111 protein-coding genes (1 of these 111 running past the window's edge) are annotated in these 115,343 nt (G+C 34.0%); 47 read left to right on the top strand and 64 right to left on the bottom strand.

What is annotated here, in order from left to right:
- Both J8H85_RS13380 and trmB read right to left on the bottom strand, forming a co-directional pair.
- Window positions 1-241: the 5' portion of a lysine transporter LysE gene (locus J8H85_RS13380; protein WP_209655713.1), read on the bottom strand. It extends 389 nt beyond the left edge of the window; only the first 241 of its 630 coding nucleotides appear in the window; its start codon is at window positions 239-241; its stop codon lies beyond the left edge, outside the window.
- Between the two features lie 2 nt (window positions 242-243).
- Window positions 244-918, bottom strand: coding sequence for a tRNA (guanosine(46)-N7)-methyltransferase TrmB (gene trmB / locus J8H85_RS13375; RefSeq protein WP_209655712.1), 675 nt, complete (start codon window positions 916-918; stop codon window positions 244-246).
- A gap of 232 nt (window positions 919-1,150) precedes the next feature.
- Between trmB and J8H85_RS13370 the strand changes: the two genes are divergently transcribed.
- Window positions 1,151-2,197, top strand: coding sequence for a glycosyltransferase (locus tag J8H85_RS13370; protein WP_209655711.1), 1,047 nt, complete (start codon window positions 1,151-1,153; stop codon window positions 2,195-2,197).
- Here J8H85_RS13370 and J8H85_RS13365 read toward each other — a convergent pair.
- Together J8H85_RS13365 and J8H85_RS13360 are read right to left on the bottom strand one after the other, a co-directional pair.
- Window positions 2,180-3,223 (bottom strand): sensor histidine kinase, encoded by a 1,044-nt coding sequence (locus J8H85_RS13365; protein ID WP_209655710.1) that lies wholly within the window; start codon window positions 3,221-3,223, stop codon window positions 2,180-2,182. The genes J8H85_RS13370 and J8H85_RS13365 overlap by 18 nt on opposite strands.
- The gene (locus tag J8H85_RS13360) at window positions 3,223-3,903 is read right to left on the bottom strand and encodes a response regulator transcription factor (protein WP_209655709.1); all 681 of its coding nucleotides are present in this window, start codon (window positions 3,901-3,903) and stop codon (window positions 3,223-3,225) included. Before J8H85_RS13360 ends, J8H85_RS13365 begins: the two co-directional genes overlap by 1 nt.
- Window positions 3,904-4,106: 203 nt before the next feature.
- Here J8H85_RS13360 and J8H85_RS13355 point away from each other — a divergent pair, with 203 nt between their 5' ends.
- The 4 genes from J8H85_RS13355 (at window position 4,107) to J8H85_RS13340 (ending at window position 7,736) form a co-directional block, all read left to right on the top strand.
- Window positions 4,107-4,448: a T9SS type A sorting domain-containing protein gene (locus J8H85_RS13355; protein ID WP_209655708.1), complete on the top strand. Its 342-nt coding sequence runs from the start codon at window positions 4,107-4,109 to the stop codon at window positions 4,446-4,448.
- A gap of 111 nt (window positions 4,449-4,559) precedes the next feature.
- On the top strand, window positions 4,560-6,197 hold the full coding sequence (locus J8H85_RS13350) for a T9SS type A sorting domain-containing protein (protein WP_209655707.1): 1,638 nt from the start codon (window positions 4,560-4,562) through the stop codon (window positions 6,195-6,197).
- Between the two features lie 72 nt (window positions 6,198-6,269).
- Window positions 6,270-7,250, top strand: a complete 981-nt coding sequence (locus J8H85_RS13345; RefSeq protein WP_209655706.1) for a LuxE/PaaK family acyltransferase — start codon at window positions 6,270-6,272, stop codon at window positions 7,248-7,250.
- A gap of 39 nt (window positions 7,251-7,289) precedes the next feature.
- Entirely contained in the window at window positions 7,290-7,736 is a 447-nt protein-coding gene (locus tag J8H85_RS13340; protein WP_209655705.1) for a YHS domain-containing (seleno)protein, read from the top strand.
- Between the two features lie 126 nt (window positions 7,737-7,862).
- Here the strand turns inward: J8H85_RS13340 and tyrS are convergent, their stop codons facing one another.
- Complete coding sequence (gene tyrS / locus J8H85_RS13335; RefSeq protein WP_209655704.1) at window positions 7,863-9,158, bottom strand: tyrosine--tRNA ligase; 1,296 nt, start codon at window positions 9,156-9,158, stop codon at window positions 7,863-7,865.
- 141 nt (window positions 9,159-9,299) lie between these two features.
- Between tyrS and J8H85_RS13330 the strand changes: the two genes are divergently transcribed.
- Window positions 9,300-10,364 (top strand): NAD-dependent epimerase/dehydratase family protein, encoded by a 1,065-nt coding sequence (locus tag J8H85_RS13330; RefSeq protein ID WP_317195006.1) that lies wholly within the window; start codon window positions 9,300-9,302, stop codon window positions 10,362-10,364.
- Here the strand turns inward: J8H85_RS13330 and J8H85_RS13325 are convergent.
- From J8H85_RS13325 to J8H85_RS13315, 3 genes are all read right to left on the bottom strand, one after another.
- Window positions 10,342-10,854, bottom strand: coding sequence for a DUF4296 domain-containing protein (locus J8H85_RS13325; protein WP_209655703.1), 513 nt, complete (start codon window positions 10,852-10,854; stop codon window positions 10,342-10,344). The genes J8H85_RS13330 and J8H85_RS13325 overlap by 23 nt on opposite strands.
- Complete coding sequence (locus J8H85_RS13320) at window positions 10,851-12,200, bottom strand: dihydroorotase (RefSeq protein WP_209655702.1); 1,350 nt, start codon at window positions 12,198-12,200, stop codon at window positions 10,851-10,853. The genes J8H85_RS13325 and J8H85_RS13320 overlap by 4 nt, the downstream gene beginning before the upstream one ends.
- Window positions 12,201-12,295: 95 nt before the next feature.
- Window positions 12,296-13,018 (bottom strand): polyprenol monophosphomannose synthase, encoded by a 723-nt coding sequence (locus tag J8H85_RS13315; protein ID WP_209655701.1) that lies wholly within the window; start codon window positions 13,016-13,018, stop codon window positions 12,296-12,298.
- A 118-nt stretch (window positions 13,019-13,136) separates the two neighbouring features.
- On the opposite strand from J8H85_RS13315, the gene J8H85_RS13310 reads away from it, so the two are divergent.
- The 4 genes from J8H85_RS13310 to J8H85_RS13295 all read left to right on the top strand — a co-directional run bounded on the left by J8H85_RS13310 (window position 13,137) and on the right by J8H85_RS13295 (window position 18,371).
- The gene (locus tag J8H85_RS13310) at window positions 13,137-13,784 is read left to right on the top strand and encodes a DUF4271 domain-containing protein (protein WP_209655700.1); all 648 of its coding nucleotides are present in this window, start codon (window positions 13,137-13,139) and stop codon (window positions 13,782-13,784) included.
- Between the two features lie 22 nt (window positions 13,785-13,806).
- Entirely contained in the window at window positions 13,807-14,556 is a 750-nt protein-coding gene (locus tag J8H85_RS13305) for a uroporphyrinogen-III synthase (RefSeq protein ID WP_209655699.1), read from the top strand.
- Window positions 14,557-14,743: 187 nt separating this feature from the next.
- On the top strand, window positions 14,744-15,193 hold the full coding sequence (locus J8H85_RS13300; RefSeq protein ID WP_209655698.1) for a hypothetical protein: 450 nt from the start codon (window positions 14,744-14,746) through the stop codon (window positions 15,191-15,193).
- Window positions 15,194-15,506: 313 nt separating this feature from the next.
- Window positions 15,507-18,371 carry a BspA family leucine-rich repeat surface protein gene (locus tag J8H85_RS13295; RefSeq protein ID WP_209655697.1) on the top strand — a complete coding sequence of 955 codons (2,865 nt, stop codon included), beginning with the start codon at window positions 15,507-15,509 and terminating at the stop codon, window positions 18,369-18,371.
- Between the two features lie 149 nt (window positions 18,372-18,520).
- Here the strand turns inward: J8H85_RS13295 and pckA are convergent, their stop codons facing one another.
- Together pckA and J8H85_RS13285 are read right to left on the bottom strand one after the other, a co-directional pair.
- Window positions 18,521-20,137 (bottom strand): phosphoenolpyruvate carboxykinase (ATP), encoded by a 1,617-nt coding sequence (gene pckA / locus J8H85_RS13290; protein WP_209655696.1) that lies wholly within the window; start codon window positions 20,135-20,137, stop codon window positions 18,521-18,523.
- Window positions 20,138-20,198: 61 nt separating this feature from the next.
- Window positions 20,199-20,585, bottom strand: coding sequence for a DUF423 domain-containing protein (locus J8H85_RS13285; protein ID WP_209655695.1), 387 nt, complete (start codon window positions 20,583-20,585; stop codon window positions 20,199-20,201).
- 234 nt (window positions 20,586-20,819) lie between these two features.
- Here J8H85_RS13285 and J8H85_RS13280 point away from each other — a divergent pair, with 234 nt between their 5' ends.
- Window positions 20,820-21,737, top strand: a complete 918-nt coding sequence (locus J8H85_RS13280; RefSeq protein ID WP_209655694.1) for a tetratricopeptide repeat protein — start codon at window positions 20,820-20,822, stop codon at window positions 21,735-21,737.
- A gap of 93 nt (window positions 21,738-21,830) precedes the next feature.
- Here the strand turns inward: J8H85_RS13280 and J8H85_RS13275 are convergent, their stop codons facing one another.
- Complete coding sequence (locus J8H85_RS13275; RefSeq protein ID WP_209655693.1) at window positions 21,831-23,372, bottom strand: glycine--tRNA ligase; 1,542 nt, start codon at window positions 23,370-23,372, stop codon at window positions 21,831-21,833.
- Window positions 23,373-23,617: 245 nt separating this feature from the next.
- On the opposite strand from J8H85_RS13275, the gene J8H85_RS13270 reads away from it, so the two are divergent.
- Window positions 23,618-24,295, top strand: coding sequence for a ComF family protein (locus tag J8H85_RS13270; RefSeq protein ID WP_209655725.1), 678 nt, complete (start codon window positions 23,618-23,620; stop codon window positions 24,293-24,295).
- 58 nt (window positions 24,296-24,353) lie between these two features.
- The gene (locus J8H85_RS13265) at window positions 24,354-25,961 is read left to right on the top strand and encodes an Ig-like domain-containing protein (protein ID WP_209655692.1); all 1,608 of its coding nucleotides are present in this window, start codon (window positions 24,354-24,356) and stop codon (window positions 25,959-25,961) included.
- On the opposite strand, the gene J8H85_RS13260 is transcribed toward J8H85_RS13265, so the two are convergent.
- The 10 genes from J8H85_RS13260 to J8H85_RS13215 form a co-directional block, all read right to left on the bottom strand.
- On the bottom strand, window positions 25,948-26,727 hold the full coding sequence (locus J8H85_RS13260) for an amidohydrolase (RefSeq protein WP_209655691.1): 780 nt from the start codon (window positions 26,725-26,727) through the stop codon (window positions 25,948-25,950). The genes J8H85_RS13265 and J8H85_RS13260 overlap by 14 nt on opposite strands.
- Window positions 26,728-26,741: 14 nt before the next feature.
- A complete protein-coding gene (locus J8H85_RS13255; RefSeq protein WP_209655690.1) occupies window positions 26,742-27,209 on the bottom strand; it encodes a hypothetical protein in 468 nt (155 codons plus the stop codon).
- Between the two features lie 7 nt (window positions 27,210-27,216).
- On the bottom strand, window positions 27,217-27,741 hold the full coding sequence (locus J8H85_RS13250; protein ID WP_209655689.1) for a hypothetical protein: 525 nt from the start codon (window positions 27,739-27,741) through the stop codon (window positions 27,217-27,219).
- 77 nt (window positions 27,742-27,818) lie between these two features.
- Window positions 27,819-28,964, bottom strand: a complete 1,146-nt coding sequence (locus tag J8H85_RS13245; RefSeq protein ID WP_209655688.1) for a methionine aminotransferase — start codon at window positions 28,962-28,964, stop codon at window positions 27,819-27,821.
- A gap of 125 nt (window positions 28,965-29,089) precedes the next feature.
- Window positions 29,090-30,859, bottom strand: coding sequence for a MutS-related protein (locus J8H85_RS13240; RefSeq protein ID WP_209655687.1), 1,770 nt, complete (start codon window positions 30,857-30,859; stop codon window positions 29,090-29,092).
- Window positions 30,860-30,940: 81 nt separating this feature from the next.
- Entirely contained in the window at window positions 30,941-31,645 is a 705-nt protein-coding gene (locus J8H85_RS13235; RefSeq protein WP_209655686.1) for a Bax inhibitor-1/YccA family protein, read from the bottom strand.
- Between the two features lie 106 nt (window positions 31,646-31,751).
- Complete coding sequence (locus J8H85_RS13230) at window positions 31,752-32,450, bottom strand: zinc metallopeptidase (RefSeq protein ID WP_209655685.1); 699 nt, start codon at window positions 32,448-32,450, stop codon at window positions 31,752-31,754.
- Window positions 32,451-32,602: 152 nt separating this feature from the next.
- Complete coding sequence (gene ald, locus J8H85_RS13225) at window positions 32,603-33,703, bottom strand: alanine dehydrogenase (RefSeq protein WP_209655684.1); 1,101 nt, start codon at window positions 33,701-33,703, stop codon at window positions 32,603-32,605.
- 192 nt (window positions 33,704-33,895) lie between these two features.
- Entirely contained in the window at window positions 33,896-34,156 is a 261-nt protein-coding gene (locus J8H85_RS13220) for a SemiSWEET family sugar transporter (protein ID WP_209655683.1), read from the bottom strand.
- A gap of 132 nt (window positions 34,157-34,288) precedes the next feature.
- Window positions 34,289-37,315 carry a leucine--tRNA ligase gene (locus tag J8H85_RS13215; RefSeq protein ID WP_209655682.1) on the bottom strand — a complete coding sequence of 1,009 codons (3,027 nt, stop codon included), beginning with the start codon at window positions 37,313-37,315 and terminating at the stop codon, window positions 34,289-34,291.
- Between the two features lie 111 nt (window positions 37,316-37,426).
- Here J8H85_RS13215 and J8H85_RS13210 point away from each other — a divergent pair, with 111 nt between their 5' ends.
- From J8H85_RS13210 to J8H85_RS13180, 7 genes are all read left to right on the top strand, one after another.
- Window positions 37,427-38,374, top strand: coding sequence for a DMT family transporter (locus J8H85_RS13210; RefSeq protein WP_209655681.1), 948 nt, complete (start codon window positions 37,427-37,429; stop codon window positions 38,372-38,374).
- 102 nt (window positions 38,375-38,476) lie between these two features.
- Window positions 38,477-39,355, top strand: a complete 879-nt coding sequence (locus tag J8H85_RS13205) for a cell division protein FtsX (protein ID WP_209655680.1) — start codon at window positions 38,477-38,479, stop codon at window positions 39,353-39,355.
- A 167-nt stretch (window positions 39,356-39,522) separates the two neighbouring features.
- The gene (locus J8H85_RS13200; protein ID WP_209655679.1) at window positions 39,523-39,777 is read left to right on the top strand and encodes a DUF3098 domain-containing protein; all 255 of its coding nucleotides are present in this window, start codon (window positions 39,523-39,525) and stop codon (window positions 39,775-39,777) included.
- Window positions 39,778-39,836: 59 nt separating this feature from the next.
- The gene (locus tag J8H85_RS13195; RefSeq protein ID WP_209655678.1) at window positions 39,837-40,634 is read left to right on the top strand and encodes an undecaprenyl-diphosphate phosphatase; all 798 of its coding nucleotides are present in this window, start codon (window positions 39,837-39,839) and stop codon (window positions 40,632-40,634) included.
- Window position 40,635: 1 nt separating this feature from the next.
- Complete coding sequence (gene truB / locus J8H85_RS13190) at window positions 40,636-41,331, top strand: tRNA pseudouridine(55) synthase TruB (RefSeq protein ID WP_209655677.1); 696 nt, start codon at window positions 40,636-40,638, stop codon at window positions 41,329-41,331.
- Window positions 41,332-41,365: 34 nt separating this feature from the next.
- Window positions 41,366-41,911 (top strand): hypothetical protein, encoded by a 546-nt coding sequence (locus J8H85_RS13185; protein ID WP_209655676.1) that lies wholly within the window; start codon window positions 41,366-41,368, stop codon window positions 41,909-41,911.
- Window positions 41,912-41,967: 56 nt separating this feature from the next.
- On the top strand, window positions 41,968-42,690 hold the full coding sequence (locus J8H85_RS13180) for an energy transducer TonB (RefSeq protein ID WP_245243811.1): 723 nt from the start codon (window positions 41,968-41,970) through the stop codon (window positions 42,688-42,690).
- On the opposite strand, the gene J8H85_RS13175 is transcribed toward J8H85_RS13180, so the two are convergent.
- A complete protein-coding gene (locus tag J8H85_RS13175; RefSeq protein ID WP_209655675.1) occupies window positions 42,674-43,291 on the bottom strand; it encodes a thioredoxin family protein in 618 nt (205 codons plus the stop codon). The two genes, J8H85_RS13180 and J8H85_RS13175, sit on opposite strands and share 17 nt — an antisense overlap.
- 94 nt (window positions 43,292-43,385) lie before the next feature.
- On the opposite strand from J8H85_RS13175, the gene J8H85_RS13170 reads away from it, so the two are divergent.
- On the top strand, window positions 43,386-43,952 hold the full coding sequence (locus J8H85_RS13170; RefSeq protein ID WP_209655674.1) for a DNA-3-methyladenine glycosylase I: 567 nt from the start codon (window positions 43,386-43,388) through the stop codon (window positions 43,950-43,952).
- Window positions 43,953-43,996: 44 nt separating this feature from the next.
- On the opposite strand, the gene J8H85_RS13165 is transcribed toward J8H85_RS13170, so the two are convergent.
- The 5 genes from J8H85_RS13165 to J8H85_RS13145 form a co-directional block, all read right to left on the bottom strand.
- Window positions 43,997-44,884, bottom strand: a complete 888-nt coding sequence (locus tag J8H85_RS13165; protein ID WP_209655673.1) for a hypothetical protein — start codon at window positions 44,882-44,884, stop codon at window positions 43,997-43,999.
- Complete coding sequence (locus J8H85_RS13160) at window positions 44,881-45,753, bottom strand: HipA family kinase (RefSeq protein ID WP_209655672.1); 873 nt, start codon at window positions 45,751-45,753, stop codon at window positions 44,881-44,883. The genes J8H85_RS13165 and J8H85_RS13160 overlap by 4 nt, the downstream gene beginning before the upstream one ends.
- 127 nt (window positions 45,754-45,880) lie before the next feature.
- Window positions 45,881-46,510 (bottom strand): leucyl/phenylalanyl-tRNA--protein transferase, encoded by a 630-nt coding sequence (aat, locus tag J8H85_RS13155; RefSeq protein WP_209655671.1) that lies wholly within the window; start codon window positions 46,508-46,510, stop codon window positions 45,881-45,883.
- A 170-nt stretch (window positions 46,511-46,680) separates the two neighbouring features.
- Window positions 46,681-47,058, bottom strand: a complete 378-nt coding sequence (locus J8H85_RS13150; protein WP_209655670.1) for a DUF3127 domain-containing protein — start codon at window positions 47,056-47,058, stop codon at window positions 46,681-46,683.
- Window positions 47,059-47,097: 39 nt separating this feature from the next.
- The gene (locus tag J8H85_RS13145) at window positions 47,098-47,967 is read right to left on the bottom strand and encodes a flavin reductase family protein (RefSeq protein ID WP_209655669.1); all 870 of its coding nucleotides are present in this window, start codon (window positions 47,965-47,967) and stop codon (window positions 47,098-47,100) included.
- Between the two features lie 120 nt (window positions 47,968-48,087).
- On the opposite strand from J8H85_RS13145, the gene J8H85_RS13140 reads away from it, so the two are divergent.
- Both J8H85_RS13140 and J8H85_RS13135 read left to right on the top strand, forming a co-directional pair.
- Window positions 48,088-49,236, top strand: a complete 1,149-nt coding sequence (locus J8H85_RS13140; protein WP_209655668.1) for a sensor histidine kinase — start codon at window positions 48,088-48,090, stop codon at window positions 49,234-49,236.
- Window positions 49,237-49,246: 10 nt separating this feature from the next.
- Window positions 49,247-49,597, top strand: coding sequence for a hypothetical protein (locus J8H85_RS13135; RefSeq protein ID WP_209655667.1), 351 nt, complete (start codon window positions 49,247-49,249; stop codon window positions 49,595-49,597).
- Here J8H85_RS13135 and J8H85_RS13130 read toward each other — a convergent pair.
- Both J8H85_RS13130 and greA read right to left on the bottom strand, forming a co-directional pair.
- Window positions 49,592-49,981 (bottom strand): HIT family protein, encoded by a 390-nt coding sequence (locus J8H85_RS13130; RefSeq protein ID WP_209655666.1) that lies wholly within the window; start codon window positions 49,979-49,981, stop codon window positions 49,592-49,594. The genes J8H85_RS13135 and J8H85_RS13130 overlap by 6 nt on opposite strands.
- Before the next feature lie 156 nt (window positions 49,982-50,137).
- Window positions 50,138-50,611 carry a transcription elongation factor GreA gene (gene greA, locus J8H85_RS13125; protein WP_209655665.1) on the bottom strand — a complete coding sequence of 158 codons (474 nt, stop codon included), beginning with the start codon at window positions 50,609-50,611 and terminating at the stop codon, window positions 50,138-50,140.
- Between the two features lie 257 nt (window positions 50,612-50,868).
- On the opposite strand from greA, the gene J8H85_RS13120 reads away from it, so the two are divergent.
- Window positions 50,869-51,306: a hypothetical protein gene (locus J8H85_RS13120; RefSeq protein WP_209655664.1), complete on the top strand. Its 438-nt coding sequence runs from the start codon at window positions 50,869-50,871 to the stop codon at window positions 51,304-51,306.
- A 53-nt stretch (window positions 51,307-51,359) separates the two neighbouring features.
- On the opposite strand, the gene J8H85_RS13115 is transcribed toward J8H85_RS13120, so the two are convergent.
- The 7 genes from J8H85_RS13115 to J8H85_RS13085 all read right to left on the bottom strand — a co-directional run bounded on the left by J8H85_RS13115 (window position 51,360) and on the right by J8H85_RS13085 (window position 58,364).
- Complete coding sequence (locus J8H85_RS13115) at window positions 51,360-53,537, bottom strand: TonB-dependent receptor (protein ID WP_209655663.1); 2,178 nt, start codon at window positions 53,535-53,537, stop codon at window positions 51,360-51,362.
- 336 nt (window positions 53,538-53,873) lie between these two features.
- Window positions 53,874-54,281 (bottom strand): alternative ribosome rescue aminoacyl-tRNA hydrolase ArfB, encoded by a 408-nt coding sequence (arfB, locus tag J8H85_RS13110; protein WP_209655662.1) that lies wholly within the window; start codon window positions 54,279-54,281, stop codon window positions 53,874-53,876.
- A 2-nt stretch (window positions 54,282-54,283) separates the two neighbouring features.
- Window positions 54,284-55,825 carry a DUF4301 family protein gene (locus J8H85_RS13105; protein ID WP_209655661.1) on the bottom strand — a complete coding sequence of 514 codons (1,542 nt, stop codon included), beginning with the start codon at window positions 55,823-55,825 and terminating at the stop codon, window positions 54,284-54,286.
- A 1-nt stretch (window position 55,826) separates the two neighbouring features.
- Entirely contained in the window at window positions 55,827-56,393 is a 567-nt protein-coding gene (locus J8H85_RS13100; protein WP_209655660.1) for an AAA family ATPase, read from the bottom strand.
- Window positions 56,354-56,986, bottom strand: coding sequence for a nicotinamide riboside transporter PnuC (pnuC, locus tag J8H85_RS13095; protein WP_209655659.1), 633 nt, complete (start codon window positions 56,984-56,986; stop codon window positions 56,354-56,356). The genes J8H85_RS13100 and pnuC overlap by 40 nt, the downstream gene beginning before the upstream one ends.
- Window positions 56,987-57,011: 25 nt before the next feature.
- Window positions 57,012-57,737: a geranylgeranylglyceryl/heptaprenylglyceryl phosphate synthase gene (locus tag J8H85_RS13090; RefSeq protein WP_209655658.1), complete on the bottom strand. Its 726-nt coding sequence runs from the start codon at window positions 57,735-57,737 to the stop codon at window positions 57,012-57,014.
- The gene (locus J8H85_RS13085) at window positions 57,738-58,364 is read right to left on the bottom strand and encodes a 4'-phosphopantetheinyl transferase family protein (RefSeq protein WP_209655657.1); all 627 of its coding nucleotides are present in this window, start codon (window positions 58,362-58,364) and stop codon (window positions 57,738-57,740) included. It abuts the gene before it with no gap.
- A 138-nt stretch (window positions 58,365-58,502) separates the two neighbouring features.
- Here J8H85_RS13085 and ahcY point away from each other — a divergent pair, with 138 nt between their 5' ends.
- Window positions 58,503-59,819 (top strand): adenosylhomocysteinase, encoded by a 1,317-nt coding sequence (gene ahcY, locus J8H85_RS13080; RefSeq protein WP_209655656.1) that lies wholly within the window; start codon window positions 58,503-58,505, stop codon window positions 59,817-59,819.
- Between the two features lie 282 nt (window positions 59,820-60,101).
- Window positions 60,102-60,572, top strand: coding sequence for a very short patch repair endonuclease (locus J8H85_RS13075; protein ID WP_209655655.1), 471 nt, complete (start codon window positions 60,102-60,104; stop codon window positions 60,570-60,572).
- A 6-nt stretch (window positions 60,573-60,578) separates the two neighbouring features.
- Here the strand turns inward: J8H85_RS13075 and J8H85_RS13070 are convergent, their stop codons facing one another.
- The 6 genes from J8H85_RS13070 to J8H85_RS13045 all read right to left on the bottom strand — a co-directional run bounded on the left by J8H85_RS13070 (window position 60,579) and on the right by J8H85_RS13045 (window position 66,585).
- Complete coding sequence (locus tag J8H85_RS13070) at window positions 60,579-60,854, bottom strand: hypothetical protein (RefSeq protein WP_209655654.1); 276 nt, start codon at window positions 60,852-60,854, stop codon at window positions 60,579-60,581.
- Between the two features lie 141 nt (window positions 60,855-60,995).
- Window positions 60,996-62,015, bottom strand: a complete 1,020-nt coding sequence (locus J8H85_RS13065) for a phytase (protein ID WP_209655653.1) — start codon at window positions 62,013-62,015, stop codon at window positions 60,996-60,998.
- A 9-nt stretch (window positions 62,016-62,024) separates the two neighbouring features.
- Complete coding sequence (locus J8H85_RS13060) at window positions 62,025-64,868, bottom strand: TonB-dependent receptor (RefSeq protein WP_209655652.1); 2,844 nt, start codon at window positions 64,866-64,868, stop codon at window positions 62,025-62,027.
- Window positions 64,869-65,083: 215 nt separating this feature from the next.
- Window positions 65,084-65,344, bottom strand: a complete 261-nt coding sequence (gene rpmA, locus J8H85_RS13055) for a 50S ribosomal protein L27 (protein ID WP_209655651.1) — start codon at window positions 65,342-65,344, stop codon at window positions 65,084-65,086.
- Window positions 65,345-65,388: 44 nt separating this feature from the next.
- Complete coding sequence (gene rplU / locus J8H85_RS13050; protein WP_209655650.1) at window positions 65,389-66,054, bottom strand: 50S ribosomal protein L21; 666 nt, start codon at window positions 66,052-66,054, stop codon at window positions 65,389-65,391.
- 87 nt (window positions 66,055-66,141) lie between these two features.
- Window positions 66,142-66,585 carry a DUF4199 domain-containing protein gene (locus tag J8H85_RS13045; RefSeq protein WP_209655649.1) on the bottom strand — a complete coding sequence of 148 codons (444 nt, stop codon included), beginning with the start codon at window positions 66,583-66,585 and terminating at the stop codon, window positions 66,142-66,144.
- A gap of 179 nt (window positions 66,586-66,764) precedes the next feature.
- Between J8H85_RS13045 and J8H85_RS13040 the strand changes: the two genes are divergently transcribed.
- Complete coding sequence (locus J8H85_RS13040) at window positions 66,765-67,259, top strand: heavy-metal-associated domain-containing protein (RefSeq protein ID WP_209655648.1); 495 nt, start codon at window positions 66,765-66,767, stop codon at window positions 67,257-67,259.
- Between the two features lie 53 nt (window positions 67,260-67,312).
- Here the strand turns inward: J8H85_RS13040 and gldD are convergent, their stop codons facing one another.
- The 4 genes from gldD to mutY all read right to left on the bottom strand — a co-directional run bounded on the left by gldD (window position 67,313) and on the right by mutY (window position 70,959).
- The gene (gene gldD / locus J8H85_RS13035) at window positions 67,313-67,894 is read right to left on the bottom strand and encodes a gliding motility lipoprotein GldD (RefSeq protein ID WP_209655647.1); all 582 of its coding nucleotides are present in this window, start codon (window positions 67,892-67,894) and stop codon (window positions 67,313-67,315) included.
- Window positions 67,895-69,199 (bottom strand): gliding motility-associated protein GldE, encoded by a 1,305-nt coding sequence (locus J8H85_RS13030; protein ID WP_209655646.1) that lies wholly within the window; start codon window positions 69,197-69,199, stop codon window positions 67,895-67,897.
- 48 nt (window positions 69,200-69,247) lie between these two features.
- On the bottom strand, window positions 69,248-69,700 hold the full coding sequence (locus tag J8H85_RS13025) for a single-stranded DNA-binding protein (protein WP_209655645.1): 453 nt from the start codon (window positions 69,698-69,700) through the stop codon (window positions 69,248-69,250).
- A gap of 218 nt (window positions 69,701-69,918) precedes the next feature.
- Complete coding sequence (gene mutY / locus J8H85_RS13020; protein ID WP_209655644.1) at window positions 69,919-70,959, bottom strand: A/G-specific adenine glycosylase; 1,041 nt, start codon at window positions 70,957-70,959, stop codon at window positions 69,919-69,921.
- 139 nt (window positions 70,960-71,098) lie between these two features.
- Here mutY and J8H85_RS13015 point away from each other — a divergent pair, with 139 nt between their 5' ends.
- The 8 genes from J8H85_RS13015 (at window position 71,099) to J8H85_RS12980 (ending at window position 77,079) form a co-directional block, all read left to right on the top strand.
- Window positions 71,099-71,389 (top strand): HU family DNA-binding protein, encoded by a 291-nt coding sequence (locus J8H85_RS13015; RefSeq protein WP_117173525.1) that lies wholly within the window; start codon window positions 71,099-71,101, stop codon window positions 71,387-71,389.
- A 408-nt stretch (window positions 71,390-71,797) separates the two neighbouring features.
- A complete protein-coding gene (locus tag J8H85_RS13010; protein ID WP_209655643.1) occupies window positions 71,798-73,345 on the top strand; it encodes an Rne/Rng family ribonuclease in 1,548 nt (515 codons plus the stop codon).
- A gap of 288 nt (window positions 73,346-73,633) precedes the next feature.
- A complete protein-coding gene (locus J8H85_RS13005) occupies window positions 73,634-74,569 on the top strand; it encodes a 2-hydroxyacid dehydrogenase (protein WP_209655642.1) in 936 nt (311 codons plus the stop codon).
- A 24-nt stretch (window positions 74,570-74,593) separates the two neighbouring features.
- Window positions 74,594-75,049 (top strand): DUF1801 domain-containing protein, encoded by a 456-nt coding sequence (locus tag J8H85_RS13000; RefSeq protein WP_209655641.1) that lies wholly within the window; start codon window positions 74,594-74,596, stop codon window positions 75,047-75,049.
- Between the two features lie 18 nt (window positions 75,050-75,067).
- Entirely contained in the window at window positions 75,068-75,439 is a 372-nt protein-coding gene (locus J8H85_RS12995; RefSeq protein ID WP_209655640.1) for a VOC family protein, read from the top strand.
- A 24-nt stretch (window positions 75,440-75,463) separates the two neighbouring features.
- Window positions 75,464-75,850, top strand: a complete 387-nt coding sequence (locus tag J8H85_RS12990) for a VOC family protein (protein ID WP_209655639.1) — start codon at window positions 75,464-75,466, stop codon at window positions 75,848-75,850.
- Window positions 75,851-75,902: 52 nt separating this feature from the next.
- A complete protein-coding gene (locus J8H85_RS12985) occupies window positions 75,903-76,667 on the top strand; it encodes a sulfite exporter TauE/SafE family protein (RefSeq protein ID WP_209655638.1) in 765 nt (254 codons plus the stop codon).
- Between the two features lie 67 nt (window positions 76,668-76,734).
- Window positions 76,735-77,079, top strand: coding sequence for a TM2 domain-containing protein (locus J8H85_RS12980; protein WP_209655637.1), 345 nt, complete (start codon window positions 76,735-76,737; stop codon window positions 77,077-77,079).
- Window positions 77,080-77,149: 70 nt separating this feature from the next.
- On the opposite strand, the gene J8H85_RS12975 is transcribed toward J8H85_RS12980, so the two are convergent.
- The 5 genes from J8H85_RS12975 to J8H85_RS12955 all read right to left on the bottom strand — a co-directional run bounded on the left by J8H85_RS12975 (window position 77,150) and on the right by J8H85_RS12955 (window position 83,495).
- Window positions 77,150-78,724 carry a T9SS type A sorting domain-containing protein gene (locus J8H85_RS12975; RefSeq protein ID WP_209655636.1) on the bottom strand — a complete coding sequence of 525 codons (1,575 nt, stop codon included), beginning with the start codon at window positions 78,722-78,724 and terminating at the stop codon, window positions 77,150-77,152.
- A 15-nt stretch (window positions 78,725-78,739) separates the two neighbouring features.
- Window positions 78,740-79,270: an outer membrane beta-barrel protein gene (locus J8H85_RS12970; protein WP_209655635.1), complete on the bottom strand. Its 531-nt coding sequence runs from the start codon at window positions 79,268-79,270 to the stop codon at window positions 78,740-78,742.
- 548 nt (window positions 79,271-79,818) lie between these two features.
- Complete coding sequence (locus J8H85_RS12965; RefSeq protein ID WP_209655634.1) at window positions 79,819-81,648, bottom strand: GNAT family N-acyltransferase; 1,830 nt, start codon at window positions 81,646-81,648, stop codon at window positions 79,819-79,821.
- A gap of 22 nt (window positions 81,649-81,670) precedes the next feature.
- Window positions 81,671-82,921, bottom strand: coding sequence for an aspartate kinase (locus J8H85_RS12960; protein WP_209655633.1), 1,251 nt, complete (start codon window positions 82,919-82,921; stop codon window positions 81,671-81,673).
- A gap of 94 nt (window positions 82,922-83,015) precedes the next feature.
- Window positions 83,016-83,495: a GNAT family N-acetyltransferase gene (locus J8H85_RS12955; protein WP_209655632.1), complete on the bottom strand. Its 480-nt coding sequence runs from the start codon at window positions 83,493-83,495 to the stop codon at window positions 83,016-83,018.
- Window positions 83,496-83,615: 120 nt separating this feature from the next.
- Between J8H85_RS12955 and fbp the strand changes: the two genes are divergently transcribed.
- A complete protein-coding gene (gene fbp / locus J8H85_RS12950) occupies window positions 83,616-84,623 on the top strand; it encodes a class 1 fructose-bisphosphatase (RefSeq protein WP_209655631.1) in 1,008 nt (335 codons plus the stop codon).
- Window positions 84,624-84,822: 199 nt separating this feature from the next.
- Here the strand turns inward: fbp and J8H85_RS12945 are convergent, their stop codons facing one another.
- The 8 genes from J8H85_RS12945 to gltB form a co-directional block, all read right to left on the bottom strand.
- On the bottom strand, window positions 84,823-86,676 hold the full coding sequence (locus J8H85_RS12945) for a SulP family inorganic anion transporter (protein WP_209655630.1): 1,854 nt from the start codon (window positions 86,674-86,676) through the stop codon (window positions 84,823-84,825).
- 99 nt (window positions 86,677-86,775) lie between these two features.
- Entirely contained in the window at window positions 86,776-87,432 is a 657-nt protein-coding gene (locus J8H85_RS12940; protein ID WP_245243810.1) for a DUF2490 domain-containing protein, read from the bottom strand.
- 16 nt (window positions 87,433-87,448) lie between these two features.
- The gene (locus J8H85_RS12935) at window positions 87,449-88,078 is read right to left on the bottom strand and encodes a carbonic anhydrase family protein (protein WP_209655629.1); all 630 of its coding nucleotides are present in this window, start codon (window positions 88,076-88,078) and stop codon (window positions 87,449-87,451) included.
- 31 nt (window positions 88,079-88,109) lie between these two features.
- A complete protein-coding gene (locus J8H85_RS12930) occupies window positions 88,110-88,928 on the bottom strand; it encodes a universal stress protein (protein ID WP_209655628.1) in 819 nt (272 codons plus the stop codon).
- Between the two features lie 5 nt (window positions 88,929-88,933).
- Window positions 88,934-90,526 (bottom strand): SulP family inorganic anion transporter, encoded by a 1,593-nt coding sequence (locus J8H85_RS12925; protein ID WP_209655627.1) that lies wholly within the window; start codon window positions 90,524-90,526, stop codon window positions 88,934-88,936.
- A gap of 89 nt (window positions 90,527-90,615) precedes the next feature.
- Window positions 90,616-90,870 (bottom strand): hypothetical protein, encoded by a 255-nt coding sequence (locus J8H85_RS12920; protein WP_245243809.1) that lies wholly within the window; start codon window positions 90,868-90,870, stop codon window positions 90,616-90,618.
- Between the two features lie 229 nt (window positions 90,871-91,099).
- Entirely contained in the window at window positions 91,100-92,563 is a 1,464-nt protein-coding gene (locus tag J8H85_RS12915) for a glutamate synthase subunit beta (RefSeq protein WP_209655625.1), read from the bottom strand.
- 4 nt (window positions 92,564-92,567) lie between these two features.
- The gene (gene gltB, locus J8H85_RS12910; protein WP_245243808.1) at window positions 92,568-97,082 is read right to left on the bottom strand and encodes a glutamate synthase large subunit; all 4,515 of its coding nucleotides are present in this window, start codon (window positions 97,080-97,082) and stop codon (window positions 92,568-92,570) included.
- Window positions 97,083-97,549: 467 nt separating this feature from the next.
- On the opposite strand from gltB, the gene J8H85_RS12905 reads away from it, so the two are divergent.
- The 5 genes from J8H85_RS12905 to J8H85_RS12885 all read left to right on the top strand — a co-directional run bounded on the left by J8H85_RS12905 (window position 97,550) and on the right by J8H85_RS12885 (window position 102,329).
- A complete protein-coding gene (locus J8H85_RS12905; protein WP_209655624.1) occupies window positions 97,550-98,560 on the top strand; it encodes an outer membrane beta-barrel protein in 1,011 nt (336 codons plus the stop codon).
- A 99-nt stretch (window positions 98,561-98,659) separates the two neighbouring features.
- Window positions 98,660-99,964, top strand: a complete 1,305-nt coding sequence (locus J8H85_RS12900; protein ID WP_379937329.1) for an ammonium transporter — start codon at window positions 98,660-98,662, stop codon at window positions 99,962-99,964.
- A 286-nt stretch (window positions 99,965-100,250) separates the two neighbouring features.
- The gene (locus J8H85_RS12895) at window positions 100,251-100,589 is read left to right on the top strand and encodes a P-II family nitrogen regulator (protein ID WP_209655623.1); all 339 of its coding nucleotides are present in this window, start codon (window positions 100,251-100,253) and stop codon (window positions 100,587-100,589) included.
- Between the two features lie 29 nt (window positions 100,590-100,618).
- Window positions 100,619-101,845 (top strand): ammonium transporter, encoded by a 1,227-nt coding sequence (locus J8H85_RS12890; RefSeq protein WP_209655622.1) that lies wholly within the window; start codon window positions 100,619-100,621, stop codon window positions 101,843-101,845.
- A gap of 145 nt (window positions 101,846-101,990) precedes the next feature.
- The gene (locus J8H85_RS12885) at window positions 101,991-102,329 is read left to right on the top strand and encodes a P-II family nitrogen regulator (RefSeq protein WP_209655621.1); all 339 of its coding nucleotides are present in this window, start codon (window positions 101,991-101,993) and stop codon (window positions 102,327-102,329) included.
- A gap of 94 nt (window positions 102,330-102,423) precedes the next feature.
- On the opposite strand, the gene J8H85_RS12880 is transcribed toward J8H85_RS12885, so the two are convergent.
- On the bottom strand, window positions 102,424-105,012 hold the full coding sequence (locus tag J8H85_RS12880) for a phosphoenolpyruvate carboxylase (RefSeq protein WP_209655620.1): 2,589 nt from the start codon (window positions 105,010-105,012) through the stop codon (window positions 102,424-102,426).
- A 360-nt stretch (window positions 105,013-105,372) separates the two neighbouring features.
- Here J8H85_RS12880 and J8H85_RS12875 point away from each other — a divergent pair, with 360 nt between their 5' ends.
- The 3 genes from J8H85_RS12875 to nadB all read left to right on the top strand — a co-directional run bounded on the left by J8H85_RS12875 (window position 105,373) and on the right by nadB (window position 109,903).
- The gene (locus J8H85_RS12875; RefSeq protein ID WP_209655619.1) at window positions 105,373-107,202 is read left to right on the top strand and encodes a hypothetical protein; all 1,830 of its coding nucleotides are present in this window, start codon (window positions 105,373-105,375) and stop codon (window positions 107,200-107,202) included.
- Window positions 107,203-107,414: 212 nt separating this feature from the next.
- Window positions 107,415-108,341 (top strand): quinolinate synthase NadA, encoded by a 927-nt coding sequence (nadA, locus tag J8H85_RS12870; protein WP_209655618.1) that lies wholly within the window; start codon window positions 107,415-107,417, stop codon window positions 108,339-108,341.
- Window positions 108,342-108,343: 2 nt separating this feature from the next.
- Window positions 108,344-109,903 carry an L-aspartate oxidase gene (nadB, locus tag J8H85_RS12865; RefSeq protein ID WP_209655617.1) on the top strand — a complete coding sequence of 520 codons (1,560 nt, stop codon included), beginning with the start codon at window positions 108,344-108,346 and terminating at the stop codon, window positions 109,901-109,903.
- Between the two features lie 130 nt (window positions 109,904-110,033).
- Here the strand turns inward: nadB and J8H85_RS12860 are convergent, their stop codons facing one another.
- The 3 genes from J8H85_RS12860 to J8H85_RS12850 all read right to left on the bottom strand — a co-directional run bounded on the left by J8H85_RS12860 (window position 110,034) and on the right by J8H85_RS12850 (window position 112,696).
- On the bottom strand, window positions 110,034-110,366 hold the full coding sequence (locus J8H85_RS12860) for a single-stranded DNA-binding protein (protein WP_209655616.1): 333 nt from the start codon (window positions 110,364-110,366) through the stop codon (window positions 110,034-110,036).
- A gap of 403 nt (window positions 110,367-110,769) precedes the next feature.
- The gene (locus J8H85_RS12855) at window positions 110,770-111,756 is read right to left on the bottom strand and encodes a KilA-N domain-containing protein (RefSeq protein ID WP_317195005.1); all 987 of its coding nucleotides are present in this window, start codon (window positions 111,754-111,756) and stop codon (window positions 110,770-110,772) included.
- Complete coding sequence (locus tag J8H85_RS12850; protein ID WP_379937346.1) at window positions 111,749-112,696, bottom strand: IS1595 family transposase; 948 nt, start codon at window positions 112,694-112,696, stop codon at window positions 111,749-111,751. Before J8H85_RS12850 ends, J8H85_RS12855 begins: the two co-directional genes overlap by 8 nt.
- Before the next feature lie 59 nt (window positions 112,697-112,755).
- On the opposite strand from J8H85_RS12850, the gene J8H85_RS12845 reads away from it, so the two are divergent.
- The gene (locus tag J8H85_RS12845; protein ID WP_209655614.1) at window positions 112,756-113,238 is read left to right on the top strand and encodes a hypothetical protein; all 483 of its coding nucleotides are present in this window, start codon (window positions 112,756-112,758) and stop codon (window positions 113,236-113,238) included.
- Window positions 113,239-113,383: 145 nt separating this feature from the next.
- Window positions 113,384-113,734: a hypothetical protein gene (locus J8H85_RS12840; RefSeq protein WP_209655613.1), complete on the top strand. Its 351-nt coding sequence runs from the start codon at window positions 113,384-113,386 to the stop codon at window positions 113,732-113,734.
- 4 nt (window positions 113,735-113,738) lie between these two features.
- On the opposite strand, the gene J8H85_RS12835 is transcribed toward J8H85_RS12840, so the two are convergent.
- Window positions 113,739-114,206: a CBS domain-containing protein gene (locus J8H85_RS12835; RefSeq protein WP_209655612.1), complete on the bottom strand. Its 468-nt coding sequence runs from the start codon at window positions 114,204-114,206 to the stop codon at window positions 113,739-113,741.
- Window positions 114,207-114,402: 196 nt separating this feature from the next.
- On the opposite strand from J8H85_RS12835, the gene J8H85_RS12830 reads away from it, so the two are divergent.
- Window positions 114,403-115,116 (top strand): hypothetical protein, encoded by a 714-nt coding sequence (locus J8H85_RS12830; protein WP_209655611.1) that lies wholly within the window; start codon window positions 114,403-114,405, stop codon window positions 115,114-115,116.
- The last annotated feature ends 227 nt before the right edge of the window (window positions 115,117-115,343 follow it).

The following is a 115,343-nucleotide window of genomic DNA, read 5'->3' as shown; positions in this document are numbered from 1 at the left end:
CAAAGGCAACACGTTGAAGCACATCAACTATTTCCAAATGATTACTTAATTTTCTAGCGAAAATAGCAGCTAAATAGGTTTGCACTATTACAATAACACATACCCCAATGGAAAATACAACACCTCTTACATGTCCTTCTTTTAGGCTAATTTTAGCCGCCGTCATATTCAACAGCCCTGGAGGAATGACGCCAATTAACGCTACAATTAAGCCTAAAAAAAAGATAACAGTTATATCCAAATCTATTTAATTTTAAACCTAATATACGTAATTGGTTTATTTTGCTCTAAATATTGCGATTCATAAAAGGTTTGAATGCTTGTAACCTCTTCTGGACTTCCTTCTTGTTTGTACACATTATGATTGGCATAAAGCACCTCATGTCCTGCACCATGCAACAACCCAAGTGTGTAACCATGCATAAACTCACTATCGGTTTTTAAGTTTACAACACCCTCTGGTTTTAAAATGGCTTTGTAACGTTTTAAAAATTCAGCATTCGTCATGCGGTGCTTGGTGCGTTTGTATTTTATTTGAGGGTCGGGAAAAGTAATCCAGATTTCATCAACTTCATTTTGAGCGAAAGCGTGATCTATAAGTTCTATTTGTGTGCGTAAAAAAGCCACATTAGGTATATTTTCTTCTACAGCTGTTTTAGCGCCTCTCCAAAAACGCGCCCCTTTAATATCAATACCAATAAAGTTTTTGTTGGGATATTTTTTTGCCAATGCCACCGAATATTCACCTTTACCACAACCTAACTCCAACACCAACGGGTTTTCATTTTTAAACACCGAACGGTTCCAATTTCCCTTCAATATAAAACTATTATTAACCAACGCATCTCTAGTTGGTTGATATACATTATCAAAAGTTTCGTTTTCTCTAAATCTTCTTAGCTTATTTTTACTTCCCACTGGTTACTAACTATTTCTTATTATTAATTAATTTTTGGTAAAATTACGGAAATATACGAGAGTGTTTATATGCTTATCTTTGAATTTAATTTAAATCTACATTAAGGATTACTCTTACAATTTATTTTAATAAATTTGAAACCAATAAATTTTCATTTTTAGTAAAAAACCGTTTCTGAAAGAAGCAAAGCGCATAGATCCCAAATTTGTAAGAACGCTTTAATTGTAAACCATGAAAAAACGCATTTTAGTGGCACCTTTAAATTGGGGATTAGGGCACGCAGCCAGATGTATTCCCATTATAAACGCATTGATAGCTCATGGTTTTGAACCCATTTTAGCTAGCGATGGGGTTGCGCTTACACTTTTGCAAAAGGAATTTCCATTACTTTCATCAGTTGAATTACCTTCTTATAATATAACGTATACCAAAAATGGCAAATTCTTAAAATTAAAATTGCTTACCGATTCGCCCAAATTGCTAAAAGCGATTAAAGCTGAAAAAAAAGCCATCAAGAATTTAATTGAAAACAATACCATTTCGGGAATTATTTCTGACAACAGATTGGGGGTATACAGCAAAAAAGTGCCTTCAGTATTTATTACGCACCAGCTGAAAGTTTTAAGTGGCAGCACTACTTGGTTTAGTACTAAAGTTCATGAAAAATTTATTAAAAAGTTTGATGTTTGTTGGGTTCCTGATGTTGAAACCGATATTAATTTAAGCGGAAAGTTAGGACATCCGGAAAGTTTCGAAATACCTACAACGTATATTGGACCATTAAGCAGGTTTGAAAAAAAACATACAAATATTATCAATCCTATTTTGGTTTTGTTATCGGGCCCTGAACCTCAGCGTACTTTACTTGAAAACAAACTTTTAGAAACGTTTAAAAATTATTCTGGCAAAGTGGTTTTTGTAAAAGGGATTATGGAAAAGGAACAAACCATACAAATTATTGGCAACATGACCATTTACAATTTCATGACCTCTAATTTGTTGGAAAAAACCATAAATGAAAGTGCTTTGGTTATTTCGCGCTCGGGCTACACAACCGTTATGGATTTAGCCAAACTTAGCAAGAAAGCATATTTTATTCCAACTCCAGGCCAATTTGAACAAGAATACTTAGCAAAACGCCTTACAGAATTAAAGCTTGTGCCTAGTTGCAGTCAAAACACTTTTACTATAGAAAAATTAAAGGATGTAGAAGATTTTAAAGGACTGAAATCATTTGACCATGAAACTGATTATAAAGAATTATTCAACCTTTTCTAAGGTAAAAGAAAACTCGCTACCAACACCATATTCACTTTCTACATATATTTTTTCGTCGTGTGCTTCAATAATGTGTTTTACAATGGAAAGTCCTAAACCAGAGCCACCTTCTTTACGCGAACCACTTTTATCAACCCTATAAAAGCGTTCAAAAATACGAGACAAATCTTTTTTATCAATGCCTTCACCATTATCGGTAACCCTAACAATAACTTTATTTTTTATCAAGTTTTCTATACTAACCTCGGTAGTCCCTTTTTCTTGACCGTATTTAATGGAGTTCACAATTAGGTTTGCCAATACTTGTTGTATCCGTTCTTTATCCGCATTTACCATAATGGGTTTCGAATAATCGGTATCAAAAGTAAGTGTGATCCGTTTTTTGGCAGCCTTCATTTCAAGCATATCAAACACGTTCTCAACCAATTCAACGATATTAAAAACTTCAGGATTCAAACTTAAGTCACCTATTTCCAGCTTGGTAATCATGTCTAAATCTTTCACAATATACCCCAATCTTTCTACACCTTTACTGGCACGTTCCAGATATTTTTCCCTAAGGTTTTTATCTTCCATGGCGCCATCAAGCAGCGTTAAGATATAACCCTGTACAGTAAATAAAGGCGTTTTTAATTCATGCGAAACGTTACCCAAAAATTCTTTTCTATATTGCTCCCTAACTTTAAGCGATTCTATTTCTATCTTTTTATCACGCGCAAACTTATCAATTTCCTGTGTTAGGGTTTTCATATCGGTAGTTATGGTACCTTTTGTAATACTGGTTGATTCTAAAAGTGTTAAATCATCGTATATTTTTTTTACACGTTTATAAATAAAGCGTTCTACCCTGTATTGTGTTACAAAAAATGAAAATATAAAGGTGCTAACAGCCAGCACTAATATGTACCAGATATTAAATGAATAAAAAATGAATAAAAAAACACTCGTTAAGAGCGTTACATATATAGTTAAATAAAGCGATGTTTTTACCGCAAACCTATATGATTTTTTAAATTTTGGTTGCATTAATCTACAAACTTATAGCCAACGCCTTTTATAGTTTTAAAGCTATCGTCTCCAATTTTTTCACGAAGTTTACGAATATGCACATCAATAGTTCTGCCACCAACTACAACTTCGTTACCCCAAACACTGTCTAGAATTTCATCGCGCTTAAAAACTTTCCCTGGCTTTGATGCCAATAAAGATAATAATTCAAATTCTTTTCGAGGTAAAATTATTTCTTTTCCTTTTGAAGTAATCTTATACTCGTCTCTATTAATTTCTAAATTTCCTATCTTGAACGAATCGGCAACTTCTTCTTCTTTAAAGCGTCTTAAAAGTGCTTTTACTTTGCTTACTAAAACTTTTGGCTTAATAGGTTTGGTGATATAATCATCGGCCCCAGCATCAAACCCTGCAACTTGGGAATAATCTTCGCCTCTAGCAGTTAAAAAGACAACAAGGGTATTTTGTAAATCAGGATGTTTTCTAATGAGTTCACAAGCTTCAATGCCATCCATTTCTGGCATCATCACATCTAAAATAATTAAATTTGGAAGTTCTTTTTTTGCCTTTTTCACACCTTCACTTCCATTTTCAGCAGTTATTACTTGATAACCTTCGCTTGTTAAATTATAACCAACAATTTCTAAAATGTCTGGTTCATCATCAACTAATAATATTTTTATGTCTTTCTTTTTCATTATACAAAACAAATAAATGCTCTTCTTTTTTAAGTAAAGATAAAACTAATAAAAAGAATTTATTGATAAACTAATATAAATAACATTAAGATAACAAACAAGTTACAATAATTTAAACTTTCGTTTAAACACGCATATCTTTAACACTTTTTTGGCATCACTTTTGCTGTAATTCCGTATATTTACAGCGTTGAATTGAACTTATGAAGAAACACTACTTTTTAACTTTATTTTTTGTCTTAGCATTTTTTACAGCCTTTTCTGGGTTTAGTCAAAACAATGCTAACGGAAATTCTATTCAGCAAAATATAGAAGACCTATCTATTTACCCTAACCCTGTTAGTAACGGTAAAACGTTTATATACATTACATCGAAGCTAAATTTGACCAAAAGAATTGAGTTTTACGATGTGTTAGGCAAACAAATTTACAGTACTGTTTTAACAGGTAAAGAGTTAAATATTTCAAATTTGAGCAAAGGTGTTTATGTGATTAAAATTACTGAAAACAACACAAGCGAAACCAGAAAATTAGTGATAAAGTAAAGAAAACATTATATTACAGTAAAAAAACAGCCAACGGGCTGTTTTTTTTGATTTTAATTCAAAAAATATATTTAATTTTATGGGAGAAAAATTAATTAATCTCTTATAATTATGAAAAAACTTTACTCTTTACTTTTTACAATTTTAATTTCCGCGGTTTCATTTGGGCAAACTGTATTCATCAACGAAATTCATTATGATGATGCAGGCACAGATTCGGGAGAAGGAGTTGAAATAGCTGGTCCTGCTGGGACAGATTTAACTGGATACACTTTAACGCCATACAATGGAAACGGGGGTGCTTCTTACAGTCCCGTAGTTTCATTATCAGGAATCATCCCAAATCAAGGTGGCAGTGGTTATGGAACTTTATGGTTTGACCTTGCCGGTTTACAGAATGGAGCTCCTGACGGAATTGCATTAAGTAATGGTTCCACATTAATTCAATTTTTAAGTTACGAAGGTTCATTTGTAGGTACTGGAGGAGTTGCAGACGGAGTAACTTCTACTGACATTGGCGTTTCAGAAAGCGGAACAGTTGAGGGTGAATCATTACAGCTTGTTGGAACAGGTAATACTTACGGCAACTTCACATGGAGCACATCTATGGCTTCTACATATGGCGCTATAAATACAAGCCAAACTTTTGGAGCCGCCTCTCCATCCATAAACATAACCTCTCCTTCTAATGGAGCCACAATAGCTGCAGGCACTACAAGTGTAAATGTTGTATTTAGCACAAACAATTTAGTTGGAGGAGAAACTATTGATATAACCGTTAATGGAAGTAAAACCACTAATGTTACCAGTCCTTTTAATATTACAACCACTAATGGAACCACTTACAATGTCACTGTAGAACTTGTTAATGGCGGGGTTGTTGATTCTGACATGATTTCTTTTGATGTGGCCGCATTAACTGTTGTTGCAGATTTAGCTGCATTGAGAGCCGATGTTGTTGCTAATGGAACTGGAAAATATTACCAAATATCTTCAACACCAACCATTAGCTATACCAGAGCTAGTAGAAACCAAAAATACATCCAAGATGCTACTGCAGGTATATTAATTGATGATGCAAACGGAACTATTGCTACACCCTTTACTGTTGGAGATGGAATTAGTGGTCTTATTGGACAAGCCTCTGAGTTTAATGGAGTTTTACAACTAATTCCATCTGTTGATGCAACAGTTACAACAGGAACTACAATAACCCCTGAAGTTGTATCCATATCTACTCTATTAACAAGTTGGGAAGATTATGAATCTGAGCTAGTTAGAATCAATGGTGTAACTTTTGCAGATGCGGGTGGTACTTTTGCTTCTAGTACCAATTATGATATTAGTGATGGTTCTACAATAACATTTAGAACTAGCTTTAGTGAAGTTGACTATATTGGACAAACTATTCCATCTGGCTCAAATAACATGAACGTTTTAGTGGCAGAATTTAGTGGCACACCTCAACTTACAGCAACTTCACTAAGCGAACTGACTTTATCAACCAAAAACCTACAAATAGCAGGTTTCAACATGTACCCTAATCCAACCTATTTAGGCTATGTGAACATTTCCAGTAAAAGCAGTGCAAACATGGAAGTTTCTGTTTTTGATGTTTTAGGAAAACAAGTTTTAAAACAAACTGTTAGCGATAACGTTTTAAACGTTTCAAAATTAAACGCTGGTCTTTATATTATGAAAGTATCTCAAGATGATGCTAGCATTACTAAAAAATTAGTAGTTAAATAATTTAATCAACTTTATAAATTTTTAAAGCGCTACTGTTTGGTAGCGCTTTTTTATTTTATCTACTTTTGCCATATGGTAAACGCAAACCCTATTTTCAACATACAAACCGATGAACAGTTTAATGCCATGGCATTAAAAACCTTTAAATATCAGTTTGAAAACAATCGCGTTTACCGTTCATTTTGCGATTTAATATACAAACATCCCAGCGATGTAAAAACCATAGAAGAGATTCCATTTCTTCCCATTCAATTTTTTAAAACCCATAACATATTAAGTTCCAAAGAACCTATTCAAACTACTTTTACAAGTTCGGGAACTACTGGAAGCACAACCAGCAAACATGTAGTTACCGATTTGAAAATTTATGAAGAAAGTTTCCAAAAAGGCTTCAATCATTTTTATGGCAATATGGAAGATTATGTGGTTTTAGCCTTGTTACCATCGTATTTAGAACGCGACGATTCATCCTTAGTTTATATGGTTGACGCATTCATTAAACAATCAAACCATCCAGAAAGCGGATTTTATTTAAACAATATTTCAGAATTAAAAGACACTTTAATACGTTTAGATTCTGAAGGAAAAAGAGTGCTTTTAATTGGTGTTTCATTTGCTTTGTTGGACATGGTAGAATCATTTCAATTCAACTTAAAGCATACCATCATCATGGAAACTGGTGGCATGAAAGGACGCAGAAAGGAATTGATTCGCGAAGAACTACACAACCAATTAAAACAAGGTTTTGGGGTTGAAACCATTCATAGCGAGTATGGTATGACCGAGTTATTAAGTCAGGGATACTCCCAAGGCCACGGTGTTTTTAAAACCCCACATTGGATGCGTATTTTAACCCGAGACACCGAAGATGCTTTAACTATCCTACCAAAAGGAAAAGCGGGCGGTATTAATGTGATTGATTTAGCCAACATAAATTCGTGCTCCTTTATTGCTACTCAAGATTTAGGCAAAGTTTACGAAGACTACACTTTTGAAATTATTGGACGCTTTGATAATTCTGATATACGTGGTTGCAATTTGATGGTATTGTAAGTTACAAACTGCTTTCCGACTTATTATAAAAATACATTTATGAAAAGTCTTATACCGTTATTTCTACTTTATGCATCGCTATCTTTTTCTCAAACCATTGACTACAATATTAAAAAAGGTTTCGCCATAGAAGGCTACGATGTGGTTGCTTATTTCAACAATCAAGCGGTTGAAGGCAAAAAAAATTTCGTTTCACAATTTGATGGTGTTAAATATAAATTCGTTTCTAAGGAAAATTTAAACTCATTTAATAAAAATCCTGAAAAATATTTACCTCAATACGGTGGCTACTGTGCGTATGCCGTAGGAGCAAAAGGAGATAAAGTAAGTATAGATCCTGAAACTTTCGAGATTAAAAACGGTAAACTCTACTTGTTTTATAATTCATGGGGCATCAACACCTTAAAATTGTGGAAAAATGAAAACCCAGAACTATTAAGAAAAAAAGCTGATGAAAATTGGAAACAAATTAAATACAAAAAATAAGTTATTTGTTATGTAAGTTTTACAACCTAACCACGACTATTACCATAACTATGAAAAAGAAAGATTAATTTTTTTAGTTGGTTGGTTAGTTTAAAGCCTGAGCTCTCGCTCAGGCTTTAATATTTTTTAAACGATTCTTAAAATGAAATAATTCTTTTTACCGCGCTGTAACAGTACAAATTTGTTATTAATCAAATCTTCAGAAGTAATGGTATAGTCGTCTTTTACCTTTTCTTTATTTACAGAAATAGAATTTTCCTTTAAAGCACGGCGCGCTTCACCGTTTGATTTTAAAAAACCTCCTTTTTCGGCCAAAGCAGCGATGATATCCAATCCGTCTTCAATAGCATCTTTAGCAATTTCTGTTAATGGCACACCATCAAACACATCTAAAAATGTTTTTTCGTTCAATTGTTTTAAATCGTCTCCCGTTGAGTTTCCAAAAAGAATTTCGCTGGCTTTAATGGCATTTTCCAATTCTTCTTTAGAATGCACCATGGTGGTTATTTCTTCTGCCAATCGCTTTTGTAATACGCGTAAATGTGGTGCTTCTTTATGCTCGTCGATTAAGCTTTCTATCTCTTGGCGCGTTAAAAACGTGAAGATTTTAATATATTTTTCCGCATCAACATCACTTGTATTTAACCAGTATTGGTAAAATTTATATGGTGATGTTCTTTCGGTGTCCAACCAAATATTTCCGCCTTCGGTTTTTCCAAACTTAGTACCATCGGCCTTGGTTATCAATGGCCAAGTAAGTGCAAAACCTTTACCTGCATCAATACGACGAATAAGTTCGGTTCCTGTGGTAATGTTACCCCATTGATCGCTTCCGCCCATTTGCAATGTACATTGCTTATCACGATACAAGTGTAAAAAGTCGTAACCCTGCACCAATTGGTATGTAAATTCAGTAAAACTCATCCCTACGGCAGACTCAGACGACAAACGCTTTTTAACAGAATCTTTGGCCATCATATAATTAACCGTAATGTGCTTACCAACGTCGCGAATAAACTCTAAAAACGAAAAGTTTTTCATCCAATCGTAATTATTCACAATAATAGCAGCGTTATCAGCATCACTGTCAAAATCCAAAAAGCGTGCTAATTGCCCCTTAATAGCATCTTGGTTATGTTTCAATGTTTTTTCGTCAAGCAAATTTCGTTCTGATGATTTACCTGATGGATCGCCAATCATTCCCGTTGCCCCTCCTACAAGTGCAACAGGCTTATGCCCTGCCAATTGAAAATGTTTAAGACCCATAACCCCCACCAAATGCCCAATATGTAATGAATCGGCTGTGGGGTCAATCCCTACATATGCCATACGCATCGCTTCCATTAAGTGTTCTTCGGTACCTGGCATACTATCTTGTATCATACCACGCCATGTCAATTCTTCTACAAAATTCTTTATCATCTTTTTTTCAATTTTCACAAAACTACGGCAAAGATAAAAATCCATGCATAATTACTTTGTTTTAAAGTTGAAAGTTTTAAGGTTAAAAAGTATCAAAGGCCCATATATTCAGAGTTTCAAAGATGATTTTAAGATTTACAAATGAAAACTGATACTGAAAACCGAGACTGCGACTTTATTTTTTATTATTTTAGGCGCATGATTTTAGTAACAGGAAGTACCGGTTTAGTAGGTTCGCATTTGCTGTATAAATTGGCAAGTAATAACGAAACCGTTAGAGCTATTTATAGAAGTGAACGAAAACTGGAACAAGTAAAAAATGTTTTTGCTACCTATGGCGGCAATTACATGAAAGTTTTTGAAGTTATTGAATGGGTACAGGCTGATATTTTAGACATCCCATCGTTAACCGAAGCTTTTAAAAACGTTACTTATGTTTACCACTGTGCTGCATTTGTATCTTTTGAACCCGATAAATACCAACTTTTAAGGAAAACAAATATTGAAGGCACTGCCAATATTGTAAACTTTTGCATTTCAAATAACATAAAAAAACTTTGCTATGTTAGTTCTATTGCTACATTAGGAAAAACACTTCATAATGAAGCCATTACAGAAGAAACCATTTGGAATCCAGAAGATGACAACAATGTATATGCCATTACCAAGTATGGTGCCGAAATGGAAGTTTGGCGCGGTACCCAAGAAGGTTTAAACGCCGTAATTGTAAATCCGGGAGTAATTTTAGGTGCAGGTATTTGGCGTTTTGGTACTGGTAGCTTATTTAAGAGAGCACATGCCGGCTTAAAATATTACACTTCCGGTACCATTGCACTTATTGGGGTTAACGATGTGGTAAATGCTATGATACAATTAATGAAAAGCGACATTACAAACGAACGCTTTGTTTTAGTTGCTGAAAATTGGACTTATAAGCTTTTTTTACAAACTTTGGCACAATCTGTAAATGCAAAGCCACCAAAAAAATTAGCGAGTCCTTTTTTATTAAGTTTAGGTTGGAGATTGGATTGGTTAAACCATAAATTAACGGGCAAAAGAAGACAATTAACGAAACACCTGACCTCTTCGTTAATGTCTGAAACAAATTATAGCAGCGAGAAATTTAAAGAAACTTTAAATTACAATTTCAAATGTATTGAAGAAATTATTTTGGAAATTGGCGCTACTTATAGGAAACAGGATTAATTAAGGCGCCTTCGTCTTTTTTTATCTGCTTTTTTAATGTACCTGTAGTTAAAGAATCTTTTATCTTATTTATATCCAATGAATCTTTAACTTTTAAAGCATCAATAGAATCTTGCACTCTTTTTTTCTCCTCTTTTTCTTCTTTTAATTTCAGCTCATTTAAAGTTTTTTTCAACCTTTCTAGACTATCTGTAACAGTATTATAAATTTCTTCGTACTCTTTTATATGATAGGCATAGTACGCGTTGCTTGAAGCAAATTGCAAACTATCTATCCCGTATTTTTCAAAAACATAGTTCTCTGGCTTAATGCCATGTTCAAGCATTTTTTGTTTATCGATAAAGGTAGCCGACCCCATTAATCTGGCATCAATTAAAATGTTAACCATGGTTTCCTTTGAAATCAGATTTTTAGGTTTTTCCGGACCTCCAAAACCACATGCAGCAACAAGAAAAATAACAGTTAAAGAAATTAGAAGTCTTTTCATCATGACCTATCAAAAGTTAATCGCTTAGCAGCTTTCACATCATTGAATTTAGAATTTTGATACACTAAATTACCATTTACAAAGGTATGTGTTATTCTGGATTTAAACGTGGTTCCTTCAAACGGCGACCAACCACATTTGTATAAAATGTTTTCTTTTTTCACCGTCCATGGGTTGTTTAAATCTACCAAAACCAAATCGGCAAAATAACCTTCTTTTATATAGCCGCGCTTTTCAACCTGAAACAAAATAGCGGGGTTATGACACATTTTTTCAACAATTTTTTCTATTGAAATTTTACCCTTATGGTGCATTTCCAACATGGCAGGCAGTGCGTGTTGCACCAATGGGCCACCTGATGGTGCTTTTGTGTAAACGTTTTTCTTTTCCTCTATAGTATGCGGTGCATGGTCTGTAGCAATCACATCAATCCGGTCGTCCAACAAAGCCTCCCACAATTTCTCTCTGTCTTTTCCTGTTTTAACAGCTGGATTCCATTTAATAAAAGTTCCTTTTTTATCGTAATCTTCATCTGAAAACCATAAATGGTGTATGCAAACCTCAGCAGTAATTTTTTTATCTTTTAAAGGAATTTTATTACTGAACAAACTGGTTTCTTTTCCTGTTGAAAGATGAAAAACATGAAGTCTTGCCCCTGTCTTTTCGGCTAATTTAATAGCTTGTGAAGATGATAAATAGCAAGCTTCTTCACTTCTAATAATAGGATGGTACTTTACCGGAATATCTTCACCAAATTTATCTAAATGCTCTTGAAAGTTCTTTTTAATTGTCGCTTCATCTTCACAATGCACAGAAATGAGTAACTTGGTACTTTTAAAGATTTTCTCTAAAACTTTAGTATCGTCCACCAACATATTGCCTGTAGAAGACCCTAAAAATAGTTTCAATCCTGCCACGTTTTTTGAATCGACCTTTAAAATTTCTTCTAAATTATCGTTGGTACCACCAAACATAAACGAGTAATTGGCAGAAGATGTTTTAGCAGCGATTTCAAACTTTTCTTCTAATTTTTCAATGGTTGTTGTTTGCGGATTGGTATTGGGCATTTCTATAAACGAGGTAATCCCACCAGCAATGGCTGCTTTACTTTCAGTTTCTATGGTTGCCTTTTCGGTTAGTCCTGGCTCTCTAAAATGCACTTGGTCATCAATTGCTCCTGGCAACAAATATTTACCTTCTGCATCAATAACATGCACATCTGAAGATTTTGCACTTATAGAGTCGCTAACTTCTTTAATATATTCTCCTTCAATTAATATATCGCCATTAAACGTAACCCCTTCATTTACAATATGAGCGTTTTTAATAAGTATCTTTTTCGGTTTCATTTGCTTGTTCTATTATTTTTAAGGTCAAATGGTTCATCCATATAATAATCTCCCTTATGCATCAAAACATAGTTACAGATGTTTCATAAGCGTATCTACTTTTTAAATAGACTTTTTATTTTCATGGAAATAACGCCAAAAATAGCTTCGGATATTATTCCTGAACTTAATTTTGATTCTCCTAATGTTCTATCTGTAAAAATTACAGGCACTTCTTTTATCTCAAATCCTTTTAAATAGGCTTTAAATTTCATTTCAATTTGAAAGGCGTAACCAATAAATTTAATTTTATTTAAATTAATGGTTTCCAATACCTTACGTTTGTAACATACAAAACCAGCGGTGGTGTCGTGAATTCTCATTCCCGTAATAACACGCACATAGCGCGATGCAAAATACGACATAAGTACCCGACTCATGGGCCAATTTACCACATTTACACCGGTTACATAGCGTGAACCAATGGCTAAATCGGCACCTTGTACATGGCATGCATCGTGCAACCTAACCAAATCATTAGGGTTGTGCGAAAAATCGGCATCCATTTCAAAAATATATTCATACTTGTTTTTCAAGCACCATTTAAACCCATGTATATAGGCGGTACCCAAACCCGATTTCTCTTTTCTAACCTCTAAAAACAATCTTTTTGGAAACTCCTTTTGGAGTTCCTTTACCTTTAAGCCTGTTAAATCTGGTGAGTTATCATCTACAATCAAAATATGTACATCGTCCGATTGAGAAAATACTGCTTTTATGATAGCTTCAATATTTTCTATTTCATTGTATGTAGGAATGATAACAATTGTATCAGTCATTCGTTTTTAAAGAAAATGAATTAATTTTTAGCAAATGTACATTATTAGAGTTTTATTTATTTTAAATATTCCTTAATAATTAAAGTATCTTCTGAAATATTTATAATAATTTTACGGTATGTTAAGGGAAAGTATATCAAACGATTTTTTTACCATCTTGCTTGTAGTGGGGCTTGCCACTGTTGCTGCAGCAAAATTAGCATCTCCCAAACGCTTTAATGATTTTATTGCTGTTTTAGGTAATTCGAAGTATCTTAAAATTTATTCGCGCGAGCAGAAATTTTTCGACAAGTTTGATGCTTTACTGTTTACCAACCTTATTATTTCCGTATCTCTTTTTTGTTTTATAAGCTTTAAGTTTTTCACAAACACTAATACCATTTCGCCTGATACCATGTTTAAAATTTCATTTGGCATTTGTGTATTCATTCTAATAAAAGTGTTTGTTGAGCGCCTTATAGGCAGTCTTTTTGAAATGGATTCTATGATAGACCAATACCTCTTTCAAAAAATAAGTTACAAAAACTATTTGGGCATTGTACTCATACCTATTAACGCCTTATTACTGTTTAGTTTTGGTCCAACATTAACCTTTTTTTACGTAATTGTTATTTTATTGGTTATTGTAATCTTTATAGGCCTATTTACTTCGTTTAAAGCACATCAAAGTTTAATTAAATACAACTTTTTTTATTTTATTTTATATCTTTGCGCACTTGAAATCGCACCGTGTATCATTTTATACAAGGTAATTATTTCAAAATAGAAGAATTAACCATCTTGCGCCTATGAAAGTGAAAACCGTTTTAGTATCTCAACCTGAACCTAAAATAGAAAACTCGCCTTACTTCGATTTAATAGAAAAACAAAAAGTAAAAATAGATTTTAGGCCATTCATTCACGTTGAAGGCGTTTCTGCAAAAGAAATCAGACAACAGAAAGTAGACCTAAATAATTATACTGCTATTATTTTAACCAGTAGAAATGCTATAGACCACTTTTTTAGAGTTGCTGAAGAAATGCGCTTTAAAGTGCCCGATACCATGAAATATTTTTGTCAATCGGAAGCTGTTGCTTTTTATCTTCAAAAATATGTGGTATACAGAAAACGCAAAATTTATGTTGGCAAGCGTTCATTTTCTGAATTATCTCCCTTAATCAAAAAATATAAAGACGAGAAATTCTTAATGCCAAATACCGATAAAGTTAAGGATGAAGTGCCAGATACTTTAAATGCTTTGGGTGTAGATTGGAAACAAGCTATTTTTTACAAAACCGTAATTAGCGATCTTTCCGATTTAGCTGATGTATATTATGATATTTTAGTATTCTTCAGCCCTTCGGGAATTGATTCTTTGTTCCATAATTTTCCAGATTTCAAACAAAACGACACACGTATAGCTGTATTTGGAGATACCACAATTAAAGCTGCTGAAGAAAAAGGATTACGTATTGATATTGCTGCTCCTACACCTGAAACACCATCTATGACGATGGCCTTAGAAAAATATATTGAAAAAGTAAATAAAGCTAAATAAGCTTCATTAAGATTTATATCAAAAGCCCGATTTAAAGAAATCGGGCTTTTTTTTATTATAAAAAGAACTTTAATTTATAGATTTTGGTTATTAATCTATAATCTTATACTTACTGTTTTTGTAAGTTTATAAAAATTATATATTAATCTAAACCTTTAAAATTATGAAAAAATTATTTGCATTTCTAGTGTTATCGCTCTTTACAGGAGTTAATATTTATGCACAATCTAGCAGACCTGTTGACGAATTCTTTTATGCCCCTTCTATGTCTGAAACACTTATCGTTGAAAGCTCTATTACAGGAGATCATCCTTACTGGTCTGTTGACCCTGAACAATATTTGATTGGCATAAATGCCTCAGGGGCGTCAACTATTACTGTCACAATTAAAATCGAAACTACTCTTAGTGATCCTGATGCTGAATGCTATAGTTATGTGTATGATGACTATAATTACAATTATATAGAAGGAGGAAATTATTTGAATGGAGAATGGTCCTATGGTCCCGTACAAACTGTAACAAAAACTATTACCATACAAAATGGATCTAATCTATCTTTTAATTTAGAACTTTACGATTCAAGTAATATGGCAACTGCAAGTGCCAAATATTATATTAGTTACACTGGAAACTAATATAATATTTGCAACTTAAAAACAATAGCCATATTCTTTTCCATATGGCTATTATTTTTAGAAACACACATAGAATACCTAGCCTTTCTAGCCTATGGCTTTCTCATATACGTTTCACATAAATTTTATTTATTCTATTATTTAATTTAAAAAATTTTGAAGAAAGGAATATGTATCGATATCACTACACCTATCCTTGATGGAACTTATAAAGAATTTTTTTATAGTTATTTAATTCAATACACTACAACCAACCACTTTTTTTTATAATATTATCCAACATTAATCTTTGATTAAAAGACGTTAAATCAAAATGTACAAAAGAGGTGTTTTCTGTTTTCTTTTTTTGACTTTCTTTTTTTTAGTCACAAAAACCTATGGTGGCACCACGCCATTCATTACCACTTGGAAAACAGACAACCCCGGAGAATCTGCCAATAACCAAATCATTATACCAACCTTTGCTACTGAAACCTACAACTACACGGTAGATTGGGGCGATGGCAACATAACTACCCATACAGGTCGTGCTACCCATACCTATGCAACACCAGGCACTTACACGGTAAGCATTACAGGCACCTTCCCCAGGATTTATTTTTTTGATCTAGGCGATAAGGACAAACTATTGACCATAGAACAATGGGGAAACAATGCTTGGGCCTCTATGGAAAACGCTTTTGCAGGGTGCCGTAATTTACAGGGCAACTTTACCGATACGCCAAACCTAAGCAATGTAAAAAGCATGCAGCGTATGTTTTTTGGCGCCATTAAGTTCAATTCTTATATTGATAATTGGGATGTAAGCAACATTACCAACATGTCCGGATTGTTTTCGTATGCCACAAATTTCAATCAGGATATTGGCGGTTGGGATGTGAGCAATGTAACCGACATGTCCGAAATGTTTTATTTTGAATACCCTACTAAGTCATTCTTTAATCAAGATATTGGTCGTTGGGATGTCAGTAATGTGACTAATATGAGTTGGATGTTTTCCAATGCCACTTCATTTAACCAATATATAGGTGATTGGGATGTAAGCAAGGTTACCAATATGTCTGGGATGTTTTTTGGAGCTATATCATTCAATCAAGATATTGGTGGTTGGGATGTAAGCAAAGTAACTAACATGTATGCGATGTTTTCAAGCGGGATGTTTGTACCACCTACCCCAGCCAATATTTACCCTATGACATTTAATCAAGATATAAGCGGTTGGGACACAAGCAATGTGGTCTATATGCAAGAAATGTTTGCAGGAGGAAAATCATTTAATCAAGACATTGGTAGTTGGGACGTGAGTAAAGTAGTTGATATGTTTGGTATGTTTGCAGATGCTGACTCATTCAATCAGGATATCGGCATTTGGGATGTCGCCAATGTAACTAATATGACCATGATGTTTTTTGGAGCAGAAGCATTCAATCAAGACATTGGTTTTTGGGATGTTGGAAATGTAAACAATCTAAACGCCATGTTTTCTGGAGCTACATCCTTCAATCAAGATATTAGCCAATGGAACGTTAGCAATATAATCTCCATGCACAGTATGTTTACAAACGCTACCTCATTCAACCAGGATATTGGCAGGTGGAACATGGGCAATGTTACTTTAATGTTGAATATGTTTTCGGGAGCCACTTCCTTTAACCAAAATATAGGCAATTGGAACGTGGGGAATGTTATAGACATGACAGATATGTTCGCCAATGCTACGTCCTTTAACCAGGACATTGGCAACTGGAACGTAACCAATGTTGTTACTATGGAAAGTATGTTCGCCAACGCCATTTCTTTTGACCAAAACCTAGGCCGCTGGAACGTTATAAACGTTACCAATATGGCAAATATGTTTGCTGGGGTTACCCTATCCATTGCCAATTACGATGCCCTACTTATTGGTTGGGACAAGATTGATTTACAGCACAATGTTAATTTTCATGGGGGCAACAGCAAGTATTGCGCAGGAACCGCCGCTAGGGAAAACATGATGAGCAGCGGCAATTGGACTCGGGATTTTTCAAGACCAACCGATAATTGGACAATTACCGATGGTGGGAGCGCCGCTTTTTACATAAACACTCTAAGTTGGCAGTTTGCAACCGGCAGCTATACACTGCCCCCCATTACCGGATATGGCCTTTCGGGAAGCGAACAGTATTATACACAGCCCAACGGAAAAGGAAAGGCTTATAAGGCTGGTGATATCATCCTTTTTGAGGACTTCAGCGCATACCCCGTTACGCTTTATATTTTTGACAAGGAAATTGCAGGCTGTGCCGAAGAGCAGGCATTTAAACTATCCATAGCGCCACAATTGGCATGTACTACCCTGTTGTTGCCTTTGCCAAACGCCACCAACGTACCTGTTGGCACCAACATTTCTTGGGATTTTGCCCCCAATGCCAAAGGCTATAAATTAAGCGTGGGAACCGTTCCGGGAGGTACCGATATTTTAAATGCTTTTGATGTGGGCAACAAAACCATTTACAACTTACCCGACGATTTGCCCGAACACACCACTATTTATGTGCGGATAATACCGTACAATACACAGAACGAACTTGATGATTGTACAGAAGCTTCCTTTACCACCGAAAGCTTTATCGTTTTACCAAGCTGCACCATGCTATCCGCTCCGTTATCGGGTGCTACCAATGTACCCGTTAATACCTCTTTGACTTGGAACCCTGCTGCAGATACCACTGGTTACACATTGAGCGTTGGGACAACTTCGGGAGGTTCTGACATATTGAATACCTTGGATGTTGGCAATACGACCGGTTACAGTTTTCCAACACATTTACCCGAAAACACGGTGGTGTATGTACGTATCATCCCGTACAATTTAGATGGCGATGCTACGGATTGCTCCGAAGAATACTTTACAACGGAAATGTTTGTAAACGGAAATGAAAAAAACGCTTTCCCTAAATTCTTTACCCCAAATAACGACGGTAGGAACGATATTTGGACGGTACCCAACCCATTGGACAACATCCTGAGCGTGCATATTTTTGATCGCTACGGAAAATTGATAAAGACCATAAACGAAATCTCTGAAGGTTGGGACGGAAATTTTAATGGAAAGTCAATGCCCGTGAACGATTATTGGTATTTTATAACCTATAACGATGGCAGAACCCTAAAGGGGCATTTTAGCTTGGTTAGATAGGTGCCACGAAGCTTTCTAAAAAGTTAAAATTAGTCGTCATAACGAGGAGGCACGACAACGTAATCTTTCAAATTGAAGTTAGCCTGAAGAGATTGCTTCGTACCTCGCAATGACGAAAAAACACACTTTTCAGATAGATCCTTTATGTTTTAAAAGGCATAACGTTGCGGTCCGCCTCGTCTTATTTCCTCACTGGCATAAGCTTCAAATTTCCTGAAATTTTCACGAAATGCATTGGTAAGTTTAAAGGCTGTGGTATAATAGGCTTCATCATCGTTCCATGTGGCTCTTGGGCTTAACACACTGGTTGGAACGCCTGGGCATTCTCTTGGTTGCGCCACGCCAAATACGGAATGGATGTGATAATCATCATAATTATACAAACCTAAATCGCCATTCAGCACCGCATTAATCATGGCTCGGGTATATTTTAATTTCATTCGAGTCCCTACGCCGTAAGGACCACCTGTCCATCCCGTATTTACCAACCACACATTTACACCAGACTCTATCATTTTATTACTTAACATTTCCGCATATTTCGCAGGATGCAAGGGCATAAAAGGCGCTCCAAAACACGCCGAAAAATTAGGTGTTGGCTCTAAAACTCCCGCTTCGGTTCCTGCTACTTTGGCGGTATAACCCGAAATAAAATGATAGGCTGCCTGACTTGGCGTTAACTTTGAAATGGGAGGCAATACCCCAAAAGCATCGGCTGTTAAAAAGAAAATGTTTTTTGGGTTCTTCCCAATGGAAGGTATTTGAATATTCTCGATATGATTTATAGGATAACTCACCCTTGTATTCTGTGTAATGGAAGTATCTTCAAACTTAACGTTGCCCTTTTCATCTAAAATAACATTTTCAAGAATGGCGCCTTTTTTAATGGCATCATAAATTTCAGGTTCGTTATCTTTTGAAAGATTGATCACTTTGGCATAACATCCGCCTTCAAAATTGAAAACGGTATTTTCGGCAGTCCAACCATGCTCATCATCACCAATCAAACTTCTATTGGGGTCGGTAGAAAGGGTTGTTTTTCCTGTACCAGATAACCCGAAGAAAATAGCCGTATCGCCATCTTTCCCCACATTGGCACTGCAATGCATGGGCAAGGTGTTTTTATATACGGGCAGGATAAAATTCAATGCGGAAAAAATACCTTTTTTAATTTCACCGGTATAACCCGTGCCGCCAATAAGCGCTATTTTTTTAGTGAAGTTTAAAATAGCGAAATTATGTTGGCGTGTTCCATCAACCTCTGGATTTGCCATAAACCCAGGTGCGTTTACCACGGTCCATTCCGATTCGAAGTTTTTTAACTCCTCATCCGTTGGGCGCAAAAACATGTTGTATGCAAATTGGTTGCTCCAAGGATATTCGTTAATAACACGAATGTTTAATCTGTAATCTTCATCGGCACAGGCATAACAATCGCGCACAAAAATTTCTTTGTTTGATAAATAATCTGCCACTTTATTATATAAAGCATCAAACTTATCGGCATCGAAAGGGATGTTGATATTGCCCCACCAAACTTTGTCTTTGGTAATGGCATCTTCAACAATAAATCGGTCTTTTGGGGAACGTCCTGTAAATTCACCTGTATTAACTGCTAAAGCGCCTGAAGATGCCTCAACACCTTGACCTTTTTCTATAGCAATATCATGAAGTTGTTCTGGCGATAATTGATAGTTAATTTTTGCATTTTTTATTCCATATTTTTCCAACGAAATCGTCTTCGTAATCTGGTCATTGTTTATCATAACACGTAGTTAAATTATGTTTAATGCAAAAATATAATAATATTTTTAAATTTTTCTTATTCTAATGTTTCATTTTTAAGAAATTAACAAATAGGAGTGTCCATGAAATTATTAGAAGCAATCCGCCAATGGGTGTTATAAACCCTATGATTTTAAAATCGAAGGTGGTTAATGCATTTGTTGCCAACCCATATATGGATCCCGAAAACAACACGATGCCTATCAATGTAAAGAAATAAATTTGCTTTTTGAATTTAAGCCTCACATGCACCGTAGTGCCCACAAACAACAGCAAAATGGCATGATACATTTGGTAGCGCACCCCTGTCTCAAAAGTTTGTTGTGCTTCTGGAGTGATTAATTCTTTCAAGCCATGTGCACCAAACGCCCCTAAAATAACACTTGTGATTCCTAAAACTGAGGCTGTAATTAATATTGCTTTGTTCATAGTTGCATGTTGTTTAATAAATACCTTTCATTCATTGAGTTCTTACAAAATTACTTAACAAATCCCACTATGCGAAAGATTTTGATTGTTGGTTGTGGAAAATCCACTCTCAAAGCAACATATTTATTATTTCACTTTTAATCGAAATCTACTCTGAAATAATATTGTAGTATTTTTAGTTTTAGTTTGAAACTAAATTACTACATTTATATTTCAACATTATAAGGCAAGCAAATGAAAATATCGAAACAAATAGCCATTATTTCAATTATTATAATTACCATCTCTTGCAAAACTAAAAAACAAACATTCAATTCAGCAGAAGCGTTTAGCGACAACTTAGAATTAATTGAAATATACAAAAAAGACCAATTAGACAGAAGTGGAAATTATGACGATGTAGATTGGGAATTATTAGGTAAGAATGATAGTTTAAGAAGGATTAGAGTTATTCAATTATTAGATTCAAACAAAGTCCGCACCTCTTTAGATTATAAAAATGCTGCTATGATTTTCCAACACGGTTTAGATTCAACCCATTATCGCATGGCAGTAGAATTTATGAAAAAATCTGTTGACTTAGATTCAACTACAAACAAATGGCTTTTAGCAGCAGCTATTGACAGACACTTACTTAGTATGGATAAACCTCAAATTTATGGAACACAATACTACAGAAAAGGGCCAGATGCACCTTGGGAATCGGCAGAAATAGATACAACGAAAATTTCTGATTATGAAAGACTAAAATATGGCGTTCCTACTTTAGCAGAACAAAAAGAAAGAGTCAAAGCCATGAACAGAACTAAATTGATTGAACTAATAAACAGTAAATCAATTGAAAGTATTATTGAAATTATTGAAAATGAAGACAAGAACGACCCAATACATGACATTTCAGAAAAAGGACTAAATAGCTTTGGCTATGCACTAATGAAGAAACAAAAGGATGAAGATGCATTAAAGATATTTAAACTTAACATTAAATTATACCCTAACGCCTTCAACACCTATGATAGTTACGCGGAATGTCTTTTAAAAATGGGAAATAAAGAAGCTGCCATTGAAAATTACAAAAAATCAATTGGGCTAAACCCAAATAATGAAAACGCAATAAAAATTCTGAAGAGCATAAGCTCAATTAACAACTGATTGATTGACATACAAATATGTTCATAACAAAAAACCCAAACAAATTATGCTTGGGTTTTTATATTATGAGATTCCCACCTTCGCGGGAATTGATTACATTTTCATTAACCAAGAGCGTACATCCACTTCTTGCTTGATAATATCTCTTAAATCTTCAATTTTCACACGTTCTTGCTCCATGGAGTCTCTATGACGAATGGTAACGGTGTTGTTTTCTAAAGTATCGTGGTCTACAGTAATACAAAACGGTGTTCCGTTGGCATCTTGCCTTCTGTAACGACGCCCTACGGCATCTTTTTCATCATAGTCTACGTTGAAATCCCATTTCAAATCATCTACAATTTGTTTGGCTATTTCCGGTAAACCATCCTTTTTAACCAATGGCAATACGGCAGCCTTAATTGGCGCTAAAACTGCTGGTAATTTTAAAACGGTACGTGTGGTGTTGTTTTCTAACTCCTCTTCAACCAAAGAGTTTGAGAAAACCGCTAAAAACATACGGTCTAAACCAATAGACGTTTCTAATACATATGGGGTGTAACTCGCATTGTCTTCATGGTCAAAATACTGTAATTTTTTACCTGAATATTTTTCGTGTTGCGATAAATCGAAATCGGTTCTAGAGTGAATCCCTTCCAATTCTTTAAACCCGAATGGAAATTTAAACTCAATATCGGTAGCGGCATCCGCGTAATGTGCTAATTTTTCGTGGTCGTGAAAACGATAATTATCAGTTCCCATGCCCAAGCTTAAATGCCATTTCATTCTGGTTTCTTTCCAGTGCTCAAACCATTCTTTTTGGGTTCCTGGTTTGATGAAAAACTGCATTTCCATTTGTTCAAACTCACGCATTCTGAAAATAAATTGTCTCGCCACAATTTCATTTCTAAAGGCTTTACCGGTTTGTGCAATGCCGAAAGGAATTTTTAAACGGCTTGTTTTTTGAACGTTTAAAAAGTTAACAAAAATACCTTGAGCCGTTTCAGGGCGCAGGTATAAATCCATCGCGTTTTCAGCAGATGCTCCTAGTTTTGTTCCGAACATCAAATTGAATTGCTTTACATCGGTCCAGTTTCTAGAACCTGTAAGTGGGTCGGCAATTTCCAGTTCTTCTATTAAAGCTTTAACATCGGCTAAATCTTCGTTTTCCAAGGATTTTGCCATACGCGAAAGCGTTGCATTTATTTTTTCTTGATATGCTACAACACGGGTGTTTGTTGTAACAAATTCTTCTTTATTGAAAGCATCACCAAAACGTTTGGCAGCTTTTTCAACTTCTTTATCAATTTTTGCTTCAATTTTAGCGCAATAGTCTTCTATTAACACATCGGCTCTGTAGCGTTTTTTGGAATCTTTATTGTCAATTAACGGGTCGTTAAACGCATCAACGTGCCCTGAAGCTTTCCAAGTGGTAGGATGCATAAAAATGGCTGCATCTATACCTACAATATTATCGTTCATTTGCACCATGGCTTTCCACCAGTAGTCGCGAATGTTTTTCTTTAGTTCTGCACCATTTTGTGCGTAGTCGTAAACTGCACTTAATCCATCGTAGATTTCACTACTTTGAAACACGTAACCATACTCCTTTGCGTGAGAGATTACTTTTTTAAATTGATCGTCGTTATTTGCCATGGTGCAAAAATAAAAAACCGCACCAAACTAAATGCGTTCTTTAGTAAAAATTACCTATGAATTTGCTTATTTTTAAATGCGTTAGGGATTGAAGCGGCATCCTTTTGTTTTTTACACATAAAAATGCGCTTTGGCTGACAATATTTATATGATGAATTCCTTCTTTTATTGGAATGAAAAAAAACAAAAGATATAGCGGAAAGCCCGACCCTTGTGGTAACGCCCAAACAATAATTATTTATTTTATGCTTAAACCTGTAATCGATTTGCTATTCCCAAAAGTATGTTATGCTTGCCTTAACTTATTGCACGACCATGAAGATACGATTTGTGTGAATTGCAGGCATGATTTGCCCGTTACCAATTTTCATTTGGACGGTGATGATGCGGTTAAAAAAGTGCTTTATGGACGTGCTGAAATTGAAAACGGTACGGCGCTTTTTAGGTTTGAAAAAAAGGGATTGGTACAGCAACTTGTACATAATTTGAAGTACAAAGGCTATGAAACTATTGGATATACCTTAGGAAATTGGCTTGGTGGTGAACTAAAAACTTTGGATGCTTACCAATCTATTGACATGGTTGTTCCTGTGCCGTTGCATAAAAAGAAGCTTAAAAAGCGGGGTTACAACCAGGTTGCCAAATTTGGGCAACAAATTGCCAAAGCTTTGGATGCCCAATATGTAGATGATGTGCTTGTAAAAGTGACCAACACCCAATCTCAAACCATTAAAAGTAGGTTGGCACGTTGGAGCAATACCGATGAATTGTTTGCTATAAAAAACCCCGAATCCATAGAAAACAAACATATTTTACTGGTTGATGATATTATTACCACAGGCGCTACTTTAGAAGCTTGCATAAGCATATTGAACCATGCAAAAAACATAAAAATAAGTGTTGCTACCATAGCAATAGCCTAAAGAGTTAACCGTTATATCTTTAAAATTATGTAGGTTTGTACAAAATTTAAAATTGGCGATGAACAAAACCCTTACAAGTTTTATTTTATTGATTTTTTTAGGCCTTGTTTTTGTAAACTGTGCCAATAGAGGGACACCCGAAGGTGGACCAAAAGACGAAACACCTCCTAGAATTGTAAATGAGATTCCAAAAAATTTTAATACAAACTTTAATGCGAAGGTTATTAAAATTTATTTTGATGAGTATGTAAAAATAAAAGATGTACAGAAACAGCTTATTATTTCGCCACCCATGAACACCCAACCCGAAATTACGCCGCTTGGTGGTGCCAGCAAATACATTACCATTAAAATTTTTGATACGCTACAACCAAACACAACCTATGCTTTCAATTTTGGGAATAGTATTACCGATAACAACGAAGGAAATCCGTTCCCGTATTACAGATATGTGTTTTCCACAGGGAGTTATATTGATTCGCTAAGTGTAAAAGGAAATATTGTAGATGCCTTAAAAAGACAGCCTGAAACCTTTGTAAATGTAGCACTTTATGAGGTAGACTCCACCTTTACCGATTCTATTATTTACAAAGAAAAACCAAAATACATTACCAATACTTTAGATAGTGTTACCACGTTTTCCATTGACAATATTAAAGCAGGAAAGTATATGCTTATGGCGTTGAAAGATGGCAATGGTGATAATAAATTTCAGCAAAAAACAGATCAAATAGGTTATTATAAAAGTTTTATCACGGTTCCTACCGACTCCAGCTATACCCTTAGATTATTTAAAGAAGAACTGGATTTTAAAGCCAACAGACCACAAATAGCTGCTACCCAAAAAATAGCTATTGGTTATGAAGGCGATTTTAGTAAAATGAAGGTGAACGTTAGATCTGAAATTCCTGCCGATTTTAATGCTCGCATTACCAAAGATGCAAAAACGGATACGCTTTATTATTGGTACAAGCCCAAACTAGAAGTGGATTCGCTTATTTTAAACGTAACTAACACCAATTTTGATAAAGATTACACTGTAAAAATTAGAAAACAGAAAAAAGATTCGTTAACCATTAATGGGACGCCTTCTGGATCTATTGGCGTGGAAGAACCTTTTAAAATACGGGGAAGCATTCCTTTTGTTCATTTTGATGCTTCAAAAGTAAATCTTATTAATAAAGACTCTACTAAGGTTGATTTTACCACCGTTCTTGATTCTATTAACAATACCTATGTGTTCAACTTTAAAAAAACAGATGAAAACAATTATAAAATGCGGATATTGCCCGAAGCTTTCACTGATTTTTTTGACAATAAAAACGATACTTTAAATTTTAGTTTAAGCACACGCAAAGCTTCCGATTTTGGTTTTGTGCGTTTCACTTTGGTGAATGCCAATTATCCACTTATCATACAACTAACTACTGAAAAAGGCGAGGTAAAAGCCGAAAGGCACACGACAAAACCAGAAACTGTAGATTTTTTAAACTTGCAACCCAGCACCTATTACATAAGAGTTATACACGATGCTAATGGCAATGGCAGATATGATTCGGGTAGCTATCTTAAAAAAATACAGCCCGAGCGGGTTAGCCACTTTAAAGAAATAGAAGTGCGTGCCGATTGGGGTTACCCCGAAACTTTGGAGTTTATTTCAGACTAAAAGCGTCTTTATCGTCTAAAAACTTGAGTTTATTACGGTAAAAATTGATGTGGTTGCGCTCTAAACTAACCACATCAATTTGTTCTTTATTAGGTCTTATAGCAGAAATATCTGTACCCAACACATCATACACGGCCGAATTTCCTGAGTATTCAATTTGTGTTCCATCTAAACCAACTCGGTTTACACCCACAACGTAACTCATATTCTCTATGGCGCGCGCTTTCAATAAGGTATCCCAAGCTAAAATTCTTGCTTTTGGCCAATTGGCCACATACAATAATACATCGTAATTCTCTACGTTTCTTGCCCAAACGGGAAAACGCAAATCGTAACAAACCATGGGGCAAATTTTCCAACCTTTGTAGTCTATAATAACTTTTTGCTTGCCGGCCGTATAAACTTTATCTTCTCCTGCCAAGGTGAACGTATGCCTTTTATCGTAAATTGTAATATTACCTGAAGGTTCTACAAAAAGCAGTCTGTTATAATAATTTCCAGCTTCCGAAATAACTAGACTCCCTACAATGGCTGCACCTGTTTTTAAAGCTTGGTTTTGCATCCAAACAACCGTTTTCCCATCCATGGTTTCTGCTACCTGCTCAGGTTTCATTGTAAACCCTGTTGAAAACATTTCGGGCAATACAATAACATCTACCCCATTGGAAATACTTTCCATTTTTTCCTCAAAGTTTTTTCGGTTTTGCTTCGGGTTTTCCCAAACCAAATTGGACTGTATTAAGGCTACTTTAAGTTGGTCTTGCATATTTTAACTAAAAACTAAAGCTTGCGTTTTGCTTTTTCGATGTCTTCTTTTAAGTCTTGTATTTTTTCAAGCCATTTTGCTTCATCGTTAGGAGATAATTTTCCTTTCTTACTTAGCTTTTCGTATTTAGCAACAGCTTTTTTATAATCATCATTTGCATCTTCAAATTTAGACTGTGCTTTTTCTTTGGCTTTTAATTCTTTTTCGGCTTTTTTCTGCTTCTTTTCTGCGGCTTTTTGTTCTTTTTCAGCCTTTTTTATGGCTTTTTCAGCTGCTTCTCGTTCTTTATCCAATGCTTTTTGCTTATTAAATGCCTCCCAAACACCTGCTTGGTCTTCAACCGAAAGTGTTGTTGTTACATCTACCCCATCCTGCAAAATGGTTTTTCCCTTAATTTTATAAGTAGTATCTTTAAAATTAACTTCTTGTGCATTTAAACTAATGCAAAATATAAATAATAAAATAGTGGTAAAAATTTTCATTGCTGTTTTATTTTAAGTTTTTAAGTATTTGATTGGCTTCTTCTATATCAGCTTCTAAATCTAAAAATCGGGCTTTCCATTTTTCTTCATCCAATGGCGATAGCTTTCCTTTCTCTTTTAGCCTTTGATATTTCTCTTGTTTGCTCTGTAAACGTTCTTTAGCTTTTAAAAAATCTTTACGAGCATCTTCTTTAGCTTCCAGTTTTTCTTCCAAAAGCTCTTGCTCTTTTTCTAATTCTTTTTGCTTTCTTTTTGCTTCTTCTTGTATGGTTTCAAGGCGTTGTTGTTCAGCTTCAATGGTTTCTTGTTTTTCATTGGCAATTTTCTCTGCCTCCAAACGCTTTTGCAAATTCGTTTTTATAATTTCCTTTTCGTTGGCTGTTAACTGCTCGGTAACATTTGTGCCATTATTAAAAAACTTGCTGCCTTTAATCTCATAAACTTTTCCATCTTCCATAATGACCTTTTCACTGCTTCCGCAAGCCATTAAAAGTCCTAAAGTCAATATTGGTATTATTCTTTTCAATTTCATATTTTCCTTTTACAGTTCTAATAGTTTAGACTGATAGAACTAGAAAAAGTCACTAATATTAAGACCAATTTAACAGTCTAGATACCATTTAAAACATCTGCTGCCCTTTTTAATGTGTCATCTTTTTTAGCGAAACAAAACCGAAGTACTTTATTATCTAAATTATTACTGTTGAAAACCGACAGAGGAATTGAAGCAATTCCGGATTCTATTGTTAATCTTTTAGCAAAATCCACATCGTATTCTTGGGTTATTCCTGAATAATCCAACACTTGAAAATAAGTGCCTTTTGAGGCTGTAAATTTAAACTTGGAATCTTTGATTAAATTAAGAAATAAATTCCGTTTTTCTTGGTAAAATCCTGATAATTCCAAATAATGCTTTGGCTCTTGCATATAATCGGCAATGCCTTTTTGGGTGGGATGATGGATGCAAAACACATTAAACTGGTGCACTTTTACAAATTCCTGCATCAATTCCTTTGGTGCACAACAGTACCCAATGCGCCAACCCGTATTATGAAAGGTTTTACAAAACGATGCCACTACAAAGCTTCTTGCTTTTAAACCGGGGAACAAACAGGCACTTTGGTGCGATGCGCCATCGTAAATCATATGTTCGTAAACCTCATCACTTAGCACCATGATATTGGTGTTTTTGGTTAGATTTTCCAACTGTAGCATATCGTCTTTTGAAAAAACAGTTCCCGTTGGATTATGAGGCGTGTTAATAATAATCATTTTGGTTTGACTATTAATTTTTGCCTTCACTTCATGCCAATCTACCTTAAAATTATTGGATGCTTGCAATTGAATAGGCACTATCACACCACCGTTTAATTCCACATTGGGCTGGTAACTATCATAGGCTGGTTTAAAAAAAATAACCTCATCACCAGGTTTTATAAACGTTGAAATGATGGTGAAAATAGCTTGTGTTGCACCAGCAGTAACCGTAATTTCATTTTCTGTATGGTAGGTTGTACCGTAAAGCGCATCGATTTTTTTTGAGATGGCTTCACGAAGCTCTAAATTACCCAACATAGGTGCATAATGGTTATATCCAGAATTCATGGCGCGACTTACCAAATCGATTAATTTTTGGTCGCTATCAAAATCTGGAAAACCCTGCGACAAATTAATGGCATTGTGCTTGGTTGCCAAGGCACTCATTACCGAAAAAATCGTAGTGCCCACATTAGGAAGTTTAGATTTAAAGTTCAATGTTTCATGTTTAAGGTTAAAAGTTGCTCGCAAAATCGCAGAGACGCAAAGTTGAAAATTTCCAAAAAGAGTACTCTTATTGTTGCGGATATATAATCTTCGGTCATCCGTCTTCCGTCTTTATTTTACACAATATTCATCTTTTTCAATAAAAAAGAGGCATTCATATTTTTGCAGACACCTTCTTTTAAGGTATAATCAAAATGAAGTTCATCGTTAATTATTTCGGCATCAAAATAATAGTTTTTCACATCGTCCAGCTCCTTTTCAATCTCACACAAACTTAAATCGTGGGTTGCTATAATGCCCGTGGCGTTTGAAGACACTAATTTTTCAACAAATTTTCTAGAACCAATAGCTTTATCGGTACTGTTGGTGCCTTTTAAAATTTCATCCAAAACAATAAAATAAGGTTCTTTATCAATGGCATCTACAATATACTTTAAACGTGTTAATTCTGAGAAGAAATACGAACTCTCGTCGGTTAACGAATCGGTGGTACGCATGCTGGTAATCAATTTTACTGGGGAATAGCGGCTAGACGTTGCACAAACCGGCAAACCAACATTTGCCATAACAATATGTAAAGATACCGTTCTTAAAAATGTACTTTTTCCGGCCATATTCGCACCTGTAACTATAAAAAATTGTTCATGTTCTATGGTGAGATGACTGTCTACACGTTTGTTTTTTTTCAATAATGGATGCCCTAAGTTTACAGCTTTAATCACGACTTCATTTGCTTCAATGCTTGAATAAACAAACTCGGGATGATTAAACGCAAAATTTCCTAAGGAATTATAGGCATCAAAAAATGACACGACTTCAAACCAATCTGCTACTTTATTTGCATGTTCTTTGATCCACTGTTCAATAAAAAAACTGTTTTTGATATCCAATAAAAAGTAACCATTTCCGAAGATAATCGATACTAAATTAATTCGGTTATCTAAAGCATCCATCGCCTTTGAAAGTTCTTTGAAAATGTCTGAAGCTTTTTTTCCTTCCTGTTGAATTTGTTCTTGTTTTTGTTTTAGAATATCTGATGAAAACGATTCATTTTCAATCAATTTTAAAAGTGCTGCGTATTGGCGAAACGTTTCTTTCACCTTATCGGTATTGGATGCCAACTCATTTATTTTCTTTAAGTAAACAGATGAAATTCCCAAACCTAAAACCAACCAGGACCCCATAAAAACGGCATTTAATATATTGAAAACACCTAATACAATAACACTTATAGACCCCAAAGCAAAAACTAAAGGCAACCATTTGAAAATTCTTGGTAAAAAGGACTTATAACCGTGTAACCAATTAATAATTTGTTTAGCAGGGGTTTCAACAGATACCAAACTGGAAGTTGCCGAATAATGTTGACGCCATTGGGGTTTTGAACTTAATTCTTTAATGGCTTCTTGACGTGAAACAATATCCTTAATATGGTTTGCTTTTAAAGCATCGGCAAGATTTTGGGTGCCTTCGTTGATAGTGGTTCTATTTATAAATTGAAAAAAAGAACCTCGCCCAAACAAATCGATATCCAAACTATAAAAATGATTGGGGTCTTGAAACTGCAAACCAGCATCTCTGTTGTGAAAATTACCGGAACCGATTTCAATTTCATCTTCATTAATGGTTACTAAAGCTTCATTAAACTGTTTTTTCAATTTAACATCGTTGTATTTTGACAATAAATACAGAAAAACCGCAATACCAAAAATACCAATAACTACTGCTATTTGCCAAATTCCATACATGATATAAATACCAAAACCTGTTAGTACAAAAACCAAAAGACGATAAACACTTAACATCGTCATTATTTTATATAGTTTTTGAGCTTCTACTTTATAGATTTTTGAATGTTTATTGTAATATTCTAAAGAATTGTTCATTATTGAAATTTAATAGAAAAAGTAAAGAAACAAAAAAGCCCTGAAACATATCAGAGCTTTAAAGTTATAATTTGTTTGGTTTTAGTCTCTAGACATAAAAATACTAAGCACGTACCAAAACAGAAGCATCAACGACGCAAATAAACCCAATGCAGCTGGAATATATTGATCATTTGAATATTTATTTACCAAGTTTGAAGTTTGATATAAAATAGAACCCGCAGCCAATACACACATACCAACCGAAAACCAAAGTCCCAAATTAAACCCAAATAATGAGCCCGCTAAGATTAACCCAATAGCGATAAAAAACCCAACGGTTAAACCTGCTTTTAAAAAAGAAAAATCTTTTTTAGTTACAAAAACGATGGCTGATAATCCTGTGAACAATGCCAAAGTTACAATAGCTGCTTGGTTTAAAATTTCCGGACCGGAATCCATATAAAATGCAGCAATATAAATAAGCGGCACAAAAATAAAGGCTTCAGCAAGGACATAAAGACCAAACGCAAGATACTGTTTGTTTTTATCGGGTGTTTTCAAGGTCATTCTTTCAGCGTAATTGGTTATAAACATAAAACCACCTAGCATAATTAACCAACGCCACCCTTGTGTCATGGACAAGGCAAAACTAACAACCGCTTCACTTTGAAGCAATAGGTACTCAAAAAGAATAAATACCAAAACACCACCCGCCACATGCGAATAGGTTTTCTTATAAAAAGCAACCTTATCAACTTCTGAAAGTTCGCTTACCATTAATTTGTTTTCAACTAAGTTTTCCATAAATACTTATTTAGTTAAGATTTCTAAATTAAAGATATAAAAAAGAACCGAATTCTTACATTAAATTTAAGAATCCGGTTCTTTTTAATTATTTGTATAAAACTATTTAGTCTCTAGATCCTCCAAATACTTGAAGCGCCCAATAAATTAATGACGCCAAAGCACCTATAGCAGCTACCAAATAAGTTCGTGCCGCCCATTTAAGCGCATCTTCCGATCCTGCATATTCTTGTTGGGATACCATGTTTTTATTTTTCAACCAAGCAAGGGCACGATTACTGGCATCGTACTCCACAGGTAATGTTATAAAACTAAACAAGGTTGCAAATCCCATCATGATTAAACCAGCAACCGCTACATAATAACCAATGCCCATTCCTGCAGCAGCACCTAGCATCAAACCTCCAATAACCACCCATTGCGACATTCCTGAAGTTACGCTAACCACTGGTACTAAAGCCGAACGCATTTTTAACCACTCATACGCCTGCGCATGTTGAACAGCATGTCCACATTCGTGTGCTGCAACCGCTGCCGCAGCTGCGTTACGTTGGTTGTAAACCGACTCACTCAAGTTTACGGTTTTATTTTTTGGATTGTAATGGTCCGTTAACTGTCCTGGGGTTGAAATAACCTCAACATCGGTAATACCGTGGTCTGCCAACATTTTTTCGGCAATTTCGGCACCACTCATGCCATTTCGTAATTGTACTTTTGAATATTGCTCAAACTTACGCTTCAACTTACTGCTCACCAACCAGCTTACAAGTGCAATAGCTCCTATTAATATATAATATCCTATCATTTTATTCTTTTTTTAAATTTTAATAATCCTATAACCAATATAGCAAAAATAACGCCAAATTGGTATATATGATATTATGTCAGTTCTATTTTTAAATAAAAAACCCCAAGACAAAGCCTCGGGGTTTTATTTCTTAAAAGTTTTAGAATTGCCTAAGCCTCCGCGAACTCTAAATCAAAGGCTTCCGCTATTTCTTTGTAAACAATATCTCCTTTTACAATGTTTAGTCCTTTTGCTAAAGACGCACTGTTTTCACAGGCTTTTTCCCAGCCTTCATTTGCCAATTTAATAACATATGGCAACGTTACATTGGTTAACGCCATGGTTGACGTATAAGGTACAGCTCCCGGCATATTGGCAACACTGTAATGCACCACATCATCAATAATATATGTTGGGTCTTGGTGGGTTGTAGGTCTGGTAGTTTCAAAACAACCGCCTTGGTCTACCGCCACATCAACCATTACAGTTCCAGGACGCATGTCTTTAAGCATGTCTTTAGTGATTAATTTTGGTGCCTTGGCGCCTTTTATAAGGACACCTCCAATAATTAAATCAGAATCTACAATATGTTTTCTAATGTTATATTCACTTGAAAATTCGCTAACTACGTTATTTGGCATCGAATCGCTCACATAACGTAAGGCTTTCATATTAATATCTAAAATATGAACGCTCGCTCCTAAACCTGCAGCCATTTTTGCAGCTTGATAGCCAACCACACCAGCACCTAAAATAAGCACTTTTGCTGGTGGTACTCCCGGAACACCACCCAATAAAATACCACGTCCCATAATGGGTTTTTCTAAATATTTGGCACCTTGTTGTACAGACATTCTTCCTGCTACTTCAGACATAGGTATTAAAAGCGGCAATGTACCATCGGCATCCTCCACTGTTTCATAAGCAATGCAAATAGACTTACTCTTAATCATGGCATTGGTTAACGTTTCGCTAGATGCAAAATGAAAATATGTAAAAACTACCTGGTTTGGTTTTATTAAAGTATATTCTTGTTCAATAGGTTCTTTTACCTTAACAATCATCTCCGCAATTTCATAAACTTCTTCAATAGTATCCAGTATGGTTGCACCAGCACCTATGTAATCTTCATCTAAAAAACCACTGTTATAACCCGCATTTTTCTGTACGTAAACAGCATGATTTCTTTTAGTTAATTCGAACACTCCAGAGGGCGTCATGCCCACTCTGTTTTCATTGTTTTTAATTTCTATTGGAACGCCAATTCTCATAGTATTTTATTTTAAGTTAGTCTAAAAACCTTTGCAATATTAAAACAATAGATTGAAAATAATATCAAAAAAGCCATTTTTGATGAATAATTATCATCAAATTTAACTTTTTATTAGCAATGAAACAAATTACATCGGCTTAATAGGGATTAAAACGCAGGAAAATAAAACTTATTAAAAGAAGAGAAAGACTTACCTTTTCTCGTACTTCATTTTAAAATACATTAAAAGGAAAGCTGAAACAATGGTAATGGTATTGGCCGAAATCATGGACGGGCTTTTAATATAAATACCATAAACCAACCATAAAAATATGCCCACAAAAAACATGACAAGCATGGGCAAGGACAAACCTGAAACATCCTTGGTTTTCCATGTTTTGTAAACTTGAGGTAAAAATGCCGCTGTGGTTAAAGTAGCTGCTGAAAAACCAATGATTTCTATGTAGTTCATTTAGTGCGATTTTTTGTTGAAAAGCCAATGATTTGTCATGTCGAAATGAGGCACGATTGAGACATCACATCATGAATTAAATGATTCTTGTTATGTGATGTCTCCTATCGTCGACATGACTTGTCGCAAACGTTAGCCTACGATATTTACAATTTTACCAGGAACAATAATGACTTTTTTAGGTGTTCTACCTTGCAATTGTTCTTGGGTTTTTTCGTTTGCCATGACCGCTTCCTCAATTTGTTGTGCGTTAAAATCCATAGGTAATTCTAAGGTAAAACGCATTTTTCCGTTGAAAGAAATTGGGTAATTTTTGCTGCTTTCTACTAAATGACTGGCATCAAATTTCGGGAAAGGGGCGGTTGAAATGGATTCGTTATGACCTAATTGGCTCCATAATTCTTCAGCGATGTGTGGCGCATATGGCGATAATAACACCAAAAGAGGTTCTAAAATATCTTTTGAAGTACATTTTTGAGCTGTTAATTCATTTACAGCAATCATAAACGTAGATACGGAAGTGTTGAATGAGAAATTCTCGATATCTTCCTGTACTTTTTTGATGGTTTTATGAAGTGTTTTTAAACTCTCTTTTGAAGGCTCTGTATCATTTACAAGCAATCCGTTTTCGCCAACATACAATTTCCATAGTTTTTTAAGGAACCCATGTACGCCAGTAATACCCGCGGTATTCCAAGGTTTGTATTGCTCTAACGGGCCTAAAAACATTTCGTAAAGACGTAAGCTGTCGGCGCCATAATCAACACAAATTTGGTCTGGATTGACCACGTTGTATTTGGATTTGGACATTTTTTCGACTTCGCGACCTACTTTGTAAACATCGTTATCTCCTTCGATGATTTCTCCTTTTTCTCCAATGAAAATAGCATCATCAAATTCTGGCCGCCATTTTTTAAATTCATTTACATTAAGTTCATCAGAAGAGTTAATTAAAGCAACATCTACATGCCTATCCATAAACCCAAAACCAATTTTACCTTTATCTACAAGTTCTCTAATCTTTAATTTTTCAGAACTTGAATAAGATGAAAACATTATATTAAATGTTGTTGAAAAGAAATCATCATCTAAAACTATCTTTTTCTTATATTTTTCAAAAATTGAATTTGACACTAAAACTGTATTATACCTATATTTTGAATCTGCATCAAAACTTGGCATAAATTCATATGTAAAAGCACTAGTCCCCAAAATCATCCCTTGGTTAATCAGCTTTTTAGCATATTCATCAACAGGTACCAATCCTTTATCGAACAAGAATTTTTGCCAAAAACGAGAATACAGCAAATGCCCTGTGGCGTGCTCGCTTCCGCCAATGTATAAATCAACATCTTTCCAATAATTCAAAGCTTCCTTACTTGCAAATGCTTCTGTATTATCGGGGTCCATGTAGCGGTTAAAATACCACGAACTTCCTGCCCACCCCGGCATGGTGTTCAACTCTAATGGGTGAATGGTTTTATTGTCAATCAAGTCGTTTGAAACAACTTCATTTTTATTGGTGTCCCAAGCCCAAACCGTGGCGTTACCTAACGGTGGCTCTCCGGTTTCGGTTGGTAAATATTTTTCAACTTCTGGCAAACGTATTGGTAAATGTTTCGCATCAATCATTTGCGGCATACCGTTTACATAATACACCGGGAATGGCTCACCCCAATAACGCTGTCTGCTAAAAACGGCATCGCGCAAGCGGTAATTGGTTTTCCCTTCGCCTTGACCTAATTTTTCAAGCTCTTGAATGACTTTTTTGGTGGCTTCTTTATAGTTTAATCCGTTAAGGAAATCGCTATTGGCAATCACCACATTGTCTTTTGAAGCATAGGCTTCTTTTGAAATATCAACCCCTTCAAAAATATTTGGAATGGGGATATTGAAATGCTTTGCAAAATCGTAATCGCGTTGGTCGCCACAAGGAACCGACATCACCGCACCTGTTCCGTAGCCTGCCAAAACATAATCGCCTATCCAAACTGGAATAGGCTGTTTGGTAAACGGATGTTCGGCATAGGTACCTGTAAATGCTCCTGAAATGGTTTTTACATCGGCCATTCTATCGCGCTCGCTACGTTTTGCGGTTGCTAAAATATAGGCTTCAACCTCCGCTTTTTGTGCTGGGGTGGTTATTTGTGACACTAACTCGTGTTCTGGAGCAAGCGTCATAAATGAAACACCGAAAATGGTATCAGGTCTCGTAGTAAAGACATCAATAACGTGAGATGCTTCGACATGCTCAGCATGACTTCCGTTTTCATTATTGGCTAAAACCTTAAATGACACAGCAGCTCCAACCGATTTTCCAATCCAGTTGCGTTGGCTTTCCTTTAAAGAATCGGTCCAATCTATTTTATCCAAACCTTGAAGCAAACGTTCGGCATATGCCGAAATACGCATACTCCATTGGGTCATTTTTTTTCTTATTACGGGATGCCCACCACGTTCGGAAACACCATTTACAATTTCATCATTTGCCAATACCGTTCCCAATGCAGGACACCAGTTCACTTCAGTTTCGGCTAAATAAGTTAATCTATATTGTAATAATATTTGTTGTTGTTTTACGGTATCAAACGTCTTCCATTCTTCCGCAGAAAACGGTTCGATATTATCATCGCACACCGCATTTACTTTAGAATTTCCTTCCGAAACAAATATTTTTATCAATTCTGAAATATCTTCCGCTTTATCAGCATCCTTATTATACCAAGAATTGAACAGTTGAATGAAAATCCACTGTGTCCATTTGTAATAACTTGGGTCGGATGTACGAACCTCACGCGACCAATCGAATGAAAACCCAATTTGGTCTAATTGGCGGCGGTAGGTTTTAATGTTTTCAGCAGTTGTAATGGCAGGATGTTGCCCTGTTTGAATGGCATATTGTTCTGCCGGTAACCCAAAAGAATCATACCCCTGTGGATGCAATACATTAAACCCTTGATGACGTTTGTAACGTGCATAAATATCAGAGGCGATATAACCCAACGGATGCCCAACGTGCAAGCCCGCACCACTGGGGTACGGAAACATGTCCAACACATAAAATTTTGGTTTTTCTGAATTATTCTCTGCTTTAAACGTTTGGTTTTCCGCCCAATATTTTTGCCATTTGGCTTCTATATCGTTGAAATTGTATGTCATCTCTCTGTATTTCTGCTTTTAAAAGCGCAAATTTACGCTTTCTACAGAAAACTGAAAGCGTTTCCCTTTTTATATCTATAAATATAACAGCTATTTAAGGTTTTGTTTAAAATGCAATTTGTAATTTCGCCGCTTAAACCGCATTTTAGATTGATTAAAGATACTACCAAAGCTCATTTAGCATTGCTAGGGGCCAATACAATTTACGGCGCCAACTACATTATTGCTAAGGGCATTATGCCTGATAAAATTGGTCCGACTGCTTTTGTTTTTATTAGACTTTCATGTTGTGTGCTTCTTTTTTGGGCCATCAAACTATTATTTGTTAAAGAAAAAGTTGAAAAGAAAGATTTTTTAATGTTGGCTCTTTGTGGCTTGTTTGGTGGTGCCGCCAACCAATTGTTGTTTTTTCATGGTATTAATTTAACATCGCCTATTGATGCCTCTATAATTACAACCACAACCCCTGTAATTGTTTTAATTTTTAGCTACCTAATTTTAAAAGAACGCATTACCCAAAACAAAATATTGGGCATCACTTTGGGCGCTATTGGCGCTATACTTTTAATTATATATGGCAACAAATCCGTTGGAACAAGTTCTTTTTTAGGTAATTTGTTTGTGCTTTTAAATGCCTCTTGTTACGGATTGTACTTGGTATTAGCTAAAACCTTAATGAAAAAATACCATGCCATTACCGTAGTGAGTTGGATATTTTTATTTGGTTTTCTCTATGTGTTTCCCTTTGGAGTTTCAGATTTTTTAAACACCAATTTTGAAGCCTTTACCACCAGCACCTATTTAACTATTGGCTATGTGGTTTTGTTTACCACGTTTTTTGCTTACTTATTCAACATATATGCGCTTAACCATTTGGCGCCATCGGTAACCAGCAGTTATACCTACCTGCAACCAGCAGTTAGTTTTATTTTGGTAAGCTTATTGGCTTATGTTTTTGTACAAAGCCAATATGCCCAAGACATTAATTTAATTAAAATAGCAAGCTGTATTTTGGTGGGTGTAGGCGTTTATATAACCAGCAAACCACAAAAAAATTAGACGCATATTTATTTATTGTAAAACAATCTTAAAACTTTAAACGTTGTAATACTTAGCATAATAGAATACTTTACTATTTTTACACCGTTAATCCTATACTTTATGAGTTCATCTTTTGAAAAAGACCAAAAACGACGACTGATTTCCTCTTATTTTTCAGTGGTACTAAGCATTGCACTGGTACTGTTTTTATTGGGTTTATTGGGCATGCTGGTTTTAAACGCTAAAAAAGTATCCGACCATTTTAAAGAACAAGTTGTTGTTACCATATACTTAAAAGAAACTGCCAAAGAAGTTGAAATAAAACAACTTGAAAAAAGTTTGGCCATGGCCGATTATGTAAAAAGCATTGAATATGTTTCAAAAGAACAAGCTGCCGAATTTTTAAAAGCCGAAAACGGTGAAGATTTTATGGATTTTGTGGGCTACAATCCGCTACAAAACTCGATTGATGTGCACTTAAAAGCCGATTTTGTAACTTCAGAACATCTTGAAAAAATATCGGAAGAAGCCACTTCGAAAAACTTTGTAGATGAAGTAACTTATGATAACGACCTCGTAAACCTTATGAACGAGAACGTTAGAAGAATCAGTTTCTGGGTATTGGTTATCAGTGGTATTTTCACAATCATTGCCGTTTTATTAATCAATAGCTCCATAAGGCTTGCCGTTTATTCAAAACGTTTCACTATAAAAACCATGCAAATGGTAGGTGCCACAAAACAATTTATTCGCAGACCGTTTGTTTGGAAAAGCATCCGTTTAGGCATTATAGGTGCCATTATCGCTTTAATAGGTATGGCTATTGTGTTGTATTACATCAACAAAACATTCCCAGAACTAGGCTTGCTTAACGCGCCTGTTTTAGTCGCGCTACTTTTCGCTACCATATTTGCCTTAGGTATTTTAATTACTTGGATAAGTACACACATAGCCACACAACGTTTCTTAAATTTAAAAACGGACGCGTTGTATTATTAATTTGGGCGTTACCCTAAGGGGTCGGGTTTTCCGCTATATCTTTTTTGCTTTTAATGGCAAAAAAGGATGCCGCTGCAACCCCTAACGCAAAAACCAACAATTTATAATTGCCTTAACGTATCGTATTTAAATAATTATGTTAATTTGCAGTATTACTTTTAACAATCATGGGAGAACAAAAACAAAAAGAAGCTAAAAAAGCTGTTTTTATATTCGGAAAGAAAAACTATAAATTTATGTTTATAGGTTTGGCCTGTATTGCACTAGGATTTATTTTAATGTCTGGTGGCGGTAGCGACGACCCGAACGTTTTTAACCCAGAAATTTTTAGCTGGAGACGCATTAGGCTAGCACCTATGTTAGTGCTTTTAGGTTTTGGTATTGAAATTTATGCGATTCTTTTAAATCCGGATAAGAAATAAAATATCAAATTCCAATACTTTTTTAGGTATTAATATTTGTATTTTGATATTTTTGCTGCATGGAAATATTAAACGCTATCATTCTTGGCATTATTCAAGGCCTTACCGAGTTTTTACCAGTTTCATCGAGTGGGCATTTAGAAATAGGCAAAGCCATTCTTGGCGAAAATTCTGTTCCTGAAGAAAGCCTACTATTAACGGTGGTACTTCACTTCGCAACTGCTTTAAGTACTATAGTTGTTTTTAGAAAAGATATTTTTGACATCATTAAAGGCGCCTTAAAATTTGAATGGAACGAAGACTTACAATTTATTTCTAAAATTGCCATTTCTATGATACCTGCGGTTATTGTGGGTTTATTTTTTGAAAAACAATTGGAACAACTTTTTGGTGGCAATTTATTGTTGGTAGGCTGCATGCTAATTGTTACTGCCTTTTTATTGTTTTTTGCCGATAAAGCTAAGGATACAGACAAAAAAGTGTCTTTTAAAAATGCCTTTGTAATTGGTATTTCACAAGCCATTGCTATGTTGCCGGGTATTTCACGTTCTGGGGCAACCATTTCAACTTCTGTTTTATTGGGAAATGACAAAAGCAAAGCAGCTCGTTTTTCATTTTTAATGGTAGTTCCTTTAATTTTTGGTAAAATTGCTAAAGATGTTTTAAGTGGCGATTTAGCAAATGGCCATCATAATTTCACAACATTATCCATTGGATTTGTTGCTGCCTTTATAGCGGGGTTGTTTGCCTGCACTTGGATGATTGCTTTAGTTAAAAAAAGTAAACTTATTTACTTTGCCATCTATTGCGCAATTGTTGGCTTAATTGCTATTTTATTTTCATTATTAAATTCTTAAAATGGTTTCGAAAGAAGCGTATCTTTCTGGTCAAGTATTATTAATTGACAAACCTTTGCATTGGACCTCTTTTCAAGTGGTTAACAAACTGCGTTGGGAAATTCGTCAAGCCTTCCAAATTAAAAAAATAAAAGTGGGACATGCAGGCACTTTGGATCCGTTGGCTACAGGTTTATTAGTGTTGTGTACTGGAAAAATGACGAAACAAATAGACTCCTTTCAAGCTCAAATAAAAGAATATACGGGTACCATTGTTTTAGGTAGTACGACGCCTTCCTTTGACTTGGAAACTGAAATTGATGAAACTTTCCCCACCAATCATATTACTGAAGCTTTAATAAAGGAAACTACCGAACAGTTTATTGGGGAAATTCAGCAATTTCCTCCTGTGTTTTCAGCCATAAAAAAAGATGGTAAACGTTTATACGAATTTGCCAGAGCCGGCGAAGATGTAGAAATTAAAGCAAGAACCGTAAATATCTCCGAATTTGAAATCATCAACATGAACGGTTTAGAGGTTGATTTTAGAGTGGTTTGCAGTAAAGGCACATACATCCGTTCCTTGGCTAACGATTTTGGTAAAGCTTTACATTCTGGCGCACATCTTTCGGCTTTAAGACGTACTAAAATTGGTGATTTTGATGTTGAAAATGCCGAATCCATCGAAAGCTTCATAAAAAAGCTTCCTTCGGAATAATTATTGATAGAATTATTTTCTAAAACATAGTTATATGAGGTCAATTCACACGCTATTCTTCATTGCTATTTCCATAACATTTTCATCATTTTCACAAATAAAGAAGGAAAAAACGAATGGTATTTTTTATAAAATTTCATTGGCTACAACCTTAACTATTAATGAAGATTATGTTGCTTTTGACGAAGATGATTCAAGCACCCTACTTGAGCCAAGTGCCCTATTTGTAAACAACACTATAGGGTATAAGTTTGACCAACGTACCATGATAGGATTGAACTTTGAATACAATTGGCACTCTAAACAAGGGCTTCATTTTTTTCCTACCTATCTAAACCTTCAACATAATGTTATACTTGATGATACAAGTTTGTTTGTACGCGGTGGCTATGGAACACTTTTAGGGGTGGGAAAGTCGTTTGAAAAAGGAAACATGTACAAGGTAGGATTAGGTATTGAAATGGTTGATATTAACAATGCCATTCTATTAGGGCTCGATTTTAGCAGAAAACGCTTTGGTAATAAAAACATTGAAGGGATATCAAGTGTAACTATTTTCTTAGAATTTATGTTATTTTAAACTTTTTATGTTTATTTGTCGTATATAGTTATGTGTTACACATAAAAATGAATTGATTGCGCCTAACAAATCAACATAAAGCCCTACTACTAACCTTCCTGATTTCGGGAACGGTTGTGATGTGTGTTTTCAACTTAAGTATAAAAAACCAAGAGGAAGCTCTTGCCGAAAGTTACTACGAGTTGGAACCCGAAAAAGAACTTACCGAAGAAGACAAAAAAATAATTGAGGCTTTAGAAAAACTAAACAATAGTAAAGCCGAAACCAATAGTGCTTATAACGAGGCCGATAAAAACAAACATTTTGCACAAGCCTACAAGCAAATTGCCCCACCTGAAGATTATGTGCCTGCCAATAGCGAAGAAAGCGATGGTGAAGGCGATGAATCTAACAGTTTAGGCGAAAACAAACCCATAAAACCTGCTGTAAATAAAGAAGAATTATCTTCTTACAGCAAGGTAAACGATTTATTGAAACAACAACAAAACACCGGTGTTAACACCAAAAGTACCGTTAGTTTTTCGTTGGTAGATAGAAAAAAGGTTTCTATTCCCATACCCGTGTATTTATGTGAAGTTGATGGAAAAATAGTTATAAATATTACGGTTAACGCCAATGGCAACGTTACAGATGCTTATTTTAACAATGCATCTTCTACAAAAAACGACTGTTTGGTTCAACATGCTTTAGAATATGCTAAAAGTTCCCGTTTTAGTGCCGATGCTTCCAAAAAAACCCAATTAGGGTCTATTACCTTTCATTTTATTGGCAAACTGTAGGCTGTAATTCACAAAGTATATTGGTGACATCATCAATAATATTCTGTCCTTTATCATTATTGTACCAATGTTGTAAATCTTCTTTAAACTCAGGAGTTAAAACACCATATTTTACTTTATAGCGATTTACAAGACTTGTTGCTTCGCTTGGTCTTGGCCCATAGGTATTTAAAACATGTCCCGATTCATCATCAATAATAATCAATTTAGGTATCGAGCGGCTTCCATTGGTTAAAAACGCATCCATAAGTTCAGGGTTTTCGTCTCGCAACACAATTTTCAAATCGATGTGATGATTTAATTCGGCCATTTTATTCAATACTGGTAATACATGGGCTGCATCACCACACCAGCTTTCTGCAATAACCAACCATGTCATTTTCGTTTCAAATTCACTTATTTGTTTTTGTGCTTTATTCGATACTTTTAAGGTTTTATCCCAACGGTTCATACGTCTATCATTTAGCTTCGTGTAAGTTGCAAAAGCCTCTGTTTTTTCAATTCCTGTGGTAGTATTTTCTTCAGATAATTGCTTAACCAAATCTCTATAGGCTTGATAAGTTAAACCATTTTTCAAACTGTTCTTTATAATTGAATCCATAATGACATGCTGTTAAAAACACAAAAATAGTGCCTTCATATTTTAATTTAGATGACTTTTGTCATACTTTTACGTTAATCCTTACAATAACTTTATGGCTGAAAAACACAAATGCGGTTGGTGCTTAGGCGATGCGTTATATGAAGCATACCATGACCAAGAATGGGGCGTTCCGGTTTATGATGATGCTACCATTTTTGAATTTTTAATATTAGAAACTTTCCAAGCAGGCTTAAGTTGGATTACCATTTTGCGTAAACGCGAAAACTTCAGGGCTGCATTTGATAAATTTGATTACAAAAAAATAGCAACCTACAAGCTAGATAAAATTGATGCTTTACTACAAGATGCTGGCATTATTAGAAATAAACTAAAGGTGAATGCCACCGTTACCAATGCCCAATTATTTATGAAGGTCCAAGAGGAATTTGGCAGTTTTAGCAACTACATTTGGGGTTTTGTTGATGGTAAACCTATAAAAAACAAGCTGAAAAATTATAAAGACGCCCCACCAACAACAGCTATTAGTGACGCTTTAAGTAAAGACCTAAAAAAACGTGGGTTTAAATTTGTGGGCAGCACGGTTATATACGCACACATGCAAGCTACTGGCATGGTGAACGACCATGAGATAGGGTGTTTTAGGTATAATGAGGTTTAGTACATTATAACTAATGATTTGTTTAATAAAACCAGGTACTCAAGCTAACTTTTTTTCTCTATAAAATCTGAAAATTTGATAATAGAATTCGAATTTTTAATATTACTCGCAATTAATGGTAAAGAATCAGTTCCAATTATAGAATAAGGATAATCATTGTCATTTTGCTCCATTAGTATTTCATATAATTTATGGTACGATGATTTAGAACCTTTGTATGGATCTATAACCAAATAATGACTATTATCGTGAAAGTTTAAATTATTTTCTTTACTAAATAAATCCAATCTATAATTAAGGCTTTCCAAATCAGATATTTCGTGTCTTAACGAATCAATAGGTTTTTCAGAATTTAAATCAATTGATTTTACAGAATATACACTTCCGTTTACACCAATACCGTCTAAAGTATAATCAAAGAAAAGATTTGGAATTTGTTCCTTTTTGATTTTATAATTCAAATCTATTACATTATATAATGGTTCATAAAAAACTTTTCGAATAGTTCTGATAAAAGTACGGTCAATAACTGCTTTTTGCTGTGGTTTAAGATTAAGTTCTATATACTTTTTAAAAAAGTTATTGAATTTTTCATTGTCAAAATCCAAATTAAGTAACATTGGATTATCAAATTGAAGAAAACCATTATTGTAAATAGACAACCTATTTAAATATTCGAGGTTAACGCTAACTTCTTTTGAAAATAAACACACTTCTTCTTTTAATTGAAAGTCTATAAAATCAGAAATTTTTTTAATGGTATAATCTAAAAGATTTCCATTAGAATTATTAATTTTATGAGCTAGATTTATTTTCTCTTTTGAAAATTTATAAAAAAGTTTGTTATTAGAAATAAGAATCATACCAATAGCTAAATTCTCCTTACTCAAAGGATTATTAACAAATCTTATTATACTATAGTGTGACTTCATTTTATATAGTTGAGATATATTTTAGATATCTGTATATTTCTCTCTTTATTAGACAAAATTTCTTTAATCTTCATTTTGCCGTTTTTACTTAAACCAAAAGAATTAGGAATTTGATTGAAAACAAAATCCATATTCTTAATTACTTTGTCAAAACTTTCTATTAAATCAATGTGAAAGTTAGCAATAAAATTTGAGTCTGCAAATTTAAGAATACTTTTTGACATTGGAGTGTTTAAAATAGATTTTGGATTAGAGGATGACATTAGTGCTAATCTCAAAGCTTTATAATTATTTTGATATGCAAAAGCTTGTACATGATCAATTGGCAAAAATTCAAATTTACCATTTATCGACTCGTTAATTAGAATATTGGGATTACTACCTCTTCTATCCATATTAGCTATCCAATTGTCAAAAACCCCTATTTTTAAAAAATCAATTGGATTAATATATCTATTATAATCAAACTTGTTTTTTAAACTAATATTGTACAGTTCTGCCTCAGTAGTTGTAGGCTGAAATAGAGAACCAAAAAAAATTGTATTATTAAATATCAAATTATCATATTTAATATCAAAAAGTTTACCAGTTAATTTGAAGGAGTCGTAAACCTCTTGTGGAACGCTTATAAGGGCAGGTTTTATTGTTTTAACACCCATTTGCTCTAAAAAATAAACACACAATATTTCATTAATAATGTCTGCAAATGGCGGATGTGATTTAAACATTGTTTTTGCAATATATAATTCACCGTCATCACATAAAACAAAAAAAGGAACGCTATTTGTACCTTGCTGTTCAAGTATTTGGACTGCGGTTATATGCTTAATTTCTTCCAAAAAATTTAAAATATATAATTTCTTTTTCAATCATACTCGGTCAATATTCTAAATACAAAGATGAAGTTCAATTTCAGATCTAAACATTTATACACTAATAAACTTCACATGTAGTTTTATGCAATTTAGTTGATTTTTTTGACAAATTCAACAAAAATCAAACCCTTAAATACGCTATAAAATCCGCTCTAGAAATCTCTTCAGCTCCTAAACTTTCCAAATGGTTTGTGTAAACTTGGCAGTCTATAAGCTTATAATTGGTGTTTTGTATAAAGGTGATAAATGCCACTTTACTGGAGTTGCTTTTTTTAGAAAACATACTTTCGCCACAAAACACGCCATTATCTAAATCTACGCCATAAAACCCGCCAACCAATTCGTTTCCATCCCAAACCTCAACTGATTTTGCATAGCCCAATTCATGCAATTGCACATAGGCCTCAATCATATCGTTAGTTATCCAGGTATCTGCTTGCCCTTGGCGTTTAGCTTTAGAACATTCTGTAATTACTGCTCTAAAATCTTTGTTTACAGTAACTACATAGTCTTTATTTCTCAATACTTGTTTCATACTTTTTGAAACTCTTAGCCTTTCTGGAAATAGCACAAAGCGCGGATTGGGTGACCACCATAAAACAGGCTCTCCTTCACTAAACCATGGAAAAATACCGTGTTTATAAGCATATACCAAGCGTTCTACCGACAAATCACCACCAATTGCTAGCAAACCATCTGGAGTAGCTTCGTTTACATTTGGAAATTTGATGTCTTGGGTTAAAAATTGCATTTTAATAAATCAAAAAAATATCTAGTATGTTTTAAGAAATGATAAACAGATTACTTCAGTCATGCTTCCTTCGCAATGACGTAAAAGTAAACAACCTCGATATTATGATAAACATCGAGGTTGTATTTTATAAAACCCTTCATCTGTACTCAGGGTAACAAACGTTTTGATTAGAATGGCAAATCGTCGTGATCGTCTTCATTTAAATCGCCTGCTGGTTCAAAAGCATCCATTGGCGGCACTGGTGGCAAACTTCCATCAGCTGTTGCAGCCTGTAACGCTTCAATTCTCCAGCCTTGAATGGAGTTGAAATATTTAGTTTCACCTTGTGGGTTTACCCATTCTCTACCACGTAAATTGATGCTTATTTTTACTTGTTGACCTTCTTTATAGCTGTTAAGCAAATCACATTTATCTTGCACAAATTCCACCATAATGTGTTGTGGATATTGCTCTTCTGTAGTTACCACAATTTCTCTTTTTCTAAACCCATTACCTCCAAAAGTTTGAGTTTCTCCTACCATTTTAATTCTTCCTTGAACTTCCATTTAATCTATTTTTATTCTTATTATTTATTCTCTATTCATTTAAGACAACAATACTTTCCAAGCACTCTCAACATCGCCAAAACTTAAATAATTGCGTGCCAATTTATGTTTTTGTCTACGGTTCATCTTTTTTATATCTGGATACCTTTCACTAATATCTTCAATAAAAGCGGTTACTTGGTCTTCTGTAGGTAAACTTTCAACATTACCCAACATACCCAAATCGTTTCCTGTTAAAACCATACTGTTTTTAACCTTATCAGGAAAACTATCAACACCAATACCCAATGTTGTTAAGGGTTTTGGTATTTCAAAATAACCTTTTTTTGCTCTGCTGTAATAACTGCCTCCTGCCCTGGCAACCAAATCTAGTTTTACTTGGTTTATGGAGCCATCTTCATTTAAAACATCTTCATTGATATGAAGTTTTACAACCTCGCAAATCACTAAATTTCCCGCGCCACCTTCGGTTCCTAAGGCAATAATATCTGTTACCCTACACTCCATTTGAACAGGCGATTCTGCAACACGAAAAGGTTTTACCAAATGCGATTTCAGCATTGTAAACCCTGCCTTTTCAAACTCGTTAACACCTTCTGGATACTCGGTACTGCTTAACGATGTTTGGTGAACCATATCAAAACTCACCACATTAATAACCACCTCTTTGGTAGCTGTTACATTTTGAAGCGTGTGCTTAATGGTATTATCTTTTACGCGACGTGAAGGCGAAAAAACCAATATAGGTGGGTTCGCACTAAACACATTAAAAAAGCTAAATGGTGATAAATTTGCATGACCATCAGCACCAACCGTACTTGCAAAAGCTATAGGTCTTGGCGCTACAGCACTTAACAGATAACTATGTAATTTGCTGGTAGATAAGCTTTTTGGATCTATTGAAAGCATTCAACTTTTTTAATTTCAACAAATGTAACTAAACTAAAGTACAACAAAAAACCATTTTACTAACAACTTGAACAATAATATTAACAGATTTGCATTATATTACCAGTTATTAATTTAAGAATGATTTTTACAAAATACAGCAACACGTTACGTTGGATTATTATAATAGCATCGTTTGCCATTGTATCACTTATTTTATGGAAAACCTATGAGTTTTTTCAGCATTTTAAAGAAGAAGAACGCACTAAGATGGAAAATTGGTCGTTTGCGCAAACCGATTTTATAAATTCTGAAACCAATGCCAATTTAGATTTAACACTAAAAATACTTAACAGCAATAAAACAACCCCCATGATCGTAATTAACGAAGATGGCGAATTGGTGGGATTCAACAATATAGATGAAGTCAAAATATCTGATTCTACATATGTTAAAAAATTAATTTTAAAATTTGAAGCAGAAAACAAACCTATACCTGTAAAGCTAAATGACAGTATAGAAAGCACTATTTACTACGGAAATTCCGAGTTATTAAATAAACTAAAATACTATCCACTTGCTTTATTGCTCATCGTTTTCTTATTTGGCGCGGTTATTTTCTTTTTTTACCGAAGCAACAAAAATGCCACACAAAACAAGTTGTGGTCTGGTATGGCTAAGGAAACGGCACACCAAATAGGCACGCCTTTATCGTCTTTAATTGGCTGGACTGAAATTTTAAAATCTGAAAACATAAACCCCGATTACATTGTTGAAATTGAAAAAGATATTGATAGGCTACAAACCATTACCGAACGTTTCAGCAAAATTGGCTCCGTTCCTACTTTGGAAGTTGCCGATATAGTAAAAGAAACCATCGACTCGTATGATTACTTAAAAGCACGTTCTTCAAACCTAATAGATTTTGAAATTATTATTCCCGATGAAAAAATTTTAGTAAATTTAAACAAACAACTATACAGCTGGTGTATTGAAAATTTGGTAAAAAACGCCATTGACGCGATGAAAGGTCGCGGTAAGCTTTCTATAGAAATTTCTCAATTGGAAAACGCTATTATGGTAATGGTTACCGATACAGGAAAGGGTATTGCTAAAAAAGATTTTCATAAAATATTCGAGCCCGGATTCACAACAAAAAAACGTGGTTGGGGGTTGGGTTTATCTCTTACCAAACGTATTATTGAAGATTTCCATAATGGAAAAATAAAAGTTTTACAATCTGAAAAAAACAAAGGAACAACGTTTCAAATTCAACTAAAGCGTGCTTAATTTACAAACTATGGCTGAACAATTTGTATTTATAAAAAAAGTAGATTTGAATAATAACTGCCCCATTTGTTATAATAATGATGGTTTAAATTTAACCTGTAGCCAAAAAATTGTAGAAACCAATTTTTACAAAACTGTTACTTCTGAAATGAAATACGATATGGCATGCACCAACTGTAAAAGCACTATTTACCCTGTGAATTGGACGGATGATATTGAGCGTGTTTTTGAATATCACCAAAAAGCTTTTGAGGTTATAAAACCTTCAACGCACCTAAAAAAAGCTTCTTGGTTAGCTATTTTATCGGGCGTTATAATAGCTATTAGTATCGTAGCAGTTTTGGTTTACACCCAATTATAGTTGGGCTTTGATACTACTTGCTATTTCTTGAAATTCTTCTGGAGTTAGCTTTGTTTTTTGGATAAAACGGGCATCTTCCATGGTGTGCAATGGAATTAAATGTACATGGGCATGTGGCACTTCCAAACCAATTACTGTAACACCCACCCTTTTACACGGAATGGCTTTTTCAATAGCTATAGCAACACGCCTTGAAAACTGCATTAAACCCGTATAAGTAGCTTCATCTAAATCGAAAATTTTATCAACTTCCTTTTTTGGAATACACAATGTATGCCCTTTAGCATTTGGGTTTACATCCAAAAAAGCAAAAAAATCGTCTGTTTCGGCAATTTTATAGCAAGGTATTTCACCATTAATTATTTTTGTGAAAATTGAGGCCATATCATTTTTTTTTTGAGAGGGTTGAATAATTGTAAATATAAAAGATTCCTAATTAAATAAAATAAATTAGGAATCTTTTATATGTTTTTTTTGAATATTTATTTCAAACGAAATTGATACAAGAATAAATAAAATTTCTGCCAGCGCAGGAATGCATTATCTTGAAATTTCTATAATATCGAACTTCATTACGCCATTTGGCACTTGTATTTCGGCTACATCGCCAACCGATTTGCCTAATAATCCTTTTCCAATAGGTGAATTCACCGATATTTTTCCGGAAGCCAAATCTGCTTCACCATCAGCCACTAAGGTATAGCTCATTTCCATACCATTGGTTTGGTTTTTTATTTTCACTTTAGATAATACCAATATTTTAGAATTATCCAACTGCGACTCATCAATAATACGTGCGCCAGCCAATGCCTCCTCTAATTTTGAAATACGCATCTCCAACATTCCTTGTGCTTCTTTGGCAGCATCATATTCGGCATTTTCACTTAAATCCCCTTTATCTCTAGCTTCAGCAATGGCTTTAGATGCTTTTACGCGTTCCACATCTTTCAATTGCTTCAATTCGTCTCTTAATTTTTTTAACCCTTCTGGTGTATAGTATGATACTTTACTCATAACTTCATCGTTTTATTAATAATAAAATGCTGAAACCTACTTTAACATCACTAAGTATAGGCGTTCAGCATAAAAAAATCTCGCACACACGAGATTGAATAACAAAAATACAAAATTTTAGTCAAATATTTATGAATACTTTACAAAGTACTTCCCCTTTTAGTTAAATAAAAATTAGAATGTTAAGAGAAAAATATATTAAATATTTAGCTCTTTTTGCTTAATGTTGTAAATTGAAAATTATGATATACTTAAATATGAAATCCTTTTTATATATAATTTGTTTCGGGCTATTAACTGCTTGTAGTTCAGACAATGTAACTCAAAATCCTTATTTACCAAATTACCAATTTAACACAGGAAGCTTAATTAATACCAATTTACCTCAATATAGTCACTTAAAATTCCCTAACAATTCTATTGTTTTGAATAGTCCGTATGGTATTAATGGCGTGGTGCTTTTTTACGCAGGGGGCAGTAATTATAATGCTTTTGAAATTACAGACCCAAACCACCAAATAAGCACCTGTTCTAAACTAAGTGTTGAAGGTTTTATTGCCTCTTGTAATTGCGATGACGGCAATTCTTATGATTTGCTAAATGGCGTTAAAAGGGAAGGCACTACCGGCTCTTATCCCTTAATTCGCTATAGGGTTGAAATTTCGGGCTCTATTATTAGAATTTATAACAATTAAAAAAGCGACCCTAAAAAGAGCCGCTTTAATAAACTTGAATTTGAGGCAAAAAGTTAAAACATCAAAGTAACACCTGCTAAAAAGTTGGTTTTTGCTTGTGGGTAATACACATAATATCCTCCTCCATAATCAAAACCATTAGAATTATACTCAGCGCCCAATATATTATTTATAATTCCATTTATTATAATAGACTTAAAGATTGCTTTAGGTTTCAATTCATAATTAACATTAAAATCCAAGGTATTATAAGCATCTATTTTAGAGTCTTTATCTCCAATATTATTCATAAGTTGTTTGCCAACATATTTATTAATAAGTGCCAATTGTAAATTTTCAACAGGAGCATAATTAATAACTGTACTGTTTACAATACTTGGGGAATATGCTATTTCGGTCTCTCCCAAAGCTTCACCATTTAAAAACTGTCCTTTATTTAAATTTCTGTTTTTACTTAAAGTAGCATTAGCTTGTAAAGAAACTTTATCATTTAATACTAAAACCCCATCAAGCTCAACCCCTGCTCGGTAACCTTCTCCTGCATTAGCTCTAATAGGCGCTCCAACATCATCAATAGCTCCTGTTAGCACCAACTGATCATTATAATACATAAAATAACCATTTGCAGTGAATTTCAAGTTTTTGGTATTATATCTATACCCTAACTCAAAATCATTAAGCTGTTCTGGTTTTACATCTGGACCATTTTCAAAATCTGTTCTACTTGGTTCTCTATTGGCTCTAGCATAGGATGCATATAAGTTATTTTCCTCGTCAAGGTTTACACTAATTCCAACTTTTGGATTGATGAAATTATATGTTTTATCAACTTCAAACGCCGTACGATTTGAGGCCATTCCTGAAGTTTTATAATCTACATTTCTGTACTGCACATCTCCATATAAGCTCAATTTATCATTGAGTTGATAGGTAGCTTTTGCAAAACCACTGGCATCACTTTTACGAGAACTGGCAAAATAGTAACGATGATCTTTATCAATATCTACTGCATATTGTGCCCAAATTATTTCACCAAAATGATCGCCTTCATATAAATTGAATGATCCGCCAGCAATTAAATCTAACTTATTGTATTTATAATTTAAACTAACATTTGCAACGTAGTAATCGTTATCCAACCATTTTCTACGTGCATAATCCATACTTTCTACCGTATTTCCATCTACAGTTATTGGATCTAATCCTAGGAACGAAAATTTCGAATCATCAGAAAAGAAAACGTTTTGATAAAAGTAATCATCCACATATTCTTCATAAAACCCTCTTCCATACGTGTAATTCAAACCTACGTTTAAAGATAATCTGTTATTAAATCGTTCATTCCAATGCAACTGATAATGATCTTGTTTGTAATCATCCACTTGATTATCATAGTATCCGGTAATATTTCCTGCGTCATCCATTTGGGTTCCTGCTATATTTACCGTTCTATCTGTATCAATTGTAAAAATATCTACACCGTACCAAGCTTGATAGGTAACCTCTTTTCCTCCAAATGTAATGGCTTTAATAAGTCGGTTACTATCTTTGTAAGCTGCTTGTAAAAAGTAAGATTTCAAATCTGAACTTGCTCTATCAATAAAACCATCTGATTTAATTTTAGATAATCGTCCAGAAATTTCAACTTTATCATTTAGCAAACCAGTACTAAATTTCACGTTGTTTCTTAGCGTATTAAAACTTCCAAAACTAGTTGATATTGAAGCCGAAGCATCATTATTTACGGCATCTGTTAAGATATTGATACTGGCTCCAAATGCACCCGAACCATTGGTAGATGTACCTACACCACGCTGCACTTGTAAATTTTCAATGGAAGAAGAAAAGTCTTGTAAATTCACCCAAAACGCACCTAAACTTTCGGCATCGTTATAAGGAATTCCATTAATGGTAACATTGGTAGAACCGCCGCTAACACCTCGTACTCTAATTCCAGTATATCCAATACCTGCTCCAGCATCACTCGTGGTGACAACTGATGGCAAATAATTTAACAAAACTGGAAGATCTTGCCCCAAATTGCGTTTAGACAATTGCTCCTTTGTTACATTTGAATGCGTTATTGGCGAATCTGCATTCACCCGAACAGCATTTACTAAAACTTCATCTAGTTTTTGTGTTTTAGTGGAATCTTGTAAAATTTGATTGTTTTGTGCAGTTGCACTGACTGATAACACGAGTAGTGTTAAAAAAAGAAAAATGTTTTTCATGTCGATTATGAATTAATAATCGAATAAAAAGAGGTAATTATTCTTTATGGTTTATAATTATTGTTTTATTGAACTTTACAAAGCATTACCACGTTCGTAATACATTGAATTTTCAATTTTAATCCCTAAACAGCATTACCTGTTCTAGGTTCATTGGGTATGATCTCAGCCAGATGGATTTGCGATTTTGGATTTACGATTTTAGATTTTTGAATGTTTAATTCTTTAATCTTCAATCGCTAATCGGCAATCATCAATCAATCGAGCACCCCTTTGCGAGAACGGTGCAAAGATAGAAACAATTAATAATTGACAATTCACAATTGTTAATTATTTTCAATCGATGTTTGGTTTTCTTCTAGTTGCCTTTTTTTCAGACAGGTTACGCTTGCTTTTTAAGCGCTTTTTTATAACGGCTCTTGGTATTTTTGTTGGAATTCTTTTTTTAGGAATTATTAATCCGTTCTGAATAAGTTCTAAAAAACGTTTAATAACAAGCTCTTTGTTTTTATGCTGACTTCTACTTTCGTCGCATTGCAACACAAGAACGCCTTCTTTAGTTAACCTGTTTTGAAGTTTATTTAAGAGACGTTCTTTTAATTCATCATTAAAAACTAAAGATGCTGTTAAGTTAAAAACCAACTCTACTTTAGAAGACACTTTGTTAACATTCTGTCCGCCCGCCCCCGAACTTCTAATGGCTTTAAAAGTTACTTCTTGTAATAAAGCATCTTTATCAAACATGATTAGACTTGATGTTCTGGCCTTAATAAATCGTTTACCGTTTTTACTGGATTGAAGGTTGATACTGGCGTTTCAACAAAAATAGAATTCCAATGTGCCATGGTACCATTCCACAACCCTGGAAGCTCCAAAGCTTTAATATCTACACCATTTTGAGATTTAATGGTCATAAAAGCCGCTTTAGGATCCACATATTTTGTTAAGTTGAATTTGTTTCCTTTATAATCTCTTACGGCGCACACCAAATCGGTAGGATTAAAGTGAGTTGCTTCTTCAACAATATTTTTTTGAGATGGGTTATCAATATCAATTTGAGCAAACTCCACTATTTGCAGAGACACATTACCATTCGTGTCTTTAACCCAAAAAGGACCTCCACCAGGTTCACCTTCATTTTTTACCATACCACAAATTCTAATTGGTCTATTAAGTTTGTCAAATAAATAGGTAATTTTTTCATTTGGCGAAAAATCTTTATAAGCATCATCAATATTTATATTCATCCGGTTAACAGCAAATAATTCGATGTTATTTATCTCATCTTCAGAAATATCATCTTCTTCCAACCTGTTCAAATATTTAAAAGTTTGGGCTTGTATTTTTAGAAGAACACCTGCTAACATTTTTCTGTAATTGGAAATCTCTATATTTTGTTCCATAACAACAATATTATCGATGTTTTTTATAAATATAAGATCAAAATCTAGGGCATTTAAGTTTTCAACCAAAGCACCATGACCTGATGGCCTGAACAATAAATCGCCTTTTGGCGTTCTATACAATTCATCTTTGGCTGTTATGGCAATGGTATCGGTAGATTTACTTTGATAAGAAAACGATATTTCAAACGCTGTTTTGGTTTCTTTTTCAATATCATTTTTAATTAATTCCAACTCTTTTTTAAACAGCTCTTTATGTGCTTCTGAAATTGTAAAATGTAAATTTGCTTTGTTATTTGATGAAGCATACATGATGGCTTCGTACAAATGTTCTTTAAAAGCGGTTGAAGTATGCGTATCGTACTTATGAAATGGCAATAACCCTTTAGGGTAAAAACCATAGTTCAATTGATTGGGATCTAGCATGGTTTTTACAAACACAAAGCACTGTTCCCCTAGTGATAAACCATCAAAATTAGGGGTTGTTTGAAGTGCTTTTTCTCTTACCGTTTCATAAAAAGGGAATTTTTCCAAACCATTTAGAAATACCGAAATCGCTTTATTTTTCTCTGAATATGCTTCTATAGTTTCTTTACTAGGGTCGTATTCGTTTAAAAATTGAAATAAGAATTTAAACATTCTTGATGCCGCACCAGAAGCTGGCACAAACTTAACAACAGACAATTGATTGCGTTTGCTTTCATAAAAATCAATAAACTCTTTTTGTTGCTGTTTGTCTTTTCTTAAAATACCATTCCCTATGGTGGCGGCTTCCAATAAATTTGAAAAGACTAATCCAGACTTAATAAATTTTATCTGATCGTTAACTTTCTCTACAGTTAACCCATGATTTTTTATTTGCTCAATATCTTTTTCTGTAAACATTTTATTGCTTATTTAATAATTTATTAATTTCTTTTACGGCTATTTCTAAACGCTCTTTTATACTGCCTTTTAATAAAACATAAGGCCTATTGTTGTTAATCAAAGCATTTTCAAAAGCTTTAAACATGGCTTCTCGCTCTTCTGGTTTGTCTCTTAAATCGTCTGCTTCCCACGGGGTGTCAATATAAGTTAAAAAATATAAATCGTAGGTATTTTCAATGGCATATTTTTCAAGTATTGGATCACAATAGCCCAAGTAATAGGCTTCAGAATAAACTTTTGTTTCTAGTAAATCGGTATCACAAATTAAAATAGTATCTGTTTTTTGTGCCAATTTGTTTTCTAATTTAATCTGACCTTTAGCAATTGGCAATAAATCATGTGGTTCGCAGGTTTTACGCTCGTTGTTCCATTTATTTTGAAGATACTCCCTTGCATATTCTGGCACCCAAACCGAATTATAATGTCTTGCCAACTGCCTTGAAAGCGTTGTTTTTCCTGTAGATTCCGGTCCAAATAACACTACTTTTATGCAGTTTGAAGGTTGTTGTTTAAATTTTTCTTCCATAAAAAATAAGCTTGTACCGCTAAAACTGTAAATATAAGGTATTGAAATGATAGCATGCCCCAACCTCTATAGGCATAGAGTGGAATGGTAACAATATCAGCTATAATCCAGAGTGTCCAATTTTCAATTTTCTTTTTTGCCATATACCACATGGCTGTAAAAAACATACCTGATGTAAACATATCAACATAGTTAGATGTTGTTATTTCACTACCAAAAATTCTATAAACTAAATAGGTGAACCCAATTGTTAAGACAAACAATCCCAACCCAATAATTTTTTCTTTATGAGTTGTTCGGGAAATTTTAACTACTTTCTCATCATTTTCAGTTCTAGCCCAATTCCACCAACCATATATGCTCATGATGGAAAAATAAAAATTTATCATCATATCGCCATAAAGCTTGTCTTTTAACAAAAGATAGACAGAAATTACCGTTGCAATTAACCCTGTTGGATATACCAAAATATTCTCTTTTTTGGCATACCAAACGCTAGCTACGCCTGTTACCAAAACTATAGCTTCCAAGATAATTACTAAGGTTTCCTTGTCTTTGTATGTATTTAAAAAAAAATCAAAAACCTGATTCATAATTTTAACTGCCCTTCTTAACTATTTACTTCTTTAATTCTTTAAAAAAAGCTTCATCTTCCTCAAAAGCAGTTCCTATTACAACCAAATCTGCTCCAGCTCTATAAGCTTCATCTAATTGTTTTTTATTTCTTATACCACCACCAATTATTAACGGAATTTTCAATTCTTGTTTTACTAAACTAATAATTTTAGGATTTACAGGTTCTTTAGCGCCACTTCCAGCTTCCAAATAAATAAGTTTCATACCTAACAACTCACCTGCTTTGGCGGTATCAATAATATTTTGGATATTATTTTTTGGCATGGGCTGTGTTTCTGTTACCCGTTGTACAGCTGTTTCTTTGCCATTTTCAATTAACAAATATCCTGTTGGTATAACTTCTAAAGTAGTATGCTTTAGTTTAGAAATTGATGCTACCTGTTTTCCTATTAAATACTCAGGGTTTCTTCCTGAAATTAAACTTAAAAAAAGTAAGCCATCCGCTTTGTTGGTAATTTGAGATACATCACCTGGAAATAACACTATAGGCAGTTTAGTATATTTTTTTATTTCTGAAACTAAAAAATCTGTAGCATTTTCTTCAACGGTACTGCCTCCAACAAAAATATAGGTTGCAACAGATTGATTTAATTTTTCAACAAAATTTACCGCATTTTCAATATCAAATTTGTCAGGATCGATTAAAACTGCTAACAATTTTTCACCTTTTGAAACAGACTCTTGAATATTTAAATAAATATCTTTCATTTAAGCAATGGCATAAGCGCATGTAAACCCTTCAAATTCTAAAAATTGAATATTATAGCGCTGTTTTTTTTCTTCATAATCAATCCAAGCCACTGTTTCTTGTTCATTATCCGACACGGGAATAACCAAACAATGCTGTATAAAACTTAACCCAGGGGTTGCAAATAGTTTATAAAGCGATTCTTTTATGCACCAAATTAACGTTAATTTATTAATGTAATCTGAAGCGTTTTTATCTAAATAATTAAATTCATAATCAATAAATTTATGAGCAATTACAGTAATTTTATCACGCTGTTTTTCAATATCAATCCCTATAATGGTATCACTAATTATAACCGCTGAAAAATTAAACGAGTGTGTAATGGAAATGTATTTACCATCATTTAAATACGGCTTGCCATTTTCATCATAATGCAAATCGACATCTTCATAACCAAAAGCTTTTAACAAACAACGCACACTTAAAAACCCGCGTTGGTGTAATTCGCTTTTCATACTTAAAACACGCTCTAAACTTTTGGGTTTTAAGTTTACCATTTGCATTAAATCATCAAAAGATTCTGTAATCTTCCAGATTTTAACAATAGTTTCTGAATTTGGAGTAATAGTTTTGTAAAGAGGCATTTAATATTGTAAAAGTTATTAGTTATCTTTGCACCGCCTATGGCAGGTTAAACATTTTTTGTTGAGCAATTTAACTATTTTAAATACGATTCCAAAGATGTTTGCCTTTTATAAAACAAAGAAAAATAAAAAGTTGATATGAGTACAAAAACAATTCCTTACGTAGCCCACAAAGTAAAAGATATTTCACTTGCAGATTGGGGACGAAAAGAAATAGAATTAGCCGAGGCTGAAATGCCAGGACTTATGAGTTTACGTGAAGAATACGGAAATTCTCAACCATTAAAAGGTGCAAGAATTGCTGGATGTTTACACATGACCATCCAGACAGCGGTTCTTATTGAAACCTTACAAGCATTAGGTGCTGAGGTTACTTGGAGCTCTTGCAACATTTTCTCAACACAAGATCAAGCTGCTGCTGCTATTGCTGCTGCAGGAACATCGGTGTATGCTTGGAAAGACATGACCGAAGAAGAATTTGATTGGTGCATTGAGCAAACGCTTTTCTTTGGCGAAGACAGAAAACCATTAAACATGATTCTTGATGATGGTGGCGATTTAACCAATATGGTTTTAGACCGTTACCCAGAATTAGTTGCCGATATTAAAGGTTTAAGTGAAGAAACCACAACTGGTGTTCACAGACTTTACGAACGCGTTAAAAAAGGAACCTTACCAATGCCTGCTATTAACGTAAACGATTCGGTTACAAAATCGAAATTCGATAACAAATACGGTTGTAAAGAATCTGCTGTAGATGCCATTCGTCGTGCTACCGATATCATGCTTGCTGGAAAACGCGTAGTAGTATGTGGCTATGGCGATGTTGGTAAAGGTACCGCGGCCTCTTTTAAAGGTGCCGGTAGTATTGTGACAGTAACAGAAATAGATCCTATCTGTGCTTTACAAGCTGCTATGGACGGTTTTGAAGTTAAAAAACTAGAAACCATTGCGCCAAATGCCGATATCATCATCACAACAACAGGAAACAAAGATATTGTACGTGGCGAGCATTTTGAAGCAGTAAAAGACAAAACCATCATCTGTAACATCGGGCATTTCGATAACGAAATTGATATGGCTTGGTTAAAGAAAAACCACGGTCATACCAAAAACACCATCAAGCCTCAAGTAGATAAATATACCGTAAACGGAAAAGATATTATTATTCTTGCCGAAGGTCGTTTGGTAAACCTAGGTTGTGCTACTGGCCACCCTAGTTTTGTAATGAGTAACTCGTTTACAAACCAAACTTTGGCTCAAATCGAGCTTTGGACTAATAGTGCAGCTTATGGAAACGACGTGTACATGTTACCAAAACATCTAGATGAAAAAGTAGCAAAATTACACTTGGCTAAAATTGGCGTAGAACTTACCGAGTTAAAACCAGACCAAGCAGACTATATTGGTGTAGCTGTAGAAGGGCCTTTCAAGCCAGAATACTATAGATACTAAATTGTCATACTGAACTTGTTTCAGTATCTCGTTATAAATTATAAATCCCAAGCAACTCATGTTTGGGATTTTTTCATTTTGGGCAATTGCTAAAGCACCGCGCTTTCCGCTATATCTTTTTAAAACGTCATTACGAAGATGAACAATGGGGCAGCCCGCCAATTTTAGTCCCAATCAAATTTTTAAGGTAATTTACTTTTTAAAAAGGATGCCGCTGCAATCGCTATTGCACCATCTGCAAAATTGGTTACCAACCCATTTTTCATTATTTTCATTACAATTATGGGCTATAACAAAGAAAAAATAAAAGTACCACGTTTTAACGAGGCTTCGGGTTTTTACACTACCAAAAAACGCTCTAAAATAATGAGCAAAATAAAGGGTAAAAACTCCAAACCCGAATTGCTTTTTAGAAAAGCATTATGGGCAAAAGACATACGGTATAGAATAAACAACAAAACACTACCCGGAAAACCAGACATTTCAATAAAAAAACACCAATTGGCCATTTTTATTGATGGCGAATTTTGGCATGGTTACAACTGGAACGAGCGCAAAGAAACCATAAAAAGCAATCGTGGATTTTGGATACCCAAAATAGAGCGCAACATACAGCGCGATAAAGAAGTAAACCAACAACTAACCGACATGGGCTATACGGTATTCAGGTTTTGGAGCAAAGACATTAAAACCGAACTCCATAAATGTATTAATGATATTTTGGTTTATATAAATACGGGAGAAACCCATTAGAATATGTTATTCATCAACCATATCTTTTTCAAAATACCACCACAAACTAGAATCAATAGACGCTTTCATTCTATTAATATCTACCGAGTCTTTTAAAAAAATGGTCAAATTTTCATCCGCACGATTTTGCTCTACAGTATCACTTATTTCAATAGATTCTATTTCGGTGAAATGCTCTAAATGTTTTTTAATCTTACCATCTAAAGACTCATCACTCAAATATATCTTAATAGTTTGCTGCGATGGAGAATTTCTAATTTCAGATCTAAATGGTGGAAGCATAAACAATAATTTTTTAGTGAAACAATACTTAATTGCAAATGCGTAATGCAATATGTCTAAGTTAATAAATTTTTTCAATAAAATCAATAAAAAACCCTTTCTGTTTCCAGAAAGGGTTTTAAAATATTTAGCAAATATGATTTACTCAGTTAATTTAAGTTTTTCTAAATCATGAAAAAAGAAATCCTTTTTATCGTTCATACTTACAAACAATCCTTTTGGAAACTTGCTTCCCAAAGGTGTTGTTGTAACATCGCAACCATCGGTTTCAAGTGTTCCTAAATTCAGCTCTTTTATAAATGCATTCGTTTCTAAATTAAAAATATTAAAGGTATGCGCTTGTTGGTTAGACACTATTAAATAGCCTCTATCTTGATATTTTGCAATGGCAATCCCTTCAATATCATCTTTAAAATGTTCGCCACCAAAAAGAGCTATTTCAGCATCTCCATTTTCTGGATTTGCATGGTATTTTCTAATGCCTACACCTTCATCGGAGTAATAAATAAAACCCGCCTCATCATCAACCGCAATGGCTTCAATTTCTTTTTGTCCGCTAAAGTTTCCTATTTTTCTAAGTAAATTAGCTTTCACACCTAAAGAGTCTGAAACCAATTCATATTGATATAAATAACCTTTTTGTGGACCATTCTTTCTACTAACAAAAACCGTGATACTTCCTGTTTCAGGATTTTTATAAAGAGCCACACCCATAGGGCGTTTCATTTCAATAGTGGTTTCAGCTTCAAAAACCTTAAAACCGCCATTATCTAAAGGTTTCATATCTGGAACGGAAAATAAACGAATTTGGTTTTTTTCCCTTTCAGAAAACACTATGATATCGGTTAAAGTAGAATCGGTTAATTTGAAACCATATTCTACATCCACATTATTAGGATAGCTGATGTTTGTGATGCTTTTCCCTTTAATAATTTTCCCATCTAAATCGAATGCATATACACCGCCATTCACCTCATCCTTATCGGTTCCAAAAACAATACTGGCTTCTGGATTGTTTTTATTAATCCAAATAGCAGGATCGTCGGTATCGTGTGGCGTTTTTTCCGTTATGGTAGTGGCCACTATTTCCGGCAATTTAGCAGTACATGCCAATAACAAAACAGTTAATCCAAAAACGATATTTACTTTTATTTTATTCATGCTTGCTATCTAGTTTTTCTTAAACAAATCATATTTTAAACCAAAGGTTAAGCGTCTGCCATAATATTCCATTTGCATGGTTCTAGACTTTACACCTTGAAAATAACGCAACGGTTGGTTGGTAATATTGTTTAAATCGGCATACAGACTCAAGTTTTTGTTTATGGAGATGTTGGCGTTGAAATCTAAAAAGAATTGCTCATCGTAATACCTGTCTTCAAAAGCACGACCGCCAATTTCATCAATATAAGCATCGGAATAATTTCCAGATAAACGCAAACTTAATTTTTTAGTTGCATAACCTAAAGAGGCATTAAACATGTTTGGTGCTGTTTGTGGCAAATCTAAATCGTTGCGCTCTTCGCCATCTTCATTTTTAACACCTTTAGCATCAGATGTTAAATAGGTGTAATTTAAATAAATGCTGAAGTTTTTTGCAAAACCTGGCAAAAAGTCTAACTGGCGTTGTAAAGAAAACTCAGTTCCGAACACTGTAGCTCCATCGCCATTTAATGGCTGGTATACTTCGTAACCATTGGTGTCTTCTGACTGACTTGTGTATACAAAGTCTTGAATGTCTTTATAGAACAGACCCGCAGAAATGATACCAACAGATTTGAAATAATGTTCAGCCATCACATCAAAATTCATAGATGTGGTTGGGTTTAATTCTGAATTACCTAAATAAATTTCTTCATCTTCGTTATTAACTTCTTGATAAGGCACTAAATCTACGTAGTTTGGTCTTGCCAAAGTATTTGTCCACGCAAAACGCAACACAGTATTGTCGGACACATTGTATTTAAAATGTAAACCAGGTAAGATGTTTGTATATGAATTTTCGTCTTTTAACTCGGTAGTTCCGGCATAATCGCCATCTTCATCAAAAATCAATTCATTTCCTAAACTGTTAATTTTTGTATGCTCTAATCTTACACCAAAAAGCACACTCAATTTATCTGATAGTTTTTGGTTGGTCATGGCGTAGGTTGCAAACACATTCTCATCGACATCAAAATTGGCAGTAAGGTATTCTTCAGGAAGGTCTTCAGCTTCAAATTGAGCTGCATCGTATAAATTTAAAGTACCTAAATACTCTGGAGTTGCAAAATTTCCAACGGCATATTGGCTACCTGCTAAAAAGTCTTTATCTGAATAATTGCGTGTTGGCACATCGCCTAAAAAATCTAAATCCGAAGTTTCAGGGCTATATTCTGTAAAATCATTATCCCTGTTTTTATTTTTTACTCTGGCGCGCACACCAAACTTTAAAAAACCATCTTCTTGTTGAAAGATATTTAGCGGCAATTTAAAATTGGTAAAGAAATTAAAATCCTTTTCTTCTGTATATTGATTTTCTTCTGTTAATTCTCCAAATTCGAAAATATCGAAAGCTGCATCATTAGTATCCAAAGGTGTGAATGACGGCTTATCTGCGTTATTGTTGAATGCTATGCCATACTCACTTTCATATTCTAAATAACGCTCGTTTAAACGTTCTTCTGAAGCTTTAGCAAATGAAGCCATCCAATCTATTTGCAGTTTATTTGCTAAATGTTCACCTCCTAAACTAAAGTTAAACATTCGTTGGTCTTCTAAACGTCTGTTTTTATTACGGTTGTTATCAATACCTCCTTTTGATTGTCTTTTAGCCTCAATAGGAAACGACGTTAAATTACCGATCCCATCAACTGTAAAATCACCCGGTTCAATATCTTCTCCATCTAAAATTTCTTGAGAAAAGGCAAATCTGTTTTCGCGGTCATCTCTCCAGTTATAAATAGACTTGAAATAAATATTATTATTTTCATTTAATTTATAATCAAAATTTGCTGAAAAACTACGGCGAATACGTTGTACCAAATACTCTCTAATTTCAGAAACTTTTGCATACGGGTTTACATTTACTTCTTCTAAATTATCTTCATCATCAAAAGCATTGTATTCAAATTCATCTTCCCATTCTGCCTCAACGTTATCACTCCCAAAGTCGTTATCGTTGAAAGATGCAGAAAGCATGTATCCAAATTTTCCATTACTGCTTCTATCCCCTAGTAAAAATGAGCCGTTAAGTATTCTTTTATCTGTAATAAAATTTACCCCAGAACCACCTGTAGCAGACAAGCGGAAACCTTGTGGCGATGTTTTTGTAATTAAATTAACCGAACCACCCAATGCATCGGCATCCATATCTGGGGTGACCGCTTTATTAACTTCAACGGTTTGGATCATATCCGCAGGAATTAGATCCATTTGTACATTTCGGTTATCGCCTTCTGCGGAAGGAATACGACTTCCATTTAAGGTTACCGAATTTAATTGAGGTGATAAACCACGAATGATAATATTACGTGCTTCACCCTGATCTACCTGCATGGTAATACCTGGGATACGTTTTACGGCATCGCCTATATTTGCGTCTGGAAATTTACCGATTTGATCGGTTGAAACGATATTGGTAATATTTTGTTTATTTTTTTGAGTGTTTAAAGCTCTGGCTTGACTACCTAAAGAATACCCTGTAACTTCAACTTCATCCAATTCAGTATTGTTAGATTTTAATGTTACATTTAAAGTGCTTGTTTTCCCATTTGAAACAATAACTTCTTTTTTAAAATCCGCATACCCTAAATATTTAATCAAAAGATTATAAGTCCCCTCAGGAATATTAACTAAAATGAAACTTCCATCAAAATCTGAAACCGCTCCTTTATTAAGTTCTTCTATAATAACATTGGCTCCTGGAACTGTAATTCCGTTGTCGTCGGCAATAACGCCTCGTATATTTCCATTCTGCGCAAATACCCCAAATGATATGAGCATTAATAATAAAAATACATAGTGTTTTTTCATGTTTGTTTTGTTGATTAATTATTTGAGCGAAATAACAAAACAATGAAGCAAAACACTTTAATGCATTTTTAAGCTACAGTTAAGTATGAAAAGGAATTCATCATACTTTGCATTAAATTAACAATTACAAAACTTTATGGAAAAAACCAGTTGAAACCAATAAAAAACCCTCTCTGTCTCCAGAAAGGGCTTGTTTTTTAAAAGAAAATTATTTCTTAAACCTCGAAAGGCACTACAGAAACATAAGATTTGTTATCTTTTTTCTTTGTGAATTTTACAACGCCATCTACATAAGCGTGTAATGTATGATCTTTTGAAGAATACACGTTTTCACCTGGGTGGTGTGTATTACCTCTTTGTCTTACGATAATGTTTCCAGCAATAGCAGCTTGACCACCAAAAATCTTAACACCTAAGCGTTTTGATTCTGATTCTCTACCATTCTTAGAACTACCTACTCCTTTTTTATGAGCCATTGTCTTAAGTTTTTATATTGTTAATATTAAGTGTTTTTTGAAAATTACTTTTCAATACCACCATCTAATTTGTCCTGTAATTCTTTTAATTCATCCCATTTACCATCAGCAGCTAATTTAGCTTGCTTCGGCCAAGTGTCAGTAACAATATGAGATAATCTTGAGCTAGCTTCAGTAAGAATTGCACTTAATTCTTCTGGTTTTGCTTTTGCAACTTTAGCAAAAGTATCTAAACCTGCATTTACTAAGGCTTCAGCAGCTTTAGGTCCAGCACCTTCGATTTTTTTCAAATCATCAGCTTTTGCTGTTGCTTTTTTTGCAGCTGCCTTTGGCGCAGCAGCTTCTACTTTAGCTTCAACTTTTTTCTCTGCTTTTGCTGGCGTAGCTTTTTTAGCTCCAGAAGCAGCAATGCTTTCTATTACAATTTCAGTTAAAGATTGACGGTGACCGTTTTTCTTGCGGTAACCTTTACGTCTTTTCTTTTTGAAAACTATAACTTTATCACCTTTAAGGTGCTTTAAGACTTTTGCTCCTACTTGAGCTCCGTCTATAGCTGGGGCGCCTACAGTTACATTGTCACCATCACCAATTAGAAGAACATTATCAAAAGCCACTTGCTTTCCTTCTTCTGTTTGTAAACGGTGTACAAAAACCTTTTGGTCTTTAACAACTTTAAATTGTTGCCCTGCTATCTCTACAATTGCGTACATAGCGTAACGTGTTTATTAATTAATTTTTGTTCAAAAATGAGTGCAAATATACTGCTATTTAATTAATCTACAAACGTTTTGTTTTTTTTAGGCAAGATTTTTACTGTTTTTAAAAAGTTGCATAACAGTAAGCGTAGAAACTACCGTGGTTGCAAACCCCATAATGGCTACTACAAAGGTTACCAAACCAACATCGGCGCCAAGGCCTCCATGCATTTCTTTAAGTAATTCGGGTAGAAAACCCGGACTAAACTCAGTAGCATAAAATAAGAAGAAAACGGTAAATAATACAGTAGCAACAAAACCTGTAATGAGGCCTATTTTAAAACCTTCACCATATGAAAACGCTTCTGGATTTTCAAGTTTGCTTAATCGTATAACTTCGTAAATTCCAAATGCCGTTATTACAGCATTGAAAAAACTAAAAACCGGATTAGTATGCTTGTTAAATAATGCTAAAATTAAAAAATAAGCAATTAATACAGCACTTGTAACAAGTCCAAACCTAATAGGAAGCGATATTTTTTTCATATTCTAAGTATTTAATTTAATAACTAAACATCATGGAAATTTGACCAATAACCATTTATGCTACTAAATTTCGTGAAAAATTTGGTAAAAAAATAATTTTAACGCGCATTTAATATTAATTTCCAATTAACAAACCTCATTATTTAGTAAATTTGCTTGAAATTAAATACATAAAAACAATGAAATCTCTAAAAAATATCATGATAATTGGGGTTATAGCATTATTTGCTATGAGCTGCAAAAACGAAAACAAACCAGAAGTAAAAACGGTTGAAGTTGCAAACGAAGCTACCCACACCCTAAACCCAAATGCCACTTATGCTAAAGCAGAATTCACCATTGAGGGTATGACGTGTGCCATGGGATGCGCAAAAACCATTGAAAAGAAAATTGCAAAAATGGATGGCGTAAAATCTGCCTCTGTTGATTTTGACAAAAAACTAGCTATGGTTGAATATGATGAAGCAAAAGTAACCCCTGCATTATTAGAACAAACCGTTACTAAAGTTTCAGATACTTATACCGTTAAGGATATGAAAAGTGGCCATTCTGATAAATCAAGTTGTGATGCAGATTGTAAAAAGGCATGTTGTACCGATAAAACCGAAGCTGAAAAAACAGCCTGTTCAAGTGATTGTAAAAAAGAATGTTGCACAGCAAAAAAGAGTGCATAACCTTAAAATACTTTTAATAAAAAGCTTCTTAATTTGAAATTAAGAAGCTTTTTTTATTCCCAGTGAAGTGATTCCATAATTTGAACCATGTCTTTTTTCAGATAGTTTGCTGCTGGTAAAATAGAATCGTAATTAGGTTTTGCATAAAAATAGAGCGAACCCACTAAAAAATGCTTAACACTATCGGTTACATAAAACTGCGCTGGTGATGCCACATTTCCTTTTACTTCAGAAAAAACACCATACACCTTTCGTTTTTTATTTTCATAAGGGAACACAGGAATTTCATCTGCTTTAATAGTATGCTCTAAAGTGAATTTTTGGGCATCTTTAAGATACTCTGTTAAAGTTACAGAGTCACCATCTATAGCTTTATAGGTTAGGAAAATAGTGCCTTTAAGCGTTGGGTATTCAATATTAATACCATAACTCTCTTTGGTCGACTTTAACTTTTTATATTTAATTTTTGAAGCTAAATTGTTGGCTTCAAAAGAAAATGGCACATCTATATTTGTGTTTTTATACTGCGCCTCCGGGTATTCTAGCCTTAAATAACCTTTAGGCTTTGGTATATAATCTTGTCCACATGATAAACACATGATAATAACGGCCAATAAGTAAAAACTATGCTTCATTTAAGTTATTGTAAATTTTACGAGCTTTATCCGTTTTTTATCTAATGCTTCTATTTTAAAAACGTAATTTTTAAAATTTATTTTACTGTTTTGTTTTGGAAAACCACCCAATATTTCTAAAACAAAACCCGCAATAGTTTCGGCTTCACCTTTATTTTCTTCAAAAACGGTTTCGTCTTCAACTTTAATAATTTTATAAAAATCTTTCAAAGCTGTTTTACCTTCAAAAACATAATTATTGTCATCTAGTTTAGAATAGGTTAAATCTTCATCATCAAACTCATCACTTATGTCACCTACAATTTCTTCAATAATATCTTCTAATGAAATAAGCCCCGATGTACCACCATATTCATCAACCACTACCGCAAGATGTACTTTTTTGTCTTGAAATTCAGCCATTAAATCGTCCAACTTTTTGTTTTCTGGCACAAAAAATGGTTCTCTAATTAAGCTAGCCCAATCAAATTGTTTTCTATCAATATATGGTAATAAATCTTTTACATAAAGGATCCCTTTTATGGTATCTATACTGTCTTTATAAACCGGGATTCGTGAATAACCATTTTTCACTATTTCCGGCATAATCTCACTATATTTTTGATCGATATTTAAAGCAAAAATATCGATTCTAGGGCGCATAACTTGTTTGGTATCGGTATTACCAAAAGATACGATGCCTTGCAATATTTTATGCTCTTCCCTGGTAGTATCTTCTTTACTTGTAAGCTCTAAAGCTTGTGATAATTGGTCGATACTTAAATTCGATTTTTGCTTTCCTAATTTATTGTGGATAGTTATGGTCATGCTGCGCATAGGCAAACTTAAGGGCGACAAAAGCACATCTAAAACTTTTAGGGGATATGCCATAAAAGTGGCAAACTTTAAATTGTTTCGGCTGGCATAAATTTTAGGTAAAATTTCGCCAAACAATAAAATTAAAAAGGTTACTACAACTACTTCAATTACAAATTTTAGTATTGGCGATGCAATTCCAGTGAACAAATCACTACTTAAATAGGCAAATAAAATAACGATGCCAACATTTATAAAATTATTAGCAACCAATATTGTGGCCAATAGTTTTTTAGGGCGCTCTAATAAACTTGTTATTATTTGAATGCGTCTTGATTTTGCTTCCAATCCTTTTTCTATATCGATTCTGGAAAGCGAAAAAAGAGCGACTTCGGCTCCAGAAATAAGTGCCGAAAAAAACAACAGCAAAAACAATAAAACAACGCCTAAAACAATTGAAAAATCAATTGCAATCATTAAACTTTTAAAACTCGCGGGGTCAGGATCCAATGCTATGGTTTTGGTTAAACAAAGAGCTCTCGTTGTATCGAGACATTTTTAAAATGGTAAATCGTCTTCCTCGTCTCCAATTGGCTCTGGAGCTTCAGTTTGTTTTGCAACAGGTTTTTGTGCCGTAGTTGGCGCAGCGTTTGATGCATTGCTTTCACTTTCTTTCTTGGTAGTTAAAAAAGTGAAATCTGTACATTGAATTTCGGTTGAATAACGCTCTGCACCGCTTTCATCTTGCCACTTTCTGGTTTTCAATCGGCCTTCAATATATACTTTATCGCCTTTGCTTAAATACTTTTCGCAAATTTCGGCACCTTTATTTCTAACTACAATGTTATGCCATTCGGTATTGGTAACACGCTCATTAGTTTGCTTACTGGTGTAGGTTTCGTTTGTTGCCAATGGAAATCTGCCAACACAACCACCACCTTCAAAATAATGCATTTTTACCTCATCGCCCAAATGCCCAATTAGCATTACTTTATTTAATGTTCCAGACATAATTTTGTTTTTTAATAGGATAGCAAAATTACTGAATTGCTTTGCATTTTAACGACTTGCTTTTCGTTTTTTTAAAATTAATAAAAAATTTGATTGCGATAACTATGCCCATGAAAAATGTTGAATTTATTAAAATCATCTTTTTAGTATTGGGATTTCCGATGTCTTTTGAATGACAATTTCACCGGAAACCCAAACGTTTAACATTTAAGAGCATTTTAGAAGTTAAAACTTTCAATGAAATTTCCAATTAAAATAGGCACCGCATAGGTATGTATTTCATTTTTTGGGATGGCATTGGGCAAGGCATTGTTCACTTTTACAATCCAAAATTTAGTGTGTAAATGTTGATGTGATAATTTATGCACAATATCTTGGTCATTATATAAGGACAACTCAAAAGTATGACCATTTAATAATGAATGCTTTTTAGCCAGATTATTTAAGGTTTTAAAATCGCAACTTTTGGAAGTCTCAATTAAAGGAAACTGATACAAATTTTGCCAAATGCCTTTCCCATGGCGTTGTTCTAAAATGGTTCTTTCATTATTATCAACAAAAACCAAAAAGTTGAAATACTTTTTTTTCGCTTTCGCAGATTTTATTTTTACAGGCAGTTCATTAATTCTATTTGTATTGAAGGCTATACAACTTTTAACAAATGGACATATAGTGCAATCGGGACTTTGGGGTTTACATTGTGTTGCTCCAAACTCCATAATGGCTTGGTTAAATGTAGCAGGGTCTTTTTTATTAATGAGCTCTTGTGCCAATTGTTTAAACTCCTTTACACCTTTTGATGAATTGATAGGGGTATCTATGCTAAAATAGCGTGCCAATACTCTGTACACATTGCCATCTACAACAGCCTCGGGTTTGTTAAAACAAATGGATGCCATGGCACTTGCGGTATAATCGCCAATACCTTTCAGTTTTAGCAAGTCTTTATAATTGTTTGGAAACTCCCCGTTCAATTGGTTGGCAACATGTTTTGCAGTAGTATGCAAATTTCTGGCACGGGAATAATAACCAAGCCCTTGCCAAAGTTTTAAAACCTCACTTTCTTGGGCATTAGCCAAATGAAAAACCGACGGAAATTCTTCTGTAAATCTGACGTAATATGGCAAACCCTGGGCCACTTGTGTTTGCTGTAAAATAATTTCCGATAGCCAAATATAATAAGGGTCTTTTGTTTGCCTCCAAGGGAGATCTCTCTTATTAATTGAATACCAGTTGTTTAAAGTTTTTGAAAATATCATTAATTAAATAAATGCTGCGAACAAAAATAAACGTTTATAATCTTAAATTTTAATGAATTAGGTTTGAAATATTGAATTTTAAATTCCTATATTTGCATCCCTTTTAAAATTTATAGTAACTTAATAAAATATAATAAAAATGACTAAGGCTGATATAGTAGCAAAAATTTCTGATAAATTAGGAATTGAAAAAGGAGATGTTCAAGCAACTGTTGAAACATTTATGGAAGAAGTAAAATCTTCATTAGAAAGTGGTGATAATGTTTACTTAAGAGGTTTTGGTAGCTTCATTATCAAAACAAGAGCTGAGAAAACCGGTAGAAACATTTCAAAAAACACTACTATTAAAATACCATCACACAATATTCCTGCATTTAAGCCTGCAAAAGTATTTGTAGAAGGTGTTAAAACAAATGTAGACGTTAAGTAAAAATGCATTGGCTGAAACAAGTTTTCAGTATTAAAATAAATTATTAATCAAAAAACACTCTATTTATGCCAAGTGGTAAAAAACGTAAGAGACATAAGGTAGCAACGCACAAAAGAAAAAAACGTGCACGTGCTAACCGTCACAAAAAGAAAAAATAAACCCTAAAAAGTAGTTATAAAAGCTACTTTTTTCGGTTTAAAACAAAAACGTTCATTGAAATGAGTTTATTAAATTTTTAGACACTTAATGGTGTTTTATAAACTCCACGGATATTAAAAATCCTGTGAAAAATATTGTTTAATCCATCTGTACAATTCAGTTATCAGTTTTCAGTAACAGTTTTCAGTAGTATACTGCAAACCGTAAACTGAGACTGTGTACTAAAAAGTATGGATAAAAATTAACTTAATGGATAAAGAATTGATTATTCGATCTAGTTCCGAGCACGTTGATTTTGCCTTATTAAAAGATGGAAAACTTATTGAATTACAGAAAGACGAAGATGGTAATAACTTTTCGGTTGGTGATGTGTTTATAGCCAAAATAAGAAAAGCTGTTCCAGGCCTAAATGCTGCATTTGTAAATGTAGGCTATGAAAAAGATGCATTTTTGCATTATCATGATTTAGGCCCAAAGCTACCTTCGCTTTTAAAATTCACAAAAAGTGTAAGCACAGGTAAGTTAAAAGATTTTACTTTAAAAAATTTCCCATTTGAAAAAGATATTGATAAAGACGGAAAAATTTCTGATGTCTTAAAATCAAATCAATCGCTATTGGTACAAATAGTAAAAGAACCTATATCAACCAAAGGCCCTAGAATAAGCTCCGAGCTTTCTATTGCTGGTAGATATATTGTTTTAGTACCTTTTTCAAACCGTATTTCCATTTCTCAAAAAATAGAAGACAAAGATGAAAAAGACCGACTAAAACGATTGGTAAAAAGCATTACGCCACCAGGGTTTGGCATTATTGTACGCACTGTAGCACAAGGCAAAAAAGTAGCTGAACTAGATAAAGATTTGCAAAATTTGTTAGGTCGTTGGACCGCAATGTGCAAAAAGCTACACAAAGCACATCATCCAAGTAAAGTGTTAGGTGAAATGAATAAAGCCTCGTCAATATTACGAGACATATTCAACGACACCTTTACTGCTATTCATGTTGATGATGAAGCGCTCTACATTCAAATTAAAGATTACGTGCAAGAAATTGCACCAAACAAAGAATCCATTGTAAAATTGTATCAGTCTAACGTCCCTATTTTTGAAAAATTTGGGATTGAAAGACAAATTAAAACCTCCTTTGGAAAAACCGTTTCTATGGCAAAAGGTGCGTATCTAATAATAGAACACACCGAAGCTTTACACGTTATAGACGTAAACAGCGGCAACCGCTCAAATAAAGCAAACAACCAAGAGGACACAGCACTAGAAGTTAATTTAATTGCAGCTACCGAAATGGCGCGCCAACTGCGTTTACGCGATATGGGGGGCATCATTGTAGTCGATTTTATTGATATGACGAATGCTGAAAACAGGCAAAAACTCTTCAACCACCTTCGTGATGAAATGAAGGACGACAGAGCAAAACACAAAATATTGCCCCCAAGTAAATTTGGTTTGATACAAATAACAAGACAACGCGTTCGCCCAGAAATGAACATTAAAACTAAGGAAGAAAACCCTGATGAGGTAATGAATGGCTCTGAGGTTGAAGCACCTATAGGAATTGTGCAAAAAATTACGCACGACCTTGAAACATTATTAAAAAAAGACTATAAAAAGCTGACTTTAAACACACATCCTTTTATAGCAGCCTTCTTAACAAAAGGTTTTCCATCAACACGTTCAAAATGGTTTTTTGAACACAAAAAATGGGTTAAAATTTTACCAAGAGATGCTTACACGTATTTAGAATACCACTTTTTCGATAAAGATGGTAATCAAATTAAATAATTCAAAAAAGCCTTACTATTTGTTTAGTAAGGCTTTTTTTTTGTTTTAAAACGTCATTGGAGGTACGACCAAACAATCTGCCAATTTTTATTTCAAAATCAAAGTCTGGTCCATTTTAAAATTAAAAAGGATTTCCACTTCAAATGCGTAGCATTCACGATTTCATTAATTTAAAAATAAAATACATGAGTAATCCCTAACTCAGGCGTATCCGCAAAGTTCAGTTAGAATTCAATTTTCATTTTTGTTTGTATAAAACTTCATAAATTTACAGTCTAATATTAGTATATGAAAATCCTTCACCTAGACACCAATCACGAACTTCTAATCAACCAACTAAACCATTTAGGTTTCACCAATCATGAAGATTATACATCTTCAAAACAAGATATCGAAGCCAAAATTAAAGATTATGATGGGATCGTATTAAGAAGCCGTATTTCTATCGATAAGCAATTTTTAGATGCCGCAACCCATTTAAAATTCATCGGTCGTGTAGGCGCAGGATTAGAAAATATAGATTGCGATTATGCCAAATCAAAAGGTATCGAACTTATTGCAGCACCCGAAGGCAACCGCAATGCAGTAGGCGAACATGCATTGGGCATGCTGCTTTCTCTTTTCAACAAACTAAATAAAGCCGACCAAGAAGTTAGAAATGGCAAATGGCAGCGTGAAGCCAACCGAGGTATCGAACTCGATGGACGCACCGTAGGCATTATAGGTTACGGCAATATGGGAAAAGCCTTTGCTAAAAAATTAAGAGGTTTTGATGTTGAGGTGTTGTGCTATGATATTAAAAATGGCGTAGGCGATGCCAACGCAAAACAAGTAGCGTTAAATGAATTTCAGGAAAAGGTGGACGTTGTAAGTTTACACACGCCACAAACACCTTTAACTTTAAATATGATTCATGCTAATTTTATCAATCAATTCAAAAAACCGTTTTGGTTTATAAATACCGCACGTGGTAAAAGTGTTGTGACTCAAGACTTGGTTTCAGCATTAAAATCGGGTAAAATCCTTGGTGCGGGATTAGATGTTTTGGAATACGAAAAAGCATCGTTTGAGGATATGTTCACTTCAATTATGCCAGAGCCTTTTCAATATTTAATAGCTTCAGAAAACGTATTGCTAACCCCACACGTAGCAGGTTGGACCGTTGAAAGCAAAGAAAAATTGGCACAAACCATTGTAGATAAAATTAAAGCAAAATTTTGTTAACTTTAGAATTCTAAAGTTAAGCTCATGCAATACCAAGCCAACTCCCCTGAAGATTATATTAGTCAACTTCCTGAAGACCGAAAAGAGCCTATTATAAAATTACGCAAAACCATCAATAAAAATCTACCAAAAGGATTCGAAGAAACCATAAGCTATGGTATGATTGGTTACGTTGTACCGCATACCATATACCCCGCTGGGTACCATTACACACCCGAATTGCCTTTGCCTTTTATGTATATTGCTTCACAAAAAAACTTTATTGCTGTGTATAGTTCTAGTGTGTACGCCACAAAAGAATTATACAATTGGTTCGTTTCTGAATATCCTAAACATTGTAAACGCAAACTGGATATGGGGAAAAGTTGTATTAGGTTTAAATATATAGACGATATTCCTTATGAACTTATTGGAGAGTTAGCGTCAAAAATGACTGTTGAAGAATGGATAAACATTTATGAAAAGAATATTAAAAAGTAATTTATAAAACGCAACGATATGAAATTAGGAGCCTTTTCAATAAGCCTTAGCGTTAAAGACATTAAGGCGTCTAAACAATTTTATGAAAACTTAGGGTTTTCGCAGTTTGCTGGCGATTTAGACAAGAACTACCTTATTATGAAAAATGGCAATGCCTTGGTAGGACTGTTTCAAGGAATGTTTGAAAACAACATACTAACTTTTAATCCTGGTTGGGATGAAAATGCTACCAAACTAGCTACTTTTGATGATGTTCGTGATATTCAAAAACAACTCAAACAAAAAGGAGTAAAACTAGAAAGTGAAGCAGACGAAACCACTTCTGGCCCGGCAAGTTTTGTGGTTTTAGACCCTGATGGGAATGCCATTCTTGTAGATCAACACGTTTAATTTTTCAATAAACATATTACCAAAATGAAAAAAAGAGTAACAGGTATTGGCGGGTTGTTTTTCAAAACAAAAGACCCAAAAGCGACTAAAGATTGGTACCAAAAACATTTAGGATTTAATACCGATGATTACGGTTCTACTTTTTGGTGGAAAGATAAAGATGGTAAAGACTGCTCTACCCAGTGGAGTCCGTTTGCGGAGGACACCAAATACTATGAGCCTTCAAAAAAAGATTTTATGTTTAATTATAGGGTTGAAAATTTAGAAGCATTACTAAAGGTTTTAATAGAGGAAGGCGTTACAATAATTGGAGATATGGAAACCTACGATTATGGTAAATTTGGCTGGATTTTAGATAATGATGGCAATAAAATAGAACTTTGGGAACCTATAGATGCTGCTTTTTTATAAAAAGCATCAATATTAAAGTTCCAAAAAACAAAAAAACACCAAACACCAAACTTTGACATACTTAGACATTCTTCAATCTTTTCATCTTACTGTATTACAATGGGCTGCTATTTGTTTCGCCGTTTTTTTATTGGGCTTATCAAAATCGGGTATAAAAGGTATAGGTATTATTATTGTTGTAATACTTGCTTTTGTTTTTGGTGAAAAAGCATCAACGGGTATATTGCTGCCCATGCTAATTTTTGCTGATATTTTTGCAGTTGTTTATTATAACAAACATGCGCAGTGGCAGTATATTAAAAAACTACTACCCTCAATGGTTATTGGAGTTTTAGTAGGTGTTTGGGTAGGAAATGATATTTCTGAAGCTGTTTTTAAACGCATTATGGCAGTCATCATCATAGGGTCTGTATTCATTATGTTTTATATGGAGAACAGAAAATCCACTACGGTACCAACCAACAAGTGGTTTTCAAATTCAGCAGGGTTTCTAGCTGGTTTTACAACTATGGTTGGTAATTTAGCAGGCCCTATTTCCGATATTTATTTTCTAGCCATGCGTATGCCTAAAAACGAATTTATTGGTACCGCCGCTTGGTTGTTTTTTATCATCAACGTGTTCAAACTGCCATTTCATATATTCGTTTGGAATACCGTAAGTGTAGAAACCTTGGTTTTAAATTCGGTATTAATACCAGCAGTTATTCTTGGTTTTTTCTTAGGGGCCTATATTGTTAAGCTCATTTCGAATGTTAATTACAGAAGGTTTGTGTTTATTGTTACCGCTTTAGGGGGCATAATCATGTTGTTTAGGTAACTGTTGTTTTACGCAACCAATTCATTTTTTTACTACATTTATATCTTAACCAAAAAAAATCAAAAACATGTCTGACGAAAAAAACTTAAACGATGCGGTAGATGGGGCTAAAGAATCTGCAAGAGAATTTGCACAAGAAGCAAATAAAATTGCTGCTGGTGAAAACAAAAAAATATTAGCTGGTGTTTTAGCTATTTTACTTGGTGCTTTTGGAGTTCATAAATTTATCTTAGGATATCAAAAAGAAGGTATTATTATGTTGGTTATTACCATCATTCTAGGAGTTATTACTTGCGGAATTGCGGCTTCGCTAGTAGGTATAGTAGGGTTAATTGAAGGCATTATATACTTAACCAAAACTGATGAAGAGTTTTACCAAACCTACCAAGTGGGTAGAAAACCTTGGTTTTAAGTAAAATCATAAAAAACAAAAGCAGTTTTAGGTAGATTTTCTAAAACTGCTTTTTTTTTGTGATGTTTTTTTATTTTCTCGAAATTAAATGTGTTTCCGTTTCACCATTAATGGTTATTCTTAAAACATACAGTCCAGAAGGTAATGCACTCACATCAATAACTGCTTTATTGTCTTTAATTTTAACCTTTTCTTTTTCAAAACCTAGCATATCATATAAAGAAGCACTTATTTCGGTATTTTTTTCTGGGACATTGTTAGCGTCAACCAAATCTAAATACACCACATCGTTTGATGGATTTGGATAAATTTTAAAAATGGTGTCAAGATTTGATTTATTAGAACTCGCCATAGATTGAATCTCGCTACAGCTTTGAATATAAAAATCGCCTTCACTTTCATAATTTGAAGAACCGCAGCTATTTGTAACTACTGCATACATGTTAAAATAACCACTATACGCTTTTGGAAATGCAAAAGTATAGGTATATTCACCATTACCGTTGGATATTAAACTGTAAGATACATTTGGATATAAATAAGTAAAATTTAAAGATGTACCTTGGTTAATAATAAAAGGCACATAATGGTACTTTATATCACAATACTCAGATTGCGCGGTACCTCTAGCTACTGCTATAGCCGATGGAGCACCAGCAAACAAGTTTTTAGTTTTGCTATAAGATTGACCACAGCCATTAGTTATGGTAGCTGTTAATGCAACCCCACCATAGCCAATTAAGCTTAGTGTAACCCCCGTATTTGAAGCATTGCTTAAAGTGGCGACCGTACTGTTAGATAAACTCCAAGTAACTGTTTGCCCCGTTAATACATTTTCAGTACCAAAATTGTAATTTGTACTACCACTACATAATGTAGATGCACCAGATATGGCTGTAATTGTTTGTGAAATATTAGGACGACTTATGGTTGTGGTTTTTGTTGGATAAGTAGTGCCGTTTAAAGTAGGTGTCATAGTTACGTTTGAAGGCAATACAGTACCTGATGCAGGCGATAACTGAATTACATTAGTGGTAGTTGTAAATGTACCACTTACAGGAACACCATTATATTTCCACCCAGAACCAACATTCCAGCTATAACTTACAGTACCTGATGAATTGTTGACGTTTACAACTGTAAATACGTAAGAACTTGTTGAACCACAAGAGACATTCAATGATGTTGGCTGTAAATTAAACTCTGGTGTTGGCGTTTTAGTAATTGGATAGCTACAACTTGAAGTTTTATTGCCTCCAGAAGTTTCAAATTCTAAATAAATAGAACTTCCCGTTTGTTGAACTTGAGATGCAGATATATTACCACTAATAGTTGATTCATATGAATCGCCAGACCAAAAAGTATCTTGAATGCTTTGAGGCGAACCAATTACTTGAGGATTAGAAGTAGAGTTTAACTTTAACATAATCCTTAACGTACCTGTTCCGCTGGGTAAGATTTGAGGTCTGGAAAGCTTGAAATTTAAAACTAGATTGTTATTTTGAACAGTACCAAAATCTAGCGTGTTACAATTAGACACTGTTGTCTGGTTATTCAAATACACGCTAGTAATTGAGGTAGTAATTTGTGCGTTTATATTTGTAAACGTTAAATATAAAAGCATTAGAAATAATATTTTTTTCATGATTAATAATTTTTGCTATTTTTCTAAATGAATTTGAAAACCTAATCCTAGACTAAAAATGTTATACTTTGTTGAGGTAGCAAATTTGTTTAAGTTATAATTCAATGTCATTTCTAGAGCAACGCTACTGTTAAAAAACAATACTGGACCAGCTTTGAAATCTAAAGCAGTGTTCTTTTCATTAGAATTATCGTTTCCGTAAAAAGTATATCCAACATGTGTTAACACATTTACTCTATTTTCAGGTTTTAAAAAATAATATCTAACATATGGTCCAATACCATAACTTATTGCCGAATTGCCATCTTGTGCTTTAGTATAAACAAAAAGAGGTGTAACGCCCAATGCAAACTTATCTATAATAAAAAAGCCTAAATTTGGTCTTAACTCTAATCCTATTCCATTACTGGTCATATTATTATCTTTAAGTTGAGAGCTATAAAAATTTCCGGTTCCTCCAACCATCCAATTACCTTCGGTTATTTGGGCGTTAACAGTCAATACGGTTGTAAATACAATTAAGAAAAATAATGTTAATGTTTTCATTTGTGTTAATATTAAATAGGTTAAAAATTTGCAATAATTATTTGGTTTAATGCTTATTGGCATTAAGTTTATAATGTTTACTGCATACAATTAACATACACGTTTTTTTGTCTATGCAGTCTATAAAATGGTCTATATGGTTGGGTCTATGGTTAGTCTATAAATACATACAGCCGTCTAAAAACTGTATTATTACGCTGCTAAATATTACTTAGGGAGTAAATAAAAAAACTAGCGCTAGTTAAAAAGTACTCTTTAATGCCCTCAACATCTTTTTTGCATAGACTAAACAAAGAATAAGCTTTTGGACAATACAAATATGAAAAAAAAAAAAAACATATTACACAAGTTTTTCTCACATTTTTTTTAAGAATTTTCGTTTTACGGATTTCCCGTAACTAATGTATGGTAAAACATTACCTTTATTGAAATAGGCTTTTTGCGTCATTGCTGTAGAAAATGACAAAGCAATCTGTTTATTGGTTATCTAAAGTATATTGAAATTTAATTGGAGAGATTACTTCGGTCATACTTCCCTCGTAATGACGTTAATCTCCATTATTCTCCATCAACTTACGCTCCAATTCTGCCTGAAATTCTTCCATTACTGGCCGAACAGTGCTTTCTGGCAAGTCAGCAATTTTAATATACATCAAGCCATCAACCGAATTGTTGAACAACGGGTCTACATTAAAAGCCATAAGACGTGCATTTTGTTTGATGTATTTTTTTAGAAGTACAGGCAAGCGTAATGCTCCTGGTTCAATTTCATCAATTATTTTATCAAACTTATTTAAGTCGGCCTCGGTTTCATCAAAAACGAAATCTTTATCGGCGTCCTTAAGTTTCACTTTAAATTCTTTTTTGGGGTGTACATACTGTGCCAAATACGGGTCGTAGTAATGCGATTTCATAAACTCAATCATCAACGATTTTGAGAAGTTTGAAAACTGATTGCTGATGCTTACACCACCAATTAAAAACTTATGTTCTGGGTAACGTAATGTAGTGTGAACAATGCCTTTCCAAAGTAAAAATAAAGGCATTGGTTTTTGTTGGTATTCTTTAATAATGAATGCGCGCCCCATTTCTATAGACTGGCTCATCATTTTATGTAATTCGGGTTCAAACCTAAAAAGATCTTGTAAATAAAAACCATTGATGCCATATTCGGCAAAAATTTTAGAACCCAAGCCCATTCTATAAGCACCAGCTAACAGGTTTTGCTCGTTATCCCATAAAAACATATGGTGGTAATAATTGTCAAAAGCATCCAAATCAATAGCTTCATTGGTACCTTCTCCAACTTCCCTAAAAGTGATTTCGCGTAAACGTCCAATTTCCCGTAAAATATTGGGTACTTTAGATGCCTCCGCCAAAAACACTTCGTAATTTTTACTCTGCAACAGCCTAGAATCGTCTTTACGCAAAGCTTCTACCTCACTAATCATTAACGCCGAATCTACAGGTGTTACAATACGCTTTGGTGCTTTGGGTGTTTTTAAAGTAGATTGGATGTTATCTAATATTTTCGATTTTTCTTCAAAGGCATTTGATAGCATGTATGTTTTTCGCCTTAAAAATTCTGAAAATTCTTCAAGCGATGCGTGTTCTTTTTGGTCTTCAACCGAAATGGGTTTTCCAATACGCACTTTTATGGTACGGCGTTTTTGGGTTAACAATTCCGATGGTAATTTTGCGGTTCGTAGGGTATCGCTAATTTTTGAAAGTTTATAAAACAAGCGGCTGTTTTTAGCGTGAAAGTAGATAGGAACTACGGGTACTTCTGCTTTTTTCACCAATTTTATGGCGGCTTCTTCCCAAGGTCTATCTACCACTAATTTTCCATCTCTATAAGTTGAAACTTCACCTGCTGGAAAAATACCTAATGGGCGTCCTTCCCGTAAATGAAGAATGGAGTTTTTAAATCCCACAAGGCTAGATTTAACATCTTTTCTATCTTCAAACGGGTTTACCGGCATAATGTAAGGTGCCATTGGCTCGATGCGGTGCAATAAAAAGTTGGCAATTATTTTAAAATCGTTTCGTTGTTCCAACATTAATTTCAATAGTAAAATACCATCTATACCACCTAGCGGATGGTTAGACACGGTAATATAAGCACCATCTTTGGGGAGTCGTTTTAAATCTTCTTCCGGAATTTCGAATTTAATTTGAAATTCGTCTAAAATTTTATCTAAAAATTCTACGCCTTCTAGGTGTTTGTTGCGGTTGTAAAATCTATTTAAAGTAGATATTTTTAACACTTTCATAAGTAACCAGCCAATAAACGTTCCTATAAAGCCATAGTTGTCCACGTTTATTACTTTAGCCACTTCTTTAGCTGAGACTAATCCTGAATCTTGTTGTTTGGTCATGACTGTAAATGTACTAAATTGTTTATTTACTTACTACTTGAACAGTTTCTTGTGTTAATTGTTTTAATAACACGGTTTTACCTTCTTCAATTTGGTTTATTGCGTTTTGGTTGTAATGCCTTATGGTGTAAAGAGACACATTTTCATGGCAAGTTACTTTAAATTTTGCTTTTAAATGGTGTAATAACTTGTCAAGATTATCATAAATATTATCTACACAAACCGAAAAACTAATGGCCGAATTTTGAATTACATCTACCTTCATTTTATATAAATGTAGTAAATTAAATATTTCGCTAATGTTTTCTTCTACGATATATGAAAAATCCAAAGAGGATAATGAAATTAAAACTTGATTTTTTTTAACGATGAAACAAGGCACCATGGGCTCTAGTGTAATGTTTTTTCCTATACGTGTTCCCGGTGCTTCAGGGTTTAAAAATGACTTTACATACAACGGAATTTCTTTACCCTGAAGAGGTTGCAAGGTTTTTGGGTGGATTACCGAAGCCCCATAAAAAGCCAGCTCAATGGCTTCGCGGTAGCTTATTTTATTTAGCAATTGAGCATTTTCAAAATAGCGTGGGTCTGCATTTAAAACCCCTGGCACATCTTTCCAAATAGTTACGCTATCGGCATTTAAGCAATAGGCGTAAATAGCTGCGGTATAATCGCTTCCTTCTCTACCAAGTGTGGTGGTAAAATTATTAGGGTCGCTTCCTAAAAACCCTTGGGTAATATTTAAAACGGTTTTGTTGAAATTTGTTGAAATACGTTGTTGGGTTTCCTCCCAATTGATATTGGCACTTCGGTAATAAGTATCGGTTTTAATATGCTCACGAACGTCTATCCAATTATTCTTTAACCCAATAAAATTCAAATATTCACTAATAATTACTGTTGAAATCAATTCGCCATAGCCGATAATTTGATCGTAAACAAAGTTATAATCGGGCGATTTGTTTGTGTTAAAAAAGTTGTTTAATTCATCAAAAAACAATGCTACTTTTTTGTACACTATGTGGTTTTCATTTTCAAATAAATCTAAGAGAATTTCATTATGGTATTTCTTTACTTCTTGAAGCGAACTTTGTAATTCGGTTTTATTCTCAAAATAATTTTTAATTACAAGTTCTAAAGCATTGGTTGTTTTTCCCATTGCGGAAACTACTATTAAGGTGTTTTTATGACCTACTTTTTGAAGTAATGCCGCCACGTTTTTTACACCGCTGGCGTCTTTAACCGATGCGCCACCAAATTTATATACTTGCATTTTTTTGGTTAGTTGTTAAGTAAACATATTATTTTCAACTCTGAAGCTCTGAAACTTTGAAGCTCTGAAACTTTGAAGCTTTGAAACTTTGAAACTAAATATTAGAAATATAATTTTTTATGCTTTGTTCGTCCATGTGCACAACACGCCACTCTTCTTTTATGGTAGCTCCTTTCTGTTTATAAAAATTAATAGCAGGCTCATTCCAATCAAGCACTTCCCAATTAATACGTTTAACACCTAATTGATATCCGTATTTAACTACTTCATCTAGTAATGCAGTTCCTAAACCAGTGCCTCGCATGGTTTCATTTACTATTAAATCTTCTAAATGAATTGCTTTTCCTTTCCATGTAGAATAGCGGTTATAACCTAAAGCAATACCTTCTATTTTCGAGTTGATTTCGGCAACAAAACAAAAAAAAGCTGGCGATTCATTAAAACCGTCATTTTCTAAATCTTTCAAGGTAACTTCAACAGCATCAGGTTCATTTTCAAAATGTGCCAATTGATTTATAAGTGCCAAAACTTGTGGCATATCCTCTTTTTTAGCTCTTCTAATTGTGAAACTCATAATATTTTTTAATTATTTCAAAGATAACTTAAAGTTGACTATTTCAAAGGTTAATCTTTGACGAAAACGTTGTAGTTGATTAAAAAATAGTAGATATTTGTAGTACTAAAAAGCAAATGTATGGCTCAAAAAATGCAAACTTTAGGAGAATTTATCATTGAAAATCAAGCTGCTTTTAAATATTCTTCAGGGGAATTATCTAGCCTTATAAACTCCATTAGGCTAGCCGCAAAAGTAGTAAACCATGAAGTTAATAAAGCAGGTTTAGTAGATATTATTGGAGCTGCCGGCGACACCAATATACAGGGTGAAGACCAACAAAAACTTGATGTATATGCTAATGAAAAGTTTATTCAAACCCTTACCAATAGAAACATAGTTTGTGGTATTGCCAGTGAAGAAGAAGACGATTTTATTGCCATTAATAGTCAAGATGAAAATCATCAAAACAAATATGTTGTATTAATAGACCCATTAGATGGTTCTTCTAATATTGATGTAAATGTATCTGTTGGTACTATTTTTTCAATTTACAGACGTATTACACCTGTAGGAACACCTGTAACTATTGATGATTTTCTGCAAAAAGGGAGTCAACAAGTGGCAGCAGGTTATGTGGTTTATGGCACCTCTACCATGCTGGTTTATACTACAGGAGCAGGTGTTAATGGATTTACTTTAAATCCTGCCATTGGGTCGTTTTATTTATCGCACCCCAATATGCAGTTTCCAGAAGACGGACATATTTACTCTGTGAACGAAGGGAATTATATTCATTTTCCGCAAGGGGTTAAAAATTATATTAAATATTGCCAAAAGGAAGAAGGCGATAGACCGTATACTTCTAGATATATTGGGTCTTTGGTTTCTGATTTTCATAGAAATATGATAAAAGGCGGTATTTACTTGTATCCTAAAAATTCTTTAACTTCAAATGGTAAGCTTCGCCTGTTGTACGAATGCAACCCTATGGCGTTTTTAGCAGAACAAGCTAACGGAAAAGCCAGTGATGGTTTTACCAGAATTTTGGATATTAAACCAACCGAGTTGCACCAACGTGTACCTTTTATATGCGGTAGTAAAAACATGGTTGAAAAGTGCGAAGAATTTATACGTGATGCACAATAAAAAAGACAATAGATTTTAGAGTTGAGACAAAGGACTTAATTATAAAACATAAAAAAAAGAGACTGTCTGAAATGTCTATATATTGTCAAACTGAACTTGTTTCAGTTTCTAATAAATATTGATTATCAAAAAGTTAAGATTCTGAAATGAATTCAGAATGACACTTGTTGATACTTTTCAGACAGCCTCTTTTATGCTTTTAACTTTTTTGGGTTTTTATCCAGTTGATACACTCATTAAAGGTTTCAAAAATATGCTCTCTTGGCATTAAATCTGGAATAATGTCAATACGTTCCATCATGTATTTTGGTTGATCCAATAAATCAACAAATAAAGCGGTGATCTTGTTTTTGTTTAGTTCTTGAAGCACATCTTCCATGGCGTACAAGCCTGATTGATCCATATACTGCATACGGTCCAAACGAATAATAACCATGGAGGCAGAACTTGGAATTTGAGCTGCCAAACTTTGAAATTCGTTTGTTGAGCCAAAAAACAAAGGGCCTTTAATATGCTTAATAAATACTTTTTCCTTCAATTGTTCAGGGAAACCAAGTTCATCAGCCCAAGCTTCTTCCTTTAAAGATTTAACATCAGAACGTTCAGCAGTTAAATCGCCAATTTTTTTCATAAACATTAAAGATGCAATTATAAGCCCGATTCCTACGGCATAAACTAAATTCCAAAAAGTAGAAAGTAGTAAAACCACAAGCATAATAATAACTTCTGAACTTACTTTAAGTGGCCCAATTTTAGCATCTTTTGGTAAACTTGGTATGGCTTTAAGTCCTTTATAGTCCATAACTCCAATCCCAACGGTAATTAATATACCAGCTAAAACCGCAGCTGGGATTCTTGATGCAATAGGGCCAAGGCCTAACAAGATAATAAGTAGCATGATACCTGCTATCATACCAGAAAGTTTTGTTTTTCCACCCGAATTGATATTTACAACAGTTCTAATAGTCGCACCTGCACCAGGAATACCGCCAAAAAGAGCGCCAATACTGTTACCTATACCTTGACCAATTAACTCTTTGTTTGGTTTGTGTTTTGTTTTAGTCATATTATCGGCTACAACACTTGTTAATAAAGAATCGATAGCGCCTAATAATGCCAACGTTAACGCTGTAAAAACATAAGGTGTTATGCTAGCAATACTAAAACCAGTAAAAACTTCTAAATGTGGAATGGGTATACCACTAGGAATTTCTTCAATGGGTCTATAATTCAGTCCAAAAGCGATGGTAGCACCGGATACAACCACCAAAGCAACTAAAGTGCTAGGTATTTTTATTGTGATGCGTTTAAAACCATATATGATGAAAATGGTTGAAAGGGCTAAAATTAATTCTAACCAGTTAATACTTTGAAGGGCTCTGGGCAAACTTTTTATGGTACCTAAAACCCCAGAAGCATCATTTTTTGCAAGTGTTTTAGATTCTTTTAAAATATCATTTTCGGTAATATTTTCTGCTCTTGTTACCGTTTCTTTAAAGTTTTCTAACACTAAAATGCCTTCGCCTGCTTCTTCTTTTAAAATGTTTTCAAGAATTAATTCTTCGGCTTGTGGTTTAAACGTGTTTACATATTCCATATCTTCCTTTGGATAATATCCAATGGAAGGTAAAATTTGTGTGATTAGAATAATAACCCCTATGGCCGTCATAAAACCAGAAACCACAGGATAAGGAATGTATTTTATGTATTTACCAAGCCCTAAAAGGCCTAGTCCAATTTGCATTAAACCAGATAATAAGAATACGGTAAGTATAGCAGGAAGTGCTTTTTCAACATCGCCATCGTTTACGGCTATAATTCCTGCGATAACAACCATACTAACGGCTGTCATAGGTGCTGTTGGACCTGAAATTTGTGTGTTGGTTCCGCCAAAAAGGGCAGCAAAGAAACTTAGAAAAATGGCACCATACAGTCCAGCACTTGGACCCAGACCAGATGAAACCCCGAATGCTAAAGCTAATGGTAATGCAACAATACCAGCGGTAATACCTCCAAAGGCATCTCCTTTTAAATTTGAAAACAGGTTTTTCATATATAGTTTAGTATTAAGATTTCTAAAGTTAATTATTTAAAATCAAGAAAGAAACTATTATATAAAAAAGTGTTGGCGTCTTTTTAAAACGGATTGCCTTTAGAAATTTACAAAAGCAATTAAATTGAATTGATCTCTGCCCGAGGTTTCAAAAAACTGGTTCATGTAACCTGCCTCTAGTTTAATATTTTTATTTAAATGATAACCAACACCACCAAAAACCCTATTTCTATCGAAAACAGCGCTTTCAGTATTTATAAATAGTTCATTATATGCTGAAAAATAACATTTTCCAGTTTCTGTAAAAGGGACATTCAATCCTAAAAAGTAACGAAAGCGCATTTTAAAATCATCTTCAACAAAACGTTGCTCAAAACGGTAACGATGGTTTAATGTAACGCTTCCAATCGTTTGTTTAGATGTAAATTGCTGAAAAATTCGATGCTCGTTTACACTTGTTTTATCGTCGGTATCTCCTATGTAATTTTCGGATAGTATATAACCGTAACCCAATAAAACATTGTTTTTACCTTCATTAAAGGTATAACCCAAACCGGTTCTTAATAGCAATTGTTCTAAATCGCCAATAGCATTATAATTTCGGTATTGGATTTCATTGTGAATATTCCATTTAGAATTTACTTGTTTATTTCCAATGTATATGAGCCAATTTCCAAAATTACTGTCTTGCGCGTTAATAAAGTTAGGCAGCACCAACGCTAATGTTAGTGCCACCATACTTATCTTCTTCTTCATAATATTTTTATATCGTTTATTCAAAAAATGCTACAGCACCTGTATTGATGTCGTACATAGCTCCAACAATATCAATTTCGTTATTGTCTTCCATTTCTTTTAATATAGGGCTTTGCATTCTAATGTTTTCAATAGCGATATGTACATTTTTTTCTGCAACGTTATCTACAAATTCTAAGTTTTTAGAATTTCTTTGGCTTTTATCTGCAGGTTCTGTAACAGCTTCTACAGCAGGTTTTATTTTGCTTAACATGGATGTTAAATTTCCAAGTTTGGCATCATCGCAAGCGCCTTTTACTGCACCACAGCTTGTATGCCCTAAAACCACGATTAGTTTAGTTCCAGCTAACTTACAGGCAAACTCCATGCTTCCTAAAATGTCTTCGTTTACAAAATTACCCGCAATACGAACACTGAAAATATCGCCTAAACCTTGGTCGAAAACCAATTCAGCCGAAACTCTAGAATCAATACAGCTTAAAATGGTTGCGAAAGGGAATTGTCCTTCACTGGTATCGTTAACTTGCTCTAACAAGTTACGGTTTGCTTTTAAATTATTTTGAAACCTTACATTGCCTTCTTTTAGAAATTGTAAAGATTTTTGAGGGGTCATGGTTGCCTGGGTTTCTCTTGTATGTGCTTTCATAATATTTTTACTTTTTAATTTATGTAAATGGTTATTGTTGTAATGAATGATTTTGGTTTCCTGGTAACAGTAGCGAGACGTTAACTTTGTTTATAATGGCTCTAATATTTTTTTTTGCTGCATTAGATTTTTCCTCCATTCTATCAAAACACAACAAATTGATATTATTTTTTGTTATGTAGTTTGATAGATTATCGATGGAATTATCATTTTGTTCAAAAACATAATCTATGGTGTTAATTTCTGAAGCGCTATTAACCTCATCCAATGTATCCGATTTATCAACTATTTTAAAAGATTTTATGGGCTTTTGGGCATATACCAATAAGTCTTCTGCTATACTGGTATTTAACAGTGTTTCCGTATTGTTCAGTACCCCTAAAGATATTTTATTATTAGGGTCCAAAATATTGTTGGTATCTGCTATAAAAATAGTACCGTGATATTGTTTTAAAACAAATTTAGTAATATTATCACCAATCAAATTTAGTGAATTTGATGTTTTCTTTCCTAAAACAATAATATCGGGTTTGTTTTCTTTTATATAATCATCTATTTCGTGCTTAACATTACCAAAAGAAAATGAATAGTTTATAGGAACCTGAAACTCGCTGGAAACAGATTCAACTATCTTTTTTATTTTCTTATCCGTTGCCGTATAATCGTGATTGATACTACGAATTGCAGAAAGTTGGTTGTCTCTATCTACCACCTTAGCTGCGTTTTTAACATAAAAAAAACTTACTTCGCCATCAATCATTTTAGCTAGACTCACAGCGCTTTTTAAAGTGGTGTTTACAGATTTTTTTAAATCTGCAAGCACCACTATGTTGTATTTGTTCTTTTTCATGATGCCTAGCTTAAACTTAATTTAGACTTAGGTCTTGTTCTAAAAAACTCTATAAAACTAGCTGGGTTCTCTTCAATGCCACGTTTAGATACCAATTTAATATCGATATTTCTTTCACTTGCTTTATGAAGGAAATCCTCAAGAATTTCTATAATATCATAATCTAAATAGCGGGTTTTGATAAGGTCTAATTCTAAATACGTATCTCTGGGTAAGCTATCCAATTCTTTAAGAATAGCTCCTTTGTTAAAAAAGGTTACTTCTTCTGCAAGCGTCATTTTTATTTTATGCTTACCATTACTTTTGTCTTCAATATGAAGGAAATGTGAGTTTTGGTAGCTTTTAAGTAGGATAACTACAATACCAACCATAAGCCCTAAACCTATTCCAACTAACAAATCTGTGAAAACAATACCCAATACTGTTGTAATAAAAGGCAGCCATTGTTTCCAACCTAATTGGTACATGGTTTTAAATAGTTTTGGTTTAGCTAGTTTATAACCTACCACCAATAAAATGGCAGCTAAAACAGATAATGGAATCATGTTTAGTAACCTAGGAATTACAATTACAGAAATTAACAGCAAGAATCCATGTATGATAGCAGATAATTTTGATTGCCCACCAGATTGTATATTCGCTGAGCTTCTAACAATTACTTGCGTTATAGGTAAACCTCCTATTAAACCAGAAATAATGTTTCCAGTTCCTTGAGCTAATAATTCTCTGTTGGTAGGGGTAACATTTTTATGTGGGTCTAATTTATCCGTTGCTTCCACACATAATAATGTTTCCAAACTGGCTACTAAAGCTATGGTAAAGGCAATTACCCATACCTCAGAATTGGTGATAGCTGCAAAATTAGGGAAGCTAAACTGATTCAAAAAAGACGTAGCATCTTCTGGAATAGGTACGCTTACTAAATGTTTTGGTAAAATAGCCAATGATTCGTTACCGCTTGTAACTACAACATATATAATTCCTAAAACCACAGCAACTAAAGGACCTTGTATAACTTTAAAAAACTTAGCTTTTTTTGAAAGGATCAAATCCCAAAAAAGGATAACCCCTAAGCCAATAAGTCCAATAACCATAGAACCTAAAGTAATATTATCTGTAATATGAAGAATGGCGGTAAATGTGTTTTCGCCTGATGCTTCTATAAAGCTATCGGCCCCCTCTGGCTCGTTATCATAACCAAAAAAATGAGGTATTTGTTTTAATATGATGATAATTCCAATACCGGTTAGCATACCTTTGATAACCGAAGAAGGGAAGTAATACCCAATAACTCCAGCCTTTAAGACACCAAAAAGTAATTGAATGACACCACCTAATACAACAGCAACTAAAAAATTCTGATAACCGCCCAAAGTACCAATAGCAGTTAAAACTATGGCGGCTAAACCAGCTGCAGGTCCACTAACGCCAACATTAGAGCCACTTAAGCCCCCAACAACAATTCCACCAATAATACCAGCAATTAAACCCGAGAATAAGGGTGCACCACTGGCTAAAGCAATACCCAAACATAAGGGTAAGGCAACAAAAAATACAACTAGACTTGCAGGCAAGTCGCTTTTAATAGTTTTAAACATATTACAATATTATTTTACTCTAGATTAAAAAACCAAGAGTTATTAAACGTGATTAATTGACTTTTTTTAAAGTCAGAAAAAAACCGAAATTATAATATGAATTGCTCTGGAGGCGGGGAAATTAAATTGAGATGGGGTTTTGGGTAATTTTTAAAGCGGTAACTGAAAAACTGATGTGTTTTTAGTTTGAAACCGGCCAAAACATCATTGTTTTGTAATGAAAATGGAGACACTAAATTTTTAGATTTACAATTCTCTTCTTCTTCAGCTATTGAATAAAAAATAGAAGTGTCAATAGAATCATCTAACGCAACAATTACTGTAGGCGCTACTATGAGTGCCATAAATATTATTGTGAAGAATACTGCTATTGTATTTTTGTACATCTAAAAAATTTAATAATCGCAAATATAATATTTAACACTTTTTATTATGTTAAATAAATTTTAAAATGATTTAAATTTTAATGGTTTTGTGTTATTTATAATATAAAAGGTGGTAATTTATGAATTTGATATAAAAAAACCCTTTACTAAAAATAATAAAGGGCTTTTTTTAAAATATAAAATAATATTATAAAGCTACTAAATCGTCTATTTCGTTTTTAGTAGGTAAATCTGATTTACCCATTAAGTAAATATCCACTTGACGGGCCGCTTCACGACCTTCAGATATTGCCCAAACAATTAGCGATTGACCGCGACGCATATCGCCAGCCGTAAATATATTAGGGATATTAGTTTGATATTTGCCATATTCCGCTTTGTAGTTAGAACGGGCATCTTTTTCAATACCTAATTTATCTGCAATGGTACTTTCTGGTCCTGTAAAACCTAAGGCAAGCAATGCTAAATCACAAGGCCATGTTTTTTCAGTTCCTGCAATTTCTATTAATTGAGGACGTTCACCAGGTACCATTTTCCACTCCACATTTACCGTTTTTAAGGCAGTTAATTTACCACTCTCATCTTTTATAAACTCTTTAGTGTTTATTAGCCAATTACGCTCTACACCTTCTTCGTGTGAAGACGATGTTTTTAATTGTAATGGCCAAAAAGGCCAAGGAGTTGTAGGCGAACGGTGTCCTGGAGGTTTTGGCATGATTTCAAAATTCACTACCGATTTTGCTCCATGACGATTCGATGTACCAACACAATCCGAACCTGTATCACCACCTCCAATTACAATGACATGCTTATCGGTTGCTAAAACTTGGTCTTTTACTTCTTTACCAAATAATACTTTGGTTTGTTGGGTTAAGAAATCCATGGCTTGTACCACACCATCGGCATCGGCACCGGGAGTAGGCAAACCTCTTCTTACGGTAGCACCACCACAAAGTACAACAGCATCAAATTTTTTAAGTTCTTCAACATCATAATTTTCCCCAACATTTACATTGGTTTTAAATATAATGCCTTCAGCTTCTAAAATGGCAATTCTACGGTCTATTATACCTTTTTCCATTTTGAAATTAGGAATTCCGTAACGCAATAAACCTCCAACTTCATCATCTCTCTCAAAAACAGTAACTGTATGCCCTGCTCTGTTTAATTGTTGAGCCGCTGCTAAACCAGCAGGACCAGAACCTACAATGGCAATGGTTTTGCCTGTTCTTGTTTTTGGTGGCTGTGGTTTTATCCAACCTTCTTTAAAGGCGCGCTCTACAATTTGTTTTTCAATGTTTTCAATAGAAACGGGTTCTTCAATAATGCCCAGTACACATGATTTTTCGCAAGGTGCAGGACATAAACGGCCTGTAAACTCTGGAAAATTGTTGGTAGCATGCAATAACCATGAGGCTTTTTGCCATTCCCCTTGGTGAACCATATGATTGAAATCTGGTATTAAATTACCAAGTGGGCAACCACTGTGGCAAAATGGAATTCCACAATCCATACAACGTGATCCTTGTTTGGTAATTTCCTCATTACTTAAAGGAATGGTAAATTCATTATAGTGTTTAATACGCTCTGGCACGGGCGCATTACTTTCATCTTGTCTTTCAAATTCTTTAAATCCTGTTACTTTTCCCATGACATTATGCTATTGTTAGTTCTTCTACCTGTTGTACTTCAGTTTCTAAGCGTTTTAATGCTTTTTTGTATTCGGTAGGCATCACTTTTACGAAATTTTTCAAGCTAGTTTCCCAGTTTGCTAATAATTCTTTACCTCTGTTACTATTGGTGTACAGAACGTGTTTTTCAATTAATTCTTTTAAATCTTGAGCATCTTCATTTAAAACCTCTTCAAATTCAATGGTTTCGGTATTACATAAACCATTTGTGAATTTATTTTCAGGGTCGTAAACATACGCAATACCACCACTCATACCTGCTGCAAAGTTTCTTCCTGTTTTACCAAGAACTACTACTTTTCCACCAGTCATATATTCACATCCATGATCTCCTAGACCTTCTACTACGGTAACAGCACCAGAATTTCTAACGGCAAAACGCTCGCCAGCGATTCCGTTTATATAGGCTTCACCTTGAATAGCACCGAATAAACAAACGTTACCAACAATGATGTTGTTTTCTGCTATAAAATCGGCTTTAGCTGGTTTTTTCACAATTAGTTTAGCACCAGACAATCCTTTTCCTAAATAATCGTTTGTGTTTCCTTCTAAAGTGAAGGTTAAGCCATTAGCTCCAAAAGCTCCAAAACTTTGACCAGCAGATCCTGTGAAGTTCACGTTAAGTGTATCTTCAGGCAATCCTAAATGACCGTATATTTTTGATATTTCATTACTAACTATAGCACCCACCGTACGATCTGTATTGTGTATTGGATAAGAAAAAGTCATTTTCTCTTTTCTGTATAATGCTCTGTGAGAATCTTTTAATATTTTAAAATCAAGAACATCATCTAAATTATGATCTTGCTTTTCAGTATTTTTAACAGTCATAAGCTTGTAGGCTTCTGGACGGTGTAAAATAGCCGATAAGTCTAAGCCTTTTGCTTTGTAATGTTTGATAGCTTTGTTTGCGTTAATTTTGTGGGTTTGACCAACCATTTCAGCCAGTGTTCTAAACCCTAATTGCGCCATGATACCTCTTAATTCTTCAGCAATGTAGTAGAAGAAGTTAATAACATGTTCTGGTGTGCCCTTAAAGTTTTTACGCAATTCTTTATCTTGAGTGGCGATACCAACAGGACATGTATTTAAGTGACACTTACGCATCATGATACATCCAGAGGCTACTAAAGGAGCGGTTGCAAAACCAAACTCTTCAGCACCCAATAATGCAGCAATAGCAACATCACGACCTGTTTTTAATTGACCATCACATTCTACAACAATTCTACTTCTTAGGTTATTTAAAACCAAGGTTTGTTGGGCTTCGGCTAAACCAAGTTCCCAAGGTAAACCAGCGTGTTTTAATGAAGTTAACGGAGAAGCTCCTGTACCACCATCGTAACCAGCAATTAATACCACATCGGCTTTGGCTTTTGCTACACCGGCAGCAATGGTACCAACACCAACTTCAGATACCAATTTCACATTGATTCTAGCTTCGCGATTCGCATTTTTTAAGTCGAAAATTAATTGTGCTAAATCTTCAATAGAATAAATATCGTGATGCGGTGGCGGTGAAATCAACCCTACAAACGGGGTTGAGTTACGTGCCGCAGCAATCCATGGCAATACTTTTTCGCCAGGTAACTGTCCACCTTCACCAGGTTTAGCTCCCTGAGCCATTTTAATTTGAATTTCCTTAGCATTGGTCAAATAATGTGAGGTTACCCCAAAACGACCCGATGCTACCTGTTTAATAGCAGAGTTACGGCTATCACCATTTAAATCTGGGTGGAAACGCTTTCTATCCTCACCACCTTCACCAGAATTGGATTTTCCTCCAATACGATTCATGGCAATGGCTAAGTTTTCGTGGGCTTCTCTGGAAATAGAACCGTAAGACATCGCTCCCGTTTTGAAACGTTTTACAATTTCTGTCCAAGGTTCTACTTCTTCTAATGGAATTGGATCTAGTTTATCAAATTCAAATAATCCACGAATGGTCATTAAATTTTCAGACTGTTCATTGATGGCTTTTGAATACACATCATAACTAGCTTGGTCGCTTAACCTAACAGCTTGTTGTAATTTAGCAACGGTAGTTGGGTTGAACATATGGCGCTCGCCATTACGTCTCCATCTATAATCGCCTCCAATATTTAAACCTAAACGTTTATCAATTAAATTATCTGGGTATGCGTATTTGTAACGTTCGGTAATTTCTTTTTCAATTTCATAAAGCCCGATACCTTCAATTCTTGATGCTGTATATGGGAAATATTTTTCAACAAAAGCTGAATTGAAACCTACTATTTCGAAAATTTGAGAACCTCTGTACGAGTGAAGCGTAGAGATTCCAATTTTATTCATGATTTTTAAGATACCAGACCCGATAGCTTTGTTAAAGTTGTTAACCGCTTTGTCTTCGTCCATACCTGTAATGAAACCTTCTTTTACTTGTGAACGGATGATTTCGTTTACCATGTAAGGGTTGATGGCACTTGCACCATAACCAAATAAGGTGGCAAAATGATGCGGTTCACGTGGTTCAGCAGATTCGATAATGATATCAAAATAAGAACGCTTGCGTAAACGGTTCATTTGATGGTTTACATAAGAACAAGCTAAAAGCGCAGGAATTGGTGCAAAATCTTTATTTACGCCCCTATCAGAAAGAATGATGATGTTTACACCTCTATCAATAGCTTTTGAAACTTGAGTTATCATATCTTCCAAAGCATCTTCAAGACCATTAAGCCCTTGTGCTTTTGGATATAAAATATGGATGGTTTCAGCTTTAAACGCTTCTATGGAAATGCTTCTAATTTTTTCTAAATCGGCGTTAGAAATAACAGGATTTTGAATTCGTAGTTTTCTACATTGTCTTTCAGTTATACTGAAAATATTTCTGTCTTTCCCTAAGTTTAAGGCAATATCGGTAACAATTTCTTCACGAATACCATCTAAAGGCGGGTTGGTAACTTGTGCGAACAGTTGTTTAAAATAGTTTGATATAAGTTGTGGTCTATCAGACAATACTGCCAAAGGTGTATCAATACCCATAGAACCTAAAGCCTCTTTACCAGAAACTGCCATAGGCGTAATAACTTCCTGAATATCTTCAAACGTATAGTTAAACAAACGTTGGCGTGTTTTGATATCGATGGTTTCTATTGGGCACGTTTCGTTAGTGTAAGGAACGTCTTTTAAATGTAAACGTGTTTTGCTTAACCATTCTTTATAAGGTCTTTCAGAAACAATTTTACTTTTAATTTCTTCATCTTCAATAATACGTCCTTCATTCATGTCTACCAAGAACATTTTTCCTGGTTCCAATCTACCGTGTCTTTCTACGTCTTCAGGGGCAATATCAACAACACCAATTTCTGATGCCATGATTAATTTACCGCTTTTTGTAATGGTATATCTAGAAGGTCTTAAACCGTTTCTGTCTAATAAAGCTCCAATATAGTCACCATCTGTAAACGGTACCGAAGCAGGACCGTCCCAAGCTTCCATAATACATGCGTTGTATTCATAAAACGCTTTACGCTCTTCAGACATGGTTTTATGTTTTTCCCAAGCTTCAGGAATCATCATCATCATAATTTCTGGTAATGACCTGTCGGTATGAGTCAACAATTCAACCACCATATCCATAGATGCAGAATCTGATTTTCCTGGTAATATAATTGGGAATAATTTTTCTATTTGCGGACCGAAAACCTCACTTTTCATGATTTCTTCACGCACGCGCATTCTACTTACGTTACCACGCAGCGTATTTATCTCTCCATTCTGACACATAAAACGGAACGGTTGTGCCAGTTCCCAAGTAGGCATCGTGTTGGTAGAGAAACGCTGGTGAACCAGTGCTAAACGCGTTACCAAATCTATTTGCTGTAAATCGGTATAATACGGCCCAATATCTTCAGGCATAATGATACCTTTATAGATAAGGGTTGTAGTAGATAAACTAGGCAGGTAAAAATAACCGCTTTCAGAGATTTTAGATTCTCTAATAGCGTGTTCGGTAATTTTACGAGCAGCATATAATTTCGCTTTAAAAACAGCTTCGGTTATATCATCAGTTTTTCCAATAAAAATTTGTTCAATATTTGGTTCTGAAGCAGCAGCTATTTCTCCCAATTGGGAAGAATCTACAGGTACCTGTCTCCATCCTAAAATTGAAAGTCCTTGTTCTTTTATTTCCTTTTCAAAAGTATCTTTACAAAATTGATATTGGTTAGTTACTTTTGGTAAAAAAACCATACCTACTGCATATTCCCTTTGTCCAGGAATGGCAAAATTACATACACGTTTGAAATAATCGTGAGGAATATCAATTAACAAACCAGCGCCATCGCCAGTTTTTCCATCAGCACTTACACCACCACGGTGCTCTAACTTTACTAGAATTTCTAACGCATCGTGGATAATTTGATTTGTTTTCTCTCCTTTTAGATTACAAATAAAACCTGCACCACAATTTTCGTGTTCGAATTCAGGCAAATACATTCCTTGTTTCTTCAGCATAATCAACAAATATTGGTTTAAAAATTGAGTTGAAACGCTAAGGTAAGACCTTGTTTTTGAATAACAATAGAGAGTAATATATTATTTCGATTTTAGAAGTGAACTTTAGTTAAAAATAATTATATGTCAATAATAAAGACATTTTTTAATAAATATTCAACACCTATTATTATAGAATAAATTAAGGATTACTGAATTTATGTTAACAATTAGTCAAATTAATGTTAATTAAATCAGTAAAAATTGGAAAATACTGACAATAATTCAATTAAACCATTTGTCAAAAAATCAAAAATTTAAAAAAAACCAAACATACCCTCTAAAAAATAGGGTAAAAAATGAAATATTCACAAAAATACAAACAACAACCCTATTTTTTGAGGGGGTTAAATTTTTTTAATATAGTTTTGAGTCATTCTTAAGGAACATAACCAATAAAAATTAATAACTTAAAAACTTTAAACATTATGAAAAAACTAATAACCCTTTCAATGCTTTTTATGGCAACGGTTTTATTTGCACAAGAAGATGAGAAACCCAAATTATCTATAAGTGGTAGTGTAGATGCTTATTATCAAACTTATTTAACCGCTCCTGACGACGAAGCTCCTTCATTTGGAACTGCTTTTGCAGGACAATCGGGTTTTGCTTTGGGCATGGGGAATATTATAGCTAGCTATGAAGGTGAAAAAGCAGGTGCTGTTCTAGATTTAGTTACGGGACCTAGAGGTGCTGGAGCTACTTTTAATTCTGATATTGTTGACGGTATTGTAAATCAAGCGTATGTATACTGGAATGTATCTGAAAGCACTAAGTTAACATTTGGTAGATGGAATACCTTCTTAGGATACGAAGTCATCGCTCCTGCAGCAAACTTTAACTACAGTACATCTTACTTATTTTCTAGTGGACCTTTCTCTCATATGGGCTTGAAAGCTGATTTTGCTTTATCTGAAGATTTAAGTTTAATGTTAGCCATCACTAACCCATGGGATACCAATGATACCTCTACAACTGGTGAATATGCTTTAGGTGCTCAATTAGGCTATAAAGGACAGTTTTTAAACCTTTATTATGACAGTGGTAATAACGATGGTTTAGGTTTTGAAATCGACTATACAGGTGGTTTTGATGTATCTGACTCTTTCTTCTTAGGTTTAAATGCCGCTTACCAAAATAATGACGATGCTGGTTTCTATGGTGCCGCCTTGTATCCACAATTTGCTGCAAGTGAAGCTTTCAGTGTTGGTTTAAGAGGTGAATATTTTGGATATCACGTAAAAGACGTTGATGATTTACCAAGTGTGCTAGGACTTACATTAACAGGAAGTTATGCTATAGATAACTTAATTCTTAAGCCAGAGATCAGATTAGACTCATGGTCTAATGGAGCTGCTTTTGGTAACTTCATTGATAGCGACGGAGTTGCATCTGATAACTTAGCTGCATTCACTTTAGCAGCAATCTATTCTTTCTAAGGATAAATAAATACACAATTACTATACAAAAATAAAGCAATTCAACACCAAATTGTTTTGCTTTATTTTCTCTCTAACTAACCCTTAAAAAAATTAATTATGTCAATATTTAACATGCCCCTAATAATTCAAGATGCCACAGCAGTTGAAGTACTAGCTGAATCTGTTAAAGGTGATATGGGAATGCTTTGGATGCTTATATCTGGTATCTTAGTATTCTTCATGCAAGCAGGATTTTTCTTAGTTGAATCTGGAATGACCGATTCAAAAAATGCTGTAAACATCGCCATGAAAAATTTCTTAGACATTGCAGTTGGCTCTTTGGCTTTCTGGTTTGTTGGATATTCTTTAATGTATGGAGCTGATGCTTCAGGAGGTTTCTTCCACTGGGGAGGTTTTACTTTCTCTCAAGGAGCTGCTGATTTGTTCTTTCAAACTGTATTTGCCGCTACCGCAGCCACTATAGTTTCTGGAGCAATCGCAGGAAGAACTAAATATACAACTTATGCTATTTTCAGTATCATTATGACTGCCTTAATTTACCCAATAGCTGGTGGATGGGAATGGAATGGTGGATGGCTAAATAATACCGATGGTATTATGCCTGCTGAATTTATCGATTTTGCAGGATCTTCCATTGTGCACTCTGTAGGTGGATGGGCGGCATTGGTTGCTGCTTGGATGGTTGGACCAAGAATTGGAAAATTCTTAAACGGTAAACCAATTGAAATGCATGGCCACAACCAAATGTACGCTACTTTAGGTGTGTTTATCCTTTGGTTAGGATGGTTTGGTTTTAACGGTGGTTCTCAATTAGCTTGGGGTGGCGATGATGCTACTGCTGCTTCTCAAGTAGTGCTTGTAACCAATTTAGCTGCTTCAGCAGGTGCTATTGCAGCGTTATTATTTACTTGGTTTAAAAATGGAAAACCAAATTTAGGAATGACTTTAAACGGTTCGCTTGCTGGTCTAGTAAGTATTACTGCTGGTTGTGGTAATATGACAGAAGGCGGCGCTATATTAGCTGGTTTAATAGGTGGTTTACTTGTAGTATTCTCTATTGGATTTGTTGAAAAAACTTTAAAAGTGGATGATGCTGTAGGCGCTATTTCTGTGCACGGTGTAGCTGGTGCTTGGGGCACTTTAGTTATCGGACTTTGGGGTGTTGATGGTGATACCGGTATAGGCTTATTTAATGGTGGGGGTGCTGCACAATTAGGCGCTCAAGCTATTGGAGTTTTAGCTTATGCTGTTTGGTCTATTGGATTATCATACATCTTCTTACTTATTTTGAAAAAGACCATAGGCTTAAGAGTGTCTGAAGCTGAAGAAATAGCTGGACTGGATATTTCTGAACATGGCTCTTTAGCTTACCCTGGTAAGAGACAAAGAGAAATAGAATAACCTTCTAGAAATAAAAAATCGAAAAAAGCCTTATTAATTTTTAATAAGGCTTTTTTTTGTTGATGGAATTTATGGTTCCGTACATATTTTGTGCTTAGGTTAGATTAAAAAAAGAATATTGGCAGTATCATATTTTATAAAAAAAGCTTTATTTGAAAAAGTATCCCTAAAATTTCAGGGGTCATTTTGTTTTTTTGCTATTTCTTAAAACCTATCCCCCTATAATATACCCCCTTTTAAATTTATTTTTTACTTTTGGGTTTTCAAATTTAAAATTTTATTACAAATGAAGAAAATTGAAGCAATTATTAGAAAATCTAAATATCGTGTAGTTAAAGAAGCTTTACATGAAGTTGGAGTGAATTTTTTCTCATACTGGGATGTCACTGGTATTGGAAATGAAAAAGAAGGACATGTTTACCGTGGCGTTTCTTACAGCACAAGCGATATTCAACGCAGACATTTAGCCATTGTAGTAAATGATGATTTTGAAGAAGCAACTGTACAAGCTATTCTTAAATCTGCTGGCACTGGTGAAGTTGGAGATGGTAAAATTTTTGTGTCAGACATCAATGAGTGCTACCGCATTAGAACTGGAGAAAAAGGTGGAGACACTTTAAAATAATAATCATCTAAACAAAACAATAATATATTATGGAATTACTTACAACAAATAATGTATGGATGATGATCTGTACAGCACTAGTGTTTTTTATGCACCTTGGATTTTCACTTTTAGAAATAGGATTGACAAGACAAAAAAATACTATAAACATTTTATTTAAAAATATTTTTATCATAACCATTGGCTTGTTGTTATACTGCTTCGTTGGGTTCAATTTAATGTACCCTGGAGAGTTTAATGGATTCTTAGGGTTTGCAGGATTTGGTCTAGATTCACCATTAACAGCTGAAGGTGCTTTAGATTTAACATATAACGAAGGTTATACATATTGGACAGACTTCTTGTTTCAAGGTATGTTTGCTGCAACCGCAGCTACTATAGTTTCTGGAGCTGTTGCAGAGCGTGTTAAAATTGTACCATTCATGATTTTTACAGTAATATATGTAGGGTTGGTTTACCCAATTGCTGGATCTTGGAAATGGGGTGGTGGATTTTTAGATGAAATGGGTTTCTATGATTTTGCAGGTTCTACTCTAGTACACTCTGTAGGTGGATGGGCAGCGGTAGTTGCTGTTTGTTTATTAGGCCCACGTATTGGTAAATTCAAGGAAGGGAAAGCGCAAGCAATTCCTGGTCATAACATTCCTTTAGCTACAGCTGGTGTTTTAATCTTATGGTTAGGATGGTTCGGATTTAACGGAGGTTCTGTACTTTCTGCTGATCCAGCATTAACATCTGTAACTTTAGTAACAACCTGTTTAGCAGCTGCGGCTGGTGGTGTGGTTGCTATGTTAGTATCTACTGCTATGTATAAAAACTTAGATTTAACCATGTTCTTAAATGGTATATTAGGTGGTTTAGTAGGTATTACGGCTGGAGCCGATGTAGTTAGTCCAACAAGCGCTATCATTATAGGTGCTGTTGCCGGTGCTTTAATTGTTTTAGCGGTAAGTTTTATTGACAACAAACTAAAACTTGACGATCCTGTTGGTGCTATTGCAGTTCACCTTGTATGTGGTATTTGGGGAACTTTAGCTGTTGGTATATTCTCAACAAACCCAGAGCACAGTTTCTTAACGCAATTAATAGGTGTTGCTTGTTATGCAGTTTTCTGCTTGGTAACAGCTTTTATTATCATTTTTGCACTTAAGAAAACGATGGGAATACGCGTTTCTGAAAAAGAAGAATTAGAAGGTTTAGATGCACATGAACATGGTATGGATGCTTATCCAGACTTCAGGTTAAATGAGCATTAATATATAATATCAATATATAAGTGTTAAATAAGAGATGTTTTACCATTTGGTAAAGCGTCTCTTTTTTTTATATTATAAATCGAACAGTGGAAAATAATGCCAATATTTTCTGTAATTTTGATATAAATTATTTAATGGAATTATTATGAAGAAAATTGAAGCCATCATTAGGAAATCTAAATACCGTGTAGTAAAAGATGCTTTGCATGAAATAGGAGTAAATTTTTTCTCTTATTGGGATGTTACAGGTATTGGAAACGAAAAACAAGGGCATGTATACAGAGGCGTGTCTTACAGCACCAGCGATATCCAACGCAGACATTTGTCTATTGTTGTGAACGATGATTTTGAAGAAATCACCATACAAACCATTCTTAAATCGGCAGCTACTGGTGAAGTAGGCGATGGAAAAATATTTGTATCGGATATTAATGAAACTTACAGAATAAGAACCGGGGATAAAGGCGGCGATACTTTAAGGTAAACAGTTATTCCAAAAAAGCTTCAAAATTAAGCACAAAAAAGGCTGCCTTATTTTAAGACAGCCTTTTTCTTATATAAATGATTCTATTTTTAATTTACGCTGAATTCCTACTCGCGTTAATGTTACCAAATAAAGAACGTGTTACAATCTTCTCAAAGATTTTAATTTTTTCTTCATCCCTTACTTCTTCTTTTTCTAATTCTTGAATCTTTTTCAGTGCATACTGTTGTATGGTAAGCAATGGCAACACAATGGATTCCCTAACTTCAATAGAAGCACGACCTGAAGGCTCATTTTCCATTAATTGTTGGTACCCTGTAAGTTTTAACAATAAGGTTTTAGTTGTAACGTACTCATCGTAAATAATATTCCAAAAGGCACCAAACTCTTCGTCTTTAGACATGTATTTGGTTAAATCAAAAAACGATTTTGTTAAACTCATCATACTGTTTTCCAACAAAGTCTTAAAAAATTTAGAATTTTTGTATAGCGCCTCCACTTTATGGAATTCTCCTTTTTCTTCATACTTTTTTAAGGCAGTTCCAACACCAAAAAATCCAGGAACATTTTGTTTCAACTGGCTCCAAGATCCAACAAATGGAATGGCTCTTAAATCTGAAAACACCAATTTATCTGAACTTCCTCGTTTGGACGGTCTGCTTCCAATATTAGTTTTGGCATAGTATTTTAAAGTACTCATGCGTTCCAAATACGGAATGAACATGTCGTGACTTTTAAAATCTTTATAAGCTTTATAACTAGTTACTGCTAAATCGTTCATAACCGTTCTATCTTCATCAGATAGTTCATGCTTATTTTTTCCTAAACGATTAAACATACCAGAACTAATCAGCTGTTCCAAGTTGTATTGTGACGAATCTAAAGTTCCGAAATTAGAACTAATAGTTTGTCCTTGTATAGTAAGTTGTACTTCTTTATCTTCAATTTTAGGTCCTAATGAAGCGTAAAATTGATGTGTTTTTCCTCCACCTCTTGCTGGTGGTCCACCACGTCCATCAAAAAATATGGCAGTAATACCGTATTTTCTAGACATTTCAGTAAGCAATTCTTTGGCCGTGTAAATACCCCAGTTTGCCATTAAGTAACCACCATCTTTTGTTCCATCAGAGAAACCTAGCATGATAGTCTGTTTGTTTCCACGGCTTTTTAAATGCGCCATGTACGCTGGGTTAGTGTATAATTGCTCCATAACCGCCGGTGCATTTTCCAAATCGGGAATGGTTTCAAAAAGCGGTACCACATCAACTGGTAAACTATCTTTAAAGGCTACAATTTTAAGCATGGCAAAAAGTTGCATCATATTTAAAGCCGTTTGGTTGTTGCTAATAATGTATCTATTAGCAGCGCGCTCCCCATTGGTTTCTTGTATGGTTTTAATGGCTTCAATAGTTTTTAAGGTATTGAACACCATTTCATCTTCAAAAGCATTGATATCTACCGATACATTATTAACTTCCGATAGAATTTTAATTTGCTCATCTTCTGATAAATCGTGATAATTTTTAGGGAACGATGGGTTTCCTGTGCTAATGATATGATCTATAACTGTTGTAAAAACGGAATGGTGAATACGGCTATCTTGTCTAATATCTAAAGTAGCAAAATGGTAACCGAATAAATGAATTCTATTTATTAAATTATTGATTTCATTAACATACAATTCCTGATGATCTTTTATAATAACATCTCTTATACTTAATAACTCGTTAAGAAGTTCTTTAGAAGTGATGGCTTCAGGATAATTTAGGTTAATACTATAATTGTAAAGTATGGTTTCTAAACGAATAATGCGCTCTTCCACACCTCTAAAAGTAAGTTTACGTCTTAAGTTTTTTAAATCGGCATAATATTTCTTTAATGCAGCCTGCTTAAGTTTTCTAGCTACGCGAATGGTAGTGTCTGGTTTTACAAACGGGTTTCCATCACGGTCGCCACCTGGCCAAAAACCAATGTTAATTATTTCGTTATGTTTTTTGGCGTCATCAAAAATATTTTGCTGGATATAGTTATATATTTCTCCAAACGATTGATAAAATACATTTTCTAAATACCATATTAAACTTTTTGCCTCATCGTAAGGTGTTGGTTTTTCATGTTTAAAGAAAGGTGTTTTACCTAATTGCCCAAATAAATTATTGATGTTAGACAGGTTATTGTCTTTTATAGCTTGAGTTAAATCTGTAATAATACCTAAAACAGATCCTGGATAAAACTGTGTAGGGTGCGCAGTTAAAACGATACGAACTTTGAACTCTTCAAGGTAACGCTGTAATTCTTCAAGACTGTTGTTTGATACAGCCGTTTCTTTAAGGTTTCTTAATGTACCAATCCCTTCCATATTGTTAACAATAGGAAAAGCAGCATCTTCAACGGCATCAAATAAAACTACTTGACGTTCGATATATTGGATGAATCTAAAAAGTAAATTAATCTGACTTTGTGCGTCTCGTCTTCCTTGGTATTTTTTAAAAAAGGTATCTACTATGGTTGTTGGGTCATCACCGTTTGCAAATCCTTTTTTACAAGTTTCATGAAACAGCGGTAAAAGTACACCGGTTTTTGTAATGGAATCAAAAGGCAATGTCATAAATATACTGTTGTATATTTGGTATTTTGACAATACGTTTTGTTTAAATCGTGTTAATTTTGGTTCTACAGACATAAGGGATCTCTATTGGAAATTAACCATAAATGTAAGGAAGCTATAGTTAAAGAAAGCAATCTTGTTGAAATTTTATGGATTTTTTTAGTTTATCAAATTCAAATTGAGAATAATTAAATAAATTGACTGCTTAACAAGAATCTTAATAATAGTATTTACAACTAAATATTCCCAATTAAATCAAAACAACTTCTTATTAGCATGCATTAAGATAAAAACATGACATATATCATATTTTTAACTGTTATCAACCTATACATTTGCCACTTTTAATCTGTTTAATTCATAAACAAAAATGAGCGTATTCAATGTTGTGAGATAGTGAAATAAGTTTATACGTTCTTCATAAAAATAGAAAGCATGAAAAAAGTACATTCATTTTACATCCCTGTTATGGGGATTGGGTTTACAATAGATTCCCCACTTAAAGTGGCACAATATGGTATTGATTCTGTAATTTCTTTGGTAGATGATATCTTACTGGAAAAATTAAGAAAAATGTATAGCGAAAAATTTGAAATCCCTTATACCGAAATAACCGATAAAATAGAGGATTTTAGGGCAAAACGCATTACTTCGTATTTAAATATGATGAGTGATTTGGTCGACAAAAAATTTGAAGACTTAAAAAACAATATTTCAGAAAAAGGTGAAGAATTAAAAGCCTACTTGAGTATGCTTCCATCCAGCTCTTCAATAAAACAAGAATTCCACAACTTAACCGAAAATGAATTCAGTATTTCTGAATTAAAAAATTGGGTAACACAAAACTTAACAAAAGGCAGTATTGATGTGAACATCATGACTAAAGTTGACAAAGACAACTATGTTAAAAACGAAAAATTACCAGTTGCATATAACGACGCACATGCTGCTTTACGAGGATTTGCCAATAGCAAATTAAAATCTTCCATGGTATTATCGGCTGGTATGAATCCGCGTTTGTATGCCTATATGAGTCAGTTTGACGATTTCTACCCAAATGAATCTGGTGAATTCAACAAGAAAATCATCTTAAAAGTGAGCGATTACCGCTCCGCGTTAATTCAAGGTAAATTTTTAGCGAAAAAAGGCTTATGGGTTTCAGAATACCGCATAGAATCTGGACTTAATTGTGGCGGGCATGCGTTTGCTACCGATGGTTATTTATTAGGACCTGTTTTAGCCGAATTTAAAGAAAAAAGAGAGGAATTGCGCGCTTCTATTGAAGCTATGGTGAATCAAGAATTAACAAACCAAGGGCGAATTGTTTCAAAAAAACCCTTGGAACTTAAAATTTCTGCACAAGGTGGCGTTGGCACGTATGATGAACATGAGTTTCTTCTAAATCAGTATCAATTGGATGCTGTTGGCTGGGGAACACCTTTTTTATTAGTACCTGAAGCAACAACGGTGGATGAAAAAACCATGAACAAATTAATGCTTGCCCAAGAGGAAGATTTGTATTTAAGCGATATTTCACCATTAGGCGTACCTTTTAACAATCTGAAATCGAACACCAAAGATTTAGAAAAAGAAGCCTTAATTAATAAAGGCAGACCCGGTAGTTCTTGCCCCAAAAAGTTTGTAGCATTAAATAAAGAATTTAAAGAAACGGGTATTTGTACCGCATCAAGAGAATATCAACATTTAAAATTAAAAGAATTAGATAAATTAGGTTTAGCTTTGAATGAATACCAAAAGGCTTTTAATAAAATAACCGAAAAATCCTGTACCTGTGTTGGCCTAGGCACTTCAGCATTGTTGGCTTATAACTTGGATACTAAATTAGAAGGTGATGGGGTTTCCATTTGCCCAGGACCCAATATGGCTTATTATTCAAAAATAATGAGTTTAAAGAATATGACCGACCATATTTACGGTAGAGATAACATGATTTCAAGAACCGATCGTCCAAACTTATTCATTAAAGAACTTACTATTTACATCTCTTATTTAAGAAACAAAATAGATGAAGTAAAAACCACCATGACCCCAAAGGATGAAAAGTACTTATTAACCTTTACTAATAATTTAAAAGAAGGTATTTTATATTACAAAAACCTGTTTACCGAATTAAACCACACGTTTCAAGACATAAAAGCAGAGGTACTTCAAGCATTAAATAACAGTGAAAAAACATTAAGTTTAATAGGTTTGGAAATTGAAGATTTGTCCATTCAAAATAAAAAAACGCCCATAGCTGTTTAATTTCTAAAAATGGGGTTTTTCGTTTTATTAAATAAACATCGCTTTGATTAAAAAGAATTTAAAAATTTAATAAAAAGATAAAGTCCCGTTAAATTCTTATTCATTTTTTCTATTAATCTCAGTTCAATAAGATTATAATTAAGATATTTGTAAAACAATTGAACAGCATAAGAAGTTTTTTTTATGTAAAATGTTGAAGATTAATAGAATTCATGGACTTAGTAAAAGAAATAAATCGACTTAAAAAGGAGAAAAATGCGGTAATATTAGCGCATTATTATCAAGTTGCAGAAATACAAGATATTGCCGATTATGTTGGTGATAGTTTACAGTTGTCTCAGCAAGCTGCCGAAACGGATGCAGATATGATTGTATTTGCTGGGGTTCATTTTATGGCAGAAACAGCCAAAATTTTAAGTCCAGATAAAATAGTCGTCTTGCCCGATTTAAAAGCAGGTTGCTCCTTGGCAGATTCTTGTCCGCCAGAAGCTTTTGAGAAATTCACCAAAGCACATCCAGACCATGTGGTAATCACTTATGTGAATTGTTCAGCCGAAATTAAGGCGTTAAGCGATATTGTTTGCACCTCATCCAATGCATTAAAAATTGTAAATTCCATTCCTAAGGAAACCCCTATTATTTTTGCTCCAGACAAGAATTTAGGAAAATATGTCATGAGCCAAACAGGACGTGATATGTTACTTTGGGATGGCAGTTGTATTGTGCACGAAGCTTTTTCAATTGATAAATTAATCGAACTTCATAAAAAATATCCAGATCATAAAATCATTGCACATCCAGAATCTGAAACGCATATTTTAGATACTGCGGCTTATATTGGTTCTACTTCTGGTATGATAAATTTTGTAAAAAACCATCCAAAAGAAAAGTTTATTGTAGCAACTGAAGCAGGTATTTTACACAAAATGCAACAGGAAATGCCCAATACGGAATTGGTGCCTGCACCCGCTAAAGAAGATAATACCTGTGCTTGTAGCGAATGCCATTTTATGAAAATGAATACGCTTCAAAAATTATACGATTGCATGTTAAATGAATCGCCTCAAATAGATGTTCCAGAAAAAATAAGAAAAAGAGCGTTATTACCTATTGAACGTATGTTAGAGTTATCTAAATAAAAATGATTGAAACAAATTATTTAGTCATTGGCTCTGGAATTGCCGGATTGACTTTTTCGGTTAAAATAGCAGAAAAATTTCCTAACAGAAGTATTGTTATTGTAACTAAAGCTAATGAAGACGAATCGAACACCAAGTATGCACAAGGTGGTGTTGCGGTTGTTTTAGATGCTGAAAAAGATTCATTTAAAAAACATATTGAAGACACTTTAATTGCTGGTGATGGTTTATGCGACACCGAGGTGGTTAAAATGGTAATTGAAGAAGGCCCTAAACGACTGGAAGAACTCATGCTTTGGGGCGCCAATTTTGATTTGGATGCCAGTGGCGAATTCGATTTAGGTAAAGAAGGTGGCCATTCAGAATATCGCGTGGTGCATCATAAAGACATCACCGGTTATGAAATTGAGCGCGCACTACTAAAACGGGCGCATCAACTACCAAATATTACTATTTTACCTCACCATTTTGTGATTGATTTGGTTACCAACCATCATATAATTGATGATACCTCTAAAAATATATCTTGTTATGGCGCCTATGTTTTCGACCAAAAAACAGATCAAATTTTTACCATTAAAGCCAATAGTACCCTTTTAGCATCTGGTGGCATTGGTTGCGTTTACGGCCATACTACCAACCCCATTATTGCAACGGGTGATGGTATTGCCATGGCTTACAGAGCCAAGGCAAAAATTAAGGATATGGAGTTTGTGCAATTTCATCCTACAGCTTTATATGAAGCTAAAGGCGAATCGTCTTTTTTAATTTCAGAAGCGGTAAGAGGATTTGGAGCATATCTTAGAAATAAAAAAGGCTATCGTTTTATGCCTGATTATGATGAACGTGCAGAATTAGCCTCCAGAGATATTGTATCGCAAAGTATTGATAGTGAGCTTAAAAAATCGGGAGAACCACATGTATATTTAGATTGTACCCATTTGGATATGGATGCTTTTAAAAAGCATTTCCCAAATATTTACAATAAATGTTTAGAACATCATATAAATATTGAAACCGATTGGATTCCTGTAGTGCCAGCATCCCATTATTTGTGTGGTGGTATAGAGGTTGATAAAAATGGAAGTACCACTATTAACAATTTATTTGCTTGCGGTGAATGCACAAGAACAGGACTTCATGGCGCTAATAGATTAGCTTCCAACTCATTATTGGAAGCCTTAGTGTATGCGCATAATATTTTTAAGTTTCATAGTGAGCATGACTATCAAGCACCCAATGTGTTAATTCCAGATTGGGACGATGAAGGTACAGTGATACCGAAAGAGCATATTTTAGTACAGCATAACCTAAAGCAGATGCAGGCTTTAATGCGCGATTATGTTGGTATTGTACGAAGCAACAAGCGTTTAAAACGTGCTATTAAACATTTAGATTTAATTGAAAATGAAGTTGAAGAACTTTATAAAGAATCTAAAATATCAACATCCCTTTGCGAGTTACGAAACATGATAAATGTATCGCAATTAATTGTTGAACAATCTTTAAAAAGAAAAGAGAATAAAGGTGGTTATTTCAATATTGATAATGTGAAAGATTAAGCGATTTTTAAATTTTTATCGCCTTCATCATCATCCCTATTTTTATCAAAATTACAAGCGTATATTTTTTAAAAACAAGAAAGAGACTGTAAAAACAGTCTCTTTCAAACTTTATGGGCAAAAAAAAGGTTTATTTTCCAAGCATAAGCAACTCACTACAAACCACTTCGGTTATGTAACGCTTGATGCCATCTTTATCGTCATAACTTCGTGATGTTAGTTTGCCTTCAATAGCAACTTCTTTTCCTTTAGTCACATATTTTTCAACTATTTGAGCAGTTTTTCCCCATGCAACCACATTGTGCCATTGGGTATCTGTAACCTTTTCACCTTTTGCATTGGTGTAACTTTCATTAGTTGCAATAGCAAATTTTGCCAATGTTTTACCAGATTCTAAATTGATGATTTCTGGATCGTTTCCTAAGTTTCCAATCAACTGTACTTTGTTTCTAAGCGTGTTCATAATTTTAAATTTTTAATCGTTAAACAGTTAATACTATCGAGTTGTTATGTTTCGACAAGGCAAAGATGCAACGGTTTGAAAATTATAATCGGTTAGTAAATATTTGTGTTCGTTTGTAAATATTTGTAGTCGTTTAAATCGTGCTAAATAGCCATAAATAAGGGAACTACATACAAGTTTACACCAAATAGCAAAGAATAATTTCGCACTGTAAAAAAGTGCATTTTTTTAGGAAAGTATTTAACCCCACAGTATCAGAATACCTGTGTGCTTCTTGCGAGAACGGTCAATTCCGCCAGAGTTAAACCTTTAATGTAGATGAACTTATTACACTTGTTAATGCCCTATTCGTTTTCAAGAACAGGCGTAGCCTTAACTAAACAGCCGATACTGGGTGTAAAATTTATTTTTCGTCTTTAGGGTTGTAATTTAACCCTTGTTTTAATTTTTTGTTGAAATCTGATAAAGCTTGTTTGTTTTTATCAAGAATACTTTCACTTGTTAGCTTTTCTAACTCATCCCCTGTTTTATTTCTAGCTTCTATATAAGTTGCTGAATTTTGCTTTCTAACAGCTTTTAGTATATCTATTTTTTTAAGTTGCTCTAATTGCTCTTGTGCTGATTTTAATAAAATCTTATATCTAGCGGTTTTAGAAACATCTTTTTTTATCATTTCCGAATTAAAAACCTGTAGATTAGACATAACATTTAATTCATGAATGCTCGCAAAATCCCTAACATTTAAATTGTTTTTTGCATGAGCAGGATTTGCTTCTCTCCATTCTTTTGCGGTACATCCAAATAACGCCAAGTTTAACAAATCAGCTTCTTTCGCATACTCAATCCCTTTCTTGCTTTCTGGAAGGGTAGATTTTGGAATTATATGTTTTAATATAGCATCAGTGTGTAAATGATAATTAACCTTGCTCAAAACCCTTTTAATATCCCATTCTAAATTAAGCGTATCACTTTCTATTGTTTTTAATCTTTGATACTCTTTAACTATATATAATTGAAACATTGGACTTATCCACATTCCGAAATTAAAAGCTATATCTTTATGAGCATAAGTACCCCCGTATCTTCCAGCTTGTGCCGTTATACCTATCGAGTTAGTTTTTAAAACCCATTCTTTAACGCTTATTTTAAATGTATTGGTTCCTGATGACTGCCTAATTATGGCGTATTCGCCATAATTAAAATCAGGATTGTTCATTGTTTCCCATGCAGAAAGGTATTCTAACGTATTAACGTTTCTTAACCAATCACTTATAAAGAAATCTCCATCTTTTGCCTTAATCATATCTGTTAGGCATATATAATCTTCATTTCCTATCTCAGTTAATGAAACAGGAATACCTTCTACTACTATTTTTTTTACCTTACTCACTAATTAAATCTTTATAAGTTATTCTATTCTCGATGTTACACAAAAGTAAATTAAATCTATCATTTTCTGAACCTTGTCTTGTATTATATCTAAATACAAATTCATCAACGTATAACTGTAAATGTTTTTTAGACGTAAAATGATATATCCCGTAAATACCACGCTTTAACAACGCCCAAAAGCTTTCTATTGAGTTTGTAGAAATACGACCTCTTACATATTCCCCTCTACCATGTGCAACCGCTTTATGGTCGTAAACTCTATCTAAAACGCTATATGCTTTTAATTCGTCTGAATATATCGTAGAGCCAACGCTAACATTTTTTAATATTTGAGGTATTAGAGTGTTTTGTGTAGTATCAATAACATGTTTTGCTCTTACCTCTCCATTACGCTCTACCATGCCCAAAACAGCAGATTTTTTATAATGCTCTCTTACTTCATCTGTTTTGTTCTTTCTTATTTTGGCTGTTCTATTTCCCATTTTACCACCTACATAAGTTTCATCAATCTCAGCCTCTCCACTTAATTGGTCTGTATCGTCTAAACCAAAACAGTTTCTAATACGCTGTAACATAAACCATGCGCTTTTTTGGGTAATATCCAAATCACGCCCTAATTGTAAAGATGAAATTCCTTTTTTGTGTGAAGTAACTAACCAAATAGCAAGAAACCACTTTTGTAATTCCATCTTAGTATTATCAAAAATAGTATTTGTTTTAACATTGAAGTATTTTCCTGTGTTTTTACATTTATATTTATTTCCTTTACAATCATATACTTTAGAAGTAGCATCAAAAGGACTTACTACGTTACCGTTCCAACGTAATAATTCTAAATGGTCAATACAAGCTTGCTCTGTTGGAAAGGCTTTTATAAGGTCTAAAACTGATTTTACTTCTTTGTTAAACATCGTATTGTATTTTGATATAACAACTATAGTAGTTAATTACACAATAAACAAATATATTGGTGTAAAAAAGAACTAATTATTTGATTATGAAGAACAAAGATATAGACCAAGTTACCGAAGAGGTGTTTAAAATAATAAAAGACAAAAAAAGTGTTCATTATTCAGAACTATATAAAATAGAAAATACGGAAAGCGGAATAATTGAACTTGCATGGAATCGGTTATCTAAAGATTATGGACTTATAACATGCAGTAAGCATATTTTCACTTTATCAAAAGAAGGCCATAAATACAAATCTGTTTCTTTATTTCTAAAAAGAAACAATAGTCCATTAATACCTTACGGTACAATTTTAATGGCTTTTATAACCCTTATGTTAGGCGCTATTACTATTTATCAGAATTATGATTATAAGGAACTAAAAAAGAATTATCTTTCTTTAGAATCTCAATACGATTCTTTAAATATTGAGTTTCAACTTTACAAAGACTCTTTAACTGATATGAAGTATATAATGAAACAGCAAGAAAAAATGTTGTTACAAGATACATCACAAACCAAAAATTAACTTTTCTTTTCATAATTTATCTACTTTTTTCAATCCCGACTACAAACGTTTAAACCTCGTTTTGGTTAGTGTAAACAGGTATATAAGTCCCATAAATAAAAGAAAATTATAAAAAATAAATTTATATCTTTATAAAAAAATTCTTATGGCTAAAGAATGTTTAGAGTGCAACGAGAAAATAATAGGAAGAAGCGACAAAAAATTTTGCAGTGATTATTGCCGTAACGCCTACAACAATACCATAAATAAAGATTCTAAAAACCTAATTAGAAACATCAATAATAGGCTTCGAAAAAATTGGCGTATTTTAGAAACGTTGAATCCAGAACAAAAAACAAAAACCACGAGAACAAAACTTATTCAACATGGTTTTGATTTTAATTTTTTCACGAGCACCTATACTACTAAAGCCGGAACCGTATATTACTTTGTTTACGACCAAGGTTATTTACCTTTAGAAGATGAATATTATGCGTTGGTAAAACGGGAAAGCTAAAAACCTATCTCCAAGTATGCCCTTTTAGTTTCATGGCTGCCTTTAAAATATCTTTCTGACTTATTTGACCTACCAATTTTCCGTTTTCAACAATAGGGAAACGTCTGTGCTTAGATTCTAAGAACTTGTTAGCTGCATCAAAAATATCCATATTACCATCAATAGTTTCTACCGTTGTTATCATACATTTCCCAACCGTATTATTTTCCATAGGTAAATTATGGTACCTACTTTCACTTATTTGCTTAATACAATCCCCTTCCGATATAATACCAATTAATTCGTATTTATCATTTACTACGGGGCCGCCAGATATTTTGTACTTAATTAAAGAGTCTATAACAGAATCCATAGGCTGTTCAGATTTAAAAGTTATCAGGTTTGTAGACATATAATCACTAACCTTTATTGGTAAATCTGCGCTGTTTTTTTGCTGATTTTTTCTAGACCCTAAAAAACTTTTAATTCCCATATTTTATTAATTTAGTTAACCTAAAGTACTTATTTTTTTTAAACTTTCCTAATAATGTATTTTTCATTGGGTATTAATTCCATATTTAAGCATGAAGAATAATAGTTATAAGCTATGAAAAAGGAAATATTTCGTGTACTTATAAGTATTTAAATATTAATTTTTTATAGTTTTAGCGCTTTAAAATATTTTAAATATGAAAAGATTATTGGTATTAGGATTGTTGGTAAGCAGCTTTGTAATGAGTGCACAAAGTAATTCCGATTTGCTGAAACACTACGAAGCTTATTATAAGCAAATGAAGAAACAAGGTGACATACAAGGCATTATTAATGCGATGACACATTTAAATGTATTATCACCATCACCTGCAAGAATGGATACCTTGGCTTATATTTATATGAGTGAAGACAAATACATGCAAGCTTTAAATACCATTGGATATGAGCGTATGCTAGATGATTCGGATATCGCTTTAGAAGTAAAAGCCATTTCGTTAAAAGCAGTAAAACAACCTGAATTGGCTATTGCCCAATTTGAAGAAATGTTTAAAAGAAACCCAAGTGCTCCCATTGCTTATGAACTTGCTGAACTTTGTTTACAAACACAAAAGTTAACCGAGGCAGATAAACACATTGCTTATGGTATAGCAAATGCAAAAGACGATATGAAAAAAGCTTTTTTCGAAACACAAAACCCTTATGAAGTTTCGCTAAAATCGGCTTTTATGTACTTAAATGCTCTATCAACTTACAACAAAGACAAAAAGGCAAATATTGATAAAGCAGTAGATATTTTAGACGCTACTTTAAAACTGTCTCCAAACTTTAATTTAATTCAGTTAACAAAAACCGAATTATTAAGGCAAAAGCAAGTATTGCAGGCTCAAGAGGCGCAGCAAAAAAAATAATGGAACTTTATATAAAATAAATCGATCATCTAAAAGTGTATTAAGTTTTTATTTGTCAGGTTGAGCTTGTCGAAACCGATATTGATTATCGATAAGTTAAAATATTTCGACAAGCTCCTTTAGATTTGTTTTTATAAATTTAAGAAAGAGAAAGGAAATAAAGTGAACTAAGACAGGCTCTGAATTTTAATGTTCAATATGTGATTTAGACTTTACTTCCCTTTCAT

Source organism: Mariniflexile gromovii (assembly GCF_017814435.1).
Taxonomy (GTDB): Bacteria; Bacteroidota; Bacteroidia; order Flavobacteriales; family Flavobacteriaceae; genus Mariniflexile; species Mariniflexile gromovii.
The sequence above is the reverse complement of the archived record's forward strand: the minus strand, read 5'-3'. Positions and strand labels throughout refer to the sequence as shown.

Excerpts from the sequence above, each read along its gene's own strand:
- J8H85_RS13370 (WP_209655711.1), top strand. The coding sequence starts at position 1,151 with ATGAAAAAACGCATTTTAGTGGCACCTTTAAATTGGGGATTAGGGCAC.
- J8H85_RS13365 (WP_209655710.1), bottom strand. The coding sequence starts at position 3,223 with ATGCAACCAAAATTTAAAAAATCATATAGGTTTGCGGTAAAAACATCG.
- J8H85_RS13360 (WP_209655709.1), bottom strand. The coding sequence starts at position 3,903 with ATGAAAAAGAAAGACATAAAAATATTATTAGTTGATGATGAACCAGAC.
- J8H85_RS13355 (WP_209655708.1), top strand. The coding sequence starts at position 4,107 with ATGAAGAAACACTACTTTTTAACTTTATTTTTTGTCTTAGCATTTTTT.
- J8H85_RS13350 (WP_209655707.1), top strand. The coding sequence starts at position 4,560 with ATGAAAAAACTTTACTCTTTACTTTTTACAATTTTAATTTCCGCGGTT.
- J8H85_RS13345 (WP_209655706.1), top strand. The coding sequence starts at position 6,270 with ATGGTAAACGCAAACCCTATTTTCAACATACAAACCGATGAACAGTTT.
- J8H85_RS13340 (WP_209655705.1), top strand. The coding sequence starts at position 7,290 with ATGAAAAGTCTTATACCGTTATTTCTACTTTATGCATCGCTATCTTTT.
- tyrS (WP_209655704.1), bottom strand. The coding sequence starts at position 9,158 with ATGATAAAGAATTTTGTAGAAGAATTGACATGGCGTGGTATGATACAA.
- J8H85_RS13330 (WP_317195006.1), top strand. The coding sequence starts at position 9,300 with ATGAAAACTGATACTGAAAACCGAGACTGCGACTTTATTTTTTATTAT.
- J8H85_RS13325 (WP_209655703.1), bottom strand. The coding sequence starts at position 10,854 with ATGATGAAAAGACTTCTAATTTCTTTAACTGTTATTTTTCTTGTTGCT.
- J8H85_RS13320 (WP_209655702.1), bottom strand. The coding sequence starts at position 12,200 with ATGAAACCGAAAAAGATACTTATTAAAAACGCTCATATTGTAAATGAA.
- J8H85_RS13315 (WP_209655701.1), bottom strand. The coding sequence starts at position 13,018 with ATGACTGATACAATTGTTATCATTCCTACATACAATGAAATAGAAAAT.
- J8H85_RS13310 (WP_209655700.1), top strand. The coding sequence starts at position 13,137 with ATGTTAAGGGAAAGTATATCAAACGATTTTTTTACCATCTTGCTTGTA.
- J8H85_RS13305 (WP_209655699.1), top strand. The coding sequence starts at position 13,807 with ATGAAAGTGAAAACCGTTTTAGTATCTCAACCTGAACCTAAAATAGAA.
- J8H85_RS13295 (WP_209655697.1), top strand. The coding sequence starts at position 15,507 with ATGTACAAAAGAGGTGTTTTCTGTTTTCTTTTTTTGACTTTCTTTTTT.
- pckA (WP_209655696.1), bottom strand. The coding sequence starts at position 20,137 with ATGATAAACAATGACCAGATTACGAAGACGATTTCGTTGGAAAAATAT.
- J8H85_RS13285 (WP_209655695.1), bottom strand. The coding sequence starts at position 20,585 with ATGAACAAAGCAATATTAATTACAGCCTCAGTTTTAGGAATCACAAGT.
- J8H85_RS13280 (WP_209655694.1), top strand. The coding sequence starts at position 20,820 with ATGAAAATATCGAAACAAATAGCCATTATTTCAATTATTATAATTACC.
- J8H85_RS13275 (WP_209655693.1), bottom strand. The coding sequence starts at position 23,372 with ATGGCAAATAACGACGATCAATTTAAAAAAGTAATCTCTCACGCAAAG.
- J8H85_RS13270 (WP_209655725.1), top strand. The coding sequence starts at position 23,618 with ATGCTTAAACCTGTAATCGATTTGCTATTCCCAAAAGTATGTTATGCT.
- J8H85_RS13265 (WP_209655692.1), top strand. The coding sequence starts at position 24,354 with ATGAACAAAACCCTTACAAGTTTTATTTTATTGATTTTTTTAGGCCTT.
- J8H85_RS13260 (WP_209655691.1), bottom strand. The coding sequence starts at position 26,727 with ATGCAAGACCAACTTAAAGTAGCCTTAATACAGTCCAATTTGGTTTGG.
- J8H85_RS13255 (WP_209655690.1), bottom strand. The coding sequence starts at position 27,209 with ATGAAAATTTTTACCACTATTTTATTATTTATATTTTGCATTAGTTTA.
- J8H85_RS13250 (WP_209655689.1), bottom strand. The coding sequence starts at position 27,741 with ATGAAATTGAAAAGAATAATACCAATATTGACTTTAGGACTTTTAATG.
- J8H85_RS13240 (WP_209655687.1), bottom strand. The coding sequence starts at position 30,859 with ATGAACAATTCTTTAGAATATTACAATAAACATTCAAAAATCTATAAA.
- J8H85_RS13235 (WP_209655686.1), bottom strand. The coding sequence starts at position 31,645 with ATGGAAAACTTAGTTGAAAACAAATTAATGGTAAGCGAACTTTCAGAA.
- J8H85_RS13230 (WP_209655685.1), bottom strand. The coding sequence starts at position 32,450 with ATGATAGGATATTATATATTAATAGGAGCTATTGCACTTGTAAGCTGG.
- ald (WP_209655684.1), bottom strand. The coding sequence starts at position 33,703 with ATGAGAATTGGCGTTCCAATAGAAATTAAAAACAATGAAAACAGAGTG.
- J8H85_RS13220 (WP_209655683.1), bottom strand. The coding sequence starts at position 34,156 with ATGAACTACATAGAAATCATTGGTTTTTCAGCAGCTACTTTAACCACA.
- J8H85_RS13215 (WP_209655682.1), bottom strand. The coding sequence starts at position 37,315 with ATGACATACAATTTCAACGATATAGAAGCCAAATGGCAAAAATATTGG.
- J8H85_RS13210 (WP_209655681.1), top strand. The coding sequence starts at position 37,427 with ATGCAATTTGTAATTTCGCCGCTTAAACCGCATTTTAGATTGATTAAA.
- J8H85_RS13205 (WP_209655680.1), top strand. The coding sequence starts at position 38,477 with ATGAGTTCATCTTTTGAAAAAGACCAAAAACGACGACTGATTTCCTCT.
- J8H85_RS13200 (WP_209655679.1), top strand. The coding sequence starts at position 39,523 with ATGGGAGAACAAAAACAAAAAGAAGCTAAAAAAGCTGTTTTTATATTC.
- J8H85_RS13195 (WP_209655678.1), top strand. The coding sequence starts at position 39,837 with ATGGAAATATTAAACGCTATCATTCTTGGCATTATTCAAGGCCTTACC.
- truB (WP_209655677.1), top strand. The coding sequence starts at position 40,636 with ATGGTTTCGAAAGAAGCGTATCTTTCTGGTCAAGTATTATTAATTGAC.
- J8H85_RS13185 (WP_209655676.1), top strand. The coding sequence starts at position 41,366 with ATGAGGTCAATTCACACGCTATTCTTCATTGCTATTTCCATAACATTT.
- J8H85_RS13175 (WP_209655675.1), bottom strand. The coding sequence starts at position 43,291 with ATGGATTCAATTATAAAGAACAGTTTGAAAAATGGTTTAACTTATCAA.
- J8H85_RS13170 (WP_209655674.1), top strand. The coding sequence starts at position 43,386 with ATGGCTGAAAAACACAAATGCGGTTGGTGCTTAGGCGATGCGTTATAT.
- J8H85_RS13165 (WP_209655673.1), bottom strand. The coding sequence starts at position 44,884 with ATGAAGTCACACTATAGTATAATAAGATTTGTTAATAATCCTTTGAGT.
- aat (WP_209655671.1), bottom strand. The coding sequence starts at position 46,510 with ATGCAATTTTTAACCCAAGACATCAAATTTCCAAATGTAAACGAAGCT.
- J8H85_RS13150 (WP_209655670.1), bottom strand. The coding sequence starts at position 47,058 with ATGGAAGTTCAAGGAAGAATTAAAATGGTAGGAGAAACTCAAACTTTT.
- J8H85_RS13145 (WP_209655669.1), bottom strand. The coding sequence starts at position 47,967 with ATGCTTTCAATAGATCCAAAAAGCTTATCTACCAGCAAATTACATAGT.
- J8H85_RS13140 (WP_209655668.1), top strand. The coding sequence starts at position 48,088 with ATGATTTTTACAAAATACAGCAACACGTTACGTTGGATTATTATAATA.
- J8H85_RS13135 (WP_209655667.1), top strand. The coding sequence starts at position 49,247 with ATGGCTGAACAATTTGTATTTATAAAAAAAGTAGATTTGAATAATAAC.
- J8H85_RS13130 (WP_209655666.1), bottom strand. The coding sequence starts at position 49,981 with ATGGCCTCAATTTTCACAAAAATAATTAATGGTGAAATACCTTGCTAT.
- greA (WP_209655665.1), bottom strand. The coding sequence starts at position 50,611 with ATGAGTAAAGTATCATACTATACACCAGAAGGGTTAAAAAAATTAAGA.
- J8H85_RS13120 (WP_209655664.1), top strand. The coding sequence starts at position 50,869 with ATGAAATCCTTTTTATATATAATTTGTTTCGGGCTATTAACTGCTTGT.
- J8H85_RS13115 (WP_209655663.1), bottom strand. The coding sequence starts at position 53,537 with ATGAAAAACATTTTTCTTTTTTTAACACTACTCGTGTTATCAGTCAGT.
- arfB (WP_209655662.1), bottom strand. The coding sequence starts at position 54,281 with ATGTTTGATAAAGATGCTTTATTACAAGAAGTAACTTTTAAAGCCATT.
- J8H85_RS13105 (WP_209655661.1), bottom strand. The coding sequence starts at position 55,825 with ATGTTTACAGAAAAAGATATTGAGCAAATAAAAAATCATGGGTTAACT.
- J8H85_RS13100 (WP_209655660.1), bottom strand. The coding sequence starts at position 56,393 with ATGGAAGAAAAATTTAAACAACAACCTTCAAACTGCATAAAAGTAGTG.
- pnuC (WP_209655659.1), bottom strand. The coding sequence starts at position 56,986 with ATGAATCAGGTTTTTGATTTTTTTTTAAATACATACAAAGACAAGGAA.
- J8H85_RS13090 (WP_209655658.1), bottom strand. The coding sequence starts at position 57,737 with ATGAAAGATATTTATTTAAATATTCAAGAGTCTGTTTCAAAAGGTGAA.
- J8H85_RS13085 (WP_209655657.1), bottom strand. The coding sequence starts at position 58,364 with ATGCCTCTTTACAAAACTATTACTCCAAATTCAGAAACTATTGTTAAA.
- ahcY (WP_209655656.1), top strand. The coding sequence starts at position 58,503 with ATGAGTACAAAAACAATTCCTTACGTAGCCCACAAAGTAAAAGATATT.
- J8H85_RS13075 (WP_209655655.1), top strand. The coding sequence starts at position 60,102 with ATGGGCTATAACAAAGAAAAAATAAAAGTACCACGTTTTAACGAGGCT.
- J8H85_RS13070 (WP_209655654.1), bottom strand. The coding sequence starts at position 60,854 with ATGCTTCCACCATTTAGATCTGAAATTAGAAATTCTCCATCGCAGCAA.
- J8H85_RS13065 (WP_209655653.1), bottom strand. The coding sequence starts at position 62,015 with ATGAATAAAATAAAAGTAAATATCGTTTTTGGATTAACTGTTTTGTTA.
- J8H85_RS13060 (WP_209655652.1), bottom strand. The coding sequence starts at position 64,868 with ATGAAAAAACACTATGTATTTTTATTATTAATGCTCATATCATTTGGG.
- rpmA (WP_209655651.1), bottom strand. The coding sequence starts at position 65,344 with ATGGCTCATAAAAAAGGAGTAGGTAGTTCTAAGAATGGTAGAGAATCA.
- rplU (WP_209655650.1), bottom strand. The coding sequence starts at position 66,054 with ATGTACGCAATTGTAGAGATAGCAGGGCAACAATTTAAAGTTGTTAAA.
- J8H85_RS13045 (WP_209655649.1), bottom strand. The coding sequence starts at position 66,585 with ATGAAAAAAATATCGCTTCCTATTAGGTTTGGACTTGTTACAAGTGCT.
- J8H85_RS13040 (WP_209655648.1), top strand. The coding sequence starts at position 66,765 with ATGAAATCTCTAAAAAATATCATGATAATTGGGGTTATAGCATTATTT.
- gldD (WP_209655647.1), bottom strand. The coding sequence starts at position 67,894 with ATGAAGCATAGTTTTTACTTATTGGCCGTTATTATCATGTGTTTATCA.
- J8H85_RS13025 (WP_209655645.1), bottom strand. The coding sequence starts at position 69,700 with ATGTCTGGAACATTAAATAAAGTAATGCTAATTGGGCATTTGGGCGAT.
- mutY (WP_209655644.1), bottom strand. The coding sequence starts at position 70,959 with ATGATATTTTCAAAAACTTTAAACAACTGGTATTCAATTAATAAGAGA.
- J8H85_RS13015 (WP_117173525.1), top strand. The coding sequence starts at position 71,099 with ATGACTAAGGCTGATATAGTAGCAAAAATTTCTGATAAATTAGGAATT.
- J8H85_RS13010 (WP_209655643.1), top strand. The coding sequence starts at position 71,798 with ATGGATAAAGAATTGATTATTCGATCTAGTTCCGAGCACGTTGATTTT.
- J8H85_RS13005 (WP_209655642.1), top strand. The coding sequence starts at position 73,634 with ATGAAAATCCTTCACCTAGACACCAATCACGAACTTCTAATCAACCAA.
- J8H85_RS13000 (WP_209655641.1), top strand. The coding sequence starts at position 74,594 with ATGCAATACCAAGCCAACTCCCCTGAAGATTATATTAGTCAACTTCCT.
- J8H85_RS12995 (WP_209655640.1), top strand. The coding sequence starts at position 75,068 with ATGAAATTAGGAGCCTTTTCAATAAGCCTTAGCGTTAAAGACATTAAG.
- J8H85_RS12990 (WP_209655639.1), top strand. The coding sequence starts at position 75,464 with ATGAAAAAAAGAGTAACAGGTATTGGCGGGTTGTTTTTCAAAACAAAA.
- J8H85_RS12980 (WP_209655637.1), top strand. The coding sequence starts at position 76,735 with ATGTCTGACGAAAAAAACTTAAACGATGCGGTAGATGGGGCTAAAGAA.
- J8H85_RS12975 (WP_209655636.1), bottom strand. The coding sequence starts at position 78,724 with ATGAAAAAAATATTATTTCTAATGCTTTTATATTTAACGTTTACAAAT.
- J8H85_RS12970 (WP_209655635.1), bottom strand. The coding sequence starts at position 79,270 with ATGAAAACATTAACATTATTTTTCTTAATTGTATTTACAACCGTATTG.
- J8H85_RS12965 (WP_209655634.1), bottom strand. The coding sequence starts at position 81,648 with ATGACCAAACAACAAGATTCAGGATTAGTCTCAGCTAAAGAAGTGGCT.
- J8H85_RS12960 (WP_209655633.1), bottom strand. The coding sequence starts at position 82,921 with ATGCAAGTATATAAATTTGGTGGCGCATCGGTTAAAGACGCCAGCGGT.
- J8H85_RS12955 (WP_209655632.1), bottom strand. The coding sequence starts at position 83,495 with ATGAGTTTCACAATTAGAAGAGCTAAAAAAGAGGATATGCCACAAGTT.
- fbp (WP_209655631.1), top strand. The coding sequence starts at position 83,616 with ATGGCTCAAAAAATGCAAACTTTAGGAGAATTTATCATTGAAAATCAA.
- J8H85_RS12945 (WP_209655630.1), bottom strand. The coding sequence starts at position 86,676 with ATGAAAAACCTGTTTTCAAATTTAAAAGGAGATGCCTTTGGAGGTATT.
- J8H85_RS12940 (WP_245243810.1), bottom strand. The coding sequence starts at position 87,432 with ATGAAGAAGAAGATAAGTATGGTGGCACTAACATTAGCGTTGGTGCTG.
- J8H85_RS12935 (WP_209655629.1), bottom strand. The coding sequence starts at position 88,078 with ATGAAAGCACATACAAGAGAAACCCAGGCAACCATGACCCCTCAAAAA.
- J8H85_RS12930 (WP_209655628.1), bottom strand. The coding sequence starts at position 88,928 with ATGAAAAAGAACAAATACAACATAGTGGTGCTTGCAGATTTAAAAAAA.
- J8H85_RS12925 (WP_209655627.1), bottom strand. The coding sequence starts at position 90,526 with ATGTTTAAAACTATTAAAAGCGACTTGCCTGCAAGTCTAGTTGTATTT.
- J8H85_RS12920 (WP_245243809.1), bottom strand. The coding sequence starts at position 90,870 with ATGGCACTCATAGTAGCGCCTACAGTAATTGTTGCGTTAGATGATTCT.
- J8H85_RS12915 (WP_209655625.1), bottom strand. The coding sequence starts at position 92,563 with ATGGGAAAAGTAACAGGATTTAAAGAATTTGAAAGACAAGATGAAAGT.
- gltB (WP_245243808.1), bottom strand. The coding sequence starts at position 97,082 with ATGCTGAAGAAACAAGGAATGTATTTGCCTGAATTCGAACACGAAAAT.
- J8H85_RS12905 (WP_209655624.1), top strand. The coding sequence starts at position 97,550 with ATGAAAAAACTAATAACCCTTTCAATGCTTTTTATGGCAACGGTTTTA.
- J8H85_RS12900 (WP_379937329.1), top strand. The coding sequence starts at position 98,660 with ATGTCAATATTTAACATGCCCCTAATAATTCAAGATGCCACAGCAGTT.
- J8H85_RS12895 (WP_209655623.1), top strand. The coding sequence starts at position 100,251 with ATGAAGAAAATTGAAGCAATTATTAGAAAATCTAAATATCGTGTAGTT.
- J8H85_RS12890 (WP_209655622.1), top strand. The coding sequence starts at position 100,619 with ATGGAATTACTTACAACAAATAATGTATGGATGATGATCTGTACAGCA.
- J8H85_RS12885 (WP_209655621.1), top strand. The coding sequence starts at position 101,991 with ATGAAGAAAATTGAAGCCATCATTAGGAAATCTAAATACCGTGTAGTA.
- J8H85_RS12880 (WP_209655620.1), bottom strand. The coding sequence starts at position 105,012 with ATGTCTGTAGAACCAAAATTAACACGATTTAAACAAAACGTATTGTCA.
- J8H85_RS12875 (WP_209655619.1), top strand. The coding sequence starts at position 105,373 with ATGAAAAAAGTACATTCATTTTACATCCCTGTTATGGGGATTGGGTTT.
- nadA (WP_209655618.1), top strand. The coding sequence starts at position 107,415 with ATGGACTTAGTAAAAGAAATAAATCGACTTAAAAAGGAGAAAAATGCG.
- nadB (WP_209655617.1), top strand. The coding sequence starts at position 108,344 with ATGATTGAAACAAATTATTTAGTCATTGGCTCTGGAATTGCCGGATTG.
- J8H85_RS12860 (WP_209655616.1), bottom strand. The coding sequence starts at position 110,366 with ATGAACACGCTTAGAAACAAAGTACAGTTGATTGGAAACTTAGGAAAC.
- J8H85_RS12845 (WP_209655614.1), top strand. The coding sequence starts at position 112,756 with ATGAAGAACAAAGATATAGACCAAGTTACCGAAGAGGTGTTTAAAATA.
- J8H85_RS12840 (WP_209655613.1), top strand. The coding sequence starts at position 113,384 with ATGGCTAAAGAATGTTTAGAGTGCAACGAGAAAATAATAGGAAGAAGC.
- J8H85_RS12835 (WP_209655612.1), bottom strand. The coding sequence starts at position 114,206 with ATGGGAATTAAAAGTTTTTTAGGGTCTAGAAAAAATCAGCAAAAAAAC.
- J8H85_RS12830 (WP_209655611.1), top strand. The coding sequence starts at position 114,403 with ATGAAAAGATTATTGGTATTAGGATTGTTGGTAAGCAGCTTTGTAATG.